Source organism: Brevundimonas sp., from assembly GCF_035935935.1.
Lineage (GTDB): Bacteria > Pseudomonadota > Alphaproteobacteria > Caulobacterales > Caulobacteraceae > Brevundimonas.
Genome location: NZ_DASYWO010000009.1, coordinates 217,142 through 323,746 on the forward strand (window position 1 = coordinate 217,142; position 106,605 = coordinate 323,746).

The following is a 106,605-nucleotide window of genomic DNA, read 5'->3' on the forward strand; positions in this document are numbered from 1 at the left end:
CGCGCCGAAGGGCGTCTTCCTCAGCCAGTGGAACCTGGTCGCCAATTGTCGCCAGGTGGCCCAGCACATCGCCCTGAGCCCGGACTGGGTGGTGTTCAACCCGCTGCCGACCTTCCACTGCTTCGGCCTGACCGGCGGCGTGCTCCTGCCGATGCTGACCGGCATGAAGGCCTTCCAGTATCCCTCGCCGCTGCACGCGAAGCAGATCGTGGAGCTGCTGCCGGAGGTGAAGGCCTCGATCCTGTTCGCCACCGACACCTTCCTGAATCAGTGGGCGCGCGTCGCGGCGCCTGACGACTTCTCCACGCTGGAGTTCGTGGTCGCAGGCGCTGAAAAGGTGAAGGACGAGACCTACCACCTCTACAACACCAAGTTCCGCGGTCTGAAGCTTCTGGAAGGCTACGGGGCCACCGAAGCCGCGCCGGTGGTGGCGGTGAACCACCCGGACCGCAACCGCCCCGGCACCGTCGGCCAGATGCTCCCCGGCATGGAGTGGCGGCTGGATCCCGTCGACGGCATCGACGAGGGCGGCCGGCTTTTCCTGCGCGGTCCGAACGTCATGAAGGGCTATCTGTCGCCCGAGGATCCGGACAAGGTCGATCCGCTGCCGGGCGGATGGCACGACACCGGCGACATCGTCGACATCGACAGGGACGGCTACGTCGCCATCCTCGGCCGCGCCAAGCGCTTCGCCAAGATCGGCGGCGAGATGGTCAGCCTGACGGCCGTCGAGGGGCTGGCCGGCGCGGTCTGGCCCGACAACAGGCACGCCGTGGTCGCGGTCGCAGACGCCCGCAAGGGCGAGAAACTGGTCCTGGTCACCGACCGCAGGGACGCGGACGTCGCCCGTATCGCCGAATGGGCGCGCGACCACGGGGCCCCCGAGCTGGCCGTGCCGAAGAAGATCGTCCGGGTCGCCGAACTGCCGGTCCTCGGAACCGGCAAGACCGACTACGTCTCGATCCAGCAGATGATCGAGGCCGACAAGGCGGCCGCTTGAATTGAAACCTTGACCGTTCCAGTCTCCGACTCTCATCGAGAGGGAGGCTTCCATGTTCGACCGGTTCTCCGCGTATCAGCCCCAGTTGCTCAGCGTCCTGCGGATCATGTCGGGCGCGCTGTTCCTTCAGCACGGCACGGCCAAGGTCCTCGGTTTTCCCGTGGTCGAGGGCGTCCCGCCGCCCGGGCTCAGCCTGCCCGGCCTGTCCGGACCGCTGGAGCTGATCTTCGGCGTGCTGCTCGTGCTCGGCCTGTTCACCCGCCCCGTGGCGTTCCTCGCGGCCGGCTTCTGCGCGGTGGCCTACTGGGCGGTGCACGCCGGCGGTGGATTTTTCCCCATCCTGAACGGCGGTGAACTGGCCGCCCTCTACTGCTTCGTCTTCCTCTATCTGTGCGCCGCGGGCCCCGGGTCGTGGAGCGTCGACGCGGCCATGCGCAAGCGGACCTGACCGGGTCCCGCCGGGCGACGCGGGCCTTGCCTGAACCGCCCGGCGCGGCCATCGTGGCCGCGGTTTTCCGACGGGAGCGATTCACGTGCAGGACCTGGCCGTTCCGGCCCTGACCACCCTCGGCCTGCTGGCGCTGGGCGGCTATCTGCTGGGGTCGATCCCGTTCGGCGTCCTCATCACCCGTGCGGCCGGCGCCGGCGACGTGCGCCGGATCGGGTCCGGCAACATCGGCGCGACCAACGTGCTCAGGACGGGCCGAAAAGACCTCGCCCTCGCCACGCTGTTGCTGGACGCCGGCAAGGGCGCGGTCGCGCTGCTGGTCGCGCGCGCGCTGATCCCGGGCGAAGCCGGCCATGTCGCCGGCGCCATCGCCGGCGGCGCGGCTTTTCTCGGTCACCTCTATCCGGTCTGGCTCGGCTTCAAGGGCGGCAAGGGGGTGGCGACCTTCTTCGGCCTGCTGATCGCGGCCTGGTGGCCGCTCGGACTGATCGCGGGCGCAACGTGGATCGTCGTGGCCCTCGTGTTCCGCATTTCGTCCCTTTCGGCCCTGGTCGCCTCCGCGGCTGCGCCGCTGGTGTCGCTCGCGCCCCTGCCGGCGCTCGGACTGCCGACGCCGGCGCCCGTCACCACGCTGGCGGCGTTCACCGCCCTCCTCATCTGGATCCGGCACGCGGCCAACATCGGCCGGCTGCTGTCCGGCCGTGAGCCGCGCATCGGCGCCAAGGCCGCGTGACCCTGTCGGCCGGCGAGCGCCTCGCCCGCCTGCGTCTGGCGCGCACAGATCGCGTCGGTCCCGTCGCCTTCCGGCAGTTGCTGCAGCGCTTCGGTTCGGCCGAGGCCGCCGTCGACGCCTGGCCCCGGCTCACGGCGCGCGCAGGCGCCGCCTCCCCTCTTTGCGAGACGGACCGCGTGCAGGCCGAGCTCGAAGCCGGCGAGGCCATCGGCGGCCGGCTGCTGATCGTCGGCGACCCAGATTACCCGGCCGCTCTCGCCGCGGTCGATCCGCCGCCACCGGTGCTGTGGGGCCTCGGGAACGCGACCCTGCTGACCGCCAGGCCCTGCATCGCCGTCGTCGGCGCGCGGGTGGCTTCGGCCGGTGGGCTCCGGATCGCCCGTGGCCTTGCGGCTCAACTCGGAGCCGCGGGCTGGACGGTCGTGTCGGGGCTGGCGCGCGGCGTCGACGGCGCGGCCCACGAGGGCGCGTTGGAGACCGGCACGGTGGCCGTGCTGGGCGGCGGCGTCGACGACGTCTATCCGCCCGAGCATGCCGACCTGCATCGCCGGCTGGCACAGCAAGGCTGCGTCGTTTCCGAACGCCCGCCGGGCGCCCGCGCCCAGGCCCAGGACTTTCCGCGGCGCAACCGCATCATCTCAGGCCTGTCCCGCGGGGTGATCGTGGTGGAGGCCGAGTTGCGCTCAGGCTCGCTCATCACGGCGCGGCTGGCCGCCGAGCAGGGGCGCGAGGTCTTCGCCGTGCCGGGATCGCCGCTGGATCCGCGGTCGCGCGGCACGAACGACCTGATCCGGAACGGCGCGGCCCTGTGCGAGGGGCTGGAGGACGTCCAGCGGGCCTTCTCCACGCTCCGGACGCTCTTCGAGCCGCAGGCCGACTCGCCGGACTTTCAGGAGCCGGACGACGCCCTGATCGAGCAACTCGCCGCCCTGCTCTCGCCCACGCCGACGCCGCGCGACGAGCTGGCCCGCGCCGTGGGCGCCCCTGCCGGGGCAGTGGCCGCCGCCTTGCTGGAGCTCAGCCTCGAGGGCCGCGCCACGCTGCTGGCGGGCGGCCTCGTCAGTTCCTGAGGTCAGGCGGCCGGGCGTTCCGCCACGTCGGCCGCCCCGTCCAGCAATTTGCCGAGCGCCTCGTCCCCGTCCCAGCGCGCCATGAGGGCGAGTTCGCGCGCCATCGCCGCCACGTATTCCCGGACCGGATAGTCCTTCAGAGGCTCGATCACGGCGCGCGTGCGGGCGTCTTCCGTGGTGGACGTGGTCTGCATGATCCGCTCCTGTCGGGAAACAAGGTAAAGCGGCATTCTCGACATAATGCAACCTTGGCTTGCTTCGCCTTCGACGCATGTCGTGGCTCCATTTGACATGCCGCGCGAGGCGAACCACGTTCCCGCCCCCTCCCGAGCCCCGGACCGCATGAACCTCGTCATCGTCGAGAGCCCCGCAAAGGCAAAGACCATCAACGGCTATCTGGGCGCGGACTTCACGGTCCTCGCGTCCTACGGCCACGTCCGCGACCTGCCGTCGAAGGACGGCTCGGTGAAGCCCGACGAGGACTTCGCCATGAGCTGGGAAGTCGACGCCAAGGCTTCGAAGCGGCTGTCCGAGATCGCCGAGGCTGCGAAGCGTGCCGACCGCGTCGTCCTTGCCACCGACCCGGACCGCGAGGGCGAGGCCATCAGCTGGCACGTGCTCGACGTCCTGACGAAGAAGAAGGCGCTGAAGGACAAGACGGTCCAGCGGGTCACCTTCAACGCCATCACGAAGTCGGCCGTGCAGGCCGCCATGGCTGCGCCGCGGGATCTCGACATGCAGCTGGTCGAGGCCTACCTGGCCCGCCGCGCGCTGGACTATCTGGTGGGATTCACCCTCTCGCCCGTGCTGTGGCGCAAGCTGCCCGGCGCGCGCTCCGCCGGGCGCGTCCAGTCCGTGGCCCTGCGCATCGTCGTCGACCGCGAGATGGAGATCGAGCGGTTCAGGCCTCAGGAATACTGGTCGATCGAGGCGGACGTCACCGCCGACAGCCCGCCCTTCGTCGCGCGGCTGGTCAAACACGCCGGCAAGCGCGTGCAGCGTCTGGACGTGAAGGACGAGGCCACCGCGTCGGCCGCCCGCGCCGCGATCCAGTCCGGCCGCTTCACGGTCAAGGCGATTGAGAAGAAACCCGTCCGGCGCTTCCCCTCCCCGCCCTTCACCACCTCCACCCTGCAGCAGGAGGCGGCGCGCAAACTCGGCTTCACGGCCCAGCGCGCCATGCAGGCCGCGCAGAAGCTGTACGAAGGCGTCGACGGCACGGGCGGGCTGATCACCTACATGCGGACCGATGGCGTCCAGGTCAGTCCCGAGGGCGTCGCCCAAGCGCGCGAGGTCATCGCCGACCGCTTCGGCCCGGCCTACGTCCCGGCCGAAGCCCGCCAGTACAAGACCAAGGCCAAGAACGCCCAGGAAGCGCACGAGGCCATCCGGCCGACGAACATCGCGCGCCACCCGGATTCGCTGCGGCTCGAAAGCGACCTGCAGCGGCTCTACGAGCTGATCTGGAAGCGCATGGTCGCCAGCCAGATGGAGGCCGCGCGCCTCGACCGGACGGTCGTCGACGTCGAGAGCGCCGACGGACAGACCGGCCTGCGCGCCACGGGGCAGGTGGTCGCCTTCGACGGCTTCATGGCGGTCTATGAGGAGGGCCGCGACGAAAAGCCGAGGGACGGCGGCGAGGAGGACGAGGACGAGTCGACCCGCCTCCCCGCGCTGAAGGAAGGGGCCGCCGCGGCCGTACAGGACGTGCGCGCCGATCAGCATTTCACCGAGCCGCCGCCGCGCTATTCCGAGGCGACCCTGGTCAAGAAGCTGGAAGAGCTCGGCATCGGCCGGCCGTCCACCTACGCCTCCATCCTGACCACACTGCGGGACCGCGAGTACGTCCGCATGGACAAGAATCGCTTCTATCCGGAGGACAAGGGCCGCCTCGTCACCGCCTTCCTTGAGCAGTTCTTCGCCCGCTGGGTCGAGTACGACTTCACCGCGGCGCTGGAGACGCGGCTGGACGAGGTCTCGGCCGGCGATCTGGACTGGAAGGCGCTGCTGCGGGATTTCTGGACCGATTTCCATGCGGCGACGCAGGCGGCCGGCGAGCTGCGCACCTCGGCCATCCTCGACGCGCTGAACGAATCGCTCGGGCCGCACATCTTCCCCGACAAGGGCGACGGCTCCGACCCGCGCGAATGCCCGCTGTGCCACCAGGGTCAGCTGAGCCTGAAGACCAGCCGCTTCGGCGCGTTCATCGGCTGCTCGCGCTATCCGGAGTGCAAATTCACCCGGCCGGTGGCCTCACCCGACGCGGCGGACGGTTCTGCCGACGGCGGAGACCGGGAGCTGGGCGTCGATCCCGCTTCCGGCCAGCCCGTGCACCTCAAGATCGGCCGTTTCGGCCCCTACGTCGAAACCGCCGGCGACGGCGACAAGCCGAAACGGTCATCCCTGCCCAAGGGCTGGTCTCCCGCCGGCATGGACCTGGAGCGGGCGCTGCGCCTCCTCTCGCTGCCGCGCGAGGTGGGCGCGCATCCCGAAGACGGCAAGCCGATTTCGGCCGGTCTCGGACGCTACGGCCCCTTCATCCTGCATGCCGGCACCTATGCGAACGTGTCCGACATCGAAGAGGTCTTCGACATCGGCCTGAATCGCGCCGTGACCCTGCTGGCCGAGAAGCGCGCCGGGGCCGGCCGCGGGCGGGGAGCCGCGACGACGCCGTTGAAGGATCTGGGAGCCCATCCTGAAACCGGTGAGCCCGTGCACCTGATGGCCGGGCGGTTCGGCCCCTATGTGAAGTCGGGCAAGGTCAACGCCACCCTGCCCAAGGGGACGGCGCCGGAAGACATGACGCTCGAGGCGGCCCTGCCCCTGCTGGCGGCGCGCGCGGCGACTGCGCCCAAGGCGAAGGGCAAGGCCGGGGCGGCGTCCGGGAAGACGGCCGTGAAGAAGACTCCGGCGAAGAAGGCCGGGACGAAAAAGCCGGCGGCGAAGGCGAAGGCGGCGGACTGACGGCTAGCGGGCCGCAGCGCGCTCGATGCGTTCCGTAAGGTCGCCGTCCCAAAGCTCGGCATGGGTGGCGTGCGGGCGCTCGATCAACAGCCCATGCGCCTGGGCGAGGGCCGCCTTGCGGTCCTGCGCTTCCAGAGGGAGCATCAGCGGCGTCTCCTCGCCGACGTGCACGTAACAGAACCACTGCGTGGTCATGGGCCCTCCCGGGGCGTCGCCCCATCGGAGCTGAACGCGGCCGTACGCGGGCTTGACCCCGCCGACCGCACGGGAGACTCCTACCACGCGAACGCCTCCCCACCTAATGTACGCTGGCGCACAATCTGCGAACTGGCCGACAAGGAGCTGACATCATGGACGTTTTGTACCGCGCTCATGCCACGGCCAGCGGCGGCGGCCGCGACGAAGGCCGCTCAAGGACCGATGACGGCAAGATCGACGTGCGCCTTTCCGTGCCAACGGAAATGGGCGGCAAGGGCGGAGACGGGACCAACCCCGAGCAGCTGTTCGCCACCGGCTACGCCGCCTGCTATCTCGGCGCGCTGCGCCTCGTTTCCGGCAAGGCCGGCACGCCGGTCGGACCGGACACCCGGGTCAACGCCACGGTCGGCTTCGGGCCGAACCCCAAGGGTGAAGGCTTCAATCTGGACATCGATCTGACGGTGGTGGACCACGGGCTGGACGCGGCCACGATCCATGAGCTGATCACGAAAGCGCATGCGGTCTGCCCCTATTCCAACGCCACGCGCGGCAACGTCGACGTGCGTCTGGGGGCGGCCTGAGCGCCGAGCGGCAGGTCCTGATCGCCGGCGCCGGCCCCACCGGGCTGGCCGCCGCCCTGTTCCTGACGCGCGCCGGCGTGGGCGCTCGCATCGTGGACGCCGCGCCTGAGCCGACGCGCACGTCGAAGGCGCTGGGGGTCAATCCGCGCACCCTCGACCTCCTGGAGCCGACCGGACTGTCGGCGCGCATCGCGGCCGAGGGGCAGGAGATCCGCCGCCTGCGCCTGCTGCGTGGCGGACGGCCGCTGGCCGCCGGACTGGGCGCGCGTCGGCGCCGCACGGCCCATGACCATACTCCCGCAGGCCCGTACCGAGGCGCTTTTGACCGAGGCGCTGGCGGAGCGGGGCGTGACCGTGGAGCGCGGCGTGGGCGTGGCGGACGTCGATCAGGACGAGACGTCCGTCACTGCCGCCCTGACGGACGGCTCCGTCGCGCGCGCCGCGATCCTGTTCGCCGCCGACGGGGCGCATTCGACGGTTCGGAAAGCGCTGGACCTCGACTTCCCCGGCGACCGCTGGTCCGAGCCGTGGCGGTTGCTGGACGTCGAACTGGACGGCGCGCCGCCCGACGAAGGCTGGGTCGACCTGCGTCCCGACGGCCCGCTGCTCTGCCTGCCGTTCGCCGGCGGCGTGTTCCGCCTGATCACGTTCGGGGCCGACCCGCTGGCGCATCTGCCCGACGGCTGGACGGCAGGAAAGGTCCATTGGACGTCGGAATTCCGCGTGTCGCACCGTCTGGCCGAGCGCATGGCCGTCGGCCGCGTCTGTCTGGGCGGCGACGCGGCGCACATCCATTCACCCATGGGCGCGCGCGGCATGAACCTGGGCGTCGAGGACGCCTTCGTCTTCGCCGCCTGCGCCGCCGACTTCCTGAACGGAGAGACCGGCCGCCTCGCCGACTACGGACGCTTGCGGCGCGAGGACGACGGCGCCGTGGTCCGGCGGGTGAAGGCCGCGACCGACGCCCTGCGCCGTTCCGGCCCCCTTGCCGACGCCGTGCGCGGCCTGCTGATCCCGTTCGCCGCCCGCATCCCGGCGGTGGTGGACCAGATCGTCCGCACCGGCATGGGCCTCGACCACCCGGTGAGGGTGCGCTAATCGCGCGACATGACTTCTCCCCTCGATGCCACGCCCGATCCCCTGCTGATGCTTGAACCGCACCGCAAGGTGACGGTGCGCGAAGCGTTCGGCGTGGACAGCGACATGACCGTGCCGTGCTTCGACATGAGGGACAGCCACGTCCCGGAGGTCGACGACGCCTACCGCTTCGATCCCCAGACGACGCTCAGCATCTGCGCCGGCTTCGCCTTCGACCGCCGCGTCATGGTCCAGGGCTATCACGGCACCGGCAAGTCGACCCACATCGAGCAGGTGGCGGCGCGCCTCAACTGGCCGACCATCCGCATCAACCTGGACAGCCACGTCAGCCGCATCGACCTGATCGGCAAGGACGCCATCGTCCTGAAGGACGGCAAACAGGTCACCGAGTTCCGCGAGGGCCTGCTGCCCTGGTCGCTGCAGCGCCCCGTCGCCCTGGTGTTCGACGAATACGACGCGGGCCGCCCGGACGTGATGTTCGTCATCCAGCGCGTGCTGGAGGCGTCGGGCCGCCTCACCCTGCTGGACCAGAACCGGGTGATCCGCCCGAACCCCTGGTTCCGACTGTTCGCCACCTCGAACACGGTGGGCCTGGGCGACACCACGGGCCTGTATCACGGGGCCCAGCAGATCAATCAGGCCCAGCTGGACCGCTGGTCGATCGTCACCACGCTGAACTACCTCGACCACGACGTGGAGGCCGAGATCGTGGCCGCCAAGGTTCCGTCCTGGCAGGACGCCGAAGGCCGTCGTCGCATCGCCGCCATGGTCCGCGTCGCCGACATGACCCGCAACGCCTTCATGAACGGCGACATCTCCACCGTCATGTCGCCCCGCACGGTCATCACCTGGGCCCAGAACGCCGAGATCTTCGGCGGCGACCTGGGCCTCAGCTTCCGCCTGACCTTCCTGAACAAGTGCGACGAACTGGAACGCCCGACGATCGCGGAGTTCTACCAACGCGCGTTCGGCGAGGACCTGCCGGAGGCGGCGACGCGGGTGAAGGTGGGTTAAGCCAACCCGCCCCCCAGCCTCAGCCCCTCCCTCGTCGGCGGCGCGCCGTCTGGCGACAGGTCGAGCTGCATCAGCGTCACGTCCAGCCAGCGGTCGTGCTTCCAGCCGACCTGGCGATATACGCCGGCCGTTCCGAACCCCAGCGACCGGTGCAGGGCGATCGAGGCGTCGCTGGTGGCCGACTGGCTGATGGCGGCGATGACGTGGCGCAGGCCCATCTCGCGTGCCGCGTCGATCAGGGCCGTCATCAGGGCGCGCGCGACGCCCCGGCCGCGCGTCGCTTCCTCCACATAGACCGAGACCTCCACGCCATAGCGATAGGCCGCGCGCGGGCGGAACGGCGACAGGTAGGCGTAGCCGGCGAAGGCGCCGTCGATCTCTGCGACCAGCCACCGCAGACCCTTGTCCAGTACGGCCAGCAAGCGCGCCGTCATCTCGGCCGGGGTCGGCGGCTCCAGCTCGAAGCTGGCGGTGCCGCCCGTGACCTCGCGGCCGTACAGCCCGGCCACCGCGCCCATGTCGGCGGGCGCGGCGGGCCTGACCGTGGGGCTCACGCCGCCTCCCACCCCTTCTCCACCGACCAGATGGCGAAGGCGTAGACCAGAGCGACCTCCTTCAGATAGTCGAACCGGCCCGACGACCCGGCGTGACCGGCTTCCATGTTGATCTTCAGCAGGACCGGCTTGCCGGACGTCGTGGCGGGACGCAGGCGGGCGACCCACTTCTGCGGCTCCCAATAGGTCACGCGCGGATCGGACAGGCCGCCGGTGGCCAGCACCGCCGGATAGGCCTGGGCCTTCACCTGGTCGTACGGGCTGTAGCTCATCATGTAGTCGTAGGCCTCCGGATCCTCGATCGGATTGCCCCACTCGGGCCATTCCGGGGGCGTCAGCGGCAGGCTGGTGTCCGACATGGTGTTGATCACGTCGACGAAGGGCACGTCGCCGATCACGCCGGCCCACAGATCGGGCCGCATGTTGTTCACCGCCCCCATCAGCATGCCGCCCGCCGAGCCGCCGTGCGCCACGATGTTCCCCGCCCTGCCGTGGCCGGTCGAGATCAGATGCTCGGCCGCGGCGATGAAGTCGGTGAAGGTGTTCTTCTTGGTCATCCGGCGCGCGGCCAGGAACCAGCCCCAGCCCTTGTCGGAACCTCCGCGGATGTGGGCGATGGCATAGATCCAGCCGCGGTCGACCAGGCTCAGCCGGTTGGTCGAGAAGCTGGCCGCCATCGGGATGCCGTAGGACCCGTAGCCGTACAGCAGCAGCGGCGCCGAGCCGTTCACGGGCGTGTCCTTGCGGCGCAGGATGGTCACCGGCACCAGCTCGCCGTCCGGGGCCGGTGCATAGACCCGCTCCACGACGTAGTTCGCCGGATCGTGACCCGACGGAATTTCCTGCACCTTGCGCAGGGTCCGCTCGCGCGTCCTCAGGTCGTAGTCGTAGGTCGAGGTCGGCGTGGACGGCGAGTTGTAGCCATAGCGCATGACCGTGGTCTCGAACTCCGACGCCCCGCCCAGCGAGAGCGAGTAGGCCGGCTCGTCCACCGCGATGTCATGCTCCGCGCCCGCGCGGTCGCGGATCACGATGCGCGTGTTGGCGTCGGCACGTTCCTGCCGGGCGATGAAGTCCTTCACCAGCGAGACGCCCTCGACGTAGCGGCCGGGCGCGTGCGGGATCAGGTCCTTCCAGTTGGCCTTGCCCGGCGCGTCCGTGGGGGCCTCGCACACCTTGAAGTCCTGCGCTCCGTCGGCGTTGGTGTGGATGATCCAGCGATCGCCCCAGTGATCGGCGTCGTACTTGCGCGCCGTCTCGCGCGGCTCGATCACGCGCGGCTCTGCCATCGGCGCGTCGCCGGGGACGTAGCGGTATTCCGACGTCTCCTGATCGTTGATGCCGATGACGATGAAGCGATCGTCCGACGACCGGCCCACGCCGATGAACTTGCCCTCGTCCTCTTCCTCATAGACCAGGGCGGCCTCGCCGCCGCGGGCGGGGCGGCGGAAGATCTTGTCGGGCCGGCCGTTGTCGTTGCGGTTGGTCCAGAAGATCCACTGGCTGTCCGGCGAGAAGGTGAAGCCGCCGGTGGCCGATTCGATGGGCGTGCCGACCAGCTCGCCCGTCGCCAGATCCTTGACGTAGATCTTGTAGACTTCGGACCCCTGCGCGTCCTCCGAATAGGCGAAAAGGGCGTGGTCGGGGCTGTGGGACGCCTGACCCACGTCGGAGTAGGCCTTGCCCTCGGCCAGCACGTTGGCGTCCAGCAGCAGCTCCGGCGTCGGCGCGACGACGAAGTTGCGCGTCACGGTCCGGCCGTTTTCGACCCACGTGCCCTGGCGCGCCACGCGCATGTAGCGGGGATGCTGCTCGCCCGTCCGGAACTCGGTGAAGTACTCCCAGGCCCCGTCCGGATTCGGCACGGAGGAATCGGCTTCCTTGATCCGCCCCTTCATCTCCTCGAACATCGTCGCCTGGAGCGGCGCGGTCGAGGCCATCATCGCCTCGCGATAGGCGTTCTCGGCGATCAGGTTCTCCTTCACGTCCGCCTTGATCAGCGTCGGATCGCGCAGCACCGCCTGCCAGTTGTCGTCCTTCATCCACTGATACTCGTCGACGCGGGTGCGCCCCAGCTGCTCGATGGTGACGGGAATCTTCTTGGCGACGGGGGGAACGGGCATCGAGGCTCCGGACGGACGTGAGAGGACGGGCCCCGCAACGGCGAGGCCTGTTGCGGCGGCGGTGGATGCGATCAGGTCGCGGCGGTTCATGACGTAAGTCCCCCGAGGATGACGGGCGACATTTCCGCCCCGTCGGGCCGGCGTCAAATGAAGAAAGGGAAAGTCGCGTCCCCGCTCAGCTCAGGGCGCAGTTGGCGATGTTCCACGCCCGCGCCGGTCCGGGCAGGTGTCCCGTGGGCGATCCGGGCAGGCTGGCGAGCTCGCGGGCGAACTGGTCCAGCTGCCAGTACGAGTGCAGAAGGCCCTGCTGCCGCATCACCTTGACGCCCCAGCAGTCGGCGTTGGTTTCGGAATTGTACGGACCGAGCGCGTGGTGGCCGCACTCGTGGGCGAACCACCAGACCTGCACGGTCGGGCTGAAGCGGGCGAACACGTTCGGATTCAGCACGATGATCGGCTGGCCCTGCTGCGTGCGGGTGGCGATGCCGACGTTGTCCAGGCCGTTGGTCACGTAGATGCGGACCGGCGTGCCGCCGTAGTCCACACAAGACAGCGGCACCCCGGCGATGTTCACCTGCCACATGCCCCCGTCTTGGGCCCGAGCCGGCGCGAGCGGCGCGGAGACCGACAGGGCGGCCGAAATCGCCGCGACGCAGACTTTCCTGAACGACATGGGCGTCCTCCCCCGATGCGCGCAGCAGGGCACGCGCGCCTGGCGCGCTCAACCGACGACTTCTGACGGAGGTGAGGAGCGGATGGCTGGGGAACTAGGACTCGAACCTAGAATGACGGTACCAAAAACCGGAGTGTTACCATTACACCATTCCCCAGCAGGTCCGGCGCAACCCGCCTCGCGGCGGGGAGGCGGTGAGATACGCCAAGCCTTTTTCGGATGCAACAGGGGTCCGACCGCATCTTTGAGGGCGTGGCCGAACAATCTCGAAAGCTGGCCGAAAGGCCGCTTGCGGGCCTTGGGGGGCGTCGCTATAAGCCCGCCTCCAAGTCGGAGTGTGGCTCAGTCTGGTAGAGCACTGCGTTCGGGACGCAGGGGTCGCAGGTTCGAATCCTGCCACTCCGACCATTCTTTCTGGCGCGATCGCGCGGCCCGCCGGGCCCTGTCGCTGGAGCGCCTGACCTTTCCGGAATCGTTGAGGTGTGACGGCGCGGTGGCTCATGCGGTCGCGGCACTGCGATCTGCTCTTGCGATCAATTCGCAAAAGCCGTAGTTCGCTCCACAGACAAGGAGATGCCCATGACGCTGCGTCGGACCCTGATGGCCTGCATGGCCGCCCTCGCCCTGCCCCTGGCCGCCTGCGGCGATCAGACGGACACCGCGAAGACCAAAGGCGCCGCGGGCGAACGGGTGCTCAATCTCTACACGGCCCGCCACTACGACGGCGACCTGCAGGTCTACGCGGCCTTCGAGAAGGCCACCGGCATCAAGGTCAACCGCATCGAGGGCAACCCCGACCAGCTGATCGCCCGCATGCAGGCCGAGGGCGCGGCCAGCCCGGCCGACGTGTTCGTCACCGCCGACGCCGGCGCCCTGTGGCGGGCCCAGGACGCCGGTCTGCTGCAGCCGATTTCGTCCGAGACGCTGAACGCCGCCATTCCCGCCAACCTGCGGGAACCGCAGGGACACTTCTTCGGCACAAGCCGCCGCGCCCGCGTCGTCGCCTACGACTCCACCAAGGTGCGTCCTGAAGAGGTCGACACCTATGAAGAGCTGGCGTCGCCCCGTTTCCGCGGCAAGCTGTGCGTCCGTTCGTCGGACAGCGTCTACAACCTGTCGCTGGTCGGCGCCCTGCTGGAAGCGTGGGGCCCGGAGAAGACGAAGGCATGGGTCGAAGGCGTCGTCGCCAACATGGCGCGCCCGCCGGAAGGCGGCGACCGCGACCAGATCCGCGCCGTGGGCGCCGGCGTCTGCGAAGTCGCGATCACCAACAGCTACTACTTCATCCGCATGGACCGCTCGACGGATCCGGCCGACGTCGCGCTGACGGACAAGGTGAAGCTGGGCTTCCCCTCGCTCAACGGTCAGGGCGCGCACGTGAACGTGTCGGGCGGCGGCGTGGCCAGGAACGCCCCGCACCGTGCTGAGGCCATCGCCTTCCTGGAGTTCCTGGCCTCGCCCGCAGCCCAGGTGCTCAACTCCGAGCAGAACAATGAATTTCCCGCCGCCGTCGGCGTGCAGGCCCCGGCCGGAGTGCGGGAGTTCGAAGGCTTCACGGCCCATCCGATGAACGTCTCGGTCTACGGCCGTCGTCAGGCCGAGGCGCAGTCGCTCATGTCCGCGGCCGGTTGGCGCTGACCTCGACCGCGACCGAAACCGCTTCGGCCCCCGTCGTCAGGCGGGGGCCGTCGCCGTTGCGGCTGATCGGTCTGCTGGCGGCGCTGGTCGCGGTGCTGCCGCTGGTCGGGGTCGTGGCCGCCGCCCTGACCGGCGAGACGGCCGACATCGCGGCGTCCGACCTGATCCGCTACGCCCTGACCTCGCTCGCGCTCGCCGCCCTCGTCGCGGCGATCACCGGCCTTCTGGGCTCGATCGCGGCGTGGCTCATCGTCATGCACCGCTTCCCCGGTTGGGGGGTGTTCGAATGGGCGCTGGCCCTGCCGTTCGCCATGCCGGCCTTCGCCGTGGCCTATGCCTACGCGGACCTGTTCGACGTCGCCGGCGAGCTGAACGCCTGGCTGCGGGCCAGCGCGGGCTTCGCCCTGCCCTTCCAGATGCGCAGCCTTTGCGGCGCGGGCTTCATCCTCGGCTTCGCCTTCTTTCCCTACGTCTACCTGGCCATGCGCGCGGCCTTCGTGAACCTGCCCGTTCACGCGCTGGAAGCGGCGCGAAGTCTCGGCGCCTCGCCGCGCCGGGCCTTCCTGGCGGTCGCCGTTCCCATGGCACGCCCCGCGCTGGCGGCCGGCGTCGCCCTCGCCGTGATGGAGACGCTGGCCGACTACGGCGCCGTCCAGTTCCTCAGCGTCCAGACCCTGACGACGGGCGTCGTCCGCGCCTGGTTCGTCTACGGGTCGCTGGCCTCGGCGGCCCAGTTCGCCTTGCCGCTGCTGGGCGCGGCCGCCCTGCTCCTGTGGATCGAGCGCGCCGGACGGCGCAGCCGGTCCTACGGCGCGTCCGCCGCGAAGTGGCGGCCGCTGCCCGTCACTGATCTAAAGGGCCCAAAGGCTTTCCTCGCCTCCAGCTTCTGCCTGCTGCTGCTGACCTTGGGACTGCTGCTGCCGGCCGGCTGGCTGGCCTGGTCGTCGATCGACGTCCAGCCCGACTGGCCACGTCTGATCTCCGCGGCGAAGAACACCCTGACCCTGGGCATCGCCGGCGCCGCCGTCACCGTCACCCTCGCCACCGCCCTGGCTTTGGCGGCGAAGAAGCTGCCCCTGACCGCCCGCGTCGCGAGCGTCGGCTACGCCACTCCGGGGGCGGTCATGGCGATCGGTCTGCTGCTGCCCGCGGCCTGGATCTGGAGCGTCGTGCCCGGCGGCTCGGCCAATCTCGCGGCGGGCCTGGGCCTGCTGCTCTACGCCTATGCCGCCCGTCTGATGGCCGCGGCGCTGGAGCCGGTGGACGCCGGGCTTTCGCGCGTGACGCCGTCCATGGTCCATGCCGCGCGCGGCCTCGGCGCCTCGGAAACCGGAGCGGCATGGCGCGTCCAGCTGCCCATCGCGGCGCCTGCCCTGTTCACCGCCGCGATCGTCGTGCTGGTCGATCTGCTCAAGGAACTGCCGGCCACGCTGATCCTTCGGCCCTTCAATTTCGACACCCTGGCGGTCATCGCCGACAACTATGCGCGCGACGAACGGCTGGCGAACGCGGGCTGGCCGTCGCTGATCCTTGTGGCGCTGGCCCTGCCGCCCGTCATATGGCTGAGCCGCAAGGCGGCCCACGCCCGCCCGGGAAGCGAATGAACGAGACGGCGACCATCACCGCGCGCGGCGTGACGCGCCGCTACGGCCCCAAGACCGCGGTCCACGGAGCCGACGTGGACCTGCGCGCCGGGCGCATCACCTGCCTGCTGGGGCCGTCGGGATCGGGCAAGAGCACCCTGCTGCGCCTGATCGCCGGGCTGGAACCTGTCGACGCCGGCGAGATCCGGTCGGGCGATCGCGTCCTGTCCGCGACCGGCCGCACCGTTCCGCCCGAGGCGCGCGACGTCGGACTGGTGTTTCAGGACTACGCCCTGTTCCCCCACCTGAACGTCCGCGACAACGTGGGGTTCGGACTGCGCCACTTGCCCGCCGCCGACCGCAAGGCCCGGGTGCTGAAGGCGCTGACCGAGGTCAAACTCGCCGACCGGGAAAAATCCTGGCCGCACGCCCTGTCCGGGGGCGAGCAGCAACGCGTGGCGCTGGCCCGCACCCTCGTGCGGGAGCCGCACACCGTGCTTCTGGACGAACCCTTCTCCGGCCTCGACGCCCACCTGAAGTCCGAGGTCCGGGAAAGCCTGCTGACCACGCTGAAGACGGCGGGCGCGGCGGTGCTGCTGGTCACCCACGACGCGGGCGAGGCGCTGATGATGGCCGACGATCTCGTTCTCATGGACGGCGGCCGGGTCATCCAGTCCGGCGATCCGCAGGCGTGCTGGGCTCGGCCCGCCTCCACCGCGGCCGCCCGCCTGCTGGGCGAGGTGAACCGCCTGCCGGCTCACGTCTCGAATGGCGTGGCGCAGACGCCGCTGGGACCGGCGCCGGCGCCCGGACTGCCCGACGGCCCCGCCGCCCTGCTGATCCGACCCCAGGATCTGACGCCGGGCGCGGACGGACTGGAGACGACGGTCGAGACGACGCGTTTCGGCGGGCACTTCAGCGAGGTCGGCGCCCGTCTCGGCGACGACCGGGTTCATCTGCACGTGCCCGGTGTGATCGCCCGCCCCGGCGATGTGGTGAAAATTCGCGCCGACCTCAGCAAGGCGACGGTCGTCGCGGACTGACGTTGACCGCCCACCCCCGGTCATCCCAGATCAACGGCGATGACGATCTCCCTCTACGAACTCAGCGTCCCGACCTTTCTACAGACCTTGCGGGCGCTGCGGGGCGTGCTCGCGCGCGCAGCGCGGCACTGCGCCGAAACGGGGGCTGACCCGAACGACTTCGTCGAGGCGCGGCTGGTCGAGGACATGGCGCCCTTCCACTTCCAGATCGAGGCGCTGTGGCACCATGCGGTGTGGGGCATGGAGGCGGCGCGGACGGGCGTCTTCGATCCGCCGCCGCTGCGCGGCCAGATGCCGTTCGCGGACCTGCAGGCCACCCTCGACAGGGCGATCCAGGAACTGGAGGCGCTCGACCCCGGCGAGGTGAACCGCTGGGCGGGCCGGGACTTCGACATCGTGATCTATCGCCCGACTGAACCGGAGCACGCGCACCGATCGCCGTGGGGGCCGCAGACCGTGGCCCTGACGCCCGAGACCTATCTGCTGACCTACGCCCTGCCGAACTTCTATTTCCACGTGGTCACGGCCTACGCCATCCTGCGCATGCGCGGCGCGCCGATCGGCAAGGGCGACTACGAGGGCGACCTGCACGTCCGGACGGCCTAGTCCCTCGCGCGATCGGCAACGGCTTTCAGGTGCGCGCCCACCGCCTCGATGCGCCGCCGGCCCAGCGCCGCGCGCCGCGTCTGAAGGTCGGGCGACCCGGCGTCGTGATCCGTCATCAGGCGACGCACGAAGTCGCCTGACCGAACCTCCTGTAAAACCTCGTCCATCGCTTTCCGCGACGCCTCGCCGATCACGCGCGGTCCGGTCAGATAGGCCCCGTATTCCGCCGTGTTCGAAATCTTGCCGAACGCTCCGGCCACGCCGCGCTCGAACATCAGGTCGGTGACCAGCTTCACCTCGTAGAAGCACTCGAACCACGCCACCTCGGGCGGATAGCCGGCGTCCACCAGCTTCATGAAGGCAGTGTCGATCAGCTCGGCCACGCCGCCGCACAGCACCACCTGCTCGCCGAACAGGTCGCTCTCGCACTCGTCCTTGAAGGTCGTCTCCAGAATGCCCTTGCGCCCGCAGCCCAGCGCCGCCGCATAGGACAGGCCCAGCGCATGCGCGCCGCCCGTGGCGTCCTGATGCACGCCGAAGAGGCAGAACACCCCCTCACCCGCCTCGTACAGATCGCGGATGCGCGGCCCGATGCCCTTGGGCGAGGCCAGGATCACGTCCAGATCCGAGCGCGGCTCGACCAGGCCGAACCGCACCGACAGGCCGTGGGCGAACACCAGCGCGGCTCCCGGCTGCATCGCCGGAGCCAGCTCATCGCGCCACAGGTCGCGGTGCGCCTCGTCGGAGACCATGACGGCGACCACGTCGGCCCCTGCGGCCGCCTCTGCGGCCGTCATCACGGCGAAGCCGTCCGCCTGCGCCGTCTCCCGCGTCGCCGAACCGGCCTTCAGCCCCACCACCAGGTGCCGCACCCCGGAATCCCGCAGGTTCAGCGCGTGCGTCCGCCCCTGACTGCCGTAACCGATCACGGCGACGCGCTTGCCCTGGATGATCGAGGGATCGCAGTCGCGGTCATGGAAGACGGGCAGCGGGGCGCCTAGGTTCTCGGTCATGACCGCAGACATATCGCCTTCCGACGTCGTCGCCTTCTGGAAACAGGCAGGCCCCGACAAATGGTTCGCCAGGGATGACGCTTTCGATGCCGAATTCCGTCGCCGCTTCCATGACGCCCACGTCGCTGCGGCCCGCCGGAAACTGGACGGCTGGGCGGACGCCCCCCAGGGATCGCTGGCCCTTCTGATCCTGCTGGATCAGTTTCCGCGCAACGCGTTCCGCGACACGGGCCACGCCTTCGCCACCGATCCGCTCGCCCGCCACTTCGCGGCACGGGCGCTGGATGCAGGGCATGACCGGGAGGTCGAAGTCGATCTGCGCCGCTTCTTCTACCTGCCTTTTCAGCACTCGGAGGCTCTGGCCGATCAGGATCGCGTCCTGCCCCTGTTCCAGTCCCTGCCGCGCGAGCCGGACGACCGCTGGGCCGAGCATCATCGTGACGTCATCGCCCGCTTCGGCCGTTTCCCGCACCGCAACCGCGCGCTCGGCCGCGAAACCACGCCTGAGGAGCAGGCTTTCCTCCGGCAGGACGGATTCCGCGGGTGAGGCCGCCGCTTCATGCACCGCTGCCGTGAGTGTCACGTCATCCTGACCGAGGGGCGCAACTGGCACGCCTCATACGCCGCCCGGACCTATCGCCACTGCATGGAGTGCGCGAAGGCCTATTCGCGCAAGCGCTACGGCCGGTTGAAGCCCAACGTGAAGCGCCGGGTCGCCACCACGACCGCCGCCCACACCCCGCTGAAGACCGCTCGCGAGCGCGTGCTGCGCGACCGCGCCGCCATCGCCCGGGCGCGTAGGGAGGACCGGCAGGACTGATCCACAGCGCCTGCCGCCTGTCCACGGCGGCGTCGACCTGAGGTCGCCGAATCAGGTGCACTCTCCCGCCATGAACGCCCTCGCCCATCGCGCCCTGCTGGAAGCCCAGGCCGACGTCGCTCCGGACGACCATCCGGAATGGCAGTACCTGAACCTGCTGCGCGACATTCTGGAAAACGGCGCCGAACGCGGTGACCGCACGGGAACCGGCACCCTGGGCGTGTTCGGCCGCCAGATGCGCTTCGACCTTTCGCAGGGCTTCCCCCTGCTGACCACCAAGAAGCTGCACCTGCGCAGCATCATCGTGGAGCTGCTTTGGTTCCTGCGCGGCGAGACAAACATCCGCTGGCTGAAGGAGCACGACGTCCGCATCTGGGACGAGTGGGCCGATGCCGAGGGCGAACTGGGGCCGGTCTACGGCAAGCAGTGGCGATCGTGGTCGGCCCCGGACGGCCGCGTCATCGACCAGATCGACAAGGTCGTGAAAAGCCTGAAGACCAACCCCAACAGCCGCCGCCACATCGTCACCGCCTGGAACCCCGCCGACGTCGACGACATGGCGTTGCCGCCCTGCCACTGTCTGTTCCAGTTCTTCGTCGCCGACGGAAAGTTGTCGTGTCAGCTTTACCAGCGCTCCGCCGACGTCTTCCTCGGCGTGCCTTTCAACATCGCCAGCTACGCCTTGCTGACCTACATGATGGCCGAGGTCTTGGGGCTGGAGCCCGGCGAGTTCGTCCACACCTTCGGCGACGCGCACCTGTACCTGAACCACGTCGAGCAGGCCCGTGAGCAGCTGTCCCGTACGCCCCGCGCCCTGCCCCGGCTGACCCTGACGCCGCGCGACGACCTCTTCGCCTTCGTGCGCGAGGACGTGGCCATCGACGGTTATGAGCCGTGGCCGCACATCAAGGCTGCGGTGGCGGTGTGATCCCGCGCCTCTCCCTGGTCGTCGCGCGGGCGCGCAACGGCGTGATCGGGCGGGACGGCGGTCTCCCGTGGCGGCTGCGCAGCGATTTGCAACGGTTCAAGTCCCTGACCGTCGGCAAGCCCTGCCTGATGGGTCGCGCCACGTGGGAGAGCCTGCCGCTCAAGCCCCTGCCCGGGCGTCTCAACATCGTCCTGACCCGCGACGAAGGCTGGGGTGAGAACGGCGAGGCGAAGACCGCGATGGGTCAGGCGCTGGTCAGCCGGTCGCTGGACGAGGCGCTGGACATCGCCCGCGAGCAGGCGATCGAGGACGGCGTCGACGAAGTCTGCGTCATCGGCGGCGCGAAGCTCTATGCCGAGACCCTGCCGCGCGCCCGTCTGCTGCACATCACCGAGGTCGAGGCCGAACCCGACGGGGACACGCGGTTCCCGGCGTTCGACGAAAGCCACTGGGTCGAAGTCTTCTCCGAACGCCATGAGCCGGGCGAGAAGGACGACCACGTCTTCACCTTCCGCACCTTGGAACGCCGCTAGAGCCCCAAAGCCGCCGTCACGGACTTCGCGAAGCCGGTGAACCGCCGCGCCGCCGCGCCTTCCGGCTCGGCCACGACCAGCGGCACGCCGGCGTCGCTCGCCCGCCGAAGGGCGCCGTCCAGCGGCAGCTCGCCGAGGAAGGGCACGCCCAGCCGGGCCGCTTCCGCCTCGGCTCCGCCGCGACCGAAGACGTCTCCGGTCATGTTCTCGATCAGGCCCAGGGTCGGCACGCCGACCGTGTCGAACAGCGCGTGCGCGCGCCGCGCGTCGGCCAGGGCCAGCTCCTGCGGCGTCGCCACGATCACCGCGCCGTCAAGCGGCGTCTTCTGGATCAGGGTCAGCTGCACGTCGCCCGTGCCGGGCGGCAGGTCCACGACCAGTACGTCGAGCGGCGCCGTCGCGGAGCCCCAGCGCGTCTGGGTCAGCATCTGCGTCAGCGCCTGACTGGCCATCGGGCCGCGCCACACCATGGCGTCCGACGCCTGCGTGAGCAGGCCCACCGACATGGCCTTCAGTCCATGGGCGCCGTGCGGCTCGATGGCGCCGTCGACGTAGTCCGGCTTGCCGGAAATCCCGAGCAGCGTCGGCAGCGAGGGGCCGTAAACGTCCGCGTCCAGCACCCCGACCGACAGGCCGCGCGCCGCCAGCGCCGCCGCCAGGTTCACCGCCACGGTCGACTTGCCCACGCCGCCCTTGCCGCCGGCCACCGCCAGCACCTTGCGCACGTGGGCGGGACGCTCCGTCGGCACGGGGGCGCGGGGTCGGGTCTGATCGACCGCCGCGTCGGACAGCGAGGCCGTGCGGCGCCGCGGCGACGCCGGAGGAGCCTCGGCGGTCAGCACGACCGAGGTGCGCGTCATCCCCGGCAAGGCCCTGAGCGCGGCCTCGGCCGCGTCGCGAACCGGCGCGTAGAGGGCGGCATCCGCCGCCGGCACGTCCAGCGCGAAACCCGCTCGATCGCCCGCGACGACGAGCCCCTGCACCCTGCCTGACGCGACCAGCCCCTCGCCCGTGCGAGGGTCGGGAATGCGGTCCAGCGCGTCCAGAACGTCGTCTTTGCTCGGCATCGGCCGCATGTACGCCTTTCAACGTCCGTGCGGGAGGGGCTAAGCGGGCCGGATGACCGCGTCCGTCACCCTGATCGCCGGCCCCACCGCCTCGGGCAAGTCCGCATTCGCGCTCGACCTGGCTCGCGAGAGGGACGCGGTGATCGTCAATGCCGACAGCCAGCAACTGTATGCGGACCTGCGCATCCTGTCGGCGCGACCGTCGGCCGAGGATGAGGCCAGGGCGGAGCACCGGCTGTACGGCGTGGCCGACGCCGTCGACGCGTGGTCGGTCGGCCGCTGGGCGCGAGCGGTCGCTCCGCTGATCGAGGAACTGCGAGGCCAGGGACGGCCCGCCCTGATCGTCGGCGGCACCGGCCTGTACTTCACGGCCCTGACCAAGGGGATCGCGGACATTCCCGACGTCCCCGTCTCCGCCCGCGAGGCGGCGCAGGAGGCTTACGACTTTCTCGGCGAGGACGCCCTGCGCGCGCGTCTGGCCGAGCGGGATGCGCGCGCCGCCGGCGCCATAGCGGCGGGCGACCGGCAGCGGCTGACGCGTGCCTGGGCGGTGCTGGAAACGACGGGACGGCCCCTGTCGGACTGGCAGGCGGAGACGCGGCCTCTGCTGGCACCCGACACTTACGACCGCCTCGTGATCGAGCCCGACCGCTCGGTCCTGTACGATCGCTGCGATCGGCGCGTCGGCCTGATGGTCGAACAGGGCGCGCTGGACGAGGTCCGTGCGCTGATGCGACGGCGGCTGGATCCCGAGTTGCCGGCGATGAAGGCCGTCGGCGTGCGCGACTTCGCGGCGCATCTGAAGGGCAAGGTCACGCTGGAGGAAGCCATGGACGCGGTCCGCCAGGCCACCCGCAATTATGCCAAGCGTCAGCTGACCTGGTTCCGGAACCAGACCCCCGAGTGGCCGCGAGCGGCGCCTTAGTCCTCGACGATCTCCATCGTGCCCTTGGGAAAGTCGACGCCGCGGAACTCGGGATAGACCTCGGCAAGCACGGCGGCCTGTTCGGCCTCGTCGACGTTCATCATGTACCAGACGTCGTCCACCTCGAACGTCAGCGTGGGCGACGTCGCCTTCACCGTCATTCCCTGCAGGCGCATCGTCATGTGCAGCGGCACGATCAGGTAGGTGCGGGCGCCGTCGGGCGTACGCATGGCCTGCGCGCCGTCCATGTCGATCCGGTAGTCGACGATCTCGACACCGCTCATGACCTCCGCGGCCACCTCGCGCGCCGCCTCCCGCGCCTGTTCGGGCGTGACGCCGTAGCGGGCGGCCATGGCGTCGATGACGCCGGGCGGCAGCATGTCCATCGCCGCCGACATGTCGCCCCCCACCACCTCGTCGTGCAGCGTTTCAAAGCGCGCAGTTACCGTCGCCCGGTCGTCGGCGGAAACCTCCTGCGCCAGAACCGGCGCGGCGGCGCCCAGCATCAGACCGATCGCCAGAACGGCGGCGCGCAGCAAAGACGACATGATGACCTCCCCGGTGTCTGGAACGACCTTTCCGGAGCGCGGGCCGGAAATCAACATGACGAAGGGTGATCGGTCCGTGTCACGAACGCCCTGCGCGGACGCGCCTTGGAAGCGGACGGCGACTGACCTATATTCACGCCGTCCGGGCTCGCCCGGACTATGGCGATAAACGCGCCTGCAATAAGCGGACCGGACCCGGGTGCGATTCCCGGCGGCTCCACCAATCTCCCTTCGTTGTCACGGGGAGCACGGGGCCGACCAGCATCGACGGACGTGTAAAGAGGATGCCTTCGCCCGTCCTGGCCCACCGCATCGGGCCATTAAACTACCTGCGAACGACAACTTCGCTGGAGACGTCGCTCTCGCCGCGTAATGCGGTTCGAGTGATGTCGAACACTTAAGTCCCCGGGGTTCAGATCCCGGGGCGGGGCCGCCAGGGGGCCCGCCAACAGAACCCCTGGCACTTTCTCCTCCCTTCACGATCCCGACCGCTTCCTTCGCCGGACGCGTCCCGCTATGTCCTGCGCATCCCAGCCGAGGCGCCCATGGCCGAACAGACCCCGCCGGTCGACGAGATGAACTATGAGGGCCTGGCCCAGGACGCGCTGCGCGGCGTGATCCGGGCCGCCCTGGAGCGCGCCGCTCTGCCCGAGGGCATTCCCGGCGCGCACCATTTCTACATCACCTTCGTGACCCGGGCGCCCGGCGTGACGCTGCCGCCCGACATCCTCGCCAAGTATCCGGAGGAAATGACGGTCGTGCTCCAGCACCAGTATTGGGACCTGGCCGTCGAGCCTGATCGCTTCACCGTCATGCTGAAGTTCGGCGGCCTGCCGAAGGTGATGACCGTTCCTTACGCGGCCGTGACCCGCTTCTACGATCCGTCGGTGCAGTTCATCCTGCAGTTCGAGGCTCCCGCCGTGGCGCCCGAACCGGAGCCGGAGCCCGTGGCGCCGCCGCCGCCCTCCGGCGACGAAGGCCCGAAGGTCGTCTCGCTGGACCAGTTCCGCAAGAAATAGGGCCGTCAGGTCCGGATGGGTTGACCCCCGGCCGCGCGTCGCGATCAATGGCGGCGAAGCTTGGAGGGCTCCCATGATCCGCATCGTCGTCGCGGCCGCCGCCGCCCTGGTCCTCGCCGGCTGCGCCACCACGCCGTCGGCGCAAGGCGCGGGGGGAACCTTCGACGGCTGGACCGGCGCGGTCGTCGCCGCCGACTGGCGCACCAGCCGGGGGCAGCCCATCGTCGCATTCGACAACGCCCGCCGCGACCTGACGGCCGCCTTCCTCGCCGAAGGGTTCGAGCGCCGTCACTTCGTCGACTACACCCTGCGTCCGGACGCTCCGGACGGCGCGACCGGGAACGAGGTGCTGGCCGGCATCACGGAAACGGCCCGTCGCGCGACCGTCGGCTGCTTCCTCTACTTCTCCTCGCACGGCAACACACGCGGCATCACCTGGGGGAATGAAGGCCAGCTGAGCCCGGCCCGCATGGGTGAACTGGTCGATCAGTGGTGCGGCGAGCGGCCGACGGTGGTCGTGGTCTCGGCCTGTTTCTCGGGAGTCTTCATTCCTGAGCTTCAGGGCCCCAACCGCATGATCATGACGGCCGCGCGCCGCGACCGTTCGTCGTTCGGCTGCAGCGAGGACGCGACCTATCCCTACTTCGACGGATGCGTGCTCCAGAGCCTGCCGAACGCCTCGGACTTCATCGATCTGGCCGAGCAGACCCGCACGTGCGTGTCGCGGCGCGAAACCGCAGAAGGCCTGCGTCCGGCATCCGAGCCCCAGGTCTTCATCGGCGGCGACATCCGGCCGCTGCTGACGACCACCTATGCCTTCGCCCGCGAGATCATGATCTGACCCTGCGTGCGACGGACTGCGTGATGCTTGAAGGCGGCTGTCACTGCGGCGCGGTGCGGTATTCGATGCCGAACGACGCCCGACACGCCCTGTGTCACTGCGAGGACTGCAGGAAATGCTCGGGCGCGCCGGCCGTCGCGTGGGCGCTGGCGCCGGCCGCGGCCGTGCCCATCACCGGAGAGACGCGCGAATACGCCTCGTCCGAGCACGGTCGCCGGCACTTCTGCGCGACCTGCGGCGCCGGCCTCTTCTATACCAACGCGGTGATCTTTCCCGACCAGATCGACGTCCAGACCGCCACTCTGGACGATCCGTCGGCGCTGCCGCTTCAGGCGCAGATCCAGACGGCGGAGCGGATCGGCTGGATGGAATCGCTCGACGCCCTGCCCGCCTTCGACCGCTATCCGGCCCCCTGAGCCGCGCCCTCAGTCACGGCGCGGGTAACTGCGGATCGTGATCCGCTCCCGCTCGCCCTCGCGCCGCTCGACCAGAAGCCGGGCGACCTGCGCGTCGTCGTGGAACAGATAGCCCTTGATCGCGTCCAGCAACGCCTTGGCCAGATTGTCCAGATCCATCCACGGCGGTTCGCCGACGTGTTCCATCCGGATTTCAACGACGTGGTCGCCGTACGAGGGGCGCGCCCCCCGCCACTCCTTGCGCATGAACTCGTAGACCAGCGGCTTGTAGTACTTCGCCTGGGTGGTCAGTCCGTCGATGGTGATCTCGACCGCATCGCCGTTCTCGCGCGCGCGGACCTTGCCCGTGCCGATCCAGCCCGGCGTCAAGCGGCGCAGACCGCAGGCATGTCGCCGGTCAGACTGACGCGCATGATGGACACCGGCTCGAACAGAGCCTCGTCGACCGCGGAGCCTGCATGGATCTCCCGCACCACGTCCATTCCCTCCACGACCATGCCGAAGGCCGCGAAGCCCTGACCGTCCGGATTGCGGCCGCCTCCGAAGTCCAGCGCGGGCGCGTCCTCGACCACGATGAAGAAGCTGCTGGTCGCCGTGTCAGGCCCGTCGCGCGCCATCGAGATCGTGCCGGCCACGTGCCTCAGGCCGGTGTCGCGCGTCCGCTCCAGCGCGATGGGGCCGAGGCCGGGATCGTCGCTGCCGGCCGGCGTCGCCGCCTGCACGACCGAGATGGGGTTCGGGTTGTCGTTCGTCTCCCGGACCACGGTGCGGAAGAAGGCGCCGCCCGAGTAGGCGTCGGAGGTCACGTACTTCAGGAAGTTGCACGTCGTCGCCGGCGCGCGTCCGGCGTCGAGGCGCAACGTCACGTCGCCGCGGCTCGTCTCGATCACGACCCGCGCTTCGGGATCGCCGCCCGTGAGCGTCAGCGCGAGGGCAAAAGCGGCGGCGATCATGGCGGGTCTCCGGGTTGTCGCGTCCCGCCCAAGTGCTACACCCCCGCGCATCCTCCCGTCACGCCCGAAGAGCCGCCGCCCATGACCGACGTCCGCACCGAAACCGACACCTTCGGCCCCATCGAGGTGGCGGCGGACCGCTACTGGGGCGCGCAGGCGCAACGCAGCCTGGGCAACTTCAGGATCGGTCTGGAGAAGCAGCCCCTGCCCGTCGTCCGCGCGCTGGGCATCGTCAAGCGCGCCGCGGCCGAGACCAACATGGCGCTGGGTCGGCTGGACCCTACGCTGGGCGCCGCCATCGTCCGCGCCGCCGACGAGGTGATCGAGGGCAAGCTGGACGACCACTTTCCGCTGGTGGTCTGGCAGACCGGTTCAGGCACCCAGTCGAACATGAACGCCAACGAGGTGATCTCGAACCGCGCCATCGAGATCCTGGGGGGCGAGATGGGCTCCAAGAAGCCCGTCCACCCCAATGATCACGTCAACATGAGCCAGTCGTCCAACGACACCTATCCCACGGCCATGCACGTCGCTTGCGCCGAGGAGGTCGTCCACCGCCTGCTGCCCGCCCTGCAGAAGCTGCAAAACGCGCTGAACGACAAGGCGCAGGCGTGGAAGGACATCATCAAGATCGGCCGCACCCACACCCAGGACGCCACGCCGCTGACGCTGGGACAGGAGTTCGGCGGTTACGTTCAGCAGGTGGCCAAGGGCATCGAGCGGATCGAGTCGACCCTGCCCGACCTCATGCAGCTGGCCCAGGGCGGCACCGCGGTGGGCACCGGCCTGAACGCGCCGGTCGGCTTCGCCGAAGGCGTGGCCGACAAGATCGCCCAGATCACGGGCCTGAAGTTCACGACCGCACCGAACAAGTTCGAGGCTCTGGCCGCCCACGACGCCATGGTCATGAGCCACGGCGCGATCAACACGGTCGCGGCCTCGCTGTTCAAGATCGCCAACGACATCCGCTTTTTGGGGTCCGGCCCGCGCTCGGGCCTCGGCGAGCTGGCCTTGCCGGAGAACGAACCGGGCAGCTCCATCATGCCGGGGAAGGTCAATCCGACCCAGTGCGAGGCCCTGACGCAGGTTTGCGTGCAGGTGTTCGGCAACCACGCGGCCGTCACCTTCGCCGGCTCGCAGGGGCATTTCGAACTGAACGTCTTCAACCCGGTGATGGCCTACAACTTCCTGCAGTCGGTGCGCCTGATGGCCGACGCGGCGGTCAGCTTCACGGACAACTGCGTCGTCGGCATCGAGCCGCGCCGCGACAACATCGAACGCGGCCTGAACAACTCACTGATGCTGGTCACGGCCCTGAACGGCAAGCTCGGCTACGACGCCTGCGCGAAGATCGCCAAGACGGCCCACAGGAACGGCACCACCCTGCGGGAAGAGGCCGTCGGCGGCGGCTATCTGACCGACGCGGAGTTCGACGAGGCGGTGCGGCCGGAGAAGATGATCAGCCCCGGCTGATCACTTCTCCCGGATCGTCCGGCCGACCGGCGCGAAGGCCAGCTTGGCGAGCTCCAGGTCCTTCAGCGCGAACGGGATGCCGATGATCGTGATGGCCTCGAAGAAGGCCGAGATCAGGTGCGCCAGGGCGATCCACCAGCCGGCGAAGACGATCCAGAACACGTTCAGCACAGTGCCGAGCGGCCCGCGGCCGGGGTCGACGCCGTCGTCGGTCCGCCACACCACTTCACGTCCGAACGGCCAGAAGGTGTAGGCCGCGATGCGCCATGCGGCGAACGTCCACGGCAGGCCGACGATCGTGAGCGCCAGGATCGCGCCGCCGATCAGCCAGCCGATGCCGGCGATCAGGCCGCCGAAGATCAGCCACAGCACGTTCAGGATCAGCGCGATCACTTTCGTCTCCTCACCGGACCGGGTCGGTCCACGAGGAAGGAATACGGGCGCCTATGTCCGGGACGCAGTGAATTCGCCGACACCTTGGTCTAGATTTCGCCGCATGGCCGAGATCGTGAACTTCAACAAGGCGCGGAAGGCCCGCGACAAGGCGGCGGCGAAGGCGAAGGCGACCGAGAACCGCGCCGCCCACGGCCGCACGAAGGCCGAGACGCAGCAGAGCCTGCTGGAACGGCTGGCCCGCGATCGCGCTCTGGATGGACACCGCAGGGACCGCGACCCGGAACGACCCGATGACGATTGACCCTCGCCGCGACCCGCGCATCACCCACGGCCTGATCCCGCTGATGGCCGTGCTGCGCAAGAAGCGCTTCATCGAGGAGCAGCGCCGGCGCGAAGCCGCGCGCAAGCCGCCGCCGGAGGCCGCCGACGAAGAGCCTCACCCCAAACGGAAGCGTCGCTGGTTCTGGTGACGCCTCAGCCGGCGGGCTTGCGGGCGGCGCGGATCATCAGGGCCTGACCGGACACCACGATCAGCAGGCCGATCAGGGCGCCCCATCCGAACCGCGCGTTCTCGAACGTCACCGACACCAGCATGGCGATCGGCGGCGTCAGCGCGGAGATGTAGCTGGCCAGGGCGAACCCGCGCGTCCTCGCCACCCAGAAGTAGACCACGAAGGCCACGACCGACCCCAGCACGGCCAGATAGACCAGCGAGACCAGATACCCCGCGGTCGGCTCGATGCGGAACTGCGCGCCGGTGGCCAGTCCGTACAGGGCCAGCATCGCGGTCCCATAGGCCATGGCCCAGGCCGTCGACGCCAGGATCGGAGCGCCCGCCTTCTGGCCGCGCCACGCGAACAGGTTGCCGAAGGCCGAGCTGGTCACAGCCAGCGCGGCGAAGCCGATGCCCGCGGCGGCCTGCGGCCCCAGCCGCGCGCTCAGCAGTTCCGAGCCCGAGAGCACCGCCACCCCCACGACCCCCAGACCTGCGCCGGCCCAGGAGAGAGCATGCGCCTTCTGGCCCACGACGACCCGGAACAGCCCGAGATTCAGAAACGTCAGGGCGCCGAAGATCACCGCCACGATGGCCGAGGGCACATGCTGCTCGGCGCCGTAGGTGAAGGCATAGGACACCGCGAAGGTGAAGGCGCCCTGCCCCACCGCCTCGACGTGCTGACGCCGCGTCAGACCCATCGGCTGGCGGGTCACCGCGATTCCGGCGAACAGGACCAGGGCCGCCAGTCCGAAGCGCCACGTCACCGACACGATCGGATCGACCACGCCCAGCTGCCAGGTGATGCCATACCAGGTCGTGCCCCATATCGTCGCGCACAGCGCGACGGCGCCGACGGCGATCAGGGTCGTCCTGTTGAAACGGGAAACACCGACGGGAGCGAGCTTGTCGGACAGGGAGGTCATGCTCCTTGACGTGCGCCGCGTCGGCCACGTCCGCAACGCGGATCGACGCCCCGCAGGCATAAGTCCACCTTGTGTCAGGCCCGCAGCTTCAGCGCGGCCCGGGTCGTTTCGGGGACGGCGTCATAAATCGTCGGCGGCGTCAGGCCCAGCCGGGCGCGGGCCGCGTCCAGCGGCTCCCTGAACAGGGCCTCATAATCCAGTGCCGGAAGCCAGCGGGCGCGCCGACCCAGCCGCCAGGCCTGGGCCACCGCGCGCAGGGCCGGCACGCCCGGCGCCTCGCGTCGGATTTCGGCGGCGGCTCCCCAGCCGATGAAGGCGAAGCCGAGGTTTCCCGTCTGGGCGTGCGAGAAGCTGACCACGCAGGCCTCGCCCAGCGCGTCGGTGCCGTAGCCGGTCAGCACGTGCCAGACGTCGTGCACGTCGCGGATGCGCCGGGAGTACCAGACGACGGGATGCGCCGCGTCGACGGCGTCCGGGGCCACCTTGCGCGCCTCGTCCGCCAGACCCTCGGCCGTGAACCCGCGCGCCTCCCGGAACGCGCGGTAGGCGGCGCCGACGGTCCCGGGACCGAACCCGGCCAACCAGACCGCGTCATCCAGATTCCGCGCCAGCTCGGCGCGCAGATACGCCTGTCGCCCGCCCTCGACCGAGCGCAGCATGCGATCATATCCCCGCTTCAGGGACCCTCCCGACAAGGCCCGCATGATCTCGAAGACCTGCGCCGTATCTTCCTTGTCGCGCACCAGCCGGCCGAAGGCACGCAGCGCCGTCAGCGGCCGCAGGGGCGGCATTCGAAAGTCACGAACCTCTGCGGACGCGTTCATCCCGGCAATCTAGGCCGACGCGGAGCGGGTGAACAGCGATCACCTCTGCTAGGCTGCAGGCATGTTGCGCAAACGCTCCATCCTGCTCTCTGGCCACGCCACGTCGGTCGCGCTGGAGCCCGAGTTCTGGGCGGTGCTGGACGGCATCGCGGCGGAGCTTTCCCTGCCTCTGTCCGGCCTCATGAAACGTCTCGACGAACGTCGCGGCAGAACGCCCCTGGCCTCCGCCTGTCGCCTGCTCGCTCTGGCGTGGGTCGGCGGAGATCGCGGATTTGCGGCCGACTTGACGCCTCCGGCGGTCTGAGCCGATCGCCAGAACGAACGGCCGGCGTCGCGTTCGAAGGCGCGACGCCGGCCGATCCGTCCATATTTGCTTGGGCCGTCAGCCCTCCGGAGCGGTCGGGGGCTCCACAGTCGGGAGATCCGGCGTCTCAGGCAGCTTCGGCTCCGGCAGGTCGGGCAGGCTCGGCGCGGGCACGTCGACGTCCAGATCGACCTTCGTCTCATCGACCGACCTCATGCCGCCGCCGTTGAGCAGCACGACGGCCACGATGATAAGCACGATCACGATGCCGCCGATGAGGAAGGCCAGCCAGCCGCCGCCTCCCCCGCCGGACGGCGGCGGATTGTTGATGGTGGTCTGATGCACCACTTCCGGCCGGTCGTCGCGGGGCGGCAGGTTCGGATCGGTCATCGATCAGTTCCCGCCCGGCGCGGCCGGCGCGGACACCGAAGGCAGGTCGACGTCGACGTTCACTTCCTTGGTCTCGGCCCCGCCCAGGCCGCCACGGGCGAACACGAAGTAGGCCACGATGGCCAGCACCACGACGATCGCGCCGACGATGAAGGCCATGCCCGCATTGCCGCCGCCGGTGTTGTTGTTGATGTTGTCGGCCATTCGTAGTCCTCCTCAGGATGGTCCCTGTCCGGCGGGGAAAACGGAGGCGTGGCCGTATCGGTTCCGGCGGCGTCACGGCCAAGGCTGACATCAGGCGCCGGTCTCCTTATGTTCCGGCGTCTCCATGACCGAATCCGCCCCCCGCATCTCCGATCTCGCCCGCGCCCGTCCGCCGGAAGGCGCGCCGACCGACTGGCTGCAGGGGCTGAACCCCGAGCAGCGGGAGGCGGTTGAAACGACCGAAGGCCCCGTGCTGGTGCTGGCGGGGGCCGGCACCGGCAAGACCCGCGTGCTGACGACCCGTCTCGCACACATCCTCGCCACCGGCCGGGCCCGCCCGTGGGAGCTGCTTGCCGTCACCTTCACCAACAAGGCCGCGCGCGAGATGCGCGAGCGGATCACCCACCTGATCGGGCCGTCGGCGGAGGGCCTTCGCTGGCTCGGGACGTTTCACTCCATCGCCGCCCAGATCCTGCGCCGCCACGCGGAGCTGGTCGGGCTGAAGTCGACCTTCACCATTCTCGACACCGACGATCAGGAGCGCCTGCTGAAACAGGTGCTGGAGGCCGAGAACGTCGACGTGAAGCGCTGGACGCCCCGCTCCTTCGCCGGCGTGATCGACGGCTGGAAGAACCGCGGCTGGACGCCGGACAAGCTGCCGCCGGGCGAGGACTTCGCCGCCGGCAAGGGCCAGAAGCTGTACGCCCTGTACCAGTCGCGCCTGCGCACGCTGAACGCCTGCGACTTCGGCGATCTGCTGCTGCACAACCTGACGATCCTGTCGCAGCACGCGGACGTCGCAGAAGAATATCGGAGACACTTCCGATACATCCTCGTCGACGAATACCAGGACACAAACGTCGCCCAGTATCTGTGGCTGCGCCTGCTGACGTCGTCGGACGGCAACGTCTGCTGCGTCGGGGACGACGACCAGTCGATCTACGGCTGGCGGGGGGCCGAGGTGGACAACATCCTGCGCTTCGAGCGCGACTTCCCGGGCGCGAAGGTCATCCGGCTCGAGCGCAACTATCGCTCGACCACCCACATCCTGGGCGCGGCGTCCGGCCTGATCAGCGCCAACAAGGGCCGCCTGGGCAAGACTCTGTGGACCGAGGACTCCAGCGGCGACAAGGTGCGCGTGCGGGGCGTGTGGGACGGCGAGGCGGAAGCCCGGCTGATCGCCGACGAGATCGAGACCGCGCGGCGAACGGGCATGAACTACAAGGACATGGCGGTCCTTGTTCGCGCGTCGTTCCAGATGCGCGCGTTCGAAGAACGCTTCGTCATGCTGGCCATCCCGTATCAGGTCATCGGCGGTCCCCGTTTCTTCGAGCGCGCCGAGATCCGCGACGCCCACGCCTATCTTCGACTGATCCTGTCCGAGGACGATGATCTGGCCTTCGAGCGCATCGTCAACGTGCCCAAGCGCGGCATCGGCGACACCTCGGTGCAGAAGATCCTGCACATGGCCCGCCTGTCGGGCGTGTCAGCCATGACGGCGGTGCGGGAGCTGATCACATCGGACGAGCTGCAGGCCCGCACGCGCACCGCGCTCGGCGGTTTCGTCCGCGACCTGGACCGCTGGCGCGCCTTGGCCCAGGACACGCCGCACTGGACCCTGACCGAGACCATTCTGGAGGAGAGCGGCTACGTCGAGATGCAGAAGGCCGACCGCGCCTCGGGCCAGACGCGTCTGGAGAACCTGAAGGAGCTGGTGCAGTCGATGCAGGGCTTCGACAGCCTGCTGGCCTACCTCGAACACGTCGCCCTGGTGCTGGACCTCGACCGCGGCGCGGGCGAGGACGCGGTTCAGGTCATGACCCTGCACGGCGCCAAGGGGCTGGAGTTCCCGCTGGTCTTCCTGCCGGGATGGGAGGAAGGCGTCTTCCCCAGCCAGCGCAGCATCGACGAGAAGGGCGAGAAGGGTCTGGAGGAGGAACGCCGCCTCGCCTACGTCGGCGTCACCCGCGCCAAACGCGACGCCCGCATCTCATTCGCCGCCAACCGCCTCGTCTACGGCCGCTGGACCAGCCAGCTGCCCAGCCGCTTCGTCGACGAACTGCCCATCGACCACGTCGAGGCCGAGGCCGAGACCGGCTACTACGGCGCCTCCGCCGGTCTGAAGGAGGCCAAGAGCCGCTGGGACGAGATGCCGACCTTCGGCAGCGGCTATTCCTCTCCCGGCTGGAAGCGCGGCCAAGCCTTCGCCGCCGGCCGCCAGCCCACCGACCGCCCGGCCCGTCAGGCCCTCATCGAAGGCGACGGCCGCCTCGTCGCCACGGCCGACCCGTCGGCAAGCTCCGGCTGGAACCGCGGCACGCGCGTCTTCCACCAGAAGTTCGGCTACGGCCTGGTGAAGGCCGTGGAGGGCAACAAGCTGGTGGTCGCCTTCGACAAGGCCGGCGAGAAGAAGGTCATCGACACCTTCGTGGAGCGGGCGTGAGCGCCTAACCCCCCTTTAACACCGCCCCGCCACCCTGCCCCGGTGCGCGATTCCGCCCTGACCGCAGCTCCGCTCGAGCCCACTCCAACGTGGTGGGAGACGGCGGCGTGCGTCTTCATCCTGTTCATGCTGACGGGCGCGCTGGTGGGCCCGATCTTCGCGCCGACGCAGGAGGAGACGCCGATCCTGCGGCTGGCCTGGCTGCCGGTCTACGCCATGACCGCAGGACTGCTCATCTACAGGATCGACCGTCTGTGGCGGGCGTGGCCCGCGATCGTCGCCATCGGCCTGCTGGTCGTGTGGGCCTACGCCTCAAAATGGTGGTCGCTGTTTCCGGAGGTCACGTCGCGGCGGGCCATCGCTCTCGCCATTTCCTGCGGCTTCGCCCTCTATCTCGGCGCGGCCTTCCGCGGGCCGCATCTGCCCCGCCTGCTGATGCGCACAGGTCTGATCATGGCCGTCGGCAGCCTGGTCATGGTCTTCGCCTTCCCCGCCATCGGCGTCCACCAGCAGGACAACGCCGGCCTGTGGCGGGGCCTCTGGTACGAGAAGAACCAGATGGGCGCGGTGATGGTGATCGTCGCCACCGCGGCCGCCGCCTGCCTCGCGTCGCCTGACCGGCGCCGGCTGGTCCCCGCGCTGGTCCTCGTCCTGGCGTCGGCTCTGGTGCTGGCCACCCAGTCCAAGACCTCGCTGCTCTGCCTGATGCTCGGCGTGGGCGTGGTCGCGGGGTTCTGGACCATACGTCAGGGCGGCGCCGCGTTCGCCGTCTTCGCCGTCTGGGCCGCGGTCGCCGCCGCGGGCGCGGCTTTCCTCATCTGGAACAGCCACTCCGTCGAAATTCTGGAGATTCTGGGCAAGGACCCGTCGCTGACCGGACGCACCGAAATCTGGGACGCGATCATGACCCGCGTGGCGGAGCGGCCGTGGACCGGCTGGGGCTACGGCGCCTTCTGGGAGCGGGACAGCGTCCCCGCGGACTGGATCCGCGTCGAGACGGGCTGGCTGGTGCCCAACGCCCACCACGGCTGGTTCGACGTGCTGGTCCAGCTGGGCTGGCCCGGCGCGATCCTGGTCGGCCTTTTGACCGCCTTCGCCATCGCGGCGACCCTCCTGCGATCCGGCCGCGCGGGCGTGCAGGAAGGCTGGTGGGCGCTGGGCTTCCTCGCCGCCTTCCTGACGCTCAGCTTCTCGGAGAGCATCCTTCTGGCGCACCAGGGCCTGCCGTGGGTGCTGTTCCTCGCCGTCGTGACGCGCGCGATCCTGCCCGATTCCATCCCCGTTCCGCTTGCCCGGGACCCACTCCGGGTCTACCGGAGCCCTCCCCGAATCGTCGCATCATCGGCCCATGTCGTCCGCCGCCCCGTCCCTGTTCGATCTGCCCGAGCCCGAACCGCGGCCGGAAACCCCGCGCGCGGCTGAGCCCGCGCCCCAGGCCGCGCCCGCGCCGGCCCAGCCGTCCACCGTCGACGCCGGCTATTCCGCCAGCTCCATCGAGGTGCTGGAGGGGCTGGAGCCCGTCCGCAAACGCCCCGGCATGTACATCGGCGGCACCGACGAACGCGCCTTGCATCATCTCTTCGCCGAGGTGCTGGACAACGCGATGGACGAGGCCGTGGCTCGCCATGCGAAGCTGATCACCGTCGATCTCGACGCCGACGGCTTTCTGACCGTCCGCGACGACGGCCGCGGCATCCCGGTCGATCCGCACCCGAAACACCCCGGCAAATCGGCGCTGGAGGTGGTCATGACCGTGCTCCACTCCGGCGGCAAGTTTTCCGGCAAGGCCTATGAAACTTCAGGCGGTCTGCACGGCGTGGGCGTGTCCGTCGTCAACGCCCTGTCCGACGTTCTGGACGTGACCGTCTGGCGCGACGGCTTCGAGTGGAAACAGTCGTTCAGCCGCGGCCACGTCATCGCCCCGATCCAGCAGGTCGGCCCGTCGAAGAAGCGGGGCACCCGCATCCGCTTCCGCCCGGACGAGGAGATCTTCGGCCATGGCGCGGCCTTCAAGCCGGCCCGCCTGTTCCGCATGACGCGGTCCAAGGCCTATTTGTTCCGCGGCGTCGAGATCCGCTGGACTTGCGCGCCGGAGCGGATCACCGACGCCACCCCCACCGAGGCGGTGCTGCACTTCCCGGGGGGTCTCGCCGACGCCCTGGCCGACCGCATCGGCGACGTCGAGACCGTGACGCCGGCCTTCGCCGGCCGCGTCGAGCGGAAGGGCGAAGCGGGCGCCGTGGAATGGGCGGTCACGTGGACGCCTGCGGGCTTCGGTGACGCCGACGGCTTCGTCTCGTCCTACTGCAACACGGTGTCGACGCCCGACGGAGGCACCCACGAAGCGGGATTCCGCGCCGCCCTGGTGAAGGGACTCAAGGCCTATGGCGAGCTGATCAACGAGAAGCGCGCCGGCCAGATCACGGCGGAGGACGTCATCGCCAACGCCGGCGCCCTGATCAGCGTCTTCATCCGCAATCCGGAATTCCAGGGCCAGACCAAGGACCGCCTGTCCTCGCCGGAGGGCGCGCGTCTGGTCGAGCAGCTGATCCGCGACCCGCTGGACCACTGGCTGACCGAGAGCCCCAAACAGGCCAATGCCCTGCTGGGCTTCGTCATCGAGCGCGCCGAGGACCGGTTGCGCCGGCGCAAGGACAAGGAGGTCCAGCGCGCGTCGGCCACCCGCAAGCTGCGCCTGCCGGGCAAGCTGGCGGACTGCACGCGCCAGGGCGCCAACGGCACCGAACTGTTCATCGTCGAGGGCGACTCGGCCGGCGGCTCGGCCAAACAGGCCCGCGACCGCGCCACCCAGGCCATCCTGCCCCTGCGCGGCAAGATCCTGAACGTCGCCTCGGCCACGGCGGACAAGCTGCGCGCCAACGTCGAGCTGTCGGACCTGACCCTGGCGCTCGGCGTGCATCCCGGCGCCCGCTTCAGCATCGACGACCTGCGCTACGAGCGGGTGGTCATCATGACGGACGCCGATGTGGACGGCGCCCACATCGCGGCGCTGCTGATCACCTATTTCCACCGCGTGATGCCCGACGTGATCCGTCAGGGCCGCCTGTTCATGGCCCTGCCGCCGCTCTACCGCATCCAGGCCGGCGCCCTTTCGGAATACGCCCGCGACGACGCCCATCGCGACGAGCTGCTGGCCGGCCCGTTCAAGGGCAAGAAGGTCGAGATCGGACGCTTCAAGGGCCTCGGCGAAATGATGGCGTCCCAGCTCAAGGACACCACCATGAACCCGAAGACCCGCACTCTGGCGCGGGTCACCATTCCCGAGGACGGCGAGGACGTGGAAGATCTGGTCGAACGCCTGATGGGCAAGAAGGCCGAAGCCCGCTTCCGCTTCATCCAGGACAACGCCCGGTTCGTGAAGGAAGAGCTGGACGTCTGAGCGGCGCTATGCGGCGGCGTGCTAGGCTCGCCGCATGATCGACCCGCTGATCTCCACAAGCGCGCTCGCCGCCCGGCTGGGTGAGGAGGACCTGCGCCTGCTCGACGCCAGCTGGCACCTTGCAGACCGCGACGGTCGGGACGAGTTCGACCGCATTCACATCCCGGGCGCCCGTTTCTTCGATCTGGAGGCGGCCTCCGCGCCCGACGCAGGCCTGCCGCACATGCTGCCCTCTCCTCAGCATTTCGCCGCCTACGCGGGCTCGTTGGGTCTGACGGTCGACTCGCCGGTCGTCGTCTACGACCGGGCCGGCCTGTTTTCCGCCGCCCGCGTCCGCTGGATGCTGCGGACCATGGGTGCGCGGGACGTCAGGGTTCTGGACGGAGGCCTGCCCAAGTGGCACGCCGAGGGCCGCCCGCTGGCGACCGGCCCGGTCGCGCCTGCACGGCCTGCGGTGTTCACGCCTGAACTCGACGCGACGGCCGTCGTCGACGTGGGTCAGGTCAGGGCGGCGCTGGCTGGAGCGGCGCAGGTGCTGGACGCCCGGGGCGCCGCGCGCTTCGCCGGTCGGGCCGGGGAGCGGCCGGGCGTGCGCAAGGGGCACATGCCGGGGGCGCGGAACCTCCCCTATTCCGACCTCTTGCGCGACGACGGCGCCATGAAGACCGGCGACGCGCTCGGGGCTGCCTTCCGTGAAGCGGGCGTGGATCTGGATCGGCCGATCATCACGACCTGCGGATCCGGCGTCACGGCCGCCATCCTGTCGCTCGCTTTGGAGCGGCTCGGTCGGCCGTCGCGGCTCTACGACGGCAGCTGGTCCGAGTGGGGCGCCCGCCCCGACCTGCCGGTCGAGACGGGCTGAGGTCGTGGTCAGGCCGGCGGCGCGACCGGCTCCGGCTCGTCGGCCGGCACGATCGCGTCGGACTCGCCGCGCGACACGACGGTCGCGGCGACCAGATCGCCCGTCACGTTCAGGGTCGTGCGGCACATGTCGAGGAAGCGGTCGACGCCGAGGATCAGGCCGATGCCTTCGGCGGGCACGCCGACCATCACCAGGATCAGCGCGATCACGGGCAGCGACCCGGCCGGGACGCCCGCGGTGCCGATGCCGCCCAGGATGCAGACCAGCATCACCACCAGCTGCTGGTGAAGGCTCAGGTCGATGTTGAAGAACTGCGCGAGGAACAGGACCGTCACGCCCTCGAACAGGGCGGTGCCGTTCTGGTTCGCCGTCGCGCCGACGGTCAGGACGAAGCGTGAAATGCGACGCGGCAGCTTCAGCTTCTCCTCCGCCGCCTTCAGCGCGATCGGCAGGGTGGCGTTCGACGACGCGGTCGAGAAGGCGACCACGAACGGCTCCTTGACGCCGTTGGCGAACCGCAGCGGGTTCATCCCGCCAAAGATCAGGACCAGCAGCGGGTAGACCACGAACATGTGGAGCGCCATCGCGCCGATGGCGACGCCCGCATAGGCGCCCAGACGGATCAGCAGGTCCCAGCCGAACAACGCCGCCAGATTGAACATCAGCGCGGCGATGGCGATCGGCGCCAGCCTGATGACGAGGTTGATGAGCTTCATCATCACCTCGAACAGGCCCTGCAGCGTCTCCTGCAGCCGATCCGTCGCCGGCGACTTCGCCATCACCATGCCGATGCCGAAGATCAGGGCGAACACCATGACCGGCAGGATCTGGTTCTCCGCCGCGGCGGTGACGACGTTGGACGGGATCATGTCGAGGAAGAACTTGCCCGCCTCGATGCTGGTGGGCGCGTTGCCGACGATGCCCGCGGCGCCCTCGGCGCCCTCGGCCAGCAGTTGCTGCGCGAGCACCGGATCGACGCCGTCGCCCGGCCGGAACCAGTTGACCATGCCCAGGCCGATGGCCACCGCGATGGCGGAGACCAGAATCGAGAAGATCAGCGTCTTGAAGCCCACGCGGCCGAGCGACTTCAGGTCGCCCATCTCGGCCACCCCGACCGCCAGCGCGGCGAACAGCAGGGGCAGAACCAGCATGAACAGCAGGCGCAGGAAGATCTGACCCACCGCCTGGACGATCTCCATGACCCACGGCAGGACGACCAGATCGTTCTGGTTGACGTACAGCCCGCCCGCCAGGCCGAGCGTGAAGCCCAGCAGCATCCAGACGTAGAGCGGAATTCCGCCGCGCTTCACCGTGTCCATGCGTCCCCCTGTCGGCCTTCTGTGCCGGGCCTATCGAATCGGCAGGGCGTACATCAGCCCGCCCGGCTCAGCGTTCCATTGTGCGTTGAGACCCCGCGCGAGGTCGAGAGGCGAATCCGCCCCGACGTTGCGCTCGAAGATTTCGCCGTAGTGCCCGCCCGCGGCCACGGCGGCGCGCGCCCAGTCGCGGTCGAGGCCCAGCATCGCTCCGAACTCGCCGTCCAGACCCAGCAGGCGCCGCGCCCGCGGATCGCGGGACTCATCGTCGCTCCGGGCCACGGCCTGGGTCACGCCGAGCTCCTCGGCGAGGATCAGGCCATTCAGGGTCCACCGGACGACGGCGGTCCACGTCTCGTCGCCCTGTCGGGTGATCGGCCCCAGCGGCTCCTTGGAGATCACGTCAGGCAGGATGGCGTGCTGCTCCGGATTGGGCAGGGTGGTCCGCGCCGCTGCCAGCGCCGACACGTCGGCCGTGACGGCGTCGCAGTCCTCGCGCGCATAGGCCTGTCGCGCCTCCTCCTCGCCCGGCAGCACCACCGGCTCGTAGTCCAGCCCCCGCACGCGAAACCAGTCGGCCAGATTGAGCTGCGACGTGGACGATCCCTGCACGCAGATCCTTGCGCCGTTCAGCTCGGTCGCGCTGGTCAGGTTCAGGGCGCGTCGCACCATGAAGCCCTGACCGTCGTAGTAGTTGACGCCTCCGAAGGCGACGCCCTCGCTCACGTCACGCGTCATCGTCCAGCTGGTGTTGCGCCACAGGACGTCGACGCGCCCGTCGCGCACGGCGGCCAGCCGATCGCGATTGCTCAGCGGCACGAAGCGGACGGCGTCGGCGTCGCCCAGCACCGCCGCCGCCAGGGCGCGGCAGAAGTCGACGTCGAAGCCCCGCCACTGGCCGCGATTGTCGGTGAAGGCGAAGCCGACCAGGCCTTCGTGCACGCCGCAGTTCAGCCGCCCCCGGCGCTTGATCGCCTGCAGCGTCGGACTGGCCGGCGCCGAGACGTCGTCCCCGGCGGCCGTCGGCGCCGCCCGGTCCCCGCGCGTGTCCTCCGCCTCGCGGTCCCGGTCGCCGCAGGCCGACGCGAGCAGCACGAAGGGCAACAGAAGGAAAAGGAGACGGCCGGACATTCGCCCGGACCATAGCCCCCCGCGCCATCGCCGCAAGCCGCGCGTCGAGGCGGTGGCGCGCCCGGCAGGACTCGAACCTGCAACCGTCCGCTTAGAAGGCGGATGCTCTATCCGGTTGAGCTACGGGCGCCTGGCCCGGCGATACGCGCGCCGGTCGCCCGGCTCAAGCCGCGAGCCGCCGGCTCGGGCCGCCGATCCAGGATCAGTGCGTCCAGGGCTGTTTGCGGCCAGTGGCGAAATTGTCGGCGTAGGCTTTGAGGATCGGCGCCGGCTCGTTGGGCTCCTGCACGCGGAAGGCGATGCCGTGGCGGCGGGCGTAGTCGACGGCCTCTTCCTGGGTGTCGAAGGTCAGCCGGACCTGCCCGTTCATGTCCGTCGAGCCGGTCCAGCCCATCAGCGGATCCTGAAACCGCGCCGTCGCCGGCTCGAATTCCAGCCGCCACTCGCGCGTCTTCGCCTTGCCGGACTGCATGGCGGTGCGGGCGGGACGATAGATGCGCGCGAACATGACGGTCTCCGATCACTTGTCCCTTGGTCGGGGCGAGAGGATTCGAACCTCCGACCCTCTGGTCCCAAACCAGATGCGCTACCAGGCTGCGCCACACCCCGACGGAAGGGACGGCCTTCTGCCACGCCGCACGGAATCGGGCAACGCGCCGCGTCGCACATTGGATGCCGGGCGGCCGCCGACGAAACGGCGGGGCGGCTCAGCCTCCGAAGAAGGGGTGCACGACCCGGTCGCCGGGCTTGGCGCCGATTTCGTCCATACGGCCGGCGCGCGTTTCCAGAACGCCCTTCGCAGGGCCGTTAGACGGATAGGTGCTCTCGGAATAGGGCGTGGTGTGCTTCGCGATCGAGACGATGCGGCCGTCGGCGCCGATGTAGACGATGTCCAGCGAACTGGGCGTGTTGCTCATCCAGAACCCGCGCTCGGCGGCCTCGGGAAACTCGAAAAGCATGCCGCGGTCGTCGGCCAGGGGCTGGCGGAACATCAGGCCGCGCTGACGCTCCGCCTCGTCGTCGGCGATTTCGACCCAGAACTGGTGCTCGCCGGACGTCGTCACCACGGTCAGCTTCTCTAGCGGATTTCCGTCCTGGTCCTTCGGTCCCGCCGCGTCGCCCGCGCAGGCGCCCAGCGCCGTCACCAGCGCCGCCGTCAGGACCAGTCGTCGATCGAACATGCTCGCCTCGCACTGTGCGGGGCGACGTTTCAGCCGCCCGGCTTGATCTCCGCCACCACAAGCCCCTTCGGACCTTCGGCGAACCGCACGGATACCGCCTCACCCGGCACGAGGTCGTCAAGCCCGCATCGACGCAAGGTTTCGACGTGGACGAAGATGTCCCCCGCGGCGCCGTCCCTGACGACGAAGCCATACCCCTTGGTGCGATTGAACCATTTGACGACCGCGCGCTCCATCGGGCCTTCGACGTCGAGGTCGCCGTCGACGGCATGACGCAGGGCGTCGTAGCCGCGGCGCGGCGTCTCGTGGGCCGGCGCGTCGAGGCTCAGCACTTCCACGACCTGCCAGCCCTTGGGGCGGCGCACGCAGTCGCAGCTGATGGCCGCGCCCTCGGCCGCCTCTTCGATCCCCCTCTGTCTCAGGCTCGACACGTGCAGCAGCACGTCGCGGAGCTCGGTCTGCGACGGGTCGTCAGGAACGATGAATCCATATCCCTTGCCGGGATCGAACCACTTGATCTTGCCCGCGATGCGCACCGTGGCGGACGCGCCCGCTTCCTCCAAATCCGACACAGCCGTAAGCCCCCCCTCCGCGAAACACGCGGGGCGGCTCATTTATCACCGTTCCGTGAATAGCTGGGAAGGGCAAAAACGCCGCTTTCCGACATGACCTCGGGTGACGCAGCGTCAATCTGCGCGCCGAAGCAAGCGGCCTGCGAGGGCGGCACGAGGATGTGGAGGAGAGGCCCCGCGTGGCAGTCCCTAGGGGAATCGAACCCCTCTTTTCAGGTTGAAAACCTGACGTCCTAACCGATAGACGAAGGGACCGCTGCGCGGGGAGCCGGCGATATAGCCGCCGATTCCCGAGGGTGCAAGCCCTTCACACGGCTCTCAGATCGGCGACGTCCTCGATCTCGAATTGGACGCCGCGCCGGCCGTTCCAGTCGTCCGCCTTGAGACGCCCGGCCACCGTCAGGCCGCCCTGCCCGGCCAGCAGAGCCCTGCCGTGAGGCAGGTCGGCGCAGCGCCAGGCGACGGCCCTGACCGAGGCCCCGTCCGGCCCCACCAGACGGCACCGCACATGCCCCTGTCCCATCGGAGCGGCATCGCGCGCCGCGACGCCTTCAAGCGCAAAGACGGGCTCGGGATTGCCGGGGCCGTGGGGCGTCATCTGCTGGAATGCGTCGAACAGGGCGCGGTCCGCCGACCGGGGCTCGATCAGGGCGTCGATCTCCAGCGCGTCGAGCTCCGCCGCCTGGATGCGATCGCCCCTGAGCCGTTCGTTCAGGAAGGCCGACAGATCGTTCACGCGATCCACCGCGACGGTCAGGCCTGCCGCCATCGGGTGGCCGCCGCCCGCCAGCAGGATGCCGGCGTCCCATGCCGCCTGGACGGCCCGGCCCAGATCCATGCCGGGCTGGGAGCGGCCCGAGCCCTTGCCGACGCCGTTCACCGCATCGACGCCGATGACGATCACCGGCTTGCGCCACCGTTCACGCAGCCTGCCGGCGACGATTCCGATGACGCCCGGATGCCAGTCGTCTTCGGCCACCACGACGACGGCGCTGTCGTCGGCATGCGCGCCCGTCGCCTCGACGCGACGTATGGCGGCCTCGGTGACCTGCCTCTCCACTTCCCGCCGTTCGAGGTTCAGCGCGTGCAGCTGTGCCGCGAGATCCTGCGCCTCAACGGGATCATCGGTCGACAACAGCCGCGCCCCCAGATCGGCGCGTCCAATGCGTCCGCCCGCATTGATGCGCGGCCCCAGAATGAAGCCGGCGTGGTTCGACCCGGCCGGGCCAGGCTCGGAACCGGCGGCCGCCAGCAGCGCTCTCAGGCCGGGATTGCCCCATCCGGACATCACCCGCAGGCCGAGGGCGGCGAGCGCGCGATTGAAGCCCGTCAGGCTGGTGACGTCGCAGATCGCGCCCAGTGCCGCCAGATCGAGCCACTGGCGCAGATCCGGCTCCGGCCGGTTGGCGAACATGCCGCGACGGCGGGCCTCGCGGTTGAGGGCCGCCAGCAGCACGAAGACGACGCCGGCGGCCGCCAGATTGCCCTGCCCCGACCCGCAGCCGGGCCGGTTGGGATTCACCACGGCCACGGCCGGCGGCGTGTCGCGCATCAGGTGGTGGTCGACCACCACGACCCTCAGCCCTATCGCCGCGGCGTGCTCCAGCGCCGCGACCGCCGCCGCGCCGCAGTCGACGGTGACGACGAGGTCCGCGCCCGTGGCCTTCAGGGCGTCGAACGCCCGCGCGCTCGGGCCGTAGCCCTCGGTCAGCCTGTCCGGCACGTAGATCGGCAGCTCCGCGCCCATGGCCCGGAACCAGCGCACCAGCAGGGCGGCGCTCGACGCCCCGTCCACGTCGTAGTCGGCGAAGACGTGCACGGAGGCGCCGCTTGCGACCGCATCCACGATCGCCTCCGCCGCCACGTCCATGTCGAGAAAGCAGGACGGATCCGGGAACCACGCGCGGAGCGTCGGGTCCAGGAAATCCGCGACGCCCGCCGCATCCTGACCGCGCGCGGCCAGCGCGCCGGCCAGCGCCGCGTTCAGGCCGCGCTCCTGCATCAGGCCGCGGACGACGTCGGCGTCCGCCGCGCGCTGTCGCCACGTCCGTCCGGACAGCGATCTTTCGACGCCCAGAAAGGCGCCCAGGGCCGCCTGCGGCGCCCCGTCCGCCATCAGACGCGCCGGATCGTGCGGATGCGCCGCACCGTGCCGTCCGACGAATCCATCACGAGGGTGTGGGTCGAGACCCAGCCCTTGCCCATCTGCACGCCGTCCAGCAGCGCGCCCTTGGTGACGCCCGTGGCGGCGAAGACCGCCTCCTTCGAGACCAGCTCGTGCAGGTCGTACTTGCGGTCAAAGTCGGTCACTCCGGTCCGGGCCGCCCGCGCCCGCTCCTCGTCGTTGCGGAAGATCAGACGACCCTGAAAATGACCGCCGACGCATTTCAGGGCCGCGGCCGCCAGAACGCCCTCCGGGGCGCCGCCCGATCCCAGATACATGTCGATGCCGGTTTCCGGCTGTGTGGTGTGAATGACGCCGGCCACGTCGCCGTCGGTGATGAGCACGACCTTGGCGCCCACCTCGCGCAGTGCGGCGATCAGCTCGGCGTGGCGCGGGCGATCCATGACGCAGACCGTGATCTGGTCCTGCTCGACCCCCTTCGCGCGGGCCAGCGCCCTGACGTTGTCCTGCGGACTGACGTCGAGATCGACCGTGCCGGCCGGATAGCCGGGCCCGATCGCGATCTTGTCCATGTAGGTGTCGGGGGCGTGCAGCATGCCCCCGCCGGGAGACATGGCCAGAACGCACAGGGCATTGGCCATGGCCTTGGCCGTCAGCGTGGTGCCCTCCAGCGGGTCCAGCGCGATGTCGATCGCGCGTCCGTTTCCGGTGCCGACCTTCTCGCCGATGTACAGCATCGGCGCCTCGTCGCGTTCGCCCTCGCCGATCACGATCTTGCCGTCGATGTCCAGCGTGTTCAGGGCCGTTCGCATGGCGTCGACGGCCAGCTGGTCTGCGTGCTTCTCGTCGCCGCGGCCGATCTGGCCGTACGAGGCGATGGCCGCCAGTTCGGTGACGCGGGCGGCGTCGGCGGCGAGGTTGGAAGCGTGGGCCGCATCGGCCATGTGCGATTCTCCAGGTGAGCTCAGGCTCTCAGATTCAGACGACGGCGGCGACTCAGCGGCGCGGAATGGGGGCGGGCGCGCGGGCGCGCTCTCGCAGACCGCGGGCGAAGGCGTCGATCTGCTCGCGGGTGCGCTGCGTGTCCGGCGAGATGGGAACCGCGTCCACCCGGGCGCGGACCTCCGCCTCGAAGCCCGTCGGGTCGTCGACGGGCGGCGTCGCGGCGATCCGCGCCTGCAGGGCCGCCCCGTCCGCGCGCAGGGCCCCGACCTCGGCGCGGACCTGATCGATCGTCGGCCCGTCCGTGCCGGCTCTCGGGAAATCCTCCCAGCGCGGAAATGTCCGGTTGGCGTTGACGATCTCGGCGATGCGGGCGCTCTCGGCCGGGTCGGCGCTCTCGGCGGCGTCGAGCGCGGTCCGGCAGCCGCCCAGCGCGACGACCGCAGCCCCGGCGACCAGCACGCCCGTCTTTTTGAATGCCGACGCGTTCATTTCGGGCCCGGTCATATGCCATGATCGGAGCCGGCGGAAGATCAAGACGGGGAAGCGACCATGGCAAGGCGACCGACCACGACAGAACCCCCGCCCGTCGCGCCCGGGGCCCGCAAGCCCGGCCGTCCGACTTCGGCCAAGCCTCGCCCGAAGGCCCCGAAGACCGCCGCGCCGGTCGAAACGCCTCACGATCCCGCGCCGGCGTCGGGTCACACGGCCTCGTCCGGCCCCGGCGTCGGGCCGCAGCCCGCGCCCGACCTGTCCCGTGAGACGCTGGAGACGCTGTCCATGAACCTCGCCCGGGCGGCGATGACGGCGCAGGCGGCGATCGCCGAGGCGGCGCTCAGCCAGGCCGACCGCCCGGCCGCCCTGTCGCCCGACCCCTTCAACGTCGGCCCGGCCATGACGCAGGTCATGACGGGCCTCGCGTCCCGCCCAGACAAGCTGTTCGCGGCGCAGGCCGACCTGTTCAACCGCTACCTCGACCTCTGGGCCGGCGCGACGCGCCAGGCGGCTGGCGAGGCGCCGCAGCCGGCCCCTGCGGACAAGCGGTTCAAGGATCCGGCGTGGTCCGAGAATCCGATGTTCGACGTGATGCGCCGCTCCTACCTGATCACCGCGGACTGGATGAACGGCCTCGTCTCCTCCGTGGAGGACGTCGATCCGCGCACAAAGCGCCGGGCGGAGTTCTTCACGAAGCTGCTGACCGACGCCTTCTCTCCGTCGAACTTCCTCGCCTCGAACCCCGCCGCCCTGAAGGCCATGGCCGAGACCAACGGCGAGAGCCTGGTGCGCGGCATGCAGAACTTCGCCGCGGATCTGGAGCGCGGGGCCGGCAAGCTGAAGATCAGTCAGGCCGATTACGGGCGGTTCGAGGTGGGCGTGAACGTCGCCACGGCCCCGGGCAAGGTCGTCTGGCGCGACGAATTGTTCGAACTCATCCAGTACGACGCGGCCACCGACAGGCAACGCGCGATCCCGCTCCTGATCTTTCCGCCGTGGATCAACAAGTTCTACATCCTCGATCTGCAGCCCGAGAATTCGATGATCCGGTGGCTGTCGGCGCAGGGCTTCACCGTCTTCGTCTGCTCATGGGTCAATCCGGACGTGGACATGGCCGACTTCGGCTTCGACGACTACCTTCAGAAGGGCATCTACCGCTGCGTCGAGAAGGCGCTGGAGCAGGCGGCGGCCGAGCGGCTGAACGTCGTGGGCTATTGCATCGGCGGCACCCTGCTCGGCGCCGCCCTGGCTCACATGGCCGAGCACGGCGACGACCGGATCGGCGCCGCGACCTTCTTCGCCGCCCAGCACGACTTCGCCGAAGCCGGCGACCTGCTGCTGTTCACCGACGACCACTGGCTGAATGAGATCGAACAGCAGATGGACGCCGCCGGGGGCGTCCTGCCCGGCGCGGCGATGGCCGAGACGTTCAACGCCCTGCGCGCCAACGACCTGATCTGGTCGTTCTTCGTGTCCAACTATCTGATGGGCAAGGACCCGCCGGCCTTCGACCTGCTGTTCTGGAATGCCGACCAGACGCGCATGCCGAAGAAGCTGCACCTCGACTACCTGCGTTCGATGTACGGCCGCAATGCGCTGGCCCGGGGCGAGTTCGAGATCGGGGGCGTTCGCGCCGACCTGTCGAAGGTCCGCATCCCGCTGTACTTCCAGGCCAGCCGCGAGGATCACATCGCGCCGATGAACTCGGTCTACCGGTCGGCCCGCGCCTTCGCGAACGCCGACGTGACCCTGACCCTGGCCGGGTCGGGCCACATCGCCGGCGTGGTCAACCCGCCGTCGGCGAACAAGTATCAGCACTGGCTGAATCCGGCCCTGCCCCCGACCCTCTCGGAATGGCAGGCGGGCGCCGAGCAGCGACCCGGCAGCTGGTGGGAGCACTGGGCCGGCTGGCTGCACGACCGCTCGGGCGACTGGGTCCCCGCCCGCGACCCTGAAAAGGGCGCATTCCGGCCGCTGGAATCCGCTCCGGGATCGTATGTGAAAGTGAAGTCTTGAACCGTCTCGAGCCGAATGCCCTTCTTGCCCTGTCGGCCGCCTTCGCCCTGTTGCTGGTGGTGCTGACCACGGCGGTCTACGGCCCGACCATCGGACTCATCCGCAACCCGCTGCTGGCCATCATCTGCGCGGGCGGCTTCCTGCTGCTCAATCCCGTGTTCGACCGGATGATGAAGCGGCCGCTTCGGCCGCCGCTGATCTCGGCGCGAAACCCCTCGACCGCAGCCTGGGCGGCCCTGTTTCCGATGATGATCCTGATCTGCGCCGCCGTGCCGGTCTTCTGGCCGGGGCGCGACTACGGGCTTCTGGTCATCATCGCCGCCGTCTTCTTCGGCGCGACGGCGGAAAGCGCCCTCAAGGCGCGGAACGACCCCCGCTGACGTCGCGCGCCCGGACTGCTAGTCCGACGCCATGAAAGTCGGTCTCGCTCCGCTCCTCGTCCTGCTGCTCGCCGTCGCCGGTCCCGTGGCGGCGCAGCAACCGACGCCGGAAACGGATCCGTCGGGCGTTCTCTTCTGGTCCCCGGCCGACCGCGAGCGGGTGTTCCGCCGAATGGACTCCGTCATGCCGCACGCCGTCGTCTCGCGAGGAAGCGGCGCCGTGCGCGATCTGCCGGACGGGGCGCCGCTGGCGCTAGATCCCGCCGCGTACATGGAGGCGGAGCGCGTCGCGGGAGTGCTGGTCATCCAGGACGGGCGCGTCCTGATGGAACGCTATGGTCTGGGCATCAGCCGCGACACGCCCTGGGTGTCCTTTTCGATGACCAAGAGCCTGACGTCGACGCTCGTCGGCGCGGCGCTCAGGAGCGGCGCTATCCGGTCGCTCGAGGACCCCGTGACCTTGTACCTGCCGGAGCTGGCCGGCGGCGGCTACGACGGGGTGACCATTCGCCAGCTGCTGACGATGACCTCGGGCGTCGCCTGGAACGAGGATTATGCCGACCCGGCGTCCGACGTCGCGCGCTTCTTCTCGGAGCCGGTCGTGCCCGGGCAGGATCCCGTGGTGACCTACATGTCCCGTCTGCCGCGGGCCCATGCGCCCGGAACGCGCTGGAACTATTCGACCGGCGAGACGAACCTCGTGGGCTCGCTCCTCGTGGCCGCGGAGGGACGCCCGCTGGCCCAGCTTCTGTCGGAACACATCTGGTCCCGTGCCGGCATGCAGGCCGACGCCGTGTGGGCGCTGGATCAGGGCGGACGCGAGATGGGCGGCTGCTGCGTCTCCGCCACGCTGCGCGACTGGGGCCGCGTCGGCCTGATGGCGCTCGAGGGCGGCGTGCTTGGGGGCGAACGCATCGTGCCGGACGACTGGTTCGACCGGGCCGTCGTCAAACAGGCCGACACCGGCGAGCCCGGCGAGGGCTACGGCTTCCAGTGGTGGACCCAGGACGACGGCGTCTACGGAGCCTACGGCATCTTCGGTCAGGCCATCCGCGTCGATCCGGAGCGGCGGCTGGTCATCGTCGTCCTTTCGGCCTGGCCGCAGGCCGTCGGCTTTCGTCACCGCAAGGCGCGCGAGGACTTTTTCGCCGACATCGTCGCCGCCGTGGACGCCCGATCCGCCGACTGATCAGGCCAGACCCGCATCCTCGCCCAGACCCAGCATCAGGTTGAGGTTCTGCACGGCGGCGCCGGACGCGCCCTTGCCGAGATTGTCCAGCAGCGCCACCAGCCGCGCCTGGCCGCCCGCGCGGTCGCCGAACACGTGCAGCCTCAGCCGGTTGGTGCCGTTCAACCCCTCGGGCGTCAGGCCGGTCATGGCTTCGGTCTCCTCAAGCGAAGCCACCTCGACGAAGCGCGCGCCGGCATAGGCTTCGGTCAGCGCGCCGTGCACCACCTCGATGGACGGCGAACCCGGCAGGGATGCGAGATGCAGCGGGACCTCGACCAGCATCCCTTGCCGGTAATTCCCCACCGCCGGCGCGAACAGCACGGGCCGCGACAGGCCGGCGTGCCGGGTCATCTCCGGCACGTGCTTGTGCTTCAGCGCGAGGCCGTAGGCGCGGAAGGGATCGGGCTTGCCCTCCTCGAACTCCGCGATCATCGCCTTGCCGCCGCCGGAATAGCCGCTGACGGCGTTCACGGTGACGGGCTGATCCGCCGGCACGATCCCGGCCCGCACCAGCGGCGCGACGAGAGCGAGGAAGCCGGTCGGATAGCAGCCGGGGTTCGACACCCGCTTCGCCGCCATGATCCGCTCCCGCCGTTCCGGCGAGAGCTCGGGAAAGCCGTAGGCCCACATGGGATCGACCCGGAAGGCGGTCGAGGCGTCGATCACCCGCACCCCGGGGTTCTCGACCATGGCCACGGCGTCTCTGGCCGCGTCGTCGGGCAGGCACAGGATCACCAGATCTGCGGCGTTCAGCGCCTGCCGCCGCGCTTCGACGTCCCGCCGACGGTCGCCCAGCAGCACCAGCTCCAGATCGGCGCGCGCCTCCAGCCGCTCGCGGATCTCCAGCCCCGTGGTCCCGGCCTCGCCGTCGATGAAGATGGTGTGGGTCATGTCGCCCCTTTCGCCCGGACGCCGGACGGAAAAAGGGCGCTCCGGTTTCCCGAAGCGCCCCTGAAATCCAGACCGCGTGAGCGGGCTTAGCGCTTCGAGAACTGGAAGCTGCGGCGGGCCTTGGCGCGGCCGTACTTCTTGCGTTCGACGACGCGGCTGTCGCGGGTCAGGAAGCCGTGCGGCTTCAGGACCTTGCGCAGTTCCGGCTCATAGCGCGTCAGGGCGTGCGACAGGCCGTGGCGGATGGCGCCGGCCTGACCCGACAGGCCCGAGCCCTCGACGGTGCAGACGACGTCGTACTGGGTGGCGCGGTCCGACACGGTCAGCGGCTGGGCGACCATCATCTGCAGCACCGGACGGGCGAAATAGGCGGCCACGTCCTTGCCGTTCACGGTGATCTTGCCCGAACCCCGCTTCACCCAGACGCGGGCGACGGCGTTCTTGCGCTTGCCGGTGGAATAGGCGCGGCCCTGGGCGTCCAGCTTCTGCACGTGGACGACGGTTTCGGCCTCGGCGGTGCCCATGCCCTTCAGGGCGTCGAAGCCGGTCGCGGCCGGCGCTTCGGTGGTGGCGTCGGTCATGCTCAGGCGCTCCGGACGTTCTTGGTCGACTTCGCCTTGAAGTCGATGGTTTCGGGCTTCTGGGCCTCGTGGTCGTGCGCGGCGCCGGCGAACAGGCGCAGGTGCGTCATCTGCTTGCGGGCCAGCGGGCTCTCCTTCGGCAGCATGCGTTCGACGGCCTTCTCCAGCACGCGCTCGGGGAAGCGGCCGCCCAGCACCTTGGCAGGAGTGGTCTCCTTGATGCCGCCCGGGTGACCGGTGTGGCGGTAGTAGACCTTGTCGGTGTTCTTCTTGCCGGTGAAGATGACCTTGTCGACGTTGGTCACGACGACGTAGTCGCCGCAATCGACGTGCGGCGTGTAGGTCGGCAGGTGCTTGCCGCGCAGGCGGTTGGCGATGAAGGTCGCGAGGCGGCCCACCACGACGCCTTCGGCGTCGATGTGGATCCACTTCTTCTCGACCTCGGCCGGCTTCAGCGAAGCCGTGGTGCTCTTCAGCATGACGAAGGGTCCAGTGATCGGAATGCGGCTGACCGGAGGAGCCGGCCGACGGAAGGCGCGCTGATAGAGGATCGCCGCCGCCCGGTCAATGCCATATGGCGCGTGCAGTATCTTCTAACTCATGAGAACAACTCAACAAATTTCAAGCGGTATTAAAATACCCGGTCAAGTCTGGGCCGGAAGTCATCGAACCGTGATGATCCCGCCGCATCGACCCGGCATAAGGCCGCCGTTCTGTGGAGTCTCCCATGCCGTTCGACCTGATCCACCGCCGCCAGCTGATGGCCACGGGCGCCGCCGGCGCGGCCTTCGCCGGCCTTGCCCGCCACACGCAGGCGCAGGAGGCCGAAAGCTACGTCAACGAGGTGGAGGGATACGGCCCGCTGCTGAAGGATCCGAACGGTCTGCTCGATCTGCCGGCGGGGTTCACCTACGAGGTCGTGTCCCAGGCCGGAGACACCATGGACGACGGCCTCTACATGCCCGGCCAGCCCGACGGCATGGGCTGCTTCCCGCTCTCGGACCGCGAGGTCGCGCTGGTCTGCAACCACGAGCTCAAGGGAACCAGCGCCCTTCACCGCAACCTGGGCCCCGGTGGCTTCCATCAAGAGCGGCTGCACCTTCTCCGCGCCGACCGCGCCTATGACACCTACAAGGACGGCCGCGTCCTGCCGGGCGGAACGACCACCACGATCTACGACCTCAAGGACCGCAAGGTCCTGCGGCGCCACCTGTCCCTGGCCGGTACGTCCACCAACTGCTGCGGGGGCCAGACGCCCTGGGGCAGCTGGCTGACCTGCGAGGAGAACGAGGAGACGGCCGAGACGGCCGACGTCACCAAACCCCACGGCTTCGTCTTCGAGGTGCCGGCGGGCGCCCCCGGCCTGGTGGACCCCGTTCCCCTGAAGGCCATGGGCCGTTTCGAGCACGAGGCCGTCTGCGTCGATCCGGGCACGGGCATCGTCTACCTCACCGAGGACAAGGTGGACGGCCTGTTCTATCGCTTCATCCCCACGGTGCCGGGCAAGCTGGCCGAGGGCGGCCGGCTTCAGGCCATGGTCGTGCGTGGCGCGACCGACACCCGCAACCACGACGCCCGCACCTGGAACGTCGGCGACTGGCTGGACGTCGACTGGATCGACATGGAGGACGTGGAGGCGCCGAACGCCGACCTGCGCCAGCGGGGCCACGCGGCCGGCGCCGCCCTGGTCGCGCGCGGCGAAGGCATCTGGTGGGGCACGGACGAGCTCTACATGACCGCCACATCCGGCGGTCCGCTGAAGCGCGGCCAGATTCTGCGCTACGTCCCGTCGCCGGAAGAGGGCAAGCGCGGCGAGCGCCGCCGCCCCGGACGCGTGCAGCTGTTCGTCGAAAGCGCCGACGAAAAGACGCTGAACATGGGCGACAACATCACGATCGCCCCGTGGGGCCACCTGATCGTGTGCGAGGACAACTATTCGGACACGACCCGAAACCACCTCAAGGGCGTGACGCCCGAGGGCAAGCTCTACACGATCGCCCGGAACGTCTTCCGCGGAAACTCCGAGTTCGCCGGCGCCTGCTTCGCGCCGGACCGGACCCTGTTCGTCAACATCATGTACCCCGGCCTGACGCTGGCCATCCGGGGTCCCTGGGATGCCGTGCGCGGCTAGAGCAGGCGCGCCGGCCCGCTGACGAACAGGCGCGGCTGCGAGCGCCGCACCAGCCAGAGGTTCCAGGTGGCGACGCCCAGCACCACGGCGGCGCCGGCCTGGTGCAGCACGCCCAGCCCGATCGGCACGGCGTGAACCAGCGTCAGCACGCCGATCGCGGCCTGCAGGCAGACCACGCCCGCCAGCACGAACGCCGCCGCGCCCAGCCCCTCCGCCAGCCGCCAGCGCCAGGCCTGGACGGCATAGACGACAGCGCCGATCAGCAGGCCGTAGGCGACCAGCCGGTGGTTGAACTGAACCAGCCCCTGATCATGCAGGAAGGCCAGCCCGCCCTGCCCCCAGTTCACTGGCGGAAACACGGCGCCGTTCATCATCGGCCAGTCGGTGTAGACCAGCCCCGCCTTGCCGCCCGCGACCAGCCCGCCCAGCAGGCATTGCAGGAAGACGAGGCCCAGCAGCACGGCGGCGCCCCGGCTCCACCCGACGGGCGAGCGCGAGGTCTCCTCCCCGAACAGCGCCTCCAGACCCGTCCAGATCAGCCCGGCGAAGATCAGCAGGGCCAGCCCCAGATGCGTGGCCAGCCGCTCGGGCGCGACGTCGACGCGCTCCGAGAGACCCGACGACACCATCCACCAGCCGATCAGGCCCTGCAGCCCGCCCAGCGCCAGCAAGGCGGCGCAGCGCCAGAACAGCCGGCGCGGCAGGCGGCGCAGAACGACGAAGACAAGAAACGGCACGGCGAACGCCACGCCGATGAAGCGGCCCAGCTGGCGGTGGATCCACTCCCACCAGAAGATGCCCTGGAACTCCGACAGGCTCATGCCGGCGTTGATCTCGCGGTACTGCGGAATCTCCTGATACTTGCGGAACGCCTCCATCCAGTCGGCGTGGGTCATCGGCGGCAGGGCGCCCATGATGGGCTTCCACTCCGTGATCGACAGGCCGGAGCCCGTCAGACGGGTGATTCCCCCCACCACCACCATGGCGAAGACCAGAGCCGCCACGGCGAACAGCCAGATGGCCACCGCAGGCGCGCGGTCCGGCGTGAAAATACGGTTCATTCGACGCTCGACGTCCGTCACTGTACAAGGCGGTCCGCCCGGCGGGCGACCCGACCGGGAGCGGTATGCCCGCCCTTTCGGTCGAGGGCGAGTCGCCGGGCGTCATGTCGCAGAAGGATCGGCCCGCGTGCAGCACCTGGATGTCATCGTCGCCCTGCTGGCCGTGGTCGGTCTGGCGGTCGTGGCCGACCAGCTGACCGGCCGCCGCAGCCTCGATCAGGCCTTGCTGGCCGGCGGCGTCGGCGCCGTCTGCGGAGGCTTCCTGCATGTGCGCGTGTTCGCGCTCGGCAGCATGGACGGGTGGGTCTGGGTGCTGTGGAGCCTGATCGGCGCGGTGCTGTGCCTGTTCGCCCACTTCCTGTTCCGCGGGAAGCGCTGATGCCGCCCCGCGCGCGCCGCGCCGTCGCGGCGCTGGGCATCGTCATCTTCCTCGCCGTCTACGTCTGGGCCGCGATCTTCATCGCCGACCGCCTGCCCGACGCCGCCTGGATCGACGCGATCTACTTCATCCTCGTCGGCACCCTCTGGGGCGTGCCGCTGCTGCCGCTGCTCAAGTGGGCCGAGGGCGGGCGGAAGGACTGACGGCGAATGTATTGGCGACCGCGTCGCGAACATCGCCCTTCAGACAGCGACCGCCGCGCGGAAAGCGATTAGGGTCAAGAGAAATGGTCGGAGCGACAGGATTCGAACCTGCGACCCCTTGACCCCCAGTCAAGTGCGCTACCAGGCTGCGCCACGCTCCGAGAGGCGCTCCCTATAGACGGGGCCGCGTCGGGCGCAAACCCCGATCGCAGGAAAAATCCTCAGGCGGACAGCGCGCGCTCCATCCGCATGCGCGCGGCCTCCACGCGCGCCAGGGCGACGCGCAGGATCGACAGGTTGGGGGCGGCCGACGCCGCGGGTTCACGCATGGACACGTCGGCGCCTTCGACCTCGAGTTCAGGCACGTCGCCGCCGGCCACGGCCTTGATGCCGCGCGTCCTGTGCAGCTTCTGCACCCCGCGGATGGTCATGCCCTCGTCGTGCAGCAGGCGCTTGAGGCCGCGCAGCACCGCCAGATCCTGAGGCCGGTAGAAACGCCGCCCGCCGGCGCGCTTCAGCGGCGTGACGAAGGCGAATTTCGTCTCCCAGAACCGCAGCACGTGCTGGGGCACGCCGACGTCCTCGGCGGCCTCGGAGATCGTGCGGAAGGCGTCGGGCGCCTTGGCCATGTTCAGACCGCCAGATGGGCGTCGTGGACCCGGCTCTTCATGATCTGCGAGGCGCGGAAGCTGATGACGCGACGCGGGTTGATGGCCGCCGGAACGCCAGTCTTGGGATTGCGGCCCATGCGGGCCCGCTTGTCGCGCACCTGGAAGACGCCGAAGCCGGACAGCTTCACGGTTTCTCCGCGTTCCAGCGCCTCGACGATCAGTTCCAGCGTGCGCTCGACCAGCTGGGCGCATTCGGCGCGCGACAGCCCCACCGCATCGTGGACGGCGTCGCACAGGTCGGCGCGCGTGACGGTCTCAGGCGTGGACATCTTCCCTCCCTCGGCCCCTTGTCCCTCGGCCGACATAAAGGGCCATGCGGACTGATTTTCAAAGGCCAATCTTCGTTTCAGAGGCGAAACGCGCAGGCGCCCCACGTCAGTCCGCCGCCCATCGCTTCCAGCAGCACCAGGTCGCCCTTCTTGATGCGCCCGTCCTGGATCGCCGCGTCCAGAGCCAGCGGAATCGAGGCGGCCGAGGTGTTGGCGTGCTCCGCCACCGTGGACACGACCTTGTTCTCGTCCAGGCCGAGACGCTCGCCGACGCCGCGGATGATGCGCTGATTGGCCTGGTGCGGCACGAACCAGTCGACGTCGTCCACGGCGATGCCGGCGTTGGCCGCCGCCGAGGTCACCGCTTCGGCGATGTTGACCACGGCGTGTCGGAAGACCTGATTCCCCGCCATCCTGAGATGGCCGACGGTGCCGGTGGTCGACGGTCCGCCGTCGACGTAAAGCAGGTCCGTCTTCGTCCCGTCGCTGCGCAGCGAGAAGCCCAGAATGCCGCGATCGGCGGGCGTGCCCTGCCCCTCGACCGGCTCCAGCACCACGGCGCCCGCCCCGTCGCCGAACAGGACGCAGGTGGACCGGTCCGTCCAGTCCATAAGCTTCGACATCTCTTCGGCGCCGATGACGAGCGCGCATTTGGCGTGCCCGCGCGCCACGAAGCCGTCGGCGACGCTTATGGCGTAGACGAAGCCCGTGCACACCGCCTGGACGTCGAAGGCGATGCACGTCGGCGCGCCGATCTTGCGCTGCACGATCGAGGCGGTCGCCGGGAAGGTCATGTCCGGGGTCGTCGTCGCGACGACGATCAGATCCACCTCGGCCGCCGTCCGTCCCGCCGCGGCCAGAGCCTTCTTCGCCGCCTCCACGGCCAGATCGCTGGTCGGCTGGTCGTCGGCGGCGCGATGCCGTTGGCGGATGCCGGTCCGCTCCCGGATCCACTCGTCCGAGGTGTCCACGATCTCGGACAGGTCGGCGTTCGTCACGACCCGTTCCGGCAGATAGGCCCCGACGCCGGTGACGGCGCTGCGGATCATGGTCAAGGGGTCGTCTCCTGCGGGGTCGGCCCGGCCAGCACCGAGGTCAGCTGGTCCAGATTCTGCCCGACCTTGTCCAGATAGTCGCTGCGGGCGAGGTCGACGGCGATGCGCACGGCGTTGGAGAAGCCCTTGGCGTCGGCGCCGCCGTGGCTTTTCACCACGATGCCGTTCAGACCCAGCAGCGGTCCGCCGTTGATGGCGCTGGGATCGATGCGGCCCCGCATCCGCTTCAGCGCCGGCAGAGCCAGCAGGGCGCCGGTCCGCGCCATCATGCCGGAGGTCAGGGCGCCCTTGAACTGGGCGAAGATGTAGCGGGCCACCCCTTCGGCCGTCTTCAGCGCGATGTTGCCGGTGAAACCGTCGGTGACGACCACGTCGACGGTGCCTTTGGCGATGTCGTCGCCCTCGACGAAGCCCTTGAAGGCCAGGCCCAGTCCGCCCTCGCGCAGCAGCCGCGCCGCCTCACGCACCGACTCGTGGCCCTTCATGTCCTCCGAGCCGACGTTCAGGATGCCGATCGTCGGACGCTTCACGCCGTGCACGGCGCCGACGAAGGCCTCCCCCATGATGGCGAACTCGACGAGCTGCTCGGCGTCGCTTTCGACGTTCGCGCCCACGTCCAGAACCGCGGTGACGCCACCCTTCATGTTCGGCCAGCTGGCCACGATGGCGGGGCGCTCCAGCCCATGGGCCGACATGCGCAGGATCAGTTTGGAGATCGCCATCAGGGCGCCGGTGTTTCCCGCCGACACAACGGCGTGGGCCTCTCCCGTCTTGACGGCCTCGATCGCGTTCCACAGGCTGGAACCCTTGCCGCGCCGCATGGCCTGCGCGGGCTTTTCGTCCATGGCGACGACCTTGTCGGAATGCCGGACCTCGACCGCGCCCACGGCGTCGCCCAGCTTCGCCAGCTCGGCCCGGATCGCCGTCTCGTCGCCGTGCAGCAGGAAGCGCGCGGGCGTCGCGGAATGGCGACGCCGCCACGCGGCCACCGCGGGCACGGTCACCGCCGGTCCGTGGTCCCCGCCCATGGCGTCGACGGATATGGTCAGCATGTCAGGCAAGCCTTTGAGCCTCCTTCGGCTCGTGTCCGGCGCGGGCGGCGGACGATAGCGACGCGAATGCCGTATGCAAGCGCGCGACGCGAGGTCAAGTTTCCGACGCGTCGCCGCCGGTCTTCAAGCCCTTGAGCACGGCGAAGGGCGAGATTTCCGCCGTCTCCTCCGGCTGCACGAACTCGGCGCCGGGCGCCCGCGGAAAGGGATCCAGCGCCAGACTGAGCTGTTCGACGGCGTGATGGCCGAGATCGACCTGACCGTTCTCGATCACGTCGGCGCCGTCGTCTTCCAGCGACACCTCGACCTCGCCCTCCTCCGGCGCATCGGCCTCGACCAGCCTGACCGCGAAGGTCTCGTCGACCGAAGCCGGCAGCGGGGCCAGCGTCAGGCCGCAGCTTTGCGTCACCTGCGCCTTGATCCGTCCGTTCAGCAGCCAGCCGGTCTCCGCCGGCGCCAGGGTCAACTCCGCCGAGAAGGCGTCGACGGCCTGGAGGTCCAGCCAGCGGGCGATCGCCCTGCGTCCGGCCTCGTCCGGCTCCAGCACGCGCGTGACGCCGACGCCCGCCTGGTTCAGGCGCACCGGATGGCTGAGAGGATGCTGCGGGCTCACGCGGGGACCTCCGGCCAGTTGGGGCCCTGAATGAGGGCACGAACGTCCTGTCCCGCAAGAGCGGCTTTCGCGGCCAGGGCATAGCCGGCGAGTGCGGAGCCTGCGGCGGAGGCCTCCGGCGCGACGTTCCGACCCAGCGCCCCGGCCAGATCGGTCTCGTCCCCGCCCTTCAAACCCGGCTCATAGGCCGACATGCGGCCGTAGACCTGCTCGCTCAGCTTGCGCATCTTCTTCGCCACCGACAGGTCGCCGACGCCCAGTTCGCGCAGGTCGTTGTCCAGCGCCGACACGAAGACGTCGAACAGCCGCTGGGCCAGATCCCGGCCCTCGTCGCCCAGCTCCTGCAGCCTCAGGATCAGCAACTGCACGTGCAGGACGTAAAGCTCGAACCGCGAGTCGATCCGGTCCGCCACGCCCAGTCCTGCATAGAAGCGCACGTCGCGCGCCTGCGCCACGGCGTGGGCATACAGTCGGTCGGCCGCGTCGGGCCGGCTCTTCAGCCCCAGAAGTCTCTTCAGCATGGTGGGCGGCCCCTTTTCCGCCGCGGCGTTGAACTAGGACGACGCACGGGCTAGGTCAAAGCCTGCAACTCCGCTGATGGGCGTTTCATGTACCGCATTCTGACCGCTTCGGCTTTCGGCGCCCTGGCCCTGACCGCGTCCGCCTGCGCGCCGGTGATCGGCAGCCACGGCTATCAGGCCCTGGAGGCCGCGCCGGCCGACGTCGCGGTGGGCACCGACACGAAGACGACCGTCCGCACGCGTCTGGGCACGCCCTCGGCCACCTCGCTCTTCGAGGGCGACGACATCTGGTACTACATCAGCCAGACGACCGAGAAATACACGTTCAACCTGCCGCAGGTCTCGCAGCGGTCGGTTACCGAGATCGTGTTCGAGGGCGACCAGGTGGCGTCCGTCCGCACTTTGGGGCTCGAGGACGGCCAGGACGTTCGCATGAACCGCAACGAAACCCCGACCCGCGGGCGTGAGCTGACCATCCTCGAACAACTGCTCGGCAACGTCGGCCGCGGCCAGCTGCCCCGCACCGACGAGGACCAGCCGGGCCAGCGCCGCCCCGACTGACGGCGGCGGCGGTCTCCGTTCGCAGGCGGAGCAGGAAAAAGGCCCCGGAGATCGCTCTCCGGGGCCTTTTCCTTGGTCTGCCGGGGATCAGATCCCCAGCTTGCCGCTGGCCAACACCGCCAGCAGCAGCAGCGCCACGATGTTGGTGATCTTGATCATCGGGTTCACCGCCGGGCCGGACGTGTCCTTGTAGGGGTCGCCCACCGTGTCGCCGGTGACCGCGGCCTTGTGGGCCTCGGAGCCCTTGCCGTGGACGACGCCGTTGCGGTCGGTGAAGCCTTCCTCGATCACCTTCTTGGCGTTGTCCCACGCGCCGCCGCCCGAGGTCATCGAGATGGCCACGAACAGGCCGGTCACGATCACGCCCATCAGCATCGCGCCAAGGGCGGCGAAGGCGTCGGCCTTCTCGGTGCCCGGCAGCATCAGGACGACCACGAACAGGACGATCGGCGACAGCACCGGCAGCAACGACGGCACGATCATTTCCTTGATCGCCGCCGAGGTCAGGATGTCGACGGCCTTGCCGTACTCCGGCTTCACCTCGCCGGTCATGATCCCCGGGTTCTCGCGGAACTGGCGACGGACCTCGGCCACGACCGATTCGGCCGCGCGTCCCACGGCGGTCATCGACATCCCGCCGAACAGGAAGGGCAGAAGCCCGCCGAACAGCAGGCCGACCACGACGTAGGGGTTGGCCAGATCGAAGGCCACGGGTCCAAGGCCGTCGAAGAAGCTGCCCGGCAGCGCCTCGGCGGAGAAGTGCTTCAGATCCTCGGTGTAGGCGGCGAACAGCACCAGGGCGCCGAGGCCGGCCGAGCCGATGGCGTAGCCCTTGGTCACGGCCTTGGTGGTGTTGCCCACGGCGTCCAGCGCGTCGGTCGAGTGGCGCACCTCGGGCGGCAGGCCGGCCATCTCGGCGATGCCGCCGGCGTTGTCGGTGACGGGACCGAAGGCGTCGAGAGCGACGATCATCCCCGCGACGCCCAGCATGGTCGTCGTGGCGATGGCGATGCCGAACAGACCGGCCAGCTGATAGGTCACCACGATGCCGACGATGATGGTCAGCGCCGGCAGGGCCGTGGATTCCAGCGACATCGCCAGACCCTGGATCACGTTGGTGCCGTGTCCCGAGACCGAGGCCTTGGCGACCGACTTGACCGGGCGATAGTTGGTGCCGGTGTAGTATTCGGTGATCACCACGATCAGGGCGGTGACGACCAGCCCGACCATGCCGGCCCAGAACAGGTTCATCGGCTCGATCACAAGCCCGCCGGACGTCGTGACGGCCCCCAGCAGGCCTTGCGCCTGCAGGAACTGGAACAGGCCGAACACAGCCCCCGCAGACAGCACGCCGGTTACGATCAGGCCCTGATACAGGGCGCCCATGATGTTCTGGCTCTTGCCCAGACGCACGAAGAAGGCGCCGACGATCGAGGTGACGATGCACACGGCGCAGATCAGCAGCGGCAGCAGCATCATCATGTCGACGTAGGGCTGGCCGCGGAAGAAGATGGCCGCCAGCACCATGGTCGCGACCGTGGTCACCGCATAGGTCTCGAACAGGTCGGCCGCCATGCCGGCGCAGTCGCCGACGTTGTCGCCCACGTTGTCGGCGATGGTCGCGGCGTTGCGGGGGTCGTCCTCGGGGATGCCGGCCTCGACCTTGCCCACCATGTCGCCGCCCACGTCGGCGCCCTTGGTGAAGATGCCGCCGCCCAGTCGTGCGAAGATGGAGATCAGCGAGGCGCCGAAGCCCAGCGCGACCAGACCGTCGATGACCTCACGGCTGGTGCTCTCGAAGCCCAGCCCCTGCGTCAGCATCGCATAGTAGCCCGCGACGCCCAGCAGAGCGCCGCCGGCGACGAACATGCCGGTCACGGCGCCGGAGCGGAACGCCAGATCCAGACCGCGCGACAGGCTCTCGCTGGCGCCCTGCGCCGTACGCACGTTGGCGCGCACCGAGATCAGCATGCCCGCGAACCCGGCCGCGCCCGACAGCACGGCCCCGATCAGGAAGCCGATGGCGGCCCATTGGCCGATCAGCAGCCAGGCGGCGATCAGGATGACCACGCCCACCATGCCGATGGTGGTGTACTGGCGGCGCAGGTAGGCGGAGGCGCCTTCCTGGATCGCCGCGGCGATCTCGCGCATCCGGTCGGTGCCGGTCGAGGCTTTGAGAAGACTGGCGGTCTGGACGGCGCCGTAAAGCACCCCCAGCGCGCCTGCGGCTATGACCAGCCACAGATAGTTCGTCATGGCGTTTCCAAGTCCTGTGATGCAAAGCGCCCGGACCCTTGGCGCGGCGGGTCCTCAGGACCTTCTTCCGCCTTCCGGTCCCCCCGTGCGCGACGGACGCGAACGATGCGTCCTTGGGGAATTGCGGCGAAACCGTGCCATCACGGGACGTCCCGCGCAAGGCGCAGGATGAACGGCTTTCAGGAGGCGCGCATGCCCGTGCGCCGGCGCGGCGACTGGCTGACGATCTCGACGCGCGCCACCTGCCGCGCCCCCGCGATCCGGGCGGCCGACTGCGTCAGCGACGCCGCCATGGCGCGGTCGTCCAGCCGGGTCCAGTCGTCGGCCACGGTGAAGGGCGTCCGGTGCGCCGCGCGGACCAGGGCGTCCCGGAAGAAGGCGTCCTTGTTGCGGATGGCCGTGGCGTCCGCGCCCCGGGCGAGATGCAGCCTCAGACTGACGAAGACGTAGTTGCGGACCCGTCCGCCCGAGATGACCGGGAGGCCCACCCCGGCGATGCTCACGCTGGCGGCGTCCTCTTCCCCGCCGGCGTGAGCGGGCGGGGCGAGTCCGAGAACGGCGGCGGCGGTCAAAAGGCTGCGGCGGATCATGGGCACAGCTTGACGGCGCCGCGTTGAAATTCCGTTGCCTCAGCCGTGGGTGAAGCCGGGTCTTGCGATCGTCACCGGCTTGCCGCCCCAGCGGGCCGTCACGCCTCGGCCTGACGTGAACCGACCCAGCCTGGTCAGGCGGAGGTGCAGCCTCTCGGCGTCGCGTCGCAATGCGGTCTCGGCGGACGCTGGCGCGGCGAAGGCGATCTCGTAGTCGTCGCCGCCGGTCGCGAGGTCTATCAGGGCGCCTTCCGGGTCCACGCGCCCCTGGAACCAGGCGTCCGCAGCCGCCGACAGCGGCAGCGGTTCGAGGTCGAGCTCCACGCCGAGGCCGGAGGCGATCGCCACCCGGCCCACGTCGGCGATCAGGCCATCGGACACGTCGACGGAGGCCGTGGCATGCGCCCGGATCGCTTCGACGAACTCAAGCCGCGGCGTCGGGCGCCGATACCGGTCGGCCAGCGCCGCGACGCGCTCCGGCTCCAGCGCCAGGCGGCCTTGTGCCGCGAGCAGCCCCAGCTTGCCGTCGCCTATGGTTCCGGTGACGAACAGCAGGTCGCCGGCCCGTGCGCCCGCACGGCCCACCGTCCTGCCCTTGGGCGTCCAGCCCAGCAACGTGGCCGAGAAGGTCGCGGGTCCGGGCATGGACACGGTGTCCCCGCCCAGCAGCGAGACGTCGAACGTCTTCTGATCGGCCCTCAACCCGTCGCAGAACGCCATGCGCTCGGGCCAGCCGCAGCGCGGCGACCAAGCGCAGGTCAGCAGATAGCCGAACGGTTCGGCCCCCTTTGCCGCCAGATCCGACAGGTTCACCCGCAGCAGCTTCTGCGCCACCGTTTCCAGCGGATCGTCGGGCAGGAAATGCACGCCCTCGACGATGGCGTCCTGCGTCAGAACCAGGTCGAACCCCGGCCTGGACGGCAGCGCCGCCACGTCGTCGGTCAGGCCGCGCGCATATTCCGGATGGGCCAGCGGCCGCAGCAGCCGCTCAATGGTCTCGAACTCGCCGGCGACGTCAATCGCGGGCATCGCGGGCCACGCCGTCCAGCGCGGCGTTGACGAACTTGGCTTCCGCTTCGTCGAAGAAGGCCTTGGCCAGTTCGACGTACTCGTCGATCACGATCTCCCGCGGCACGTCCGCCTTCTCGCGCAGTTCCCAGGCGCCGGCGCGCAGCAGGGCCCGAACCGTGGCGTCGAGGCGATCCAGCTTCCACCCGCTGGCCAGCCGCTTCGTCACCGCCGCGTCGATCGCCGCCTGACCCGACACGACGCCACGCAACAGATCGGCGAACCACGCTTCGTCGGCCTCGGCCAGCGTCATCCCCTCGATGTCGCGGTCGAACCGGTGGCGCGTGAACTCGTCGATGACGGTCTCGACGCCCTCGCCGGCCAGTTCCATCTGATACAGGCCCTGCACCGCGGCCAGACGGGCGACCGTGCGCGCGCGCCGCTGGCGTCCGGTCAGGCCCTTCTCGGCCTTGGCCTTCTCCGCCTCTTCCAGCTGGGCCATCACGGCAGACAGGCTGTTCGCTTCGCTCATCCGTTCAGTCCCACGCGCAGCCGCTTCCTCAGGTCGATCAGGTCCAGGCAGGCGCGCGCGGCGAAGCCGCCCTTGTCGCCCTCGCTGCGCCGGGCTCGCGCCCAGGCCTGATCCTCGTCCTCGGTCGTCAGCACGCCGTTGCCCACGCACAGGCCTTTCAGCCCCAGTTGCATGATGCCCGCGGCGGACTGATCGGCCACGATCTCGAAGTGGTAGGTCTCGCCGCGGATGACGGTTCCCAGCGCCACGTAGCCGTCGTAGCGCGGCGCCGTGGGATAGCGCCCCGCCTCCTCGGCCAGGGCGATGGCGGGCGGTATTTCCAGCGCGCCCGGCACGGTGATCACGTCGTAGGCGACGCCGCGGGCGCGCAGCGCGTCCGTCGCGCCGTCCAGCAGCGCGTCCGCCAGCTCGTCATAGAAGCGCGCCTCGACCACGAGGACGCGCAGGGGTTCGCTTACGATCGGTCTTCTCCGTCCCGGGAACTGGCCATGTCGCGCCAGCCGACGATGCGCAGGCCGTAGCCCTCCAGCGCGGTGGGATTGGGGCGGGTGGAGCTCATGACCACCATGTCGCGGACGCCCAGATCCAGCAGGATCTGCGCCCCAACGCCGTAGTTGCGCAAGGACCGCTCGACAGCCTTGGGCTTCTCGACGTTCGCCAGCCGCTCGGCCAGACCCTGCAGCTCCGGATCGCGCAGGAACACCATCACCGCGGGTCCGGAGTGATCGCTCAGCGCCTTCATGGCCTGCGGCACGTAGTTCTGGCGCGCCTCGACGTGCCCCAGGATGTCCGCGGCGAAATCGACCTGGTGCATGCGCACCAGAGTCGGCTTGCCGGGCTCGACCTTGCCCTTCACCAGGGCGATGTGCTCGGTCCCCTCGATTCCGTTGCGGTACAGCATCAGGCGGAATGGGCCGCCGTGCACGCTGTCGAACGGCGCGTCCATGACACGCTCGACGAAGCGCTCCGTGCGTCGGCGATGAGCGATCAGGTCGGCGATGGTGCCGATCTTGAGGCCGTGCAGCTGGGCGAAGGCGATCAGGTCCGGCATCCGCGCCATGGTGCCGTCGTCGTTCATGATCTCGCAGATCACGCCGGCGGGCGTCAGCCCGGCCATGCGGCTGATGTCCACCGCCGCCTCGGTGTGGCCGGTCCGGACCAGCACGCCGCCGTCGCGCGCCACCAGCGGGAACACGTGGCCCGGCGTGACGATGTCGTCCGGCCCCTTCGTCGGATCCGCCGCCACCTGCACGGTGCGCGCCCTGTCCGCCGCGCTGATCCCGGTCGTCACACCCTCCCGGGCCTCGATGGAGACGGTGAAGGCGGTGCCCATGCTCTCGCGGTTCTCGGCCGTCATCGGCGGCAGGCGCAACTGGCGCGCCCGTTCGGCCGTGATGGCCAGACAGATCAGGCCTCGCGCATGCCGCGCCATGAAGTTGATCTGGTCCGGCGTGGCGAACTGGGCCGGGATGATGACGTCGCCCTCGTTCTCCCGGTCCTCGGCGTCCACGAGGATGTAGGGCCGCCCGTTGCGGGCGTCCTCCAGAATGTCCTCGATGGGGCTGATCGGGCTGTCGTTCACGTTTGCGGCCAGGGGCGATTGCATCACGCCGTCTCCTGCCACCGCGCGAGGTAACGCGCCAGCATGTCGATCTCGAGATTGACCCGGTCGCCGACCTTCAGCCCGCCCAGGGTCGTGTGATCCCAGGTGTGGGGGATCAGGTTGACCTCGAAGCGGCGCCCCTCGACCTCGTTGACCGTCAGCGACACCCCGTCGATCGTGATGGAGCCTTTGGGCGCGATCATGCGGTGCAGCGGCTCGGGCGCCTCGAACGTCACCCTGTGCGACCCGCCCTCGGGCGACACGGCCACGACCGTGCCCACACCGTCCACGTGCCCGGACACGACGTGGCCACCCATCTCGTCGCCCAGCCGCGCCGCGCGCTCAAGATTGACGCGGTCGCCCTCGACCCAGCCGCCCAGCGTGGTCTTCGACAGGGTTTCGTTGGAGACCTCCACCGCGAACCACCCCTGCCCCTTCTCGACCACCGTCAGGCAGCAGCCCGCATGACTGACCGAGGCGCCCAGGTCGATGCCGGACACGTCCCAGACCGTTTCGATCTCATAGCGACGGTCCCGCTCCGTCTGTGCGACGGCACGCACCCGGCCGACGTCGGTGACGATCCCCGTGAACATTCAGATGCGCTCGTACCGTTCCCACAGATCGTCGCCCACGGACTGGACGTCGAGGCGCCGGAACTTGGGGGCGTCGGCCAGCTTTGCAAGCGCCAGCGCCGCCACGCAGGGCCGCCCCTCGGCGCCCAGCAGGATCGGCGCGCGGAACCACCACAGGGCGTCGACCGCGCCCGCGGCGACGAACGCCGCCGCCACGCGCCCTCCGCCCTCGACCATGAGGGTCCGCACGCCGCGGTCTGCGAGGGCCTCGAGAACGGCCGCGACGGCGGGGCGACCGTCGGCGTCGGGGCCGACCCCAACCACCTCGGCGCCGCCGACGGGCCGGACGTCGGAGGTCGTCAGGATCAGCGTGCCCTCGCGCGCCAGATTGGCGCCCGGCGGGGTCCGCAGCCGGCTGTCCAGCACAACGCGGATCGGGTCCGGCCCGGGTTCGTCCTCCGGCAGACGGGTGGTCAGGCGCGGGTCGTCGGCCAGCACCGTCTCGACCCCGACCAGAATGGCGTCGCTCTCGGCGCGCAGACGATGACCCAGATTCCGCGCCTCCGGCCCGGTGATCCAGCGGCTCTCCCCCGCCGCCGTGGCGATCCGGCCGTCCAGCGACGTCGCGAGCTTGAGCGTGACGGCCACCCTATGTCTTTGGGGCGACATCAGCCCTCGTCCAGCCCCTCGTCGCCGAGGAAGCGGGCGAAGTCGCCCGTGTGGCGGAAGTCCTTGTACACCGAGGCGTAGCGGACGTAGGCGACCTCATCGACCCCCTTCAGCGCCTTCATGATGAAGTCGCCGACCACCGACGAGGCGATCTCGGTCTCGCCCAGACTTTCCAGCTGACGCGTGATGCGGCTGACCAGTTGCTCCACCTGTTCGGGCTGGACGGGACGCTTGCGCAGGGCGATGCGCAGCGAACGCTCCAGCTTGTCGCGGTCGAAGGGCGTGCGCCGGCCGTTGCGCTTCAGGATCATCAGCTCGCGCAGCTGCACACGCTCGAAGGTGGTGAAGCGCCCCTCGCACGACGGGCACGACCGGCGGCGACGGATGGCCGCGCCGTCGTCCGACGGCCGGCTGTCCTTCACCTGGGTGTCGGCGTTTCCGCAGAAGGGGCACTTCATCGGATCATCCGTAGATCGGGAAACGCGCGGTCAGCTGGCGCACTTCGGCGGCGACGCGCGCCGAAACGGCGGCGTCCGCTTCGTCCCCGCCCTGCATCGAGTCCACCACATCGGCGATCCAGTGGCCGACCTGTCGGAACTCCGCTTCGCCGAAGCCCCGGGTGGTGCCCGCCGGGGTGCCCAGCCGCACCCCCGACGTCACGGTGAACGGCGCCGTGTCGAACGGCACGCCGTTCTTGTTGCAGGTCATCAGGGCGTGCTCCAGCTGCAGCTCCGTCGCCTTGCCGGTCACGCCCTTGGGCCGCAGGTCGACCAGCACGATGTGGCTGTCGGTGCCGCCGGACACGACCGCTAGGCCGCGCTCGATCAGGACGGCGGCCAGGGCGCGGGCGTTCGCCACGACCTGCCGCGCGTAGGCCTTGAACTCCGGCTTCAGCGCCTCGCCGAAGGCCACGGCCTTGGCGGCGATGACGTGCTCCAACGGTCCGCCCTGCAGACCCGGGAAGACGGCCGAGTTGATCTTCTTCCCCAACTCGACGTCGTTCGAAAGGATCATGCCGCCGCGCGGCCCGCGCAGGGTCTTGTGGGTGGTCGTCGTCGTCACGTGGGCGTGCGGAACGGGGCTGTCGTAGGCGCCGCCCGCGATCAGTCCGGCATAGTGCGCCATGTCGACCATCAGCCATGCGCCGACCTCGTCGGCGATCTCGCGGAAGCGTCTGAAGTCGATCTGGCGGGAATAGGCCGACGCCCCCGCGATGATCAGCTTCGGCTTCTCCGCCCGCGCCATCTCGGCCACGTGATCATAGTCGATCAGGTGATCGTCCTCGCGCACCTTGTACGTCACCGGCCGAAACCACTTGCCCGACTGGTTGGCGGGGCTGCCGTGCGTCAGGTGCCCGCCGCAGGCCAGATCCATGCCCAAAAAGGTGTCGCCGGGCTGAAGCAGGCTCATGAACACCGCCTGGTTCGCCTGGGCCCCGGAGTGCGGCTGCACGTTGGCGAAGGCGCAGCCGAACAGGGCCTTCGCCCGCTCGCGCGCCAGGTTCTCGGTGACGTCCACGTATTCGCAGCCGCCATAGTAGCGCCGCCCCGGATAGCCCTCGGCGTACTTGTTGGTCAGGACGGACCCCTGCGCCTCAAGCACCGCCCTGGAGACGATGTTTTCCGAGGCGATCAGCTCGATCTGCTCCTGCTGGCGGGAAAGCTCGCCCTGAATGCCGGCGAAGATCTCCGGATCGGCCGCGGCCAGATCGGTCGAGAAGAAGGCGGTCACGGGCGGCATCCTGGGCAGAAATCGACGGTCAGGCTTTCTAGGCCCGGCCGCCGTTCACCACAACATCTGGCGCCCTGCCCGCGTCAGAGCCCCAGTCTGGCCTTGAGGATCTCGTTCACCGCGGCCGGATTGGCCTTGCCGCCGGTGGCCTTCATCACTTGCCCCACGAACCAGCCGATGGCCTGCGGCTTTTCGGCGACGGCGGCGGCCTTGTCCGGGTTGGCGGCGATGATCTCGTCCACCGCACGCTCGATCGCGCCGGTGTCGGTGACCTGCTTCAGGCCCCGCGCCTCGACGACCTCGACCGGAGAGCCCTCGCCGTTCCAGACGTGGTCGAAGACTTCCTTTGCGATCTTCGACGAGATGACGTCGGTCTCGATCAGCTCGACCAGCTCCGCCACGTGCGAGGCCGGCAGGGTGTTCTCGGCGAAGTCGCGCCCGTCGGCGGCCAGACGCGCCGACAGTTCGTTCGTCACCCAGTTGGCGACCAGCTTGGCGTCCCGCCCCTTGGCCGCGGCCTCGAAATAGTCGGCCTTGGCCTGTTCGGAGATCAGCACCACGGCGTCGTACTGCGACAGGCCGTACTGGCTCATCAGACGCTTGCGCTTGTCGTCCGGCAGCTCGGGCAGCGACGCCCTGATGCCGTCGATCCACGCCTGCTCGATCTCGAGCGGCAGCAGGTCCGGATCGGGGAAGTAGCGATAGTCGTGCGCCTCTTCCTTCGACCGCATGGACCGGGTCTCGCCCTTGGTCGGGTCGAACAGGCGCGTCTCCTGCACGATCGAGCCGCCGTCCTCCAGGATCTCGATCTGGCGCCGCGCCTCGTAGTTGATGGCCTGGCTGATGAAGCGGAATGAGTTGACGTTCTTGATCTCGCAGCGCGTCCCGAACGGCTCGCCCGGACGTCGGACCGAGACGTTCACGTCGGCGCGAAGGTTGCCCTTCTCCATGTCCCCGTCGCAGGTGCCCAGATAGATCAGGATCGTCCGGATCTTCTTGACGTAGGCGACCGCCTCTTCCGGGCTGCGCAGGTCGGGCTTGGACACGATCTCCATCAGGGCCGTGCCGGCGCGATTGAGATCGACGTAGCTCTCCGTCGGCGACAGGTCGTGGATCAGCTTGCCCGCGTCCTGCTCCAGATGCAGACGCTCGATGCCGACGTTGAAGAAGCTGCCGTCTTCGGCCTCGACCTCGACGACGCCTTCGCCGACGATCGGATGATACAGCTGGCTGATCTGATAGCCGGTCGGCAGGTCGGGATAGAAATAGTTCTTCCGGTCGAACTGGCTGAAGGTGTTGATCTTCGCCCGCAGGCCCAGACCGGTGCGCACCGCCTGCTCCACGCAGAAGCGGTTCAGCGTCGGCAGCATGCCGGGAAAGCCGGCGTCGACCAGCGACACCTGCTCGTTCGGTCCGGCCCCGAACCCGACCTCGGCGCCTGAGAACAGCTTCGACTTCGACGCCACCTGGGCATGGATCTCCAGCCCCATGACGATTTCCCACGGGCCGGTGCGGCCCTGGATCAGCTTGGATTTCTCGGCGACGTCGGTCATGCGCGCTGAGATAGCGCCCTCGACGACGAAGGGGAACATTCGTCTTGAGACTGTCTCAGATCAGGCGTTTCCTGCGGCTCTCAATCGGGGAGACCATCATGATCAAGATCGCCGCCGCTTTCGCCGCCCTGGCTCTCGTCGCGGGCGCCGCGCCCGCCGCCCTGGCCCAGACGTCCCCGCCCGCGACCCAGGACGCGAAACCCAACATCGGATGGACCATCGGCGAGTTGCTTGAGAACGAGAAGTCGGCGGCCGTGCTCGAAAAACACATGCCGGGCATCGCCGACCACCCGGCCCGCCCTCAGTTCGAGGGCATGACCCTGCACGCCGTGATGCCGTATTCCGACGGCGCGATCACCGAGGAACTGATCGACGCCATCGACGCCGATCTGAAGGCCCTGCCCGCCGACTGATCAGCCGGTCACGACCGAGGGGGCCTGCCGTCCCAGCAGGCCCTCGACTTCGGCGAAGCCTCTCGACGCGGCGGACAACGCCGCCAGGCCTGCGGCCGGGTCGGAGTCGGACCGCTCCGGCGGCAGATAGGTCTCGAGATAGACGCGAAGCGTCGCGCCCGACGATCCCGTGCCTGAGAGCCGGTAGGTGATGCGCGCGTCGGGCGTCAGCAGGACCCTCACGCCCTGGGAGCTGGCTCCCGAGCCGTCCACCGGATCGACGTAGGCGAAGTCGTCCGCCGCCACGACGCTGAACGGACCCGCCGGCCGGCCGGCCGCACCGTCCAGTCGCGCGCGCAGGGCCTGCATGAAGGCCTCGGCGGGACCGACCTCCAGGCCCTCGTAGTCCTCCCGACGGTAGGCGTCCCTCCCGAAGCGCGCCCAGTGGCGCCGGACCAGTTCGACGACGCCCACCTTCTCGGTCGCCAGCAGGTTCAGCCAGAACAGCACGGCCCAGAGGCCGTCCTTCTCGCGCACGTGGTTCGACCCCGTGCCGAAGCTCTCCTCGCCGCACAACGTCACCCGGCCTGCGTCCATCAGGCTGGTGAACCACTTCCACCCCGTCGGCGTCTCGAAGGCGTCGATGCCGAGCGCCTCAGCCACGCGGTCGGCGGCGCGGGCCGTCGGCATCGACCGGGCCACGCCGGCCACGCCGCCCGCGTAGGCGGGCACGCGGTCCGCCAGGGCCGTCATTATGGCCAGGCTGTCTCCGGGCGACACGACGAACCCGCCCGGGCCGACGATCATGTTGCGGTCGCCGTCGCCGTCCGACGCGGCCCCGAAGTCCAGCGGCTCCGGCCCCGACAGGGCGGCCATGAGGTCCGGCGCGTGGTCCGGGTGAGGATCGGGGTGCCCCCCGCCGAAATCTGGCAGGGGCGTGGCGTTCATCACCGTGCCGCCGGGCGCGCCCAGCCTGCGCTGGAACAGTTCCTCGGCGTACGGACCCGTGACCGCGTGCATGGCGTCGAACCGGATGCGGAATCCGGAGGCGAGCAGGCCGCGGATCGCCGGGAAGTCGAACAGGCTCTCCATCAGCTCGGCGTAGTCCGCCACCGGGTCGATCACCTCGACGACGCAGCCCCCGATCCGCGTCTCCCCGAGGCGGTCCAGTTCAAGGTGTCCGTCCGTCTCGATGCGCCACGCCGTCAGCTTCCTCGAGCGCGCGAAGACCGCCTCCGTCAGACTTTCGGGCGCGGGACCGCCCGACGCCGTGTTATACTTCACGCCGAAGTCGCCGTCGGGTCCGCCGGGATTGTGGCTGGCCGACAGGATGACCGCGCCCTGGGCGCCGGTCTTGCGGACGAGGTGCGACGCCGCGGGCGTCGACAGCAGGGCGCCGCGGCCCACCTTCACGCGGGCGTATCCCGCCGCCGCCGCCATGCGGATCACCGTCTCCGCCGCTTCGCGCCCGAAGAACCTTCCGTCGCCGCCGACGATCAGCGTCGCGTCCGGGGCCGGTGGGTCCGTTTCCAGGATGGCCTGGACGAAGGCCGGCAGATAGCCGGCTTCCATGAACCGCCGCGTCGACTTGCGCAGGCCGGACGTGCCGGGTTTCTGGTCGTCGAAGGGCGTGACGGCGTGGACGGCGACGGGCAAACGCGGCTCCTGCGGGCAGACGACGCTCGCCGAACGCGCGCGCGGCCTCACGGCTCCGCCGGGCTTCGCAGATGGGGCGCCGGGCCGCAACCCGACGTCGATTTCAGGCGATCGGCGCCGTGACCCACCCGATGGCGCCGGCGGCGCTCACGGCGGCGACGATCACCGCCACGCCGATGATCACGCGCGAATGGCGACCCAATGCGCCCACAATGCTGACGAACATGACACCCACTCCCCGGACGCCGCATCTCCGCCACACTCAGGCGCGGCCATCAAGGTGTACGAAAGGTTAACGCGCATCACGGCTGTGTGATTTCATGCAGGGCGACGGCGGCCGCCGTCGCCACGTTCAGCGAGTCGAACCCGGCGCGCATGTCGATGCGCACGCTGCGAAGGCGGGCGATCGTCTGCGGCGGCAGGCCCGGTCCCTCCGCGCCGACCACCAGCGCCCGACGATCGGACGTCCGCAGCCCCTTCAGCGCCTCCGTCCCGGCCGGGCTCAGGGCCAGACATTCGACGTCCGCGGCCGCCAGCTCTTTCAGGACCGCGTCCAGCGGCCCTCCGCGCACGATCGGCAGGCTCAGGGTCGCGCCCACCGCAACGCGGAGCGCCTTGCGATAGAAGGGATCGCAGCATCCGTCGTCCAGCACCACCGCCCCCACGCCGAAGGCGGCGGCGTTGCGCATCAGGGCCCCCATGTTGTCGTGATTGCCCACTCCGCCCGCCACCAGGAGCGTGCGCGGACCGGGGCGCAGCACCTCCGCGGGCGCCACCGGCGCCGGGATGCGACCCAGCGCCAGAATGCCGCGATGCAGGTGAAAGCCGGCGATCGAATCGAGCACGCCTTGGGCCGCGACATGCACGGGCGCCCGACCGCCCAGCGCCGCCCAAACGTCGGCGAGGCTCGCGACCCTTCGTTCGTCGACCAGCACCGATTCCACCGCGCACAGGCTGGTCGGTGCGACCAGGGCGCGCAGCACGACCGCGCCTTCGGCCACGAACAGGCCCCGGCGGCCGGTCAGGTCCCGCTCGCGGACGTCGCGAAAGGCCGCCACGCGGGGATCGTCAGGGTCGTGGATGCGGATGGGCGTCATCGCCGCGGATTTACCGTTGCGCGACGCGCGCGGCCACTGCTATGGAGCCGCCCTCTCGAGAGGGGCCTCCGTTCCGCGGTAGCTCAGTGGTAGAGCAGCCGACTGTTAATCGGCTGGTCGTAGGTTCGAATCCTACCCGCGGAGCCACTCTCGACCTCCCCGCACAGACGAAAAAAAGCCCGACCTGTGAGGGCCGGGCCTGAAGGGTCTGGTGATGGTGGGCGACCTCGCGAAAGGCGTCCGGCACCCTCGTTCCGCTGAATTGGTTGCCGGGAAGTTAACGCGCCGGAAGCCAGGTCGACAGCGTCGCGCCGTCGGGGGCGGACCATCCGATCAGCGTGCCGCTCCCTGCGCTCGACACCGAGCCCGGAGCGGCTGCCGTGACGACGGGCTCATGGGCGACGCCGTCGACGACGATCGATCCGCCCAGGTTGGCCGCGTCGGTGCGGAGGACCCACGACCCTGCGGCGTCGGTCCGCACGTCCATGCCGGCCCCGTCCCCCAGCCGCACCTGCGCCGCCCCCCTGTCCTTGCGTCCGGAGATCAGCGCCATCCGTCCGTCGAAATCGATCGCCGCCAGGCCGGACCCTCCGTCGAGACGGCGCGACGGCGCGCCCGGCGACAGGGCGACGCCGGCGCCGTCGGGCAGGACCAGAACGGCGTCGGGCGACGGCATGGCGCGCTGACCGTCCTGATCCTCCGGCCGCAGCAGAATGGGGCGGGTCGACGCGGGAATGGCCATTTCGAACGCTCCGTCGGCGCCCGCCGTCGCGGCGTGGGCCCGGCCGTCGCCGTCGCGCATGACCACCCGCCCGCCCGGCTGCGCCCGTCCGGTCAGGGTGATCCGGCCGCCGCCCACGACGATCCTGTCGACGCGCGGCGGCGCCCGCCAGGCCGTCTCCATCGTCGACGTCTGGCCCTGCCCTCGCTCGGCCTGATCACAGGCGGCGAGCGCGAGGGCGGCGAAGACGACGGAAGCGGCGGATCGGAGCATCGGAGGCCTTTGGCGCTGGGCGGTCGTCCGCTATGTCCATGCCCGCGCCCCCCTTGTCGAGGACCCATGGCCGACCTGTCAGACCTTCAGCCGTTCGACGGATTCTCCGTCTGCGTCTTCTGCGGCTCCTCCGAGCGCGCCGACCCCGCTTTGACGGAAGGCGCAGCTCGACTGGGCCGGATGATCGCCGAGCGCGGCTGGCGTCTCGTCTACGGCGGGGGCGGCGTCGGCCTGATGGGCGCCGCGGCGCGCGCCGCCCATGCCGCGGGCGGCCGCGTCGTGGGCATCATGCCGGCCTTCCTGCGCAGCCGCGAACGCCTGTTCGACGACGTCGAGACCGTGGTCGTCACCTCCATGCATGAGCGCAAGACGCTGATGTACGACGCCTCCGACGCCTTCATCGTCGCGCCCGGCGGCGTGGGCACCCTGGAGGAGGCCGTCGAGGTCCTGTCGTGGAAGCGGCTGGATCTGCATCCCAAGCCGGTGGTGTTTCATGGCCCCGGGGGCTTCTGGGACTCCTTCGACGCCATGATGCGCCACAGCGTGGAAACCGGGATGACGCCGGAATCCTTCCTCGACGCCTATGAGATCCACGCCGATCTGGAGCAGGTGGTGGAGGCCGTGGCGACCGGCGCAAATGCGGCGCCGTTGCAACATGATCGGCGATAAGTGATCATCGTTTAGGGTTGAGTGCGTTTTTAAACAGAACTCACCTTGACGCCGCCTGCGCCACGTCGTTTTTCGACGTCGGCACGAGCCTGATCCCTAACGGAGCCTCCCCATGCGCGCTTTCGTCTTCGCCGCCGTACTGGCCCTCGCCGCTCCGGCGGTCGCCCAGACCCCCGTCAACTCCCTGACCTTGGCCGACGCCGCGACCGCGCCGGCGGGCCGCACCATCGTCGACGGCGCCTCGTGGGCCTGCGAGGGCGCGACCTGCACCGCCACCGGCGGCGCCAACCAGCCTGCAGCCCGCGCCTGCAAGCGCGTCGTGGCGCGCGTGGGCAAGGTCACCGCCTTCACCTGGAAGGGTCAGGCTCTGACCGCGGAACAGCTGGCGACCTGCAACGCCTGACGACGTCGCGTTCGACGAGTGGAAAGGGCCGCTCCTCCCGGGGCGGCCCTTTTCGCTGTGAGATTCAGCCCGAGGTCAGCCGCGCGATCATCTCTTCGCGCCCGATCAGAGGGATCAGGGCGGCCATCTCGGGCCCGTGCGTCTGACCGGTCAGCGCCAGACGCAGCGGCTGGAACAGAGCCTTCCCCTTCGCGCCCGTCTCGGCCTTCACCGCCTCGGTCCACGCCGACCACGCGCCGGCGTCTATGGTCTCCGGCAACAGGCGCGCGGCCGTGGCCATGAAATCGGGATCCTCAATGACCGGCGTGACCGGACCGCGGACAAGTCGGGCCATTTCAACGACGTCGCCGAATTTCTGAAGGTTGGCGCGAACCACGGTCCAGAAGTCTTCTCCCAGATCCGCGTCGACGTCGGCCAGCCGCGACCGGGCCGTCGCATACGGCATGGCGTGCAACGCCTGCGCGTTCAGCCGGTCCAGATCGGCGGTGTCGTAGCGGGCCGGCGAACGTCCCATCTTGGAAAAGGCGAAGCCCGCGCCCAGCGCTTCGATCGACTCGCCGACCTCCAGCGGGTCGCTTGTCCCGATGCGGCCCAGATGGCTGACGATGGCGATCGGCTCATACCCCTGGTCGCGCATCTCGCTGATCGACAGCGAGCCCAGCCGTTTCGACAGGGCCTGCCCGTCCGCGCCCACCAGCAGCGGCATGTGCGCGAACCCCGGGACCGCGCCGCCCCAGCCTGCGGCGATCAGGGCCTCGAAGATCTCGATCTGGGCGCCGGTGTTCGTGACGTGGTCCTCGCCCCGGATCACGTGGGTGATCGCCATGTCCAGATCGTCCACCACCGACGGCAGCGTGTACAGGAAAAGGCCGTCCTCGCGGATCAGCACCGGATCCGACATCGACGCCGTGTCGACCTCCGCGTGGCCTCGCGACAGGTCTTCCCAGGCGACGCGACGCCCATCCAGCTTGAAACGCCAGTGGGGCCTGCGCCCCTCGGCCTCGTAAGCCGCCTTTTCCGGATCGGTCAGCGCCAGCGCCGCGCGGTCGTAGATCGGGGGCAGACCGCGCGACAGCTGAACCTTGCGACGCCGGTCCAGCTCCTCGGCGGTCTCGTAGCAGGCGTAGAGCCGGCCCGCGGCCTTGAGCGCCTCAGCCGCGGCCTCGTAGCGGTCGAACCGCTTCGACTGGTTGTGCCGCTCGTCCCAGACCAGCCCCAGCCAGCGCAGATCGTCCTCGATCCCCTGCTCGAACTCCGGCGTGGACCGCGCCAGATCGGTGTCGTCGATGCGCAGCACGAACTGCCCGCCCTGCCCCTTCGCGAACAGCCAGTTCACCAGCGCGGTGCGGACGTTGCCGACGTGCAGCTTCCCCGTGGGCGACGGGGCGAAACGGACCTTGACGGACATGCTGAAACCTTGAGACGCGAAGCCGCGCTAGGTCGCGCCCCGGTTCGGCGAAGTCAAGGCGACGTCAGTCGTCGCGATGGACCCGTTCGCGGCGCTCGTGACGTTCCTGCGCCTCGACCGACAGCGTGGCCGTGGGGCGGGCTTCCAGCCGACCCAGGCTGATCGGCTCGCCCGTCTCCTCGCAGTAGCCGTAGGAGCCGTCGTCGATCCGGCGCAGCGCCTCGTCGATCTTGGAGATCAGCTTGCGCTGACGATCCCGCGTCCGCAGTTCCAGCGCGCGATCCGACTCCGACGACGCGCGGTCGACCAGATCCGGATGGTTTTCCGTCTCGGCCTTCAGGTTGACGACGGTGCCCTTGGACTCCCGCAGGATGTCTTCCTTCCACGCCAGCAGCTTGCCGCGGAAATAGGCGAGCTGGCGCTCGCTCATGAACTCTTCCTCGTCGGACGGCCTGTAGGCGGTCCCGGAGTCAGGCGTTTTGGCAGCCAAGGCGGTCATTTCACTCACGCTCGACCAGACGCGCCCCCCTGCGACGCATGGCGCCCCATTAACGAGCCAAGGGAGTCGCGACAACGGTGTTGTGGTGGCCACATTGCGGTCACGCTTCACGTCTGCGTCATGGCGTGACATTTCTTCATCACCCAGGCAGGCAGATGAACATTCCGTCATGTTTTCCGACGGTTCATGCTGCAGTGCGGCGGACGTCCCGTTTCGCCAGTTCCACGGCAGCGCGCAAATCGATTTGGGTCAGAACCAGGGCGAGTCCGGCGTCGTCCACCTCCGCCGCCGCTTCCGCGGCCGCGCGCGACAGGCGCTGCAACGCCGACGCGTCGTCGACGCCCTCCAGCGCCGCCAGTCTCAGGGCGTCCAGACCGTCCAGCAGGCCGCGCCCCCTGCGCACGGCACGGCGTTTCCGCTCCGTCGCGTCTTCCACGCCCTGAAGCGCCATGAGGGCCGAGACCCCCGCCACCCCCGCCGTCGCGGCGGGAGCCGTGGCCGCCGCGCTCGACGCGGTGGAGCCCGCGCCCGGCAGGGAGAACCCGCCCCCGGCGCGCTGCGGCCGCCCCGCGTCGGCCGGCCTGATCCCGCTGGGTCCGGTCACCTTCATCGATCGGCGCTCCACTGCATGAGGCGACCATCGTGGACCGCCGTCACCGTTTGGTTAACGCCCCGGCAGAGTTTGCCGCCTCAAAGGCTCCGCTCACCGGGGCATCGCTGTATTTATTTGATTTTCGTCCCGGCACGATCCTCGCAGCAGGGTGAACGACCGCACTCCGGGAGTTCGCCGCGCATGCAGAATCTGCTCACCGCCCTCGCCGTCTCCGGCCTGATCGGGCTGGCGTCGACGCCCGCCCTCGCCCAGTCGCGGATCAAGGACATCGTCTCGATCGAGGGGGTGCGCTCGAACCAGTTGGTCGGCTACGGCCTCGTCGTCGGTCTGAACGGCACCGGCGACAATCTGCGCAACTGCCCCCTGACCCGCCAGTCGCTGGACAGCATGATGGAGCGGCAGGGCGTCAACATCCGCGGCGCCCAGGCCAACACCAAGAACGTGGCCGCCGTCATGGTCACCGCCGAACTGCCGCCCTTCGCCGCGCCCGGTTCGCGCATCGACGTCTCGGTCTCGACCCTGTGCGACGCCAAGAGCCTGCAGGGCGGCACCGTGGTCGTGACGACGCTGCAGGGCTGGGACGGTCAGGTCTATGCCGTGGCCCAAGGCTCGATCCAGACCGGTGCGGTCTCGGCCTCCGGCGCTTCCGGGTCTTCGGTGACGCGCGGCGTGCCCACGGCCGGCCGCATCGCCTCCGGCGCCGTGGTCGAGCGCGAGACCGGCTTCGACCTCAACGGTCAGGACGCCGTGCGCCTGACCCTGCGCAATCCCGACTTCACCACCGCCCAGCGCGTCGCGGGTGCGGTCAACCAGATGTTTCCCAACACGGCCTGGGCCGAGAACGGCACCGTCGTCGTCCTGCGGCCACCGGCCGGATACGGTACGGCCAACTTCCTGAGCCGGGTCGAGAACCTGTCGGTCGCGGTCGACGCCCCGGCCAAGGTCATCATCGACGAGGTCAACGGCGTCATCGTCATGGGCGAGAGCGTCCGCGTCTCCACCGTCGCCATCGCCCATGGCAACCTGACGGTCTCGGTTCAGGAGAACCCCCGCGTCAGCCAGCCGGAGCCCTTCAGCGACGGCGAGACCGTGGTCGTGCCCCAGTCGGACGTGACCGTCGAGGAGGACCGCGGCACCCAGATCCGCATGGTCGACGGCGGCGCCTCCCTGTCCAGCCTGGTGGCGGGTCTGAACGCCCTGGGCGTGTCGCCGCGAGACCTGATCTCCATCCTGCAGGCCATCAAGGCCGCCGGCGCCCTCCAGGCCGACATCGAGGTGATGTGATGAGCGACCCCCTCGTCGTCTCTCCCGACCTGCTGCGCAACTCCGCGCCGCCCCGCGTTGCGCCCGACCGCCTGAAGCAGACGGCCGAGGCCTTCGAAGCCTCGTTCATCGCCCAGATGCTGCGGCCGATGTTCGAGGGCATCTCGACCGAGGCCCCCTTCGGCGCGGGCGAGGCCGAAGCCACGTGGCGCGGCTTCCTGCTGGACGAGATGGGCAAGCAGGTCGCGCGGGCGGGCGGCGTCGGCCTGGCCGACCACGTCATGGCCCAGATGATCCAGATGCAGGAGATGCAGGCATGAGCGCCGATCCCCAGACCGCCGCCTTTCACGTCCGTCGTCTGATCGACCTGACTCGCCGCCTGACGGCCCGGCTGGAGACCGAGACCGAGGCGTTTCGCGATCATCGCGCCAAAGATCTGCTGGCCGGTCAGGCCGAGACGCAGGAGATGGCCAACGTCTATCGCCGCGAGTCGGCCCAGCTGAAGTCCCGTCCCGACGTGCTGAAGGCGGCGACCGTCGGGGACCGGATGGAGCTGATCCGCGCCACCGAGCTGTTCGAGCAGGCCCTGTCGGCGCACGCCCGCGTCGTCGAGGCGGCCCGGACCGTCTCCGAGGGTCTGGTCCGCACCATCGCCGCCGAGGTCGCAGGCCAGCGCGGCAATCCTTCGGCCTACGGCGCGGCCGGACAGGCCCATGCGCCGAACGCCACGGCCGTCGCCCTCAATCGCACCGCCTAGAGCGCGATCTCGCGATCGACGCCCACGGCGTCGAGAAAGTCGCGGTCGTGACTGACCACGACCAGCGCTCCGTCATAGGACGTCAACGCCGACTCCACGGCTTCGATCGCCTCCAGATCGAGGTGGTTGGTCGGCTCGTCGAGCACGAGCAGCTCCGGCGGCGTCGCCCCCGTCATCACGCACGCGAGGGCCGCGCGCAGCCGCTCCCCGCCCGACAGGGTTCCCACGACCCTCTGCGCCGCCGCGTTGCGGAACAGAAACCGCGCCAGCGCCGCCTGCGCCGCGTTCGGCGACCCTGAAGGGTTCAGTCGCCGCCACGCCGCCAGCAGCGTCTCCTCCGGTCTCAGGAGGGCCACCTCCTGATCCAGCAGGGCCCCGGCGACCCGGCGCGACACGGTCCCGGTCGTCGGCGTCAGCTCGCCCGAGATCAGACGCAGCAGCGTCGTCTTGCCCACCCCGTTGGCGCCGGTGATCGCGACGCGCTCCGGTCCGGTCAGGCGCAGGGAGACGGGTCCCAGCACCCTTCGCCCCTCCGGCGCATCCCATGTCGCGTCGGTCACCTCCAGCACGGTGCGCCCGGCCGCCAGTCCGGTCGGCGGAAGGGGTATCGACAGCGTGCGGACGCGCTCGACGCGATCCCGCGCCTCGGCCAGCCCGGCTTCGGCCTCCGCCGTCTTGCGTTCCGCCAGTCGCCGCTCTCCGCCGCCCGACTTCTCCGCGCGCTCGGCCATCATGCCGAGCACGATCTTCGGGGCCGATCCGCTGGCCGCGAACGCCCGACCCACGCGATCGCGGCGAGCCTTCTTCTCCACGGCGCGCTGCGCCTCCCGGGCCGCCGCGTCGACGGCGCGTTCCGCGCTCTCCAGCCCGCGCGCGGCCGCCGCCCGCTCGGCGTCGCGGCGCTCGACGTACAGGTCCCAGCCGCCGCCGAAGGCCCGCGTGCCGAGGCTGGTCAACTCGACGATGCGGTCCATGCCGCGCAGCAGGGCCCGGTCGTGGCTGACGACGACCGCGCCGCCCGTCCAGCGGTCCAGCAGGCCGGCGATCGCGGCGCGGCCCGCGGCGTCGAGATGATTGGTCGGCTCGTCCAGCACCAGAAGGTCCGGCTCGTCCAGCAGGAGGGCAGCCAGCCGCACCCGCGTCCGCTCGCCGCCGCTCAGCGTGTCCGCTTTTCGGTCAGGCGTCAGCCCGGCCAGCCCGACGTCGGCCAGCGCGGCGTTCAGCCGCGCTTCCAGCGTCCAGTCGACGTCGTTCAGATCGTCGTCATCGCCCTGCCCCGCAGTGATGCGATCGATCCGCGCCAGATCGTCGGCGCAGCCCAGCAGATCGGCGACCGTCTCGTGGGGCCGCGGCTCGTCGCGTTGGGGCAGCCAGCCGACGCGCCCGACGCGCGTCACCGCGCCTTCGACCGGTTCGGCCAGGCCCGCGACCAGACGCAGCAGGGTGGTCTTGCCCGCGCCGTTGCGGCCGACGACGCCCGTCAGCTCACGCCCGAAGGCGAGGGTCAGATCTTCGAATAGGGGCCGCCCGTCAGGCGTGCGGGCCGCGACGCCGTTGAGCGTCACGAGCGCGGATGCGGACGGGTTTGGCCTTGGGTTGGGCGAGGACATAGGCGAGCGCCAGCAGCGGAACGGAAAGGGCGAAACCGATTTCCAGGGCGCTGATCATGGGACTCGAAGCCTCGTCGCACAGATCCGGAGAGGTCCGGACGTTTCGAAGGTGGTGGCAAAATGCGGCCGGATCAAGTTACTTCGACGCATGCCCCGCGGGAGGACGGCTTCCATGCGTCAGACGACGATCCTGCTCGCGGCCTCTGCGGCCACCCTCGGCGCCTGCGCCACGGCGCCGGAAACGGCCGGGCCCGCCGACTTCACGCCCATAGCCTCGACGCCCAGCGCCAACGCCCGCCTGTATGCCGACTGCATCGCCCAGGCGACGCAGCGAAACCGCTACGGCCACGCCTACGAAGAAGTGCACGTGGTCATCTTCACCTGCGACGGGGCCCCGGCCCGCGCCTTCTTCGACGCCCTTGGGCCCTGGGCGGCGTCGCAGAACTCGGAGGTGGTTACGGGCGGGCGGACCATCCGCGCCACGACCCGCATCGAGCGCGACCTGTTCGCCGCCGACTACTGCGAGAAGCGCGGCGAGGCCGTCACGTGCAGCATCAGCCTGCGCACAGGCGAATTCGCCCGCCCCTGACCTCCTGACGTCCTGCTGTCAGTCCGCGTCAGCAGACTGGCGCGGCGGCCTCGCGTTCCCACATTGTTCTTGCTGCAGGACGCGAATTCATCCCCATATGACGCCGTTGCGCCGGAGCCGCCTCCGGCCCGTCGGCGTTCCCGGACCACATGAGCGAAAAACACGACTTCATCCGCGTGCGCGGTGCGCGCGAGCACAATCTCAAGGGCGTCGACGTCGACATCCCGCGCGAGAAGCTGGTGGTCGTCACCGGTCTGTCGGGCTCGGGCAAGTCGTCATTGGCGTTCGACACCATCTACGCCGAAGGCCAGCGCCGCTACGTCGAGTCGCTCAGCGCCTATGCGCGCCAGTTCCTCGAGCTGATGGGCAAGCCGGACGTCGACCTGATCGAGGGTCTGTCGCCGGCCATCTCGATCGAACAGAAGACGACGTCGAAAAACCCCCGCTCCACCGTCGGCACGGTCACCGAGATCCACGACTACATGCGCCTGCTGTGGGCGCGCGTCGGCGTCCCCTATTCGCCGGCCACCGGCCTGCCGATCGAAAGCCAGACCGTCAGCCAGATGGTCGACAAGCTGACTGCCCTGCCCGACGGCGAGCGCCTGCTGCTGCTGGCGCCCGTCGTGCGCGGTCGCAAGGGCGAGTATCGCAAGGAAATCGCCGAGTGGCAGCGCGCGGGATTCCAGCGCCTGAAGGTCGACGGCCAGTTCTACGCCATCGAGGACGCGCCGACCCTCGACAAGAAATTCAAGCACGACATCGACATCGTCGTGGACCGCATCGTCACCAAGGCGGGGCTCGAGGGACGTTACGCCGACAGCCTGCAGACGGCGCTGAGTCTGGCCGACGGCATCGCCGTCGCCGAATGGGCGAGCGCGCCGGAAGGCGAGGAGCCCCGGCGGATCACCTTCTCCGAGAAATTCGCCTGCCCGGTCTCCGGTTTCACCATCAGTGAGATCGAGCCGCGGCTGTTCTCGTTCAACAATCCGTTCGGCGCCTGTCCCGTCTGCGACGGTCTGGGGGTCAAGCTGGCCTTCGACGCCGATCTGGTGGTGCCCGACCGCGACAAATCCTTGCATGCAGGGGCTGTGTCGCCGTGGTCGCGCGGCCCGTCGCCGCTTTACACCCAGACCCTGCAGTCGCTGTCGACGCACTACGGGTTCTCGATGGACAAGCCGTGGCGCGCTCTGCCTGAGAAGGCTCAGCAGGTGATCCTGCACGGTTCGGGCGGCGAGAAGGTCCGCTTCGTCTACGACGACAACGCCCGCAAGTACGAGACGACGAAGCCGTTCGAGGGCGTCCTGCCGAACCTGGAGCGCCGCTGGCGCGAGACCGACAGCGCCTGGGTGCGCGAGGAACTGGGCCGCTACCAGTCCGAGACCCCGTGCGAGGCCTGCGGCGGAAAGCGCCTCAAGCCCGAGGCCCTCGCGGTCAAGGTCGCCGGCCAGGACATCGCCGAGGTGTCGTGGCTGTCCATCAAGCACGCCCACGAGTGGTTCACCGGTCTCGACGGCAAGCTCTCCGACAAGCAGATGGAAATCGCCCGGCGGATCCTGAAGGAGATCAACGACCGCCTGCGCTTCCTGAACAACGTCGGCCTCGACTATCTGAACCTGTCGCGCAGCTCCGGCACGCTGTCCGGCGGCGAGAGTCAGCGCATCCGTCTGGCGTCGCAGATCGGCTCGGGCCTGACCGGCGTTCTGTATGTGCTCGACGAGCCGTCGATCGGCCTGCATCAGCGCGACAACACCCGCCTGCTCGACAGCCTGAGGGGCCTCCGCGACCTCGGAAACTCGGTCCTCGTCGTGGAGCACGACGAGGAGGCGATTCTGACCGCCGACCACGTCATCGACATGGGACCCGCAGCCGGCGTCCACGGCGGCACGGTGTGCGCCGAAGGCACTCCGGATGAGGTCATGGCCAATCCGAAGTCGCTGACCGGCAAATATCTGACCGGCGAGCGCGAGATCGAGCTGCCGCCCGACGGCCGCCGTCCCGTGGACCGCAAGAAGATGCTCAGGATATCGGGCGCGACCGGCAACAATCTCAAGAACGTCACCGGCGAGATTCCCGTCGGCCTGTTCACCTGCGTCACCGGCGTTTCCGGCGGCGGCAAGTCCACCTTCACGATCGAGACCCTGTACAAGGCCGCCGCCCGCCGCCTGCACAACGCCTCGGATGCGCCGGCCCACTTCGATCGCATCGAGGGGCTGGAACTGTTCGACAAGGTCATCGACATCGATCAGTCGCCGATCGGCCGCACGCCGCGATCGAACCCCGCCACCTACACCGGCGCCTTCGGCCCCATCCGCGACTGGTACGCCGGCCTGCCGGAGTCGAAGGCGCGGGGGTACGGCCCCGGCCGCTTCAGCTTCAACGTCAAGGGCGGCCGCTGCGAGGCCTGCCAGGGCGACGGCGTCATCAAGATCGAGATGCACTTCCTGCCCGACGTCTACGTCACCTGCGACGTCTGCAAGGGCAAGCGCTACAACCGCGAGACGCTTGAAATCGTCTTCAAGGGCAAGAGCATATCCGACGTTCTGGACATGACGGTCGAGGAAGCCGCCGGCTTCTTCAAGGCCGTGCCCTCCATCCGCGACAAGATGCTGACGCTGGAACGCGTCGGCCTGGGCTACGTCAAGGTCGGCCAGCCGGCGACGACCCTTTCGGGCGGCGAGGCCCAGCGCGTCAAACTGTCCAAGGAGCTGTCGCGCAAGGCGACCGGCCGGACCCTCTACATCCTCGACGAACCCACCACCGGCCTGCATTTCGAGGACACGCGCAAGCTGCTCGAGGTGCTGCAGGAGCTCGTGGACACCGGCAACACCATCGTCGTGATCGAGCACAACCTCGACGTCATCAAGGTGGCCGACTGGCTGCTCGATTTCGGCCCCGAAGGCGGCGACGGCGGCGGTGAGATCGTGGCCGTGGGTACGCCTGAGGATGTGGCGAAGAACCCGGCCAGCTGGACAGGCAAGTACCTCAAGGAGGTGCTGGACCGGCACGAGGACCGCCGCAAGGCGCGCGTGGCGGCCCTCAGGAAGCGGGCCTGAGCCCGCTCGGCGGCGATCACTCCGCCGCCGGCGAGGCCCCCCGAATTCCCAGATAGGCGGCCGAGAACGGGGCGTACGCCACGGCCAGCTGCAGCGCCGCGCCGATCGCTTGGAACAAGACGGTCACGGCGAGGAACGGTCCCATGGCCGCAAAGATCTCCGCCGGCGTCGCGCCTTCCAGCTGCGCCAGCTGCTCCCACCCGCCCGCCATGCCCATGGCGATCGTGATCGGGAACAGCACGAAGCTGAACAGCAGCGACACGACGATCGTCATGATGAAGGCGAGGATGGCCATGCCGATGATCGGCAGTGTCTTGCCCTTGGTCACGCGCCAGCTGTCGAACACGGCGATCTTCCGCTCCGCCATGGTGATCGGGACGGCCAGGCTGAAGCGGGCCGCCAGCCAGGCGATGAGGACCGCGAAGCCGAGCCCGGCCAGAAGCGCGACGACCCAGCCCGCGTCGCCCAGGGCGACCGCGGCGATCCCGGCGATCACGCCGACCGCCAGTCCCATGCCGCCGAAGGCGAACATCGCCAGCACGGCGAGGGCGACCGTCACGGCCAGCACCCGCAACTCGTCGGCGCCGACGCGCAGATAGCCGAACGAAGACTTCCCCGGCTCCAGCACGGAGCGCGCCACGGCCGCGTTCAGCACGGCCCCGAACAGCAGGCCGAGCGGCATCAGCAGAACCATCAGCGAGCCCCAGGCGGCCATGAAGGGCGCGATGTCTTCAGGGGTGGGCGACACGACCCCTTCCAGCGCCTCGGCGGCGCCCATCAGGCTGACGATCGGGCCGATGCCGATCAGGACGATCAGCGCCATGAAGGCCAGATAGGCCGCGGTCCACCAGACCAGCACCATCGGCTTGCGCCGCACCACGCGAAAGCCCTCGAACGCCGCGTCCGTCGCCGAAAAGGTCATGGAATCCTCCCTTGGTGTCAGCCTGCCGGGACCGTCTCTAGACGTCGGCGCGCTCTTCGTCAGCCACGGCCGCGGCCCGCGGCGGCGCCAGACCCCGGGCGGCGACCGCATAGGGCGCGGTCCACAGCGCGGAGCTGAAGCCCTGAACCCAGGCCATCGGTATCAGCAGCACGACGCCGATGGCCACGAGGGGCCAGGGATTCTCCAGCTGGGCCAGCAACCAGGCCTCGACCGCCGCCTCGTCGGCCCAGGCCTCCAGCCCGCCGCCGAAGACGATCGCCGTCAGGACGAACAGCACCATCAGCCCGATGCCGATCAGGATCGTGACGCCGATGAGGCCCAGCATCAGGAGGAACAGACGTCCGGTCTGACCACGCCCGGCCTTCCAGCCGGCGGCGAAGGTCAGTTCGCCGGCGATCACCGCCGCGGGCGCCATGAGGGCCAGACGCCCCCAGAACACCAGGATGACGAGCACCAGCAGAAAGGCGCCGATCACCGCGATCGCCATGGCCCACTCGGCCCCCGTCGCCACGCCGGTGATGCCGAATCCGGCGATCAGGAAGATGCCGATCGTGGCGGCGATGCCGACGCCGACGCCGATGACGATCCCGATCACCGCGACGTGCAGCTCGTCCTTCGACAGGCGCAGGAATGCCGCGCGGTCCCGGGCCCGGCCTCCGACGACGGCCCGGATCACGGCGGTCGTCACCAGCAGCAGCGCCACGAGACTGAGCATGTTGGACAGGCCGCTCCACGCCTGGAACATCATGAACTGGCTGAAGGTGTCGAAGTCGCCGGCGCCCGGCTGCGCCCCCGCCGCGGCCAGTCCATGCGTCGTGATGGTCTCGGCGATGAAAGGCCCCATCGCCGCGAAGACGATGAAGGACGGCACGATGCTCAGCAGGCCCCAGACCATGGTCGTGACCGGCCGGCGAAACGCGAGACGGAACGGCTCGCCGATCGCCTCGCCGATGGAAAATCTCTTCGCCATGTCAGCCCCCCGGCTTCCAGTGTTCCAGACTGCGATAGGCCGAACCCAGCGCCCCGGCCGCGAACGGCAGCCACAGCGCGGCGACGGCGATCGCGGCCCCCACGGCGAGGACCGTCCCATGCGCGGCCGCCGCCGACAAGCCGACCAGCGGCGTCAGCAGCGCCGCAAGCAGGACCAGCAGGCGCCAGAAGCTGCCCCTGGCGATGCCCATGGTGTTCAGGGACACGGCGTGACCGCGCCCGACCGTGGCCTGGCTGAACAGGGCCAGACGCACCATCAGCGCGACGGGGACCGCCAGCACGATGCCGCCCACGACGGCCAGAACGGCCAGCTTCCACGTCGGCCCCACCGCGGCCCAGTCGCGCGACCTGACGGCCCCGGCGTCCAGTCCGGCCGCGCCGAACAGGGCCAGCGCGACGAGCGCCAGCACGGCCGCGATCATCGTCAGGAACAGCAGATTCAGCAGCAGGGCCGCGACCAGCCGGAGCTCCAGCCGGCCGAACTGAAGGCCGGCGGGTCCCAGCCCGTCCGCGTCGGCGCCCAGCACCGTCACCCGATTTGCCGCGCCCCAGGCCACGAGCGCGGACAGCAGCGCCACGCCCGGAAGAACGGTCCCGCCTGCGCCGCCGACGCCGATGGCCGCGTTCGCCGCTCCGGTCGCGGCGAGCAGCAGCAGGGCGGCCCAGCACCGCGTCCAGACGGTCGGGACCGCGCGGGCGCCGTCCGCCAGGGCGTCGGTCACATGAAATCGTCGAACGTGCGCAGGCGCGCGCATGGCTGGGTCCCCGATGGCGGCGGGACCATAGGCGGGCGGCCGCCGCACCGCCACCGCACGGGCTGACGCGGGCCACGACTGTGGCTAGAAGGCCGCGATGAACGCCTCATCCCCCTCCCCCATCCACGTCGTCGGCGGCGGCCTGGCCGGGTCCGAAGCCGCCTGGCAGATCGCCGAGGCCGGCGTGCCGGTGATCCTGCACGAGATGCGACGCGCAGGCGTGAAGACCGACGCCCACCAGACCGACGGCCTGGCCGAGCTGGTGTGCTCCAACTCATTTCGGTCAGATGACTGGGAATACAATGCGGTCGGCCTGCTTCATGCCGAGATGCGTGAACTCGGCTCGATCATCATGGCCGCGGGCGACGCGCACCAGGTGCCGGCCGGCGGCGCCCTCGCCGTCGATCGCGACGGCTTCTCGGACGCGGTGACGAAGCGCCTGACGCATCACCCCCTCGTCACCGTGGTCGGCGAGGAGATCGCGGGCCTGCCGCCCGCGGAGTGGGACAGCGTCGTCGTCGCCACCGGCCCCCTGACCTCTCCGGCGATGGCCGAAGCCATCCTGGCGGTGACGGGAGAGGAATCGCTCAGCTTTTTCGACGCCATCGCGCCCATCGTCCACGCGGACTCCATCGACTTCGACGTCGCATGGCGCCAGTCGCGCTACGACAAGGCCGGGCCGGGCGGGGACGCCGCCGCCTACGTCAACTGCCCGATGGACAAGGCCCAGTACGACGCCTTCGTCGACGCCCTGCTGGACGGGCCCAAGGCGGAGTTCAAGGACTGGGAGCACGTCCCCTACTTCGACGGCTGCCTGCCCATCGAAGTGATGGCCGAGCGCGGCCGCGAGACCCTGCGTCACGGGCCGATGAAGCCCGTCGGCCTGACCAACCCCCGCGACCCGACCGTCAAGGCCCATGCGATCGTCCAGCTGCGTCAGGACAATGCGCTGGGCACCCTGTTCAACATGGTCGGCTTCCAGACCAAGCTCAAGCACGGCGCCCAGGCCGAGATCTTCCGCATGATCCCGGGCCTGCAGAACGCCCAGTTCGCGCGTCTGGGCGGCCTGCACCGCAACACCTTCCTGAACAGTCCGAAGCTGCTGGACCGCCAGCTGCGCCTCAAGGCCCTGCCCCGCCTGCGCTTCGCCGGTCAGGTCACCGGCGTCGAAGGCTACGTGGAAAGCGCCGCGCTGGGACTGCTGGCCGGTCGTCTGGCCGCCGCCGAACGCCTCGGTCGTCCGCTTGAGGCGCCGCCGCCGGAGACGGCCATGGGGGCTCTGGTCGGGCACATCACGGGCGGCCACCTCGAGGGCTCGAAATTCCAGCCGATGAACGTCAACTACGGCCTGTTACCCCCCCTTGAGGCGCCGCGCGTGGATGACGAGGGCAAGCGCATTCCGCCCAAGGACCGCGGCCGGGCGAAGAAGCGGCTGATGAGCGTCCGGGCCCTGAACGCGCTGAAAGCCTGGCGCGACGCCGCCTAGAGGTCGAGGTCGATCCACACGGGCGCGTGGTCGCTGGCGCGTTCGCGCCCCCGGACCTCGCGATCGACGCCTGCGTCACGCAGCGCGCCCGCGCCGGGCGCGTTCAGCAGCAGGTGATCGATGCGCAACCCCGCGTCTCGTTCCCAAGCCTGCCGGAAATACTGCCAGAAGGTCCACGGCGGCGGATCCAGCGGAAATCGCTCGCGCAGGGCGTCGGTCCAGCCCTGCTCCAGCAGGCGCGCGAACGCCTCGCGCGGCTCCGGCTGCAGCAGCGCGTCCCGCTTCCACGACCGCGTGTCGTAGATGTCCGCGTCGGTCGGCACCACGTTCCAGTCTCCCGCCAGCACCACGGGCGCCGGCGCCTCGATGACCGTGGCGGCATGGGCTATCAGCCGCTCGAACCAGGCCAGTTTGTAATCGAACTTCGGACCCGGCCGCGGATTGCCGTTGGGCAGATACAGGCAGGCGACGAGCACCCCGTCCACCGCCGCCTCCAGATACCGCGCCTGTACGTCCTTCGCGTCGCCGGGCAGGCTGCGCCGGGTCACCACGGGCTCACCCAGGCGGGTCAGGATCGCCACGCCGTTCCACCGATGCTCGCCGACCCAGGCGGCGTCATACCCGACCTCGCGGATCGCCGCGGCCGGGAACTGGGCGTCCGTGGCCTTCAGCTCCTGCAGGCAAGCCACGTCGGGGCGCGTCTCCTTCAGCCACTCCAGCAGACTGGCCAGCCGCGTGTTGACGCCGTTGATGTTGAAGGTGGCGATGCGCACCCGGCCTCAACCCCCGCGGCCGCCGTCGGGTTTCTCAGATTCGTCCGCGCAGCACAGCCCATGTCAGCCGCAGACGCTTCAGCGGCTCCGCCTCGTCCGGACGCATCAGGGCCGCGGAAGCCGCAGCGGGAAAGGCGGCGACGGGCAGGCTGCGCAGCGCCGCGTTGGCTTCCGGCCGCAAGGCCTTCGCCTCGTCGAACCGGCCGGTCTGCGTCAGGCCCCGCAGGCGTCCGGCCGCCGCCACCGCCGCTTCCTGTCCCGGCCCGGCCAGGATGCCCGCCGCGGCCTGCATGGGGCCGACGAACAGCGCCTCCAGATCGTGCGGGCGGCCGTGGGCGCGATCGACGTGGGCGTCGATGAGGGCGTCAAGCGGTTCGCGTCGCACGCCGCGCCGCGACACGGCCCCCGCCAGCGCTTCGAGCACGGGGTGCCCCTTGCGCGGCGTGCCGGCGAAGACCCGGTCCATCTGGTCGCGCCACCACACGTACCGCATCTCGGCCAGCAGGGGCTGGCTGACCCGGGTGGGGATGGCCATCAGCTCCGCCTCGAACGCGTGCAGGGCGATAAGATCGGCCCGGGCCTGCGGATCACCGACGAACCGGCTGGCCAGCCAGCGGTCCGGATCGGCGGCGCGGACCTGGGCGTCGAGGTCACTCACCCAAACAGCGTCTGATACATCGCCATCGAGGTCAGCATCGGGAAGCTGAGCAGCAGATTGGTGCGGCTGGCCAGCATGGCGACGCGCGCGGCCCGGGCCTTCTTCTCGTCGTCGACCACGACGATGCCCAGCGCCCGCTTCTGGTTCGGCCAGATGATGCCCCAGACGTTCAGGAACATCACGACGGCCAGCCACACGCCGACGCCCATCAGCATGAAGCCTTGGTCTCCCTGCACCAGACCGCCGGCCAGGCCGAAGCTCAGCACTTCCAGCGCATAGGCGTGGCCGCGCAGGAACATCACCGCCAGACCGGCCAGCACGGTGGCGAAGGCGGCCCAGCGGAACCAGAACAGCGCCTCGGGCGCGATATGCTTGCCGACGGCCGGCTTCAGCTCGGCGGGGATCGACGGCATCACCCGGATCTGCACGAAGTTGAAGTACCACAGCAGGCCGATCCACAGGATGCCCGCCACCACGTGCACCCAGCGCAGCGTCGCCTGCCAGAAGCCGGCGTCGAAGCCGCCCGGCGCCACCCGCCCGAAGGCGAAGATCATCAGGCCCGCCAGCACCAGGCTGAGCACGACCGTGTTGCGGAAGTTGGAAAGCAGATTGCCCATGACGGCCCCTCCCCGGGGAATCGGAATGGGCCACCGTAGCGCTCCCTCCCCTTGCTGGGGAGGGAGTCTTCACGTCACGGCCGGCTGGCCATGCCCATCTTCACCGGAGTGGGGTCTTCCTCCCCGCCGCGCTTCACGCCCCACAGCAGGATCACCGGCGCGCCGACGTAGACCGACGAATAGGTGCCGCAGATGATGCCGAACATCAGGGCGATCGAGAAGCCGAACAGGGCCTCGCCGCCGAAGATCGCCAGCACGGCCAGAACCATGATCGCGGTGACGCCGGTCACCAGGGTCCGGCTCAGCGTCTCGTTGATCGACAGGTCGATGACCTCGCGCAGCGGCATGGTCTTGTACTTGCGCAGGTTCTCGCGAAGGCGGTCGAACACGACGACGGTGTCGTTCATCGAATAGCCGATCACGGTCAGCACGGCCGCGACCATGTTCAGACTGAATTCCAGCCGGAACAGCGCGATGACGCCGAACACCAGAATGACGTCGTGCAGCAGGCCCACCACGGCTCCCAGCCCGAACTGCGGCTCGAAGCGGAACCAGATGTAGGCGAACATCAGGAGGATGGCGCTGCCCAGCGCCAGCAGGCCCGACGTGAACAGCTCGTTCGAGACCTTGGAGCCCACGACGGACACGCCGGAATAGGTCACGTCACCGACGGCCTGGCTGATGGCGCCTTCGACCTGCTGGACGACCTCGGTCTGATCGCGGGTCTCCGGCACCTGGAAGCGCAGGATGGCCGTTGAGTCGTCGACGACCCCTGTGTCGCGCCGGGCGATGCCCTGCACCTGAACGTCGCCAAGACCCAGCTCACCGACGGCGGAGCGAATCTCGTCCAGCTCCAGCACCTGACCGGCGGGTTTTGCGACCTCCAGCGACGCCCCGCCGCGGAAGTCGATGCCCATGTTCAGGCCGGGATAGAAGCACGCGACGATCGAGGCGGCGCACAGCACCACCGACAGCGCGGCGAACAGGCGGGCATACTTGACGAACTTCAGGTTCGTTTTCGCCGGAACCAGTTTGATCAGGGGCCATCCACGCATCGCCATCACTCCGCGATCGGCAGTTTCTTGGGCTTGGCGAGCTTCAGCCACCAGGCCAGTCCCACCTGTGCGACCAGAACGGCCGACAGCATGGAGGTGAAGACGCCGATCGTCAGCGTCCAGGCGAAGCCGCGCACGGGGCCGGCGCCGAAGATGAACATGATCAGCGCCGCGACCAGGGTCGTCAGGTTGGCGTCGATGATCGTGCCCATGGCCTTGTTGAAGCCGGCGTCCAGGCTGGCGATGACGCTTCGGCCCTGCCGCGCCTCGTCGCGCATGCGCTCATAGATCAGCACGTTGGCGTCGACCGCCACGGCGAACGTCAGGATCAGACCGGCGATGCCCGGCAGGGTCAGCGCGGCGCCGGTCATCGACATGGCGGCGATGATCAGCAGGCCGTTCAGCAACAGACCCAGCACCGAGATGCCCCCGAACAGAACACCATACGCCAGGAACATGAACAGCACGATGATGACGAAGCCCACCGCCGTGGAGATCATGCCCTTCCTCACCGCGTCCTTGCCCAGTTCCGCGGTCACCGTTCGGCGTTCGACCACGTCCAGCGGCGCCGGCAGGGCGCCCCCGTTCAGCAGGGTGACCAGCTCGGCCGCCGACTGGATCGAGAAGCTGCCCGTGATCTGGCCGTTGCCGTCGGGAATGGCGCCCTGGATCGTCGGCGCCGAGATGATCTTCCCGTCGAGGATGATGGCGAAGGGCTTGCCGATGTTGGCCGCCGTGGCGTCGCCGAAGCGCCGCGCGCCCTGGCTGTCGAAGCGGAAGTCGATGGCGGGACGGCCGCTCTGGTCGGCGCCCACGTTGGCGCGCGTCAGGTTTTCGCCCGACACCAGCACGCGCCGCTTCACCAGATAGGGGGTCTGCTGATCGTCGTACAGCAGCTGGGCGTCCGGCGGCACGATCCCCGCAAGCGCCTGCTCGACGCTGTTTTCGGCGTCCACCATCTGGAAGGTCAGCTGCGCCGTCTGGCCGATGACCCGTTCCAGCGCGGCGGGGTCGCTCTCGCCGGGCGCCTGGACGACGATGCGGTTCGCGCCCTGACGGGTGATCGACGGCTCGCGCGTGCCCAGGGCGTCGACCCGGCGGCGGACCACCTCGATCGACTGGGTGACGGCGTCCGGGCCCATGTTGCGCAGCGCCTGCTCGGTGTAGGCGACGCGAACGCGGTTGTCCGACAGGCGCTGGATGGTTCGCTCCGACGTCGCGTTCAGCCCACCCGATTGCGTCAACGGGCGCAGCGCCGTGAAGGCCGCGTCCTGCCCGGCGCGGTCGGCCATGGCCACCGTCACGCCCGCCTCATCCGGCGTCACCGTGACCGGCGTCAGACGGTCGGTCGCCAGCGTGGACGTCACGTCCTCGCGCAGGTTCGCCAGCCGGTTGGCCTGCATCTCGGTGACGTCGACCTCGAGCAGCAGATAGCTGCCGCCCTGCAGGTCGAGGCCCAGATTCACGCCGCTCTTCGGCAGGAAGCCCGGCAGCGCCTCGCGCTGCGCGGTCGTCAGCAGGTTCGGGAAGGCGAACAGCACGCCGAACGCCACGGACAGGGCCAGAAGGATGACCTTCCAGCGGGACAGATGGATCATGGCTTCAGGGCCCCGGTCGGAACGTCAGGCGCTCAGGACTTGGCGTCGTTGGCGGCGATGGCGGTGCGGTTGCGGACGTCGGCGATCATCGCCTTGACCACGCGCACGTTCACGCCCTGGGCGATCTCGACCATGACCTCGTCGTTCTCGACGCGCGTCACCTTGCCGATCATGCCCGAGGACATCACCACCGTGTCGCCGCGCTTCACCGCGCCGATCATGGTCTGATGCTCTTTCTGCCGCTTCTGCTGCGGACGGATCAGCAGGAAGTAGAACAGCACGAAGATGGCCACGAAGGGCAGGAACTGCATGGCCAGTCCCAGCATTCCGGGGTCGGCGGCCACCGCCATCAGGATCAGGTCGGTCGAGGCGGCGTCGGTCATGCGCACTCCAGGCGTGCGGGCGTTCAGGCCCGTCGAAATCAAGAGGCGCGGAACCTAGGGCCGGCGCCGCGCGGATGCAACGCGGCGAAATGAATGATCCGGCTACCGTGGCAGAACGGTCAGCGGATCGACCGGCCGGGGCTCGTCGCCGAACATGCGCCAGACCTGGAAATGCATGCTCGGGCCGTTGCCCGGCGTCCGTCCGGCCGTGCCGATGACCTCACCGGCGCGCACGTCCTGGCCCTCGGTCACCCGCTCCGAACCCAGATGGGCGTAGACCGTGCGCCAGCCGTCCGGGTGCACGATCAGGACCGTCAGCCCCTGATCCGCCACCACGTTGCCGACGTAGTAGATGCGTCCGGCGGCCGAGGCCCGCACCTCCGCCCCTTCGACGGTGCCGATGTCGACGCCGCTGTTTCGCTGGCTGACGCCCGTGGCGCCGAACCGGCTCAGGATTTCCCCGCGCACCGGCCAGTTCAGCTGGCCCGGCGCCGCCGGCATGGACCGGGGCGTGGCGGCGTTCCCGGAAGGCGGCGGCGGCGGCGGCGGAGGCGGCGCGGCGCCGGCCGGCACCCTGACTCCCCGCGGCGACGGACCGCTGGCGCGGTCCTCAGGTCCCAGATCGACCGCGCTGTCCGGCAGGGTCAGACGCATGCCGGGCCGGATGGCCGCCCGCGGGCCGAGGTCGTTCAGATCGACCAGGGTCTGGATCGGCGCCTGGAAGCGGCGGCCGATGCCGTAGAGCGTGTCGCCGGGCTGAACCTCGTAGCTGGCCCCGGCCACCACGGAGACTGCGGCGGGCGGCGGCTCGGAGGCGGGCGGAGGGGGCGTGGTGAATGCGGGCTCCGCGGCCGTCGCCGGCGGCGGCGGGTCGGGGTAGGCGGGCTCCGGCTGCGCCGGAGGCGAATCGTACGGATCGGCCGGGACCGCGCCGACCGGGGCCAGCCCGCCGCCCTGAATGTCCTCGCGAGGCACGGCCGCGTTCGGCGGCGGCTCGTAGGCCTGCGGCTGATACGCGGGCTCCACGTAACCCGTCTGCGCGGGCTGGACCGCCAGCGGCATCGGCCGGGTCGAATAGCGGGGCTCGGTCGGATAGGTCGAACAGGCGGCGGCGCCCACCGCCAGCATCGCCAGCGCGCCCAGCGCGGCGGCACGTCGCATCCCGTGTCCTGCGGTCATGGATCTCCCCTTGGCCTGCGGTTCCGGTCGCCCCTGAATGCCCGGAAGCCGACGCCCAGCCAAGCCGTCAATCGGCGCCATTTTGGGGCGCCGGGATGAACGCGGCGACCCTCAGCTCTCCTTCGCGGCGCCCTCGACCAGGGGCACGAAGCGTACCTCGGTCAGGCTCTCGCGGCTGAAGCTGCCGTCGGGCTGGCCGACGTAGCGGTTCAGCATCTGCACCGAGGTGCGCCCGACCGGGCAGACCAGGATCCCGCCCGGCTTCAGCTGCTTCAGCAGTTCCGTCGGCTCGTGCGGCGCGGCGGCGGTCACCATGATCCGGTCGAAGGGCGCCTGTTCCGGCCAGCCCAGCCCGCCGTCGCCGTGACGGGTGATGACGTTGTCGATCTCCAGGGTCCGCAGCTTCTGCTCCGCCTCGGTCAGCAGGCTGCGATACCGCTCCACCGAATAGACGTAGCGCGCCAGCCGGCTCAGGACGGCGCACTGGTAACCGCTGCCCGTGCCGATCTCCAGCACCCGGTGCCGCGGCTGAACCTCCAGCGCCTGCGTCATCAGGCCGACGATGTAGGGCTGGCTGATCGTCTGGGCGCAGTCGATCGGCAGGGCCTGATCCTCCCATGCCTGATCCAGAAACCGCTCGTGCACGAACACCGACCGGTCGATCGACTCCATCGCGGCCAGCACGCGGGGATCGGTCACCCCCTGCTGCCGCAGCGACAGGATCAGCCGACCCGCCCGGTCGTCGCGCAGGTTCATCCCTCGATCCGCTTCGGCGGCGCCCCGCCCAGCATGCCCTTCAGGTCGTGCACGCTGGCATGGTGGGTCAGGTCGATGTGCAGCGGCGTGACGCTGATGCGGCCGTCGTCCATCGCCCTCAGGTCGGTTCCGGGCGCGTGGTCCTGTTTCGTCCCGCGGAAGCTCATCCACCAGTAGTCGCGCCCGCGCAGGTCGGTGCGCTTCACCGCCGCCATCTCGCCGGCGACGCGGAAGCCCTGCGTCGTCACCTCGACCTCGGTCACCTGCTCCGGCGCACGCGCGGGGAAGTTCAGGTTCATCACCACGCCGGGCGCCCACTTCGATTCCAGCAGGCGGGAGATGATGCCGGGCGCGTACGCTTCCGTCGTCTCCCAGTGCGCCGTCACCTCGTCGTGGAAACGTTCGAGGCTCTGGCTCAAGGCGATCGAGCGAATGCCGAACGCCATGCCCTGCAGCGCGCCCGCCACCGTGCCGGAGTAGCTGCAGTCCTCGCCCACATTGTGCCCTCGGTTGACGCCCGACAGCACCAGATCGGGCGGCGCGTCCATCAGTTCGTTGACCGCCAGCACGACGCAGTCCGTCGGCGTGCCGGTGACCGCGAACCGCCTTTCGCCGAAGCCGTGCACCCGCAGCGGCTCGGTCAGGGTGATCCCCCGCCCCTTGCCCGACTGCTCGGCCAGCGGGGCCACGGTCCAGACGTCGTCCGAGAACCGCCGCGCGATGCGCTCCAGACACGCCAGCCCCTCGGCGTCGATCCCGTCGTCGTTGGTCAGAAGGATTCGCACGCCGCGGAGATAGCTCAGTTCGGGCGGATCGACGACGCCAGGATCACCACGTCCTTGCGGCAGCCGTTCGTGATGTTCGATCCCTCGTGGTCCAGCCGGTCGCCCGGCAGGTCGTCGCTCCACGGCGCGGTGCGGCCCTGGACCAGCACCTTCATCCCGCCCAGATCGGCCGAGGCCTGACGCTGAAGGTCGCGCGGCAGGGCCCCGGACACGCAGTCCTGGCTGAAGGCGCGGCGAGACGCGTTCTGCTCCGGATACAGCCGGAACTCCTCGCCGGAGAACCTCACCCAGCCCACCCACGATTGCGCCCCGGCGTCGAATTCCGCGGGCGGCGGCACAGTGGCGGTAGAGGCGCAGGCGCCCAGCGTCAGGGCCGACAGAACGGCGAAGGCGGCGGTCTTCATGTGGATCAGGCTCCGATGTGGGTCAGGCCGCCCATGTAGGGCTGCAGCACGGACGGAACGGCGATGCGCCCGTCCTGATCCTGATAGTTCTCCATGATCGCGACGAGCGTGCGACCGACCGCCAGACCGCTGCCGTTCAGCGTGTGCACGAACTCGGTCTTCTTCTCACCCGCGCGCTTGAACCGCGCGTCCATCCGCCGGGCCTGGAAGTCTCCGCAGTTCGAGCAGCTCGAGATCTCACGGAACGTGCCCTGCGACGGCAGCCAGACCTCCAGATCGAAGGTCTTCCGCGCCGAGAACCCCATGTCGCCGGCGCACAGCAGCATCCGTCGGAACGGCAGCTCCAGCGCCTTCAGCACCGCCTCGGCGCAGCCCGTCATCCGCTCGTGCTCGGCCTCGGAATCCTCCGGCCGCGTGATCGACACCAGCTCGACCTTCGAGAACTGGTGCTGCCGGATCAGGCCCCTCGTGTCCCGCCCGGCGGACCCCGCCTCGGCCCGGAAGCAGGGCGTCAGCGCGGTGAGACGCATCGGCTCGGCGAGCTCATCCTCCGACAGGATCGTCTCGCGCACGAGGTTGGTCAGGGAGACCTCGGCGGTGGGGATGAGCAGGTGTTCCCCGACGCGGAACAGATCCTCTTCGAACTTCGGCAGCTGCCCCGTGCCGAACATCGCTTCGTCGCGCACCAGCAGCGGCGGATTCACTTCCTGATAGCCGTGCTTGTCCGTCTGCAGGTCCAGCATGAACTGGCCGATGGCGCGTTCCAGCCGCGCCAGCCCGCCCTTCAGCACGGCGAACCGCGCGCCCGACATCTTCGCCGCCGCCTCGAAGTCCAGCAGGCCCAGCGCCTCGCCCAGATCGGCGTGATCCCTGGCCGGGCCCGTCGTGCGCGGCGTGCCCCAGGTCGAGACCTCGACGTTGCCGCCCTCGTCCTCGCCGTCCGGCACGTCGCCGGCGGCGAGGTTCTTTTGACCCGCCAGCAGGTCGCGCAACTTGGCGCCGACGGTCCGTTCGGTTTCCTCCGACTCCGCGATCTTCGCCTTCAGCCCTTCGACCTCGGCCTTCAGCCGGTCGGCCTCGGCCATGTCCTTGCGGCCCATGGCGGCGCCGATGGCCTTGGACGCGGCATTGCGCGCGGCCAGCGCCTCCTGCCCCGCCGTCTGCGCGGCGCGCAGCGACTGGTCCAGGCCCAGAATCTGCTCGACCAGCGCGCCCGCGTCCTCGACCCCGCGCCGCGCCCACCCGGCCACGTAATCGTCCGGCCGGTCCCGAATGGCTTTCACGTCATGCATGGAGCGGGGCTTAGCGCCCCGCCCCGTCCGGCTCAACCGCCGTCAGCGGTTCACCGCCGCCATGCCCGCCTCGGGATAGCGCGTGCCCGACGCCGCGCCCTTGGGGAACACCGACTCGATCCGCGCCAGATCCTCGGCCGTCAGCTGCAGGTCGACCGCCGCCGCGTTCTCCTCCAGCGTCGAAATCCGCCGCGTGCCCGGGATGGGGACCAGGTTCGACCCCTGCGCCAGCACCCAGGCCAGGGCCAGCTGCGCCGCCGTCACGCCCTTGTCGGCCGCGATGCCCTTCACGGCTTCCACCAGATCGAGATTCTTCTGGAAATTGTCGCCGGTGAAGCGCGGATTGTTGCGACGGAAGTCGCCCTCCTCCAGATCCTCGATCTTCGTGATCTGGCCGGTCAGGAAGCCGCGGCCCAGCGGGCTGTAGGGCACGAAACCGACGCCCAGCGCCTCGCACGTGGCCAGCAGCTCGTCCTCCGGCTCGCGGCTCCACAGCGAATATTCGGTCTGCAGCGCGGTGATCGGATGCGTCGCATGCGCCCGCTTCAGCGTGTCCGGCGCGGCCTCCGACAGGCCCAGGAACCGCACCTTGCCCTCGGTCACGAGCTCGCCCATCGCGCCCACCGTCTCCTCGATCGGGACGGCCGGATCGACGCGGTGCAGGTAGTAGAGGTCGACGTGGTCCATCCCCAGCCGGCTCAGGCTGCCGTCGATGGCGCGCCGCACGTTCTCCGGCCGCCCGTCGTTGACCCGATCCTGCCCGTAGTAGACGCCGAACTTGGTGGCCACGAAGGCCCTTTCGCGGCGATCCTTCAGCGCCTCGCCGACCTGCCGCTCGTTGACGTGGGGGCCGTACATCTCGGCGGTGTCGAAGAAGGTGATGCCCAGCTCCAGGGCCTTATGGATCACCGCCGTGGCGGCCGCCTGATCCGAGGGTGTGCCGTAGAAGCTGGCCATGCCCATGCAGCCCAGGCCGATGGCCGAAACCTCGGGCCCGCGCGGGCCCAGCGTGCGCGTCTTCATGCGCCGTCTCCTGAAATGTGAGGAAGCCGGCGCCTCGCCGGACGCCTCTTCAGATGGGCGCCGTTCGGCCTTATTTCAAGGCGCGGACAGAGCCCGCACCGTCGGCGTCCGGTCCAGCGCATCGCCCGCGACCGGGTCGCTCCGCAGCACCAGATGCGCGAACAGCGTCCGCGCGCCCGCCAGATCCTCGGCGCCCACCGGTCGGGGGTGCGCGCTCCCCTCGCCCGTCAGCGGGATCAGGGTCAGGGTCACCCCCTGGATCACATTGCCGCCGATGACCGCCACCCGGTCGTCGAACACGCGCACGACGACGTCGCAGTGCATGGCGGCATAGTCGCCGACGTCCGGACGCCGGTCCTCGACCGTCGCATAGCGCCAGCGCCCGCGGCTGTTGCACAGCAGATCGCCGGGCAGCAGCGGCCGCTCGCCCGGATCGTGCGCCTCATAGGCGGCCCCAGGCTCCTCACCGTCCGCCGCGCGGATGGCCTGATCTACATAGACCCGATGAGAGACGTCGCGTCGGAACAGGCCGGGCGTGTCCAGCCCGGACTCGCACATCGCCCAGCTGACGAAGGCCGCCGACCACGGCTCGACCCAGTTCAGCTCGCCGTCCCCGTCGCGCCACTGACGGTTCTGGCGCGCCAGCACGTCGGGGCCGTCCGGCGTCGCCGACCAGTATCCGGCCACCACCGCATACGTCGCCGGATCGCTTTCCCACCGGCCGATCCGGCTCAGGGGGCGCGCCTGCCGCGGCGCCGCCAGCCGCGGGTTGGCCGCGGCCGCGACCACGCCCTCCGGCAGGACGCGCGTCTGCACCTGCGTCGCGTCGACGGTCTGGAAGCCGAACACGCCCCATTCGCCGGCGGCCACGTCGACGATGCGCTGGCGCACGCCGGGCAGACCGCCGGGCCGGCACCGCGCCTCGGCGATCCGCATCGCCCCCGGCCGCCCCTCGACCCGGCTCTCCGGCGGGATGACGTCCAGCACCTCGCGCGGCAGTCGCGTCACCTGCGCCTGCGCCGGCGTCGCCGCCAGCGCGAGCGCCAGGATCAGAGGGGCGCGCACTGCCGCTCCAGCCAGCCTCGCACCTCGCCGTCCAGCAGCGGTCCGACCTTGGCCAGCGTCTCGGCATGATAGGCGTCGACGTAGGCGCGCTCGTCGGCCGTCAGCAGGTCGACGTCGATCAGTTTCCGGTCCAGCGGCGCGAAGGTCAGCTGCTCAAATCCGTGCATCGGCCGCTCTCCGCCCGGGATCGGCGTCGGCTCGGTCACGACCTGCAGCGTCTCGATCCGGATGCCCCAATGCCCCTCGCGGTAATAGCCGGGCTCGTTCGACAGGATCATGCCGGTCAGCAACGGCTGCGTGTTCACCAGCTTGGCGATCCGCTGCGGTCCTTCATGCACGCCCAGATAGCTGCCCACGCCGTGGCCGGTGCCGTGGTCGTAGTCGAAGCCCTGCATCCACATCGGCAGACGCGCCAGCGCGTCCAGCTGATGCCCCGTCGTCCCCGCCGGGAACCGCACCGTCGCCATCGCGACATGCCCCTTCAGCACGAGCGTGAACATGCGCCGCTGGTCCGCCGACGGCTCCCCGACCGCCACGGTGCGGGTCACGTCCGTGGTGCCGTCCAGATACTGCCCGCCTCCGTCGACCAGCAGCAGGCTGCCCTTCTCCATCCGGCGCAGGGTGCGGGTGACGGGCTTGTAGTGCGGCAGAGCGCCGTTCGGCCCGGCCCCGGCGATGGTGTCGAAGGACAGGTCCTTCAGCGCGCCGGTCTCCTCGCGGAACCGCTCCAGCGCCTGCGCCACCTCGCGCTCGTCCGGCAGGGTCTCCTGCGCCACAGTGTCCACCCAGTGAAGGAACCGGCTCAACGCCGCGCCGTCGCGAACGTGCGCCTGACGGCTGCCCTCGATCTCGACCGGGTTCTTCGCCGCGCGCGGCAGGGTGCAGGGATCCATGCCGCGAACGATTTCCGCGCCCGCGGCCTCCAGCCGGTCGAACCACCAGGCGCTGGACTGCGACGGATCGATCAGCACGCGCCGGCCCGCCAGTTCCGCCAGCGCCGCCTCGATCGTCGCCGGGTTCTCCGGCGTGACGTCCTCGCCCAGCCAGCCGGGCAGTTCATTGGTCACCTTGCGCGGATCGAGGAACAGCTTGGCCGTCCCGTTGGCGTGAACGATCGCCTGACCCAGCGGCAAAGGCGTGCGGATCACGTCTCCGCCACGGATGTTGAACAGCCAGGCGATGGACGCCGGCGCCGTCAGCACGGCGCAGTCGGCGCCCTTCGCCTCGATGGCGGCGCCGATGCGCCTGCGCTTCGCGGCCGAGCCTTCGCCCGAATACTGGTCGGGATGCGGCACGACCGGCGCGGTCGGCTGGGCCGGGCGGGCGTCGCCCCAGGCCAGATCCAGCGGATTGACCTCGACGGGCGCAAGCTCGGCGCCGGCCTTGGCCGCGGCGCGCTTCAGCGTGGCCAGCGCGTCCGGACTGTGCAGGCGGGGGTCGTAGCCGATCACCGCGCCCTTCGGCGCCTTTTCCAGATAGGCCGGAACGCCGCCGTCCACGAGGTCCAGGATTTCGAACTGCGCCGGGTCGACCTGCGCGCGCACCTGCACGGTGTAGCGCCCGTCGGCGAACACGGCGGCCCGGTCCCTCAGCACCACGCCCGCGCCGGCCGAGCCGGTGAAACCGGTCAGCCAGGCCAGACGGTCGTTGGCCTCGGGCAGGTATTCGTTCTGGTGCTCGTCCTCGTGCGGGACCAGCAGACCGTCCAGCCCCTGCTCGGCCATGCGGGCCCGGACCAGCGGAAGGTGCCTCGCCCCGAAGGACGGATCGGTGGTTTCGTCGAAGGACTGGCGCATGGGGCGGAACCTAGCGGCGCTCCGCCCCATCGCAAGCCCGCGATCAGCCCTGCGGCGTCGTCGGCGTGACCACCGCCGTGCCGCCGGTCGCCGGCGCGGGGCGTTCCACGATCACCGGCACCTCGCGCTCGATGACGACCGGCTCGGCCGCGCGCGCCGCGGCGGCGCGGGCCTCGGCGTCGGCCCGGGCGGCATTGGCGCGGGCCACCTCGACGCTGGCCTGGGCGCCGGCGATCTGGCCGGCCACGGCCGCCTGCTGCGCTTGCGCCTCCGCCTCCGCGGCGGCCACCTCGGCGGCCAGGATCTGGTCGTCGGTCTGCGGCTCCCGGCGGCTGAACAGGATGAACATCACGGCGATGATCACCAGGCCGCCCAGAATGCCGGCGATCCACCAGCCCGTGTTGGACTCGCGCACCACGACGGTCTCGGTCGTCTCGGTGTAGACCGGCGCCGGATCGACGACGACGGTCGTGCGGTTGGGATCGTTGGGGTCAGTGTAGGTCACGCGGCATCCTCCAGGTTCGACCGCGAAACGGCCAAGCCTCCCGCGTCGTTCCTTAACCCTGCTTGCGCAGCGCCAGCGCGCTCCACGCATCGTGGTGGATCGTCCGCTCCACCACGAAGCCCAGCGGCCTGTAGGCGTCCAGCACCCGCTCCTCCTGCGTCCGCAGCAGGCCCGACAGGATGGCCACCCCGCCCGGCCTCAGCGCCCCGGCGATCTCCGGCGCCAGCTCCACCAGCGGCGCCGCCAGGATGTTGGCGAACACCAGGTCGTACGGCACGTGGCGGGCGATGCGCGGGTCGTTCAGCCCGTCGGCGAAGTAGAAGTCGCACGCGGCGCCGTTGATCTCCGCGTTCTCGTTGGCGATCCGCGCCGAGGGCTCGTCGATGTCTGTGCCCACCGCCACCGGCGACCCCGTCTTCGCCGCCGCGATGGCCAGCACGCCCGTGCCGCACCCCACGTCCAGAACCTTGTCGAAACGCTCGGTCTTCAGCAGGTCGTCGAACGCTTCCAGACAGCCCACCGTGGTCCCGTGATGCCCCGTGCCGAACGCCGCGCCGGCGTCGATCTTCAGCGTCACCCGCCCCTCGGGCACCTTGCCCTGATCGTGCGCGCCGTAGACGAAGAAGCGCCCGGCCTCCACCGGCGGAAGCCCCGACAGCGACATGGCCAGCCAGTCGGCGTCCGCCAGCTTCTCGACCGCGACCTCCAGTCCGCCCTGACCGCGCAGGACGGTCTCCATGCCCGCCGCCTCCTCGTCCGTCGTCGGAAAGGCGTCGATGCGCCAGACGCCCCGGTCCTCGTCCTCCTCGAGGATGGAGTAGGTCGCGCCCTCCAGCAGGGGGTCGGCGTCCATCCGTTCGGCGGCGGCTTCGGCGGCCTCGCGCGGGCCGCGCGCCACGATCTGAAGTGCGGATTCGGACATTTCTCAAACCTCGTTATCATGCCGAATCGAGCAGGCGCGGGACGTGGGGTCCGGCGTCGACCGAACACGCAACCGAGGGGTCGGGGAGTTCATGGCCAAAGCACCGTCTAAACCGTCCAGCGCCGCGTCGAAGACGACGGCCGCCGCTTCCAAGCCCAAACCGGCCGCGAAGTCGAGCGCCGCCGCGAAGAAGCCGGCCGCGCCCAAGGCCGCCGCCGCCAAGCCCGCGGCCGCCCCGAAGACGGCCCCCGCCGCCAAGGTCGCGCCGAAGCCGGCCGCCGCGAAAAAACCGGCCGCGCCGAAGGGCGTCACCGTGAAGCCCGCCGCCAAGGCCCCCGCCGCGAAGCCCGCGGTCAAGGCAGCCCCCAAGGCCGCCGCCAAGCCCAAGGTCGCCGTCAAGGCCGCGGAGACCAAGGCGCCCGCTTCCAAACCCGCCCCGAAGCCCGCCGCCAAACCGGCCGCGACCAAACCGGCGGCCGCCGCGCCGAAGCCGGTCGAGGCCCCGAAACCCGCCGCGGCTGCGCCCGCAGCCGCCCCGTCGCCCGCCAAAAAGGACGAAGCCAAGGGCTTCTTCGGCAAACTCAGCGACATGATCTTCGGCAAGCGCTGAACGTGCCTCACCGCTGATCCCGAAGCCCGGAGCGGACCCCGCTCCGGGCTTTTCATTCAGCCCCGCCGGCCCCTCGCCACCAGATAGACCTCCGACGAATCCTTCCGGCTGGCCTTGGGCTTGATCGGACGCACGTCGTCGAACTCGGCCCGCAGCCGGGCCAGCACGCCGCCCGCGTCGCCGCCCTGGAAGTTCTTGGTCACGAAGGCGCCGCCCGGCTTCAGCGTCCGGATGGCGAAGTCCGCCGCGATCTCGATCAGGGCGATGATCTTCAGGTGATCGGTCTGGCGGTGACCGACCGTGTTATGTGCCATGTCCGACAGCACCAGATCCGGCGGCCCGCCGAGCGCCGCGATCAGCTGAAGGTCGACGCCGGCATGGGTGAAGTCGGCCTGGATCAGCTCCGCCCCCGGAATGTCCTCGACCATCAGCAGGTCGACGCCCACCACGGCCTTCGCGCCCCGGTCCAGCGCCACCTGAACCCAGCCGCCCGGCGCGGCGCCCAAGTCAATGACGCGCGATCCCGGACGGATCAGCCCCAGCCGGTCGTCGATTTCCATCAGCTTGAAAGCCGCCCGGCTGCGCCACCCCTCGGCCCGCGCCCGCTCCGACCACGGGTCGGACAGCTGACGCTTGATCCACTGCTGGCTGGACATCGACTTGGTGTCGGCGGTCTTGATCTTGCCGCCCATGCCGCGCCCGGCCGCGGTCCCGCCCGTGGGCGGACGCACCATGCGGCGACGTTCCTGCGGCTTGTCGTCTTCGCTCATCCGCCCCCCATAGCCTCGCGGGCCGCCAGCGGCTATCACCCGCGCAATTCGAAAAGGAGCGCCCGATGGCCGACACCCTGACCCTCACCCTCGACGTCGGCGACGGCGAAGCCCGCGACGTGGTGATCAAGCTGCGCCCCGACCTGGCCCCCGGCCACGTGGCCCGCATCACCGAACTGGCCTCCGAAGGCTTCTACGACGGCGTCGTCTTCCACCGCGTGATCCCCGGCTTCATGGCCCAGGGCGGCGACCCCACCGGCACCGGCACGGGCGGCTCCAAGAAGCCGAACCTGAAGCAGGAATTCTCGGCCGAGCCGCACGTGCGCGGCGCCTGCTCCATGGCCCGCACCTCGGATCCCAACAGCGCCAACAGCCAGTTCTTCATCTGCTTCGACGACGCCACCTTCCTGGACCGCCAGTACACGGTGTGGGGCAACGTCACTTCGGGCATGGAGCACGTCGATGCCCTGCCCAAGGGCGAGCCGCCGCGCAATCCGGGCAAGATCGTCAAGGCGACCGTGAGCTGATCCGCCGATGCGTCGCGTCCTGACCCTGGTGCTGGCCGTCATGGTGTCCGGCATGGTCGCCGGCCTGGTCGGCGCCTTCGTCATGAACCTGGCCGCCCAGGGACAGGCCGCGGCGCCCGCCGGCGCGCAGAATTTCCTGACGTTCAGCGCCCTGCTGTCGCTGCTGGCCCTGCCGACGGCGGCTGTGATCGGCCTGCCCGCCCACACCGCCCTCAGCCGGGCGGGCCGCACACGTCGCGCGCCCTACGTGCTGGCCGGCGTCATGGCCGGACTGATCATCGGTGTGGTCTTCTCCGGCTTCCGCGCCGACGGCTGGGTCGCGCTTCTGGTCGGCATGTGCGCCGGCGCAGGCGGCGGTCTGGGCTTCTGGCTCATCGCCCGCCCCGACCGCCTCGCGAAGACCTGACGCCTAGCGGCTCAGCCCTTGGTCCAGAGCGCGGAAGCTCTGGATCGCCAGCGTCGTCGACGACTGGAACACCGCCGGCTGCACCCGCTCAACATCGTCGGTCGGCTTGTGGTAGTCGGGGTGGAACTCCACGCCCAGATACAGGAAGGGCACGTTCGCCCGGAAGAAGGCGCCGTGGTCCGACGCCTCCACCCAGTTGTTCGCGCCCGTGTCCTCCGGCGTGTCCTTGCCGAAGGCCAGCGAGATGCCGCCGACCGGCGCCATGCCCTCAAGCAGCGGCCGGAAGGTCGGGTTCTGGTAGGTGCCCGT

At 69.8% G+C, this 106,605-nt stretch carries 122 protein-coding genes, 7 tRNA genes, 1 other RNA gene and 1 pseudogene (2 of these 131 only partly in view); 51 read left to right on the forward strand and 80 right to left on the reverse strand.

Translation table 11 applies throughout. The features are described 5' to 3' along the window. From VGR32_RS10285 to dprA, 4 genes are all read left to right on the forward strand, one after another. Positions 1 to 1,000, forward strand: partial view of an AMP-binding protein gene (locus tag VGR32_RS10285; RefSeq protein WP_327450587.1) — the 3' portion only. 548 nt of this gene lie to the left of the window's left edge; only the last 1,000 of its 1,548 coding nucleotides appear in the window; its start codon lies off the left edge, out of view; it ends in the stop codon at positions 998 to 1,000. Positions 1,001 to 1,052: 52 nt separating this feature from the next. After that, positions 1,053 to 1,448: a DoxX family protein gene (locus VGR32_RS10290; RefSeq protein WP_327450310.1), complete on the forward strand. Its 396-nt coding sequence runs from the start codon at positions 1,053 to 1,055 to the stop codon at positions 1,446 to 1,448. A gap of 85 nt (positions 1,449 to 1,533) precedes the next feature. Then, positions 1,534 to 2,181 (forward strand): glycerol-3-phosphate 1-O-acyltransferase PlsY, encoded by a 648-nt coding sequence (gene plsY, locus VGR32_RS10295; protein ID WP_327450312.1) that lies wholly within the window; start codon positions 1,534 to 1,536, stop codon positions 2,179 to 2,181. Continuing rightward, a complete protein-coding gene (gene dprA, locus VGR32_RS10300) occupies positions 2,178 to 3,251 on the forward strand; it encodes a DNA-processing protein DprA (RefSeq protein ID WP_327450314.1) in 1,074 nt (357 codons plus the stop codon). The genes plsY and dprA overlap by 4 nt, the downstream gene beginning before the upstream one ends. Positions 3,252 to 3,253: 2 nt before the next feature. Here dprA and VGR32_RS10305 read toward each other — a convergent pair whose 3' ends face one another. Beyond that, complete coding sequence (locus VGR32_RS10305; protein ID WP_327450316.1) at positions 3,254 to 3,445, reverse strand: hypothetical protein; 192 nt, start codon at positions 3,443 to 3,445, stop codon at positions 3,254 to 3,256. A 148-nt stretch (positions 3,446 to 3,593) separates the two neighbouring features. Between VGR32_RS10305 and topA the strand changes: the two genes are divergently transcribed. Next, entirely contained in the window at positions 3,594 to 6,215 is a 2,622-nt protein-coding gene (gene topA / locus VGR32_RS10310; protein ID WP_327450318.1) for a type I DNA topoisomerase, read from the forward strand. Between the two features lie 3 nt (positions 6,216 to 6,218). Here topA and VGR32_RS10315 read toward each other — a convergent pair whose 3' ends face one another. Next, a complete protein-coding gene (locus VGR32_RS10315) occupies positions 6,219 to 6,410 on the reverse strand; it encodes a hypothetical protein (protein WP_327450320.1) in 192 nt (63 codons plus the stop codon). Between the two features lie 155 nt (positions 6,411 to 6,565). On the opposite strand from VGR32_RS10315, the gene VGR32_RS10320 reads away from it, so the two are divergent. The 4 genes and pseudogenes from VGR32_RS10320 to cobS all read left to right on the forward strand — a co-directional run bounded on the left by VGR32_RS10320 (position 6,566) and on the right by cobS (position 9,106). After that, a complete protein-coding gene (locus VGR32_RS10320) occupies positions 6,566 to 6,994 on the forward strand; it encodes an organic hydroperoxide resistance protein (RefSeq protein WP_327450322.1) in 429 nt (142 codons plus the stop codon). A 20-nt stretch (positions 6,995 to 7,014) separates the two neighbouring features. Further along, positions 7,015 to 7,254, forward strand: a pseudogene (locus VGR32_RS13450) (FAD-dependent monooxygenase); the annotation flags it as partial. Positions 7,255 to 7,279: 25 nt separating this feature from the next. Further along, on the forward strand, positions 7,280 to 8,092 hold the full coding sequence (locus tag VGR32_RS10325; protein ID WP_327450324.1) for an NAD(P)/FAD-dependent oxidoreductase: 813 nt from the start codon (positions 7,280 to 7,282) through the stop codon (positions 8,090 to 8,092). A 9-nt stretch (positions 8,093 to 8,101) separates the two neighbouring features. Next, positions 8,102 to 9,106, forward strand: a complete 1,005-nt coding sequence (gene cobS / locus VGR32_RS10330; protein WP_327450326.1) for a cobaltochelatase subunit CobS — start codon at positions 8,102 to 8,104, stop codon at positions 9,104 to 9,106. Here the strand turns inward: cobS and VGR32_RS10335 are convergent. The 4 genes from VGR32_RS10335 to VGR32_RS10350 all read right to left on the reverse strand — a co-directional run bounded on the left by VGR32_RS10335 (position 9,103) and on the right by VGR32_RS10350 (position 12,613). Further along, on the reverse strand, positions 9,103 to 9,660 hold the full coding sequence (locus VGR32_RS10335; RefSeq protein WP_327450328.1) for a GNAT family N-acetyltransferase: 558 nt from the start codon (positions 9,658 to 9,660) through the stop codon (positions 9,103 to 9,105). The two genes, cobS and VGR32_RS10335, sit on opposite strands and share 4 nt — an antisense overlap. Then, a complete protein-coding gene (locus tag VGR32_RS10340; RefSeq protein WP_327450330.1) occupies positions 9,657 to 11,873 on the reverse strand; it encodes a S9 family peptidase in 2,217 nt (738 codons plus the stop codon). Before VGR32_RS10340 ends, VGR32_RS10335 begins: the two co-directional genes overlap by 4 nt. Positions 11,874 to 11,958: 85 nt before the next feature. Beyond that, entirely contained in the window at positions 11,959 to 12,456 is a 498-nt protein-coding gene (locus VGR32_RS10345) for a hypothetical protein (RefSeq protein ID WP_327450332.1), read from the reverse strand. A gap of 83 nt (positions 12,457 to 12,539) precedes the next feature. Next, a tRNA-Gln gene (locus VGR32_RS10350) sits at positions 12,540 to 12,613 on the reverse strand. 174 nt (positions 12,614 to 12,787) lie between these two features. On the opposite strand from VGR32_RS10350, the gene VGR32_RS10355 reads away from it, so the two are divergent. The 5 genes from VGR32_RS10355 (at position 12,788) to VGR32_RS10375 (ending at position 17,326) form a co-directional block, all read left to right on the forward strand. Further along, positions 12,788 to 12,864: transfer RNA gene (locus tag VGR32_RS10355), tRNA-Pro, on the forward strand. A gap of 171 nt (positions 12,865 to 13,035) precedes the next feature. Further along, a complete protein-coding gene (locus tag VGR32_RS10360; RefSeq protein ID WP_327450334.1) occupies positions 13,036 to 14,094 on the forward strand; it encodes an extracellular solute-binding protein in 1,059 nt (352 codons plus the stop codon). Beyond that, on the forward strand, positions 14,085 to 15,698 hold the full coding sequence (locus tag VGR32_RS10365) for an iron ABC transporter permease (RefSeq protein WP_327450336.1): 1,614 nt from the start codon (positions 14,085 to 14,087) through the stop codon (positions 15,696 to 15,698). The genes VGR32_RS10360 and VGR32_RS10365 overlap by 10 nt, the downstream gene beginning before the upstream one ends. After that, entirely contained in the window at positions 15,695 to 16,720 is a 1,026-nt protein-coding gene (locus tag VGR32_RS10370; protein ID WP_327450337.1) for an ABC transporter ATP-binding protein, read from the forward strand. Before VGR32_RS10365 ends, VGR32_RS10370 begins: the two co-directional genes overlap by 4 nt. A 39-nt stretch (positions 16,721 to 16,759) precedes the next feature. Next, positions 16,760 to 17,326, forward strand: coding sequence for a DUF1993 domain-containing protein (locus VGR32_RS10375; protein ID WP_327450338.1), 567 nt, complete (start codon positions 16,760 to 16,762; stop codon positions 17,324 to 17,326). Here VGR32_RS10375 and ilvC read toward each other — a convergent pair. Next, complete coding sequence (ilvC, locus tag VGR32_RS10380; RefSeq protein WP_327450340.1) at positions 17,323 to 18,339, reverse strand: ketol-acid reductoisomerase; 1,017 nt, start codon at positions 18,337 to 18,339, stop codon at positions 17,323 to 17,325. The two genes, VGR32_RS10375 and ilvC, sit on opposite strands and share 4 nt — an antisense overlap. Here ilvC and VGR32_RS10385 point away from each other — a divergent pair. From VGR32_RS10385 to VGR32_RS10400, 4 genes are all read left to right on the forward strand, one after another. Continuing rightward, positions 18,338 to 18,886 carry a DUF924 family protein gene (locus VGR32_RS10385; RefSeq protein WP_327450342.1) on the forward strand — a complete coding sequence of 183 codons (549 nt, stop codon included), beginning with the start codon at positions 18,338 to 18,340 and terminating at the stop codon, positions 18,884 to 18,886. The two genes, ilvC and VGR32_RS10385, sit on opposite strands and share 2 nt — an antisense overlap. Positions 18,887 to 18,898: 12 nt before the next feature. Then, positions 18,899 to 19,159 (forward strand): hypothetical protein, encoded by a 261-nt coding sequence (locus tag VGR32_RS10390; protein WP_327450344.1) that lies wholly within the window; start codon positions 18,899 to 18,901, stop codon positions 19,157 to 19,159. A gap of 70 nt (positions 19,160 to 19,229) precedes the next feature. Next, entirely contained in the window at positions 19,230 to 20,087 is an 858-nt protein-coding gene (locus VGR32_RS10395; RefSeq protein ID WP_327450346.1) for a thymidylate synthase, read from the forward strand. Next, positions 20,084 to 20,620 carry a dihydrofolate reductase gene (locus VGR32_RS10400; protein WP_327450348.1) on the forward strand — a complete coding sequence of 179 codons (537 nt, stop codon included), beginning with the start codon at positions 20,084 to 20,086 and terminating at the stop codon, positions 20,618 to 20,620. The genes VGR32_RS10395 and VGR32_RS10400 overlap by 4 nt, the downstream gene beginning before the upstream one ends. Here VGR32_RS10400 and VGR32_RS10405 read toward each other — a convergent pair. Continuing rightward, on the reverse strand, positions 20,617 to 21,687 hold the full coding sequence (locus tag VGR32_RS10405; RefSeq protein ID WP_327450350.1) for an Mrp/NBP35 family ATP-binding protein: 1,071 nt from the start codon (positions 21,685 to 21,687) through the stop codon (positions 20,617 to 20,619). The genes VGR32_RS10400 and VGR32_RS10405 overlap by 4 nt on opposite strands. Positions 21,688 to 21,739: 52 nt before the next feature. On the opposite strand from VGR32_RS10405, the gene miaA reads away from it, so the two are divergent. Next, positions 21,740 to 22,612 (forward strand): tRNA (adenosine(37)-N6)-dimethylallyltransferase MiaA, encoded by an 873-nt coding sequence (gene miaA, locus VGR32_RS10410; protein ID WP_327450352.1) that lies wholly within the window; start codon positions 21,740 to 21,742, stop codon positions 22,610 to 22,612. Here miaA and VGR32_RS10415 read toward each other — a convergent pair. Continuing rightward, entirely contained in the window at positions 22,609 to 23,160 is a 552-nt protein-coding gene (locus VGR32_RS10415) for a hypothetical protein (protein ID WP_327450354.1), read from the reverse strand. The genes miaA and VGR32_RS10415 overlap by 4 nt on opposite strands. Positions 23,161 to 23,261: 101 nt before the next feature. Here VGR32_RS10415 and ssrA point away from each other — a divergent pair. The 4 genes from ssrA (at position 23,262) to VGR32_RS10435 (ending at position 25,436) form a co-directional block, all read left to right on the forward strand. Beyond that, positions 23,262 to 23,625, forward strand: a transfer-messenger RNA (tmRNA) gene (gene ssrA / locus VGR32_RS10420). A gap of 80 nt (positions 23,626 to 23,705) precedes the next feature. Continuing rightward, a complete protein-coding gene (locus VGR32_RS10425; RefSeq protein ID WP_327450355.1) occupies positions 23,706 to 24,179 on the forward strand; it encodes an SspB family protein in 474 nt (157 codons plus the stop codon). Between the two features lie 73 nt (positions 24,180 to 24,252). Further along, positions 24,253 to 25,020, forward strand: a complete 768-nt coding sequence (locus VGR32_RS10430) for a C13 family peptidase (protein ID WP_327450357.1) — start codon at positions 24,253 to 24,255, stop codon at positions 25,018 to 25,020. Between the two features lie 23 nt (positions 25,021 to 25,043). Beyond that, positions 25,044 to 25,436: a GFA family protein gene (locus VGR32_RS10435; RefSeq protein ID WP_327450359.1), complete on the forward strand. Its 393-nt coding sequence runs from the start codon at positions 25,044 to 25,046 to the stop codon at positions 25,434 to 25,436. A 9-nt stretch (positions 25,437 to 25,445) separates the two neighbouring features. Here the strand turns inward: VGR32_RS10435 and VGR32_RS10440 are convergent, their stop codons facing one another. Together VGR32_RS10440 and VGR32_RS10445 are read right to left on the reverse strand one after the other, a co-directional pair. After that, positions 25,446 to 25,814: a RusA family crossover junction endodeoxyribonuclease gene (locus VGR32_RS10440; RefSeq protein WP_414642913.1), complete on the reverse strand. Its 369-nt coding sequence runs from the start codon at positions 25,812 to 25,814 to the stop codon at positions 25,446 to 25,448. Further along, positions 25,802 to 26,389 (reverse strand): peptidylprolyl isomerase, encoded by a 588-nt coding sequence (locus VGR32_RS10445; protein ID WP_327450363.1) that lies wholly within the window; start codon positions 26,387 to 26,389, stop codon positions 25,802 to 25,804. Before VGR32_RS10445 ends, VGR32_RS10440 begins: the two co-directional genes overlap by 13 nt. 81 nt (positions 26,390 to 26,470) lie before the next feature. On the opposite strand from VGR32_RS10445, the gene fumC reads away from it, so the two are divergent. Beyond that, positions 26,471 to 27,862 carry a class II fumarate hydratase gene (gene fumC / locus VGR32_RS10450; RefSeq protein ID WP_327450365.1) on the forward strand — a complete coding sequence of 464 codons (1,392 nt, stop codon included), beginning with the start codon at positions 26,471 to 26,473 and terminating at the stop codon, positions 27,860 to 27,862. Here the strand turns inward: fumC and VGR32_RS10455 are convergent, their stop codons facing one another. After that, positions 27,863 to 28,255: a YccF domain-containing protein gene (locus VGR32_RS10455; RefSeq protein ID WP_327450367.1), complete on the reverse strand. Its 393-nt coding sequence runs from the start codon at positions 28,253 to 28,255 to the stop codon at positions 27,863 to 27,865. It abuts the gene before it with no gap. Between the two features lie 103 nt (positions 28,256 to 28,358). On the opposite strand from VGR32_RS10455, the gene VGR32_RS10460 reads away from it, so the two are divergent. After that, positions 28,359 to 28,559, forward strand: coding sequence for a DUF4169 family protein (locus tag VGR32_RS10460; protein WP_327450369.1), 201 nt, complete (start codon positions 28,359 to 28,361; stop codon positions 28,557 to 28,559). After that, a complete protein-coding gene (locus VGR32_RS10465) occupies positions 28,549 to 28,728 on the forward strand; it encodes a hypothetical protein (protein ID WP_327450371.1) in 180 nt (59 codons plus the stop codon). Before VGR32_RS10460 ends, VGR32_RS10465 begins: the two co-directional genes overlap by 11 nt. Before the next feature lie 4 nt (positions 28,729 to 28,732). On the opposite strand, the gene VGR32_RS10470 is transcribed toward VGR32_RS10465, so the two are convergent. Beyond that, complete coding sequence (locus tag VGR32_RS10470) at positions 28,733 to 29,677, reverse strand: DMT family transporter (protein ID WP_327450372.1); 945 nt, start codon at positions 29,675 to 29,677, stop codon at positions 28,733 to 28,735. 74 nt (positions 29,678 to 29,751) lie between these two features. Beyond that, the gene (locus VGR32_RS10475) at positions 29,752 to 30,501 is read right to left on the reverse strand and encodes a Coq4 family protein (RefSeq protein ID WP_327450374.1); all 750 of its coding nucleotides are present in this window, start codon (positions 30,499 to 30,501) and stop codon (positions 29,752 to 29,754) included. A 61-nt stretch (positions 30,502 to 30,562) separates the two neighbouring features. Between VGR32_RS10475 and VGR32_RS10480 the strand changes: the two genes are divergently transcribed. Then, positions 30,563 to 30,805: a ribbon-helix-helix domain-containing protein gene (locus VGR32_RS10480; protein WP_327450376.1), complete on the forward strand. Its 243-nt coding sequence runs from the start codon at positions 30,563 to 30,565 to the stop codon at positions 30,803 to 30,805. Between the two features lie 78 nt (positions 30,806 to 30,883). Here VGR32_RS10480 and VGR32_RS10485 read toward each other — a convergent pair whose 3' ends face one another. Together VGR32_RS10485 and VGR32_RS10490 are read right to left on the reverse strand one after the other, a co-directional pair. Continuing rightward, entirely contained in the window at positions 30,884 to 31,195 is a 312-nt protein-coding gene (locus tag VGR32_RS10485; protein WP_327450378.1) for a hypothetical protein, read from the reverse strand. 3 nt (positions 31,196 to 31,198) lie between these two features. Continuing rightward, the gene (locus VGR32_RS10490) at positions 31,199 to 31,399 is read right to left on the reverse strand and encodes a hypothetical protein (protein WP_327450380.1); all 201 of its coding nucleotides are present in this window, start codon (positions 31,397 to 31,399) and stop codon (positions 31,199 to 31,201) included. Between the two features lie 124 nt (positions 31,400 to 31,523). Between VGR32_RS10490 and VGR32_RS10495 the strand changes: the two genes are divergently transcribed. The 4 genes from VGR32_RS10495 to sseA are packed head-to-tail and all read left to right on the forward strand — an operon-like array spanning position 31,524 to position 38,104. Beyond that, positions 31,524 to 33,842, forward strand: coding sequence for an ATP-dependent helicase (locus tag VGR32_RS10495; RefSeq protein WP_327450382.1), 2,319 nt, complete (start codon positions 31,524 to 31,526; stop codon positions 33,840 to 33,842). 42 nt (positions 33,843 to 33,884) lie between these two features. After that, a complete protein-coding gene (locus VGR32_RS10500; RefSeq protein WP_327450385.1) occupies positions 33,885 to 35,264 on the forward strand; it encodes an O-antigen ligase family protein in 1,380 nt (459 codons plus the stop codon). After that, positions 35,191 to 37,242, forward strand: coding sequence for a DNA topoisomerase IV subunit B (gene parE, locus VGR32_RS10505; protein WP_327450387.1), 2,052 nt, complete (start codon positions 35,191 to 35,193; stop codon positions 37,240 to 37,242). The genes VGR32_RS10500 and parE overlap by 74 nt, the downstream gene beginning before the upstream one ends. 34 nt (positions 37,243 to 37,276) lie before the next feature. Then, entirely contained in the window at positions 37,277 to 38,104 is an 828-nt protein-coding gene (gene sseA / locus VGR32_RS10510) for a 3-mercaptopyruvate sulfurtransferase (RefSeq protein ID WP_327450389.1), read from the forward strand. Between the two features lie 8 nt (positions 38,105 to 38,112). On the opposite strand, the gene VGR32_RS10515 is transcribed toward sseA, so the two are convergent. From VGR32_RS10515 to VGR32_RS10565, 11 genes are all read right to left on the reverse strand, one after another. After that, entirely contained in the window at positions 38,113 to 39,423 is a 1,311-nt protein-coding gene (locus tag VGR32_RS10515) for a dicarboxylate/amino acid:cation symporter (protein WP_327450391.1), read from the reverse strand. Positions 39,424 to 39,453: 30 nt separating this feature from the next. Next, entirely contained in the window at positions 39,454 to 40,551 is a 1,098-nt protein-coding gene (locus tag VGR32_RS10520) for an amino acid ABC transporter substrate-binding protein (RefSeq protein ID WP_327450393.1), read from the reverse strand. Between the two features lie 53 nt (positions 40,552 to 40,604). Continuing rightward, positions 40,605 to 40,681: transfer RNA gene (locus VGR32_RS10525), tRNA-Arg, on the reverse strand. Positions 40,682 to 40,753: 72 nt separating this feature from the next. Beyond that, entirely contained in the window at positions 40,754 to 41,059 is a 306-nt protein-coding gene (locus tag VGR32_RS10530; RefSeq protein ID WP_327450395.1) for an ETC complex I subunit, read from the reverse strand. Positions 41,060 to 41,083: 24 nt separating this feature from the next. Continuing rightward, positions 41,084 to 41,160 (reverse strand) — tRNA-Pro (locus tag VGR32_RS10535). A 98-nt stretch (positions 41,161 to 41,258) separates the two neighbouring features. Beyond that, positions 41,259 to 41,732 carry a DUF192 domain-containing protein gene (locus VGR32_RS10540; RefSeq protein ID WP_327450397.1) on the reverse strand — a complete coding sequence of 158 codons (474 nt, stop codon included), beginning with the start codon at positions 41,730 to 41,732 and terminating at the stop codon, positions 41,259 to 41,261. A 29-nt stretch (positions 41,733 to 41,761) separates the two neighbouring features. Beyond that, the gene (locus tag VGR32_RS10545) at positions 41,762 to 42,346 is read right to left on the reverse strand and encodes a cold-shock protein (RefSeq protein WP_327450399.1); all 585 of its coding nucleotides are present in this window, start codon (positions 42,344 to 42,346) and stop codon (positions 41,762 to 41,764) included. 138 nt (positions 42,347 to 42,484) lie between these two features. After that, positions 42,485 to 42,559: transfer RNA gene (locus tag VGR32_RS10550), tRNA-Glu, on the reverse strand. Between the two features lie 52 nt (positions 42,560 to 42,611). Next, a complete protein-coding gene (gene recJ / locus VGR32_RS10555; protein ID WP_327450401.1) occupies positions 42,612 to 44,420 on the reverse strand; it encodes a single-stranded-DNA-specific exonuclease RecJ in 1,809 nt (602 codons plus the stop codon). Beyond that, positions 44,420 to 45,373 (reverse strand): class II fructose-bisphosphatase, encoded by a 954-nt coding sequence (gene glpX / locus VGR32_RS10560; protein ID WP_327450403.1) that lies wholly within the window; start codon positions 45,371 to 45,373, stop codon positions 44,420 to 44,422. Before glpX ends, recJ begins: the two co-directional genes overlap by 1 nt. A 52-nt stretch (positions 45,374 to 45,425) precedes the next feature. After that, positions 45,426 to 45,878 (reverse strand): hypothetical protein, encoded by a 453-nt coding sequence (locus tag VGR32_RS10565; protein WP_327450405.1) that lies wholly within the window; start codon positions 45,876 to 45,878, stop codon positions 45,426 to 45,428. A gap of 45 nt (positions 45,879 to 45,923) precedes the next feature. Here VGR32_RS10565 and phaC point away from each other — a divergent pair, with 45 nt between their 5' ends. The 3 genes from phaC to VGR32_RS10580 are packed head-to-tail and all read left to right on the forward strand — an operon-like array spanning position 45,924 to position 49,451. Next, on the forward strand, positions 45,924 to 47,882 hold the full coding sequence (gene phaC / locus VGR32_RS10570) for a class I poly(R)-hydroxyalkanoic acid synthase (RefSeq protein WP_327450407.1): 1,959 nt from the start codon (positions 45,924 to 45,926) through the stop codon (positions 47,880 to 47,882). Next, positions 47,879 to 48,262 carry a hypothetical protein gene (locus tag VGR32_RS10575; RefSeq protein WP_327450409.1) on the forward strand — a complete coding sequence of 128 codons (384 nt, stop codon included), beginning with the start codon at positions 47,879 to 47,881 and terminating at the stop codon, positions 48,260 to 48,262. The genes phaC and VGR32_RS10575 overlap by 4 nt, the downstream gene beginning before the upstream one ends. A gap of 31 nt (positions 48,263 to 48,293) precedes the next feature. Continuing rightward, positions 48,294 to 49,451, forward strand: a complete 1,158-nt coding sequence (locus VGR32_RS10580) for a serine hydrolase domain-containing protein (RefSeq protein ID WP_327450411.1) — start codon at positions 48,294 to 48,296, stop codon at positions 49,449 to 49,451. On the opposite strand, the gene argC is transcribed toward VGR32_RS10580, so the two are convergent. The 3 genes from argC to rplM form a co-directional block, all read right to left on the reverse strand. After that, on the reverse strand, positions 49,452 to 50,384 hold the full coding sequence (gene argC, locus VGR32_RS10585; RefSeq protein WP_327450413.1) for an N-acetyl-gamma-glutamyl-phosphate reductase: 933 nt from the start codon (positions 50,382 to 50,384) through the stop codon (positions 49,452 to 49,454). Positions 50,385 to 50,470: 86 nt separating this feature from the next. Then, positions 50,471 to 50,965, reverse strand: coding sequence for a 30S ribosomal protein S9 (gene rpsI / locus VGR32_RS10590; protein ID WP_414642909.1), 495 nt, complete (start codon positions 50,963 to 50,965; stop codon positions 50,471 to 50,473). 2 nt (positions 50,966 to 50,967) lie between these two features. Continuing rightward, positions 50,968 to 51,441: a 50S ribosomal protein L13 gene (rplM, locus tag VGR32_RS10595; protein WP_327450590.1), complete on the reverse strand. Its 474-nt coding sequence runs from the start codon at positions 51,439 to 51,441 to the stop codon at positions 50,968 to 50,970. A 251-nt stretch (positions 51,442 to 51,692) separates the two neighbouring features. Here rplM and VGR32_RS10600 point away from each other — a divergent pair, with 251 nt between their 5' ends. Further along, on the forward strand, positions 51,693 to 53,096 hold the full coding sequence (locus VGR32_RS10600) for an alkaline phosphatase PhoX (RefSeq protein ID WP_327450414.1): 1,404 nt from the start codon (positions 51,693 to 51,695) through the stop codon (positions 53,094 to 53,096). On the opposite strand, the gene VGR32_RS10605 is transcribed toward VGR32_RS10600, so the two are convergent. Continuing rightward, positions 53,093 to 54,157: a COX15/CtaA family protein gene (locus VGR32_RS10605; RefSeq protein WP_327450416.1), complete on the reverse strand. Its 1,065-nt coding sequence runs from the start codon at positions 54,155 to 54,157 to the stop codon at positions 53,093 to 53,095. The two genes, VGR32_RS10600 and VGR32_RS10605, sit on opposite strands and share 4 nt — an antisense overlap. A gap of 127 nt (positions 54,158 to 54,284) precedes the next feature. On the opposite strand from VGR32_RS10605, the gene VGR32_RS10610 reads away from it, so the two are divergent. Together VGR32_RS10610 and VGR32_RS10615 are read left to right on the forward strand one after the other, a co-directional pair. After that, on the forward strand, positions 54,285 to 54,536 hold the full coding sequence (locus VGR32_RS10610) for a transglycosylase (RefSeq protein ID WP_327450418.1): 252 nt from the start codon (positions 54,285 to 54,287) through the stop codon (positions 54,534 to 54,536). Continuing rightward, positions 54,536 to 54,739, forward strand: a complete 204-nt coding sequence (locus tag VGR32_RS10615) for a DUF2842 domain-containing protein (protein WP_327450420.1) — start codon at positions 54,536 to 54,538, stop codon at positions 54,737 to 54,739. Before VGR32_RS10610 ends, VGR32_RS10615 begins: the two co-directional genes overlap by 1 nt. 84 nt (positions 54,740 to 54,823) lie before the next feature. On the opposite strand, the gene VGR32_RS10620 is transcribed toward VGR32_RS10615, so the two are convergent. From VGR32_RS10620 to VGR32_RS10650, 7 genes are all read right to left on the reverse strand, one after another. Next, positions 54,824 to 54,900: transfer RNA gene (locus VGR32_RS10620), tRNA-Pro, on the reverse strand. Positions 54,901 to 54,960: 60 nt separating this feature from the next. Then, positions 54,961 to 55,368 (reverse strand): MerR family transcriptional regulator, encoded by a 408-nt coding sequence (locus tag VGR32_RS10625; protein WP_327450422.1) that lies wholly within the window; start codon positions 55,366 to 55,368, stop codon positions 54,961 to 54,963. Between the two features lie 2 nt (positions 55,369 to 55,370). After that, positions 55,371 to 55,679: an integration host factor subunit alpha gene (locus tag VGR32_RS10630; RefSeq protein ID WP_125257248.1), complete on the reverse strand. Its 309-nt coding sequence runs from the start codon at positions 55,677 to 55,679 to the stop codon at positions 55,371 to 55,373. Positions 55,680 to 55,756: 77 nt separating this feature from the next. After that, the gene (locus VGR32_RS10635) at positions 55,757 to 56,728 is read right to left on the reverse strand and encodes a beta-ketoacyl-ACP synthase III (protein ID WP_414642910.1); all 972 of its coding nucleotides are present in this window, start codon (positions 56,726 to 56,728) and stop codon (positions 55,757 to 55,759) included. Between the two features lie 2 nt (positions 56,729 to 56,730). Continuing rightward, positions 56,731 to 57,786, reverse strand: coding sequence for a phosphate acyltransferase PlsX (plsX, locus tag VGR32_RS10640; RefSeq protein ID WP_327450428.1), 1,056 nt, complete (start codon positions 57,784 to 57,786; stop codon positions 56,731 to 56,733). A gap of 94 nt (positions 57,787 to 57,880) precedes the next feature. Next, positions 57,881 to 58,399 (reverse strand): DUF177 domain-containing protein, encoded by a 519-nt coding sequence (locus VGR32_RS10645; RefSeq protein ID WP_327450430.1) that lies wholly within the window; start codon positions 58,397 to 58,399, stop codon positions 57,881 to 57,883. Next, complete coding sequence (locus VGR32_RS10650) at positions 58,396 to 58,920, reverse strand: ubiquinol-cytochrome C chaperone family protein (protein ID WP_327450432.1); 525 nt, start codon at positions 58,918 to 58,920, stop codon at positions 58,396 to 58,398. Before VGR32_RS10650 ends, VGR32_RS10645 begins: the two co-directional genes overlap by 4 nt. A gap of 87 nt (positions 58,921 to 59,007) precedes the next feature. Between VGR32_RS10650 and VGR32_RS10655 the strand changes: the two genes are divergently transcribed. Next, the gene (locus tag VGR32_RS10655) at positions 59,008 to 59,481 is read left to right on the forward strand and encodes an outer membrane protein assembly factor BamE (protein ID WP_327450434.1); all 474 of its coding nucleotides are present in this window, start codon (positions 59,008 to 59,010) and stop codon (positions 59,479 to 59,481) included. Positions 59,482 to 59,568: 87 nt separating this feature from the next. Here VGR32_RS10655 and VGR32_RS10660 read toward each other — a convergent pair whose 3' ends face one another. From VGR32_RS10660 to gatB, 11 genes are all read right to left on the reverse strand, one after another. Beyond that, positions 59,569 to 61,737 (reverse strand): sodium-translocating pyrophosphatase, encoded by a 2,169-nt coding sequence (locus VGR32_RS10660; protein WP_327450436.1) that lies wholly within the window; start codon positions 61,735 to 61,737, stop codon positions 59,569 to 59,571. Positions 61,738 to 61,916: 179 nt separating this feature from the next. Further along, positions 61,917 to 62,327 carry a hypothetical protein gene (locus VGR32_RS10665; protein WP_327450438.1) on the reverse strand — a complete coding sequence of 137 codons (411 nt, stop codon included), beginning with the start codon at positions 62,325 to 62,327 and terminating at the stop codon, positions 61,917 to 61,919. A gap of 39 nt (positions 62,328 to 62,366) precedes the next feature. After that, on the reverse strand, positions 62,367 to 63,356 hold the full coding sequence (gene thiL, locus VGR32_RS10670; RefSeq protein WP_327450440.1) for a thiamine-phosphate kinase: 990 nt from the start codon (positions 63,354 to 63,356) through the stop codon (positions 62,367 to 62,369). After that, positions 63,343 to 63,867, reverse strand: coding sequence for a transcription antitermination factor NusB (nusB, locus tag VGR32_RS10675; RefSeq protein WP_327450442.1), 525 nt, complete (start codon positions 63,865 to 63,867; stop codon positions 63,343 to 63,345). Before nusB ends, thiL begins: the two co-directional genes overlap by 14 nt. After that, positions 63,864 to 64,301: a 6,7-dimethyl-8-ribityllumazine synthase gene (gene ribH, locus VGR32_RS10680; protein WP_327450444.1), complete on the reverse strand. Its 438-nt coding sequence runs from the start codon at positions 64,299 to 64,301 to the stop codon at positions 63,864 to 63,866. The genes nusB and ribH overlap by 4 nt, the downstream gene beginning before the upstream one ends. A gap of 20 nt (positions 64,302 to 64,321) precedes the next feature. Beyond that, positions 64,322 to 65,473 (reverse strand): 3,4-dihydroxy-2-butanone-4-phosphate synthase, encoded by a 1,152-nt coding sequence (gene ribB / locus VGR32_RS10685; RefSeq protein ID WP_327450446.1) that lies wholly within the window; start codon positions 65,471 to 65,473, stop codon positions 64,322 to 64,324. Next, the gene (locus VGR32_RS10690) at positions 65,473 to 66,063 is read right to left on the reverse strand and encodes a riboflavin synthase (protein WP_327450448.1); all 591 of its coding nucleotides are present in this window, start codon (positions 66,061 to 66,063) and stop codon (positions 65,473 to 65,475) included. Before VGR32_RS10690 ends, ribB begins: the two co-directional genes overlap by 1 nt. After that, on the reverse strand, positions 66,064 to 66,690 hold the full coding sequence (locus VGR32_RS10695; RefSeq protein ID WP_327450450.1) for a RibD family protein: 627 nt from the start codon (positions 66,688 to 66,690) through the stop codon (positions 66,064 to 66,066). A gap of 20 nt (positions 66,691 to 66,710) precedes the next feature. After that, positions 66,711 to 67,169: a transcriptional regulator NrdR gene (gene nrdR / locus VGR32_RS10700; RefSeq protein ID WP_327450452.1), complete on the reverse strand. Its 459-nt coding sequence runs from the start codon at positions 67,167 to 67,169 to the stop codon at positions 66,711 to 66,713. A gap of 4 nt (positions 67,170 to 67,173) precedes the next feature. Next, the gene (gene glyA / locus VGR32_RS10705; protein WP_327450454.1) at positions 67,174 to 68,451 is read right to left on the reverse strand and encodes a serine hydroxymethyltransferase; all 1,278 of its coding nucleotides are present in this window, start codon (positions 68,449 to 68,451) and stop codon (positions 67,174 to 67,176) included. Positions 68,452 to 68,525: 74 nt separating this feature from the next. Further along, complete coding sequence (gatB, locus tag VGR32_RS10710; RefSeq protein WP_327450456.1) at positions 68,526 to 69,995, reverse strand: Asp-tRNA(Asn)/Glu-tRNA(Gln) amidotransferase subunit GatB; 1,470 nt, start codon at positions 69,993 to 69,995, stop codon at positions 68,526 to 68,528. Between the two features lie 98 nt (positions 69,996 to 70,093). Here gatB and VGR32_RS10715 point away from each other — a divergent pair, with 98 nt between their 5' ends. Then, entirely contained in the window at positions 70,094 to 70,408 is a 315-nt protein-coding gene (locus VGR32_RS10715; protein WP_327450458.1) for a hypothetical protein, read from the forward strand. Here VGR32_RS10715 and VGR32_RS10720 read toward each other — a convergent pair whose 3' ends face one another. From VGR32_RS10720 to VGR32_RS10730, 3 genes are all read right to left on the reverse strand, one after another. After that, complete coding sequence (locus VGR32_RS10720; protein ID WP_327450459.1) at positions 70,409 to 72,043, reverse strand: alpha-D-glucose phosphate-specific phosphoglucomutase; 1,635 nt, start codon at positions 72,041 to 72,043, stop codon at positions 70,409 to 70,411. A 103-nt stretch (positions 72,044 to 72,146) separates the two neighbouring features. Continuing rightward, complete coding sequence (locus tag VGR32_RS10725; RefSeq protein ID WP_327450460.1) at positions 72,147 to 72,269, reverse strand: hypothetical protein; 123 nt, start codon at positions 72,267 to 72,269, stop codon at positions 72,147 to 72,149. 76 nt (positions 72,270 to 72,345) lie between these two features. Then, the gene (locus tag VGR32_RS10730; RefSeq protein WP_327450461.1) at positions 72,346 to 73,140 is read right to left on the reverse strand and encodes an RNA methyltransferase; all 795 of its coding nucleotides are present in this window, start codon (positions 73,138 to 73,140) and stop codon (positions 72,346 to 72,348) included. A gap of 72 nt (positions 73,141 to 73,212) precedes the next feature. Between VGR32_RS10730 and VGR32_RS10735 the strand changes: the two genes are divergently transcribed. Beyond that, positions 73,213 to 73,287, forward strand: a tRNA-Asn gene (locus tag VGR32_RS10735). Between the two features lie 130 nt (positions 73,288 to 73,417). On the opposite strand, the gene VGR32_RS10740 is transcribed toward VGR32_RS10735, so the two are convergent. After that, positions 73,418 to 74,134: a hypothetical protein gene (locus tag VGR32_RS10740; protein WP_327450463.1), complete on the reverse strand. Its 717-nt coding sequence runs from the start codon at positions 74,132 to 74,134 to the stop codon at positions 73,418 to 73,420. Between the two features lie 66 nt (positions 74,135 to 74,200). Here VGR32_RS10740 and VGR32_RS10745 point away from each other — a divergent pair, with 66 nt between their 5' ends. Then, positions 74,201 to 74,803, forward strand: a complete 603-nt coding sequence (locus VGR32_RS10745) for a TIGR00730 family Rossman fold protein (RefSeq protein WP_327450465.1) — start codon at positions 74,201 to 74,203, stop codon at positions 74,801 to 74,803. Positions 74,804 to 74,915: 112 nt separating this feature from the next. Next, complete coding sequence (locus VGR32_RS10750; RefSeq protein WP_327450467.1) at positions 74,916 to 75,206, forward strand: CC_3452 family protein; 291 nt, start codon at positions 74,916 to 74,918, stop codon at positions 75,204 to 75,206. 64 nt (positions 75,207 to 75,270) lie between these two features. Here the strand turns inward: VGR32_RS10750 and gltX are convergent, their stop codons facing one another. The 3 genes from gltX to VGR32_RS10765 form a co-directional block, all read right to left on the reverse strand. Next, on the reverse strand, positions 75,271 to 76,614 hold the full coding sequence (gene gltX / locus VGR32_RS10755) for a glutamate--tRNA ligase (RefSeq protein WP_327450469.1): 1,344 nt from the start codon (positions 76,612 to 76,614) through the stop codon (positions 75,271 to 75,273). Between the two features lie 64 nt (positions 76,615 to 76,678). Then, complete coding sequence (gene dksA, locus VGR32_RS10760) at positions 76,679 to 77,113, reverse strand: RNA polymerase-binding protein DksA (RefSeq protein WP_327450471.1); 435 nt, start codon at positions 77,111 to 77,113, stop codon at positions 76,679 to 76,681. 184 nt (positions 77,114 to 77,297) lie between these two features. After that, positions 77,298 to 77,723 carry a flagellar assembly protein FliX gene (locus VGR32_RS10765; protein WP_327450473.1) on the reverse strand — a complete coding sequence of 142 codons (426 nt, stop codon included), beginning with the start codon at positions 77,721 to 77,723 and terminating at the stop codon, positions 77,298 to 77,300. Between the two features lie 183 nt (positions 77,724 to 77,906). Between VGR32_RS10765 and VGR32_RS10770 the strand changes: the two genes are divergently transcribed. From VGR32_RS10770 to VGR32_RS10780, 3 genes are read left to right on the forward strand one after another with little or no spacing between them, the layout of a single operon-like run. Further along, the gene (locus tag VGR32_RS10770; RefSeq protein WP_327450475.1) at positions 77,907 to 79,010 is read left to right on the forward strand and encodes a flagellar basal body P-ring protein FlgI; all 1,104 of its coding nucleotides are present in this window, start codon (positions 77,907 to 77,909) and stop codon (positions 79,008 to 79,010) included. Beyond that, a complete protein-coding gene (locus tag VGR32_RS10775; RefSeq protein WP_327450477.1) occupies positions 79,010 to 79,309 on the forward strand; it encodes a rod-binding protein in 300 nt (99 codons plus the stop codon). The genes VGR32_RS10770 and VGR32_RS10775 overlap by 1 nt, the downstream gene beginning before the upstream one ends. Then, on the forward strand, positions 79,306 to 79,746 hold the full coding sequence (locus VGR32_RS10780; RefSeq protein ID WP_327450479.1) for a flagellar basal-body protein FlbY: 441 nt from the start codon (positions 79,306 to 79,308) through the stop codon (positions 79,744 to 79,746). The genes VGR32_RS10775 and VGR32_RS10780 overlap by 4 nt, the downstream gene beginning before the upstream one ends. On the opposite strand, the gene VGR32_RS10785 is transcribed toward VGR32_RS10780, so the two are convergent. Next, positions 79,743 to 81,311: an ABC-F family ATP-binding cassette domain-containing protein gene (locus VGR32_RS10785; RefSeq protein WP_327450481.1), complete on the reverse strand. Its 1,569-nt coding sequence runs from the start codon at positions 81,309 to 81,311 to the stop codon at positions 79,743 to 79,745. The genes VGR32_RS10780 and VGR32_RS10785 overlap by 4 nt on opposite strands. Beyond that, entirely contained in the window at positions 81,277 to 81,414 is a 138-nt protein-coding gene (locus VGR32_RS10790; RefSeq protein ID WP_327450483.1) for a hypothetical protein, read from the reverse strand. Before VGR32_RS10790 ends, VGR32_RS10785 begins: the two co-directional genes overlap by 35 nt. 114 nt (positions 81,415 to 81,528) lie before the next feature. Here VGR32_RS10790 and VGR32_RS10795 point away from each other — a divergent pair, with 114 nt between their 5' ends. Together VGR32_RS10795 and uvrA are read left to right on the forward strand one after the other, a co-directional pair. Then, the gene (locus VGR32_RS10795) at positions 81,529 to 81,945 is read left to right on the forward strand and encodes a hypothetical protein (protein WP_327450485.1); all 417 of its coding nucleotides are present in this window, start codon (positions 81,529 to 81,531) and stop codon (positions 81,943 to 81,945) included. A gap of 149 nt (positions 81,946 to 82,094) precedes the next feature. Then, the gene (gene uvrA / locus VGR32_RS10800) at positions 82,095 to 84,998 is read left to right on the forward strand and encodes an excinuclease ABC subunit UvrA (protein ID WP_327450487.1); all 2,904 of its coding nucleotides are present in this window, start codon (positions 82,095 to 82,097) and stop codon (positions 84,996 to 84,998) included. 16 nt (positions 84,999 to 85,014) lie between these two features. Here uvrA and VGR32_RS10805 read toward each other — a convergent pair whose 3' ends face one another. Genes VGR32_RS10805 through VGR32_RS10815 form a run of 3 tightly spaced genes read right to left on the reverse strand, consistent with a single transcriptional unit; the run spans position 85,015 to position 87,653 of the window. Then, positions 85,015 to 85,920 carry a hypothetical protein gene (locus tag VGR32_RS10805; protein WP_327450489.1) on the reverse strand — a complete coding sequence of 302 codons (906 nt, stop codon included), beginning with the start codon at positions 85,918 to 85,920 and terminating at the stop codon, positions 85,015 to 85,017. A 37-nt stretch (positions 85,921 to 85,957) separates the two neighbouring features. Then, entirely contained in the window at positions 85,958 to 86,911 is a 954-nt protein-coding gene (locus tag VGR32_RS10810) for a hypothetical protein (protein ID WP_327450491.1), read from the reverse strand. A 1-nt stretch (position 86,912) separates the two neighbouring features. Further along, on the reverse strand, positions 86,913 to 87,653 hold the full coding sequence (locus VGR32_RS10815; protein WP_327450493.1) for a hypothetical protein: 741 nt from the start codon (positions 87,651 to 87,653) through the stop codon (positions 86,913 to 86,915). A 130-nt stretch (positions 87,654 to 87,783) separates the two neighbouring features. Here VGR32_RS10815 and trmFO point away from each other — a divergent pair, with 130 nt between their 5' ends. Further along, complete coding sequence (trmFO, locus tag VGR32_RS10820) at positions 87,784 to 89,172, forward strand: methylenetetrahydrofolate--tRNA-(uracil(54)-C(5))-methyltransferase (FADH(2)-oxidizing) TrmFO (protein ID WP_327450495.1); 1,389 nt, start codon at positions 87,784 to 87,786, stop codon at positions 89,170 to 89,172. On the opposite strand, the gene VGR32_RS10825 is transcribed toward trmFO, so the two are convergent. The 17 genes from VGR32_RS10825 to VGR32_RS10905 all read right to left on the reverse strand — a co-directional run bounded on the left by VGR32_RS10825 (position 89,169) and on the right by VGR32_RS10905 (position 104,313). After that, positions 89,169 to 89,945 (reverse strand): exodeoxyribonuclease III, encoded by a 777-nt coding sequence (locus VGR32_RS10825; protein ID WP_327450497.1) that lies wholly within the window; start codon positions 89,943 to 89,945, stop codon positions 89,169 to 89,171. The genes trmFO and VGR32_RS10825 overlap by 4 nt on opposite strands. A 34-nt stretch (positions 89,946 to 89,979) precedes the next feature. Beyond that, positions 89,980 to 90,603, reverse strand: a complete 624-nt coding sequence (locus tag VGR32_RS10830; RefSeq protein WP_327450499.1) for a squalene/phytoene synthase family protein — start codon at positions 90,601 to 90,603, stop codon at positions 89,980 to 89,982. Next, positions 90,600 to 91,220, reverse strand: a complete 621-nt coding sequence (locus tag VGR32_RS10835) for a hypothetical protein (RefSeq protein WP_327450501.1) — start codon at positions 91,218 to 91,220, stop codon at positions 90,600 to 90,602. The genes VGR32_RS10830 and VGR32_RS10835 overlap by 4 nt, the downstream gene beginning before the upstream one ends. Positions 91,221 to 91,294: 74 nt before the next feature. Beyond that, complete coding sequence (gene secF, locus VGR32_RS10840) at positions 91,295 to 92,281, reverse strand: protein translocase subunit SecF (RefSeq protein WP_327450503.1); 987 nt, start codon at positions 92,279 to 92,281, stop codon at positions 91,295 to 91,297. Beyond that, entirely contained in the window at positions 92,281 to 93,873 is a 1,593-nt protein-coding gene (secD, locus tag VGR32_RS10845; protein ID WP_327450505.1) for a protein translocase subunit SecD, read from the reverse strand. The genes secF and secD overlap by 1 nt, the downstream gene beginning before the upstream one ends. A 32-nt stretch (positions 93,874 to 93,905) precedes the next feature. Beyond that, positions 93,906 to 94,223, reverse strand: coding sequence for a preprotein translocase subunit YajC (yajC, locus tag VGR32_RS10850; RefSeq protein WP_327450592.1), 318 nt, complete (start codon positions 94,221 to 94,223; stop codon positions 93,906 to 93,908). 135 nt (positions 94,224 to 94,358) lie between these two features. Next, positions 94,359 to 95,435 (reverse strand): M23 family metallopeptidase, encoded by a 1,077-nt coding sequence (locus tag VGR32_RS10855; protein WP_327450507.1) that lies wholly within the window; start codon positions 95,433 to 95,435, stop codon positions 94,359 to 94,361. Between the two features lie 111 nt (positions 95,436 to 95,546). Continuing rightward, complete coding sequence (locus VGR32_RS10860) at positions 95,547 to 96,191, reverse strand: protein-L-isoaspartate(D-aspartate) O-methyltransferase (RefSeq protein WP_327450509.1); 645 nt, start codon at positions 96,189 to 96,191, stop codon at positions 95,547 to 95,549. Continuing rightward, positions 96,188 to 96,976 (reverse strand): 5'/3'-nucleotidase SurE, encoded by a 789-nt coding sequence (gene surE, locus VGR32_RS10865; RefSeq protein WP_327450511.1) that lies wholly within the window; start codon positions 96,974 to 96,976, stop codon positions 96,188 to 96,190. Before surE ends, VGR32_RS10860 begins: the two co-directional genes overlap by 4 nt. A gap of 14 nt (positions 96,977 to 96,990) precedes the next feature. Beyond that, positions 96,991 to 97,380: a hypothetical protein gene (locus VGR32_RS10870; RefSeq protein ID WP_327450513.1), complete on the reverse strand. Its 390-nt coding sequence runs from the start codon at positions 97,378 to 97,380 to the stop codon at positions 96,991 to 96,993. Positions 97,381 to 97,385: 5 nt separating this feature from the next. After that, positions 97,386 to 98,672 carry a serine--tRNA ligase gene (gene serS / locus VGR32_RS10875; RefSeq protein ID WP_327450515.1) on the reverse strand — a complete coding sequence of 429 codons (1,287 nt, stop codon included), beginning with the start codon at positions 98,670 to 98,672 and terminating at the stop codon, positions 97,386 to 97,388. A gap of 42 nt (positions 98,673 to 98,714) precedes the next feature. After that, positions 98,715 to 99,695 (reverse strand): aldo/keto reductase, encoded by a 981-nt coding sequence (locus VGR32_RS10880; RefSeq protein WP_327450517.1) that lies wholly within the window; start codon positions 99,693 to 99,695, stop codon positions 98,715 to 98,717. 75 nt (positions 99,696 to 99,770) lie between these two features. Further along, positions 99,771 to 100,760: a DUF2272 domain-containing protein gene (locus VGR32_RS10885; protein ID WP_327450519.1), complete on the reverse strand. Its 990-nt coding sequence runs from the start codon at positions 100,758 to 100,760 to the stop codon at positions 99,771 to 99,773. Next, a complete protein-coding gene (locus VGR32_RS10890) occupies positions 100,745 to 102,556 on the reverse strand; it encodes an aminopeptidase P family protein (protein WP_327450522.1) in 1,812 nt (603 codons plus the stop codon). The genes VGR32_RS10885 and VGR32_RS10890 overlap by 16 nt, the downstream gene beginning before the upstream one ends. A gap of 43 nt (positions 102,557 to 102,599) precedes the next feature. After that, positions 102,600 to 103,061, reverse strand: coding sequence for a hypothetical protein (locus VGR32_RS10895; protein ID WP_327450524.1), 462 nt, complete (start codon positions 103,059 to 103,061; stop codon positions 102,600 to 102,602). Between the two features lie 52 nt (positions 103,062 to 103,113). After that, positions 103,114 to 103,983, reverse strand: coding sequence for a 50S ribosomal protein L11 methyltransferase (locus VGR32_RS10900; protein WP_327450526.1), 870 nt, complete (start codon positions 103,981 to 103,983; stop codon positions 103,114 to 103,116). Positions 103,984 to 103,986: 3 nt separating this feature from the next. Beyond that, on the reverse strand, positions 103,987 to 104,313 hold the full coding sequence (locus tag VGR32_RS10905; RefSeq protein WP_327450528.1) for a hypothetical protein: 327 nt from the start codon (positions 104,311 to 104,313) through the stop codon (positions 103,987 to 103,989). Here VGR32_RS10905 and VGR32_RS10910 point away from each other — a divergent pair. After that, positions 104,297 to 104,593: a hypothetical protein gene (locus VGR32_RS10910; protein WP_327450530.1), complete on the forward strand. Its 297-nt coding sequence runs from the start codon at positions 104,297 to 104,299 to the stop codon at positions 104,591 to 104,593. The two genes, VGR32_RS10905 and VGR32_RS10910, sit on opposite strands and share 17 nt — an antisense overlap. Positions 104,594 to 104,649: 56 nt before the next feature. On the opposite strand, the gene VGR32_RS10915 is transcribed toward VGR32_RS10910, so the two are convergent. Then, positions 104,650 to 105,363: an RlmE family RNA methyltransferase gene (locus VGR32_RS10915; protein ID WP_327450531.1), complete on the reverse strand. Its 714-nt coding sequence runs from the start codon at positions 105,361 to 105,363 to the stop codon at positions 104,650 to 104,652. 65 nt (positions 105,364 to 105,428) lie between these two features. Between VGR32_RS10915 and VGR32_RS10920 the strand changes: the two genes are divergently transcribed. Both VGR32_RS10920 and VGR32_RS10925 read left to right on the forward strand, forming a co-directional pair. Then, a complete protein-coding gene (locus VGR32_RS10920) occupies positions 105,429 to 105,890 on the forward strand; it encodes a peptidylprolyl isomerase (RefSeq protein ID WP_327450532.1) in 462 nt (153 codons plus the stop codon). Between the two features lie 7 nt (positions 105,891 to 105,897). Beyond that, entirely contained in the window at positions 105,898 to 106,296 is a 399-nt protein-coding gene (locus VGR32_RS10925; RefSeq protein WP_327450533.1) for a hypothetical protein, read from the forward strand. Positions 106,297 to 106,299: 3 nt separating this feature from the next. Here VGR32_RS10925 and VGR32_RS10930 read toward each other — a convergent pair whose 3' ends face one another. Then, positions 106,300 to 106,605 carry the end of a M28 family peptidase gene (locus VGR32_RS10930; protein ID WP_327450535.1) on the reverse strand. Its footprint extends 636 nt past the window's final position, so only the last 306 of its 942 coding nucleotides appear in the window; the start codon falls outside the window, past its right edge; it ends in the stop codon at positions 106,300 to 106,302.

What these genes read in the sequence shown, in the direction of transcription:
- VGR32_RS10290 (WP_327450310.1), top strand. Translation starts at nt 1,053, where the DNA reads ATGTTCGACCGGTTCTCCGCGTATCAGCCCCAGTTGCTCAGCGTCCTG.
- VGR32_RS10305 (WP_327450316.1), bottom strand. Translation starts at nt 3,445, where the DNA reads ATGCAGACCACGTCCACCACGGAAGACGCCCGCACGCGCGCCGTGATC.
- topA (WP_327450318.1), top strand. Translation starts at nt 3,594, where the DNA reads ATGAACCTCGTCATCGTCGAGAGCCCCGCAAAGGCAAAGACCATCAAC.
- VGR32_RS10315 (WP_327450320.1), bottom strand. Translation starts at nt 6,410, where the DNA reads ATGACCACGCAGTGGTTCTGTTACGTGCACGTCGGCGAGGAGACGCCG.
- VGR32_RS10320 (WP_327450322.1), top strand. Translation starts at nt 6,566, where the DNA reads ATGGACGTTTTGTACCGCGCTCATGCCACGGCCAGCGGCGGCGGCCGC.
- VGR32_RS10325 (WP_327450324.1), top strand. Translation starts at nt 7,280, where the DNA reads ATGACCATACTCCCGCAGGCCCGTACCGAGGCGCTTTTGACCGAGGCG.
- cobS (WP_327450326.1), top strand. Translation starts at nt 8,102, where the DNA reads ATGACTTCTCCCCTCGATGCCACGCCCGATCCCCTGCTGATGCTTGAA.
- VGR32_RS10340 (WP_327450330.1), bottom strand. Translation starts at nt 11,873, where the DNA reads ATGAACCGCCGCGACCTGATCGCATCCACCGCCGCCGCAACAGGCCTC.
- VGR32_RS10345 (WP_327450332.1), bottom strand. Translation starts at nt 12,456, where the DNA reads ATGTCGTTCAGGAAAGTCTGCGTCGCGGCGATTTCGGCCGCCCTGTCG.
- VGR32_RS10360 (WP_327450334.1), top strand. Translation starts at nt 13,036, where the DNA reads ATGACGCTGCGTCGGACCCTGATGGCCTGCATGGCCGCCCTCGCCCTG.
- VGR32_RS10370 (WP_327450337.1), top strand. Translation starts at nt 15,695, where the DNA reads ATGAACGAGACGGCGACCATCACCGCGCGCGGCGTGACGCGCCGCTAC.
- VGR32_RS10375 (WP_327450338.1), top strand. Translation starts at nt 16,760, where the DNA reads ATGACGATCTCCCTCTACGAACTCAGCGTCCCGACCTTTCTACAGACC.
- VGR32_RS10385 (WP_327450342.1), top strand. Translation starts at nt 18,338, where the DNA reads ATGACCGCAGACATATCGCCTTCCGACGTCGTCGCCTTCTGGAAACAG.
- ilvC (WP_327450340.1), bottom strand. Translation starts at nt 18,339, where the DNA reads ATGACCGAGAACCTAGGCGCCCCGCTGCCCGTCTTCCATGACCGCGAC.
- VGR32_RS10390 (WP_327450344.1), top strand. Translation starts at nt 18,899, where the DNA reads ATGCACCGCTGCCGTGAGTGTCACGTCATCCTGACCGAGGGGCGCAAC.
- VGR32_RS10395 (WP_327450346.1), top strand. Translation starts at nt 19,230, where the DNA reads ATGAACGCCCTCGCCCATCGCGCCCTGCTGGAAGCCCAGGCCGACGTC.
- VGR32_RS10405 (WP_327450350.1), bottom strand. Translation starts at nt 21,687, where the DNA reads ATGCCGAGCAAAGACGACGTTCTGGACGCGCTGGACCGCATTCCCGAC.
- miaA (WP_327450352.1), top strand. Translation starts at nt 21,740, where the DNA reads ATGACCGCGTCCGTCACCCTGATCGCCGGCCCCACCGCCTCGGGCAAG.
- VGR32_RS10415 (WP_327450354.1), bottom strand. Translation starts at nt 23,160, where the DNA reads ATGTCGTCTTTGCTGCGCGCCGCCGTTCTGGCGATCGGTCTGATGCTG.
- VGR32_RS10425 (WP_327450355.1), top strand. Translation starts at nt 23,706, where the DNA reads ATGGCCGAACAGACCCCGCCGGTCGACGAGATGAACTATGAGGGCCTG.
- VGR32_RS10430 (WP_327450357.1), top strand. Translation starts at nt 24,253, where the DNA reads ATGATCCGCATCGTCGTCGCGGCCGCCGCCGCCCTGGTCCTCGCCGGC.
- VGR32_RS10435 (WP_327450359.1), top strand. Translation starts at nt 25,044, where the DNA reads ATGCTTGAAGGCGGCTGTCACTGCGGCGCGGTGCGGTATTCGATGCCG.
- VGR32_RS10445 (WP_327450363.1), bottom strand. Translation starts at nt 26,389, where the DNA reads ATGATCGCCGCCGCTTTTGCCCTCGCGCTGACGCTCACGGGCGGCGAT.
- fumC (WP_327450365.1), top strand. Translation starts at nt 26,471, where the DNA reads ATGACCGACGTCCGCACCGAAACCGACACCTTCGGCCCCATCGAGGTG.
- VGR32_RS10460 (WP_327450369.1), top strand. Translation starts at nt 28,359, where the DNA reads ATGGCCGAGATCGTGAACTTCAACAAGGCGCGGAAGGCCCGCGACAAG.
- VGR32_RS10465 (WP_327450371.1), top strand. Translation starts at nt 28,549, where the DNA reads ATGACGATTGACCCTCGCCGCGACCCGCGCATCACCCACGGCCTGATC.
- VGR32_RS10470 (WP_327450372.1), bottom strand. Translation starts at nt 29,677, where the DNA reads ATGACCTCCCTGTCCGACAAGCTCGCTCCCGTCGGTGTTTCCCGTTTC.
- VGR32_RS10475 (WP_327450374.1), bottom strand. Translation starts at nt 30,501, where the DNA reads ATGAACGCGTCCGCAGAGGTTCGTGACTTTCGAATGCCGCCCCTGCGG.
- VGR32_RS10480 (WP_327450376.1), top strand. Translation starts at nt 30,563, where the DNA reads ATGTTGCGCAAACGCTCCATCCTGCTCTCTGGCCACGCCACGTCGGTC.
- VGR32_RS10485 (WP_327450378.1), bottom strand. Translation starts at nt 31,195, where the DNA reads ATGACCGATCCGAACCTGCCGCCCCGCGACGACCGGCCGGAAGTGGTG.
- VGR32_RS10490 (WP_327450380.1), bottom strand. Translation starts at nt 31,399, where the DNA reads ATGGCCGACAACATCAACAACAACACCGGCGGCGGCAATGCGGGCATG.
- VGR32_RS10495 (WP_327450382.1), top strand. Translation starts at nt 31,524, where the DNA reads ATGACCGAATCCGCCCCCCGCATCTCCGATCTCGCCCGCGCCCGTCCG.
- parE (WP_327450387.1), top strand. Translation starts at nt 35,191, where the DNA reads ATGTCGTCCGCCGCCCCGTCCCTGTTCGATCTGCCCGAGCCCGAACCG.
- sseA (WP_327450389.1), top strand. Translation starts at nt 37,277, where the DNA reads ATGATCGACCCGCTGATCTCCACAAGCGCGCTCGCCGCCCGGCTGGGT.
- VGR32_RS10515 (WP_327450391.1), bottom strand. Translation starts at nt 39,423, where the DNA reads ATGGACACGGTGAAGCGCGGCGGAATTCCGCTCTACGTCTGGATGCTG.
- VGR32_RS10520 (WP_327450393.1), bottom strand. Translation starts at nt 40,551, where the DNA reads ATGTCCGGCCGTCTCCTTTTCCTTCTGTTGCCCTTCGTGCTGCTCGCG.
- VGR32_RS10530 (WP_327450395.1), bottom strand. Translation starts at nt 41,059, where the DNA reads ATGTTCGCGCGCATCTATCGTCCCGCCCGCACCGCCATGCAGTCCGGC.
- VGR32_RS10540 (WP_327450397.1), bottom strand. Translation starts at nt 41,732, where the DNA reads ATGTTCGATCGACGACTGGTCCTGACGGCGGCGCTGGTGACGGCGCTG.
- VGR32_RS10545 (WP_327450399.1), bottom strand. Translation starts at nt 42,346, where the DNA reads ATGAGCCGCCCCGCGTGTTTCGCGGAGGGGGGGCTTACGGCTGTGTCG.
- recJ (WP_327450401.1), bottom strand. Translation starts at nt 44,420, where the DNA reads ATGGCGGACGGGGCGCCGCAGGCGGCCCTGGGCGCCTTTCTGGGCGTC.
- glpX (WP_327450403.1), bottom strand. Translation starts at nt 45,373, where the DNA reads ATGGCCGATGCGGCCCACGCTTCCAACCTCGCCGCCGACGCCGCCCGC.
- VGR32_RS10565 (WP_327450405.1), bottom strand. Translation starts at nt 45,878, where the DNA reads ATGACCGGGCCCGAAATGAACGCGTCGGCATTCAAAAAGACGGGCGTG.
- phaC (WP_327450407.1), top strand. Translation starts at nt 45,924, where the DNA reads ATGGCAAGGCGACCGACCACGACAGAACCCCCGCCCGTCGCGCCCGGG.
- VGR32_RS10580 (WP_327450411.1), top strand. Translation starts at nt 48,294, where the DNA reads ATGAAAGTCGGTCTCGCTCCGCTCCTCGTCCTGCTGCTCGCCGTCGCC.
- argC (WP_327450413.1), bottom strand. Translation starts at nt 50,384, where the DNA reads ATGACCCACACCATCTTCATCGACGGCGAGGCCGGGACCACGGGGCTG.
- rpsI (WP_414642909.1), bottom strand. Translation starts at nt 50,965, where the DNA reads ATGACCGACGCCACCACCGAAGCGCCGGCCGCGACCGGCTTCGACGCC.
- VGR32_RS10600 (WP_327450414.1), top strand. Translation starts at nt 51,693, where the DNA reads ATGCCGTTCGACCTGATCCACCGCCGCCAGCTGATGGCCACGGGCGCC.
- VGR32_RS10605 (WP_327450416.1), bottom strand. Translation starts at nt 54,157, where the DNA reads ATGAACCGTATTTTCACGCCGGACCGCGCGCCTGCGGTGGCCATCTGG.
- VGR32_RS10615 (WP_327450420.1), top strand. Translation starts at nt 54,536, where the DNA reads ATGCCGCCCCGCGCGCGCCGCGCCGTCGCGGCGCTGGGCATCGTCATC.
- VGR32_RS10625 (WP_327450422.1), bottom strand. Translation starts at nt 55,368, where the DNA reads ATGGCCAAGGCGCCCGACGCCTTCCGCACGATCTCCGAGGCCGCCGAG.
- VGR32_RS10630 (WP_125257248.1), bottom strand. Translation starts at nt 55,679, where the DNA reads ATGTCCACGCCTGAGACCGTCACGCGCGCCGACCTGTGCGACGCCGTC.
- VGR32_RS10635 (WP_414642910.1), bottom strand. Translation starts at nt 56,728, where the DNA reads ATGATCCGCAGCGCCGTCACCGGCGTCGGGGCCTATCTGCCGGAACGG.
- plsX (WP_327450428.1), bottom strand. Translation starts at nt 57,786, where the DNA reads ATGCTGACCATATCCGTCGACGCCATGGGCGGGGACCACGGACCGGCG.
- VGR32_RS10650 (WP_327450432.1), bottom strand. Translation starts at nt 58,920, where the DNA reads ATGCTGAAGAGACTTCTGGGGCTGAAGAGCCGGCCCGACGCGGCCGAC.
- VGR32_RS10655 (WP_327450434.1), top strand. Translation starts at nt 59,008, where the DNA reads ATGTACCGCATTCTGACCGCTTCGGCTTTCGGCGCCCTGGCCCTGACC.
- VGR32_RS10660 (WP_327450436.1), bottom strand. Translation starts at nt 61,737, where the DNA reads ATGACGAACTATCTGTGGCTGGTCATAGCCGCAGGCGCGCTGGGGGTG.
- VGR32_RS10665 (WP_327450438.1), bottom strand. Translation starts at nt 62,327, where the DNA reads ATGATCCGCCGCAGCCTTTTGACCGCCGCCGCCGTTCTCGGACTCGCC.
- thiL (WP_327450440.1), bottom strand. Translation starts at nt 63,356, where the DNA reads ATGCCCGCGATTGACGTCGCCGGCGAGTTCGAGACCATTGAGCGGCTG.
- nusB (WP_327450442.1), bottom strand. Translation starts at nt 63,867, where the DNA reads ATGAGCGAAGCGAACAGCCTGTCTGCCGTGATGGCCCAGCTGGAAGAG.
- ribB (WP_327450446.1), bottom strand. Translation starts at nt 65,473, where the DNA reads ATGCAATCGCCCCTGGCCGCAAACGTGAACGACAGCCCGATCAGCCCC.
- VGR32_RS10690 (WP_327450448.1), bottom strand. Translation starts at nt 66,063, where the DNA reads ATGTTCACGGGGATCGTCACCGACGTCGGCCGGGTGCGTGCCGTCGCA.
- nrdR (WP_327450452.1), bottom strand. Translation starts at nt 67,169, where the DNA reads ATGAAGTGCCCCTTCTGCGGAAACGCCGACACCCAGGTGAAGGACAGC.
- glyA (WP_327450454.1), bottom strand. Translation starts at nt 68,451, where the DNA reads ATGCCGCCCGTGACCGCCTTCTTCTCGACCGATCTGGCCGCGGCCGAT.
- gatB (WP_327450456.1), bottom strand. Translation starts at nt 69,995, where the DNA reads ATGACCGACGTCGCCGAGAAATCCAAGCTGATCCAGGGCCGCACCGGC.
- VGR32_RS10715 (WP_327450458.1), top strand. Translation starts at nt 70,094, where the DNA reads ATGATCAAGATCGCCGCCGCTTTCGCCGCCCTGGCTCTCGTCGCGGGC.
- VGR32_RS10725 (WP_327450460.1), bottom strand. Translation starts at nt 72,269, where the DNA reads ATGTTCGTCAGCATTGTGGGCGCATTGGGTCGCCATTCGCGCGTGATC.
- VGR32_RS10730 (WP_327450461.1), bottom strand. Translation starts at nt 73,140, where the DNA reads ATGACGCCCATCCGCATCCACGACCCTGACGATCCCCGCGTGGCGGCC.
- VGR32_RS10740 (WP_327450463.1), bottom strand. Translation starts at nt 74,134, where the DNA reads ATGCTCCGATCCGCCGCTTCCGTCGTCTTCGCCGCCCTCGCGCTCGCC.
- VGR32_RS10745 (WP_327450465.1), top strand. Translation starts at nt 74,201, where the DNA reads ATGGCCGACCTGTCAGACCTTCAGCCGTTCGACGGATTCTCCGTCTGC.
- VGR32_RS10750 (WP_327450467.1), top strand. Translation starts at nt 74,916, where the DNA reads ATGCGCGCTTTCGTCTTCGCCGCCGTACTGGCCCTCGCCGCTCCGGCG.
- gltX (WP_327450469.1), bottom strand. Translation starts at nt 76,614, where the DNA reads ATGTCCGTCAAGGTCCGTTTCGCCCCGTCGCCCACGGGGAAGCTGCAC.
- dksA (WP_327450471.1), bottom strand. Translation starts at nt 77,113, where the DNA reads ATGACCGCCTTGGCTGCCAAAACGCCTGACTCCGGGACCGCCTACAGG.
- VGR32_RS10765 (WP_327450473.1), bottom strand. Translation starts at nt 77,723, where the DNA reads ATGAAGGTGACCGGACCCAGCGGGATCAGGCCGGCCGACGCGGGGCGG.
- VGR32_RS10770 (WP_327450475.1), top strand. Translation starts at nt 77,907, where the DNA reads ATGCAGAATCTGCTCACCGCCCTCGCCGTCTCCGGCCTGATCGGGCTG.
- VGR32_RS10775 (WP_327450477.1), top strand. Translation starts at nt 79,010, where the DNA reads ATGAGCGACCCCCTCGTCGTCTCTCCCGACCTGCTGCGCAACTCCGCG.
- VGR32_RS10780 (WP_327450479.1), top strand. Translation starts at nt 79,306, where the DNA reads ATGAGCGCCGATCCCCAGACCGCCGCCTTTCACGTCCGTCGTCTGATC.
- VGR32_RS10790 (WP_327450483.1), bottom strand. Translation starts at nt 81,414, where the DNA reads ATGATCAGCGCCCTGGAAATCGGTTTCGCCCTTTCCGTTCCGCTGCTG.
- VGR32_RS10795 (WP_327450485.1), top strand. Translation starts at nt 81,529, where the DNA reads ATGCGTCAGACGACGATCCTGCTCGCGGCCTCTGCGGCCACCCTCGGC.
- uvrA (WP_327450487.1), top strand. Translation starts at nt 82,095, where the DNA reads ATGAGCGAAAAACACGACTTCATCCGCGTGCGCGGTGCGCGCGAGCAC.
- VGR32_RS10805 (WP_327450489.1), bottom strand. Translation starts at nt 85,920, where the DNA reads ATGACCTTTTCGGCGACGGACGCGGCGTTCGAGGGCTTTCGCGTGGTG.
- VGR32_RS10810 (WP_327450491.1), bottom strand. Translation starts at nt 86,911, where the DNA reads ATGGCGAAGAGATTTTCCATCGGCGAGGCGATCGGCGAGCCGTTCCGT.
- trmFO (WP_327450495.1), top strand. Translation starts at nt 87,784, where the DNA reads ATGAACGCCTCATCCCCCTCCCCCATCCACGTCGTCGGCGGCGGCCTG.
- VGR32_RS10835 (WP_327450501.1), bottom strand. Translation starts at nt 91,220, where the DNA reads ATGGGCAATCTGCTTTCCAACTTCCGCAACACGGTCGTGCTCAGCCTG.
- secF (WP_327450503.1), bottom strand. Translation starts at nt 92,281, where the DNA reads ATGGCGATGCGTGGATGGCCCCTGATCAAACTGGTTCCGGCGAAAACG.
- secD (WP_327450505.1), bottom strand. Translation starts at nt 93,873, where the DNA reads ATGATCCATCTGTCCCGCTGGAAGGTCATCCTTCTGGCCCTGTCCGTG.
- yajC (WP_327450592.1), bottom strand. Translation starts at nt 94,223, where the DNA reads ATGGCGGTGGCCGCCGACCCCGGAATGCTGGGACTGGCCATGCAGTTC.
- VGR32_RS10855 (WP_327450507.1), bottom strand. Translation starts at nt 95,435, where the DNA reads ATGACCGCAGGACACGGGATGCGACGTGCCGCCGCGCTGGGCGCGCTG.
- VGR32_RS10860 (WP_327450509.1), bottom strand. Translation starts at nt 96,191, where the DNA reads ATGAACCTGCGCGACGACCGGGCGGGTCGGCTGATCCTGTCGCTGCGG.
- VGR32_RS10870 (WP_327450513.1), bottom strand. Translation starts at nt 97,380, where the DNA reads ATGAAGACCGCCGCCTTCGCCGTTCTGTCGGCCCTGACGCTGGGCGCC.
- serS (WP_327450515.1), bottom strand. Translation starts at nt 98,672, where the DNA reads ATGCATGACGTGAAAGCCATTCGGGACCGGCCGGACGATTACGTGGCC.
- VGR32_RS10880 (WP_327450517.1), bottom strand. Translation starts at nt 99,695, where the DNA reads ATGAAGACGCGCACGCTGGGCCCGCGCGGGCCCGAGGTTTCGGCCATC.
- VGR32_RS10890 (WP_327450522.1), bottom strand. Translation starts at nt 102,556, where the DNA reads ATGCGCCAGTCCTTCGACGAAACCACCGATCCGTCCTTCGGGGCGAGG.
- VGR32_RS10900 (WP_327450526.1), bottom strand. Translation starts at nt 103,983, where the DNA reads ATGTCCGAATCCGCACTTCAGATCGTGGCGCGCGGCCCGCGCGAGGCC.
- VGR32_RS10915 (WP_327450531.1), bottom strand. Translation starts at nt 105,363, where the DNA reads ATGAGCGAAGACGACAAGCCGCAGGAACGTCGCCGCATGGTGCGTCCG.
- VGR32_RS10920 (WP_327450532.1), top strand. Translation starts at nt 105,429, where the DNA reads ATGGCCGACACCCTGACCCTCACCCTCGACGTCGGCGACGGCGAAGCC.
- VGR32_RS10925 (WP_327450533.1), top strand. Translation starts at nt 105,898, where the DNA reads ATGCGTCGCGTCCTGACCCTGGTGCTGGCCGTCATGGTGTCCGGCATG.